This window comes from Gemmobacter nanjingensis, assembly GCF_014652195.1.
Classification (GTDB): domain Bacteria; phylum Pseudomonadota; class Alphaproteobacteria; order Rhodobacterales; family Rhodobacteraceae; genus Gemmobacter; species Gemmobacter caeni.
Map to the genome: position 1 here is coordinate 1 of NZ_BMYI01000010.1, position 111060 is coordinate 111060.

Below are 111060 nucleotides of genomic sequence, written 5' to 3' on the forward strand. Positions count from 1 at the left end.
ACCTCGGTCACCGGCAGCGGGACTTCGTTTGAAGCGGCCGGGCTGGAGGCAGGGGATATCTTCTGGGCGGCCGGGCTGAGTGTCAGGATCGCCAGCGTCAACAGCGCGACCTCGCTCACGCTCGCTTATCCCTGGCCGGGGGCCACCCAGACCGCTGTGAACTACGAGGTCCGCTTCACGCCGGATATGACCCGCGCGCTGGCCTCGGCGCGGGAACTGCTGGAGGAGCTTTCGAACGGCAATCTTTCGGCGCTTGCGGCGCTGGAAACGATGGCGAACAAGCTGCCGTGGTTCGATGGCGCAGGCTCTGCGCAACTGGCAGACCTGACATCGCAGGCCCGTGGTCTGCTGGGCGGCTCAGCCCTCTCGCGGGCGGGCAGCGATTATACGCTCAACGGCAAGCTGCTCGGCACCGCCGTGACCCAGAACGACAAGGATACCACCGGCGGGCGGTTGCATAGGACCGATGACAATATCCTGTTCCATGCCCTGCGCCGGTTCGGCGGCTATTACCCGCAAGGGAGCGGCGTCAATATCGACACTGCTGTCTCTGGTGATGCCGGTCTCTATCACGACGGCAATGGCGGGACATTCCCTGGGGGCGCATCCGGCAATTTCTGGTGGATCACGACACAGGCCCTATATGTGGGCGCCGCCGTGATGCAGCGTGCGATCCTGTATGCTGGTGCAGGCACGCCGCCGAACACGCGCAATGAGCAGATGCGCATCCGGGCAAATGACGGCACATGGGGGGCGTGGCACACTGTTTATAATGCTGGATCGCTGCTCGGGACTGTTAGCCAATCCGGTGGTGTGCCGACTGGGAGGGTCATCGAGCGGGGCAGCAATGCCAATGGCTATTATGTCCGCTTTGCCGACGGGACGCAGATCTGCTGGGGGACCGTGACATCGACGGATACGCAAAGCATGGCATCCGGGGCGTTGTATCGCACGGCAGGCGTGGCGTGGACTTTCCCCGCAGCCTTCGCCGTCGCCCCGATGGTGATGCCCGGGCATACGGGCGATACCTCAGCCTGGTTTACGTTTGACGCACCGAGCATAGCCAGCGTGTTCATGCGGCGGATCGGCACCCTGTCCGGGGGGGCAAACGTGACCTACCGCGCCACCGCCATCGGCTACTGGTTCTGAGGAGACCAACCATGATCATCACCCTATCCCCCATCCGCTCCGATGCACCTCTGACGCTGACCCGTCAGGGCGATACCCTGATCATCAACGACGTGGCCTATGATTTTGGCCCGCTGCCAGAGGGCGCCACCCTGCCGCGCGAGGCGGTGGCCTGCGACTGGCTGGCCTCGGATGTGACCCGCATCGACGGCACGATCCGCCTGACCCTGATCCTGCCGCATGGGCCGATCCCGCTGTACGCACCGCCCGAGGCGCGGGTGATCACGCATCCCGAGCCGATCATCGTCACGGCAGACGGGCCGATCCCGCTGCCGAGCTACACGCCTGAGGAGGCCACGCAATGAGCATCGACTGGAGCAGGACGATCACCGCCGAGGCCCGCGCCGCAGCCGCGCTGGAGGCCGCCAAAGCCGAGGCCCGTGTCACGCTGGCAGCGGCCGTCACCGCCGCCCGCGCCGCGCTGATCACCGATCTGCCCGGGCAGAGCATGATCTATCTCGCCAAGGAAGCAGAGGCCCGCGCCTGGATGGCCGATCCCACACCGGACCCCGCCGCCTATCCGCTGCTCTCGGCCGAGCTGGGCATCACCGCCCCCGATGGCGCCAGCCTCGCGCAGATCTGGCTCAACCTCGCCACCCTCTGGCGCAGCACCGCCGCCGATCTGGAGGCCCTCCGCCTCACCACCCGCGCCGCAATCGACGCCGCGACGACGATCGAGGAGGTCGGCGCGGCCGTGAGCCAGCTTCAGGGGGTGCTGTGATGGCCGACAAAACGCATGTTGTCGCCCGCATCGTATCCGTCAGCGGCGCAGAGATGGCGCTGCTGTCGGATGGTATGGTTCGCTTCACGGCCTATTTGAAGGGGTATTCAAAGGGTCATTCAACGGCAACGGAAGCCTGAATCTCACTGCTGCAATATCTGATGTAAAACACTGCAAATTTGCGTGTCAGCTATCAGCCGCCTTCGGGTGTCTCTGTTCGCACCGGGAGCACACGAACCGGTTTCAACTGTGGCGCATTTCGATTTCGCCAACATTCTGAAATCGCGTGATCTTTTGAATCCGTCTCGATTTTGGGGAAGGGCGGATGGAAAGAGACGCGGGGCGTTCAGAGACCGATTTCGACGAAATCGACAGTCTCCTGAAGTCGGATGGCCTCGCTAAACCCCTTTGAAACAAAAAGAAAAAAGGCCCCATAAGGGACCTCATCTCGGGTTTGCGATGTGCAAGTGGCGGAGACGAAGGGATTCGAACCCTCGAGACGGTTTCCCGCCTGCACCCTTAGCAGGGGTGTGCCTTCGACCACTCGGCCACGTCTCCGACTGGACGTATATTTTCCAGTCTCCTGAGAGACAAGTGATTTTTGGTGCCTTTGAGAGTTGGGGCGTAATTTTCCGGACGGCACTGTTGAGGTTGTTTTGGGTCAGCCATGCTGGGCGGAGCTGGGAGGTTTGACACTTAATCCTACAATGAACCCGGAAGATCTGTATCGACCCATCTGAATCTGCTCAGGTTAAGCCGCTAATCTGAATGTTTCGGCCGGCGTGCGCATGGCAAGCGCCTGATGAGGACGGCTGTTGTAGAAACAGATCCAGTCACCGATGGCGCGTATTGCGTGCAGGAGGTGGCGCCCCAAGCTGAAGAACCACTCGACCTCAGAAAGGGGCTATTCAATTACATCCGTCTGTTGCAGGCAGTGGGGTGTGATGAACTCCTGCTTCAACCCGTAGCTGCGGACCAGTGCCGTGACCTTGCGACTGGTAAAACGACCCCGTTGTCCGACCTCAGCAGGAACTCCTGCGTGACCCAGCCCAAGGTGCCGAACCAGGTGATCAGGGCATGCTCCAACGCGCTGGCTGCGGTCGTGACCTTGCCGGATCGCGACAAATGCCAGCCCAACAGATCGCGGGTGTGGCAGTCGATGGCCAGGGCCAGCGTGGCCCTGCCATCTCGCCCCGCCCAGACCCGGCACATGTCGGTCGACCAGCGTTCGTTCGGGGCCTGGGCCACGGACGAGACGGCCTCGATGCGGGTGCCTATGCCAATTATCCGCTTACAGACCCATTGCCCGGCAAGCGCATGCGCAGCATGCTGCCGAGAGGGGGCCAGCCCCTGAGCTGAAAGACACGCTGCACTGTGTTTTTATTGAACCCCAGAAGCCAGGTCACCGTCCCGTAGCCGAAGGACGGTCTTGGCGGGAAAACAGTCCCCCGGACTGTTTTCTGATCCGCAGCGATGCTCGATCATGGCCTTGATGGATGCTCTGGATCATTTGTCGTCCTGCGCATCCAGCAGAGCCTAGAATTTTTTCGGGCGCGCTACTCCAGCATGGCCTCGCCATAGGCCTCCTGAAGATCCTTCCGCTGCTTCTCGTATTACTCGCGGAGGTCGAGCGGTTTCGCCCGCAGGGAATTCTCCATCCCCCGCTTCGCGTCATCAACCCAACCTTCAATCTCGGAGGGCGGCAGGTCGAAGGACCGGCTGGCCTCCGCCACCGTGATCTTGCTCTGCATGATCTCAATCACCAGCGTGGTTTTACGCTTCGCCGTCCAGCGCTTGATGCTGTCGTCCATGGTCACACTCATTGCTACCTTCTCCCTTGTAGCATGAACAGGGTTTCACTGATGGTGTGGATGCCCTCCGGCGGCATCGGCTGTGTCATGCTGGTGAGTGAATGATCACCAGCCACCCAAGAAGCTTACCATGCGCCCGACTCACTGATGAGCAGACAATCCGCGTATCACCATACCGGCCAGCTGTCATATAAAAGCGCCGCGAGACAGGCCTGACACATGACCGCACCGATCACTAATCCCGGCCGCCAAAGCAGCCTTGGCCTCAAACGGGCATCCACACATGGGTCGATACAACAATCCTGTTTCGACAATAGCCACCGCGGATATGATCGACGAGGCCGGGCGGAGACCAAGATGCACTGAAGCAAGTTGCTGGGGTAGCGCCTCTCCGCTCAGGACTTCGACCGTCGGGTTGCAGAGTTCCTGGTCCTTGGCGCTGTCCTGAACGGTTTCCCGGCTCTCGGCACGCCCATCACAGAGGTCGCAGGAGGTCTATCCAGGAATAAGGGAACTCCGTCCCTCACCAGATTTGTGCAACAGAGCCCGCAAAAGGCCTGAAATCAATGGGTCTGGATCCTAGCGCAACAAAGCTGCCCTGAGGAGATATTGTCGGAGGAGTTTGTCCTGACTTTCGGCGGTCGCGAACTGGGCCACTCCACCGGCCCCGAACATTCGTCTTGATCTTGATTTCAGGATGCCAAGCTGCTGGTCAATATCAAGCGCCCCGAAACTCGAGGGCAAGCCGAACGCGGTTTCAAAAATCCTCCGGAGCGGCGCCGATCCCATTATGCTGAACCATTTCGCATCTTCGCTCAATGGCCCTTGTGCTATTTCCGGCAGGGCGTGCTGTGCGTACAGCGCGACCCTCATATCCGCGTCAACCTCACCGACTGCGGCCTCAAAGCGATTGTCCCGATACCCTGCCAGAATTTCATCGGCAAAATTTGAAAGCTGTGTGCGGGGCGTGTTGAAATCGCCGAAACCAAAGGCCTTGGACATGGCCTTGTATTGTTTATTCGCCAATTTGTTGGACAAGGCGCCGGAGTTAAGCGTCCCGTCGGTCAAGACCTTCTGGATAAAGAATTTGCTGCCGATATCAGCCTCGAGACCGAAAGCACCCAGAGCCACTTTCAGTAGGCGATGGTCCGCGACAAGCTGCTCTGCGGTATGAATGTCGCCGATCCGGCTGCGAAAGTAGGCTTGGTCCCGCTGCAAAGCTGCATCTGCATTGAAGGCGGCCTTCTGCTTGTCCAGCGTTCTTTGCAGAAAGCTCCACCCCGCATAGCCAGAAAGCGGTATGATCGGGGCGAAGGTCATGTCGTCCGCGCGGCAAACAGCCGCTCTTCCCGTGGCAGAAGATGCCGCAGCGCCCGGAGCACATGATAATATTGACCATCCACAACCGCATCCGTCGCAGCGGCAAGGTGCAGCCGACTGTCGGGATCTGTCAGCACCTGGCTCAATTGCTCGATACCCCGAAGCAATTGCAGACGGGCTTCTGCCGCATCGGCATCTCCGGAAAGCACCAGTTGCGCGATGTAGCAGACCCGGCGCACCGGCGTCGTCACCTCTTCAGGATGAATCGCATCCCGCAGCCGCAAAATGTTTGCGTTGGGCGTCATGATCGAAAGGCGGGACCGACGATCCCCGTTCTCAATCACCGCCCCGTTGATGAGAACCCGTTCATGCGGGCCCAGCTTCAGCACAAGACCCGTCATGTGGCGGCCCTTTCTCCACGCAGCCCGCGCATGACCGATGTATTGATTTCCAGCAGCACGGTAACGCCTGCTTCCCCGGCCAATACTTTGCGGCTATGGGACGCCGTGAATTCGTAAAGATAGAACAGGCGCGCCCGCAACGCCGGCGGCAAGGCATTCCCTTCCTCCGACACATCGGCGGCCAAGGTGCGCCACAGCACCAGATTGTCATGCAATGCCGCCGCAAAGGCCGGAAAATCAGTTTCGCGGCGCGTCACCGCATCTGAAAGCGCGCGCGTAATGCGTGCGAAGAGGTCGTATTCGTTCTGGCGATCCGAACGAACGGGCGTATGTGGGCTGCCATAAGCAACCCGTGCAAGCTGGCTGACGGTCACGGGGTGTCCTTTCGGCGGTGCGGGGTGATGTCAGGAAGCGGCGGCGCGGTTTTCCGCGCCGCCCCTGTCGTCAGCGGAACAGCGACAGGATGCTCTGCGGCGACTGATTGGCGATGGACAGCGCCTGCACGCCCAGCTGCTGCTGCACCTGCAGGGCCTGAAGCCGTGCCGACGCCTCCTCCATATCGGCATCCACCATGCTGCCGATCCCGGTCTTCAGCGAATCCGTCAGACTGCCGACGAAGCCCGCCTGAATGTCGATCCGTTTCTGAACAGAACCGAAATCAGCCGCCGCATTGATCGATGTCTGGATCATCCCTTCGATATTGCCCAGCGCCGCAGCCGCGCCGCCTGCGGTCGACACGTCAATCGACGACAGCGCCGACAGCCCGCCCGAGCCAGCATTCTTGAACTGCGCGCTGACCGTCAGATCATTGGTTCCGGCATTGGTGAACGCAAGCTGACCGGGAGAGCCGCTGTCATAATCCACCGTCAGGCCGCTGACCCCCAGACTATCGATGGCATTCTTCAGCCCGACCGCAACCATATCAGACGGCGTCGTCGCGCCGACATCGTCAGCCGTCACCGTATAGGTGGCGGTCTTCCCGCCGATGGTGACAGAAACACTGTCGCCTGCGGCGAAAGCCGCGCCGGAATCGTCGATTTCGATCATGCCGGTGCCGGTGCCGTTGTCGAGCTGGAACCCGGCGGTATCACCATTCGCGGAAACGCCGTCTGAAGTGCCAAAGACGTTCTTCGCCGTATAGTTGCCAGCAGACAGATTTTGCGCAGTGACGGTGATGCTGGAGGCGCTGACGCCGCTGCCCGAACGATCCAGCGAGGCCAGAACATCGACCGTCGACTGCGACCCGTCGACAAGATTCAGGCCGTTGAACTGGGCCGCCCCGACGACCGAGGCGATCTGATCGCGCAACGCGACGATATCGGTCTGGATTTTCGTGCGGTCAACATTGTCTTCCTGGGCCGCGACGATCTTGCCTTTCATCTGGGTCAGCAGATCCGTCACGGTTTCAGCGGCTTCCCGCGCCACAGCCACGGTGGAAGAGCCAAGCGCCAGGCTGTCGCTGATGCCCTTGAAGCCCTCGACATCGGATTCCATCACCTTCGAAATCGCCCAGACGGCCGCATTGTCGCGGGCGGTGGAAACCGATTTCCCGGTCGAGATTTCCGATTGCACCTGATTGAGATTGCTGTTGATGCCCTTCAGGGTCTGAAGAGCAACCATTGCGCTGGTATTGGTCAGAATGGACGACATGTCTTTTCCTTTCCTGAGCCGGCGCTTTGCGCCGGGCATAGTGCCGTCTGGCGGCGGGATCGGCCTTCTGCGCCCTACGGCCGCTTGCGCCTTGCCGTGCCATCCGCTTTCGGGATGCCCTTGGATTGATGCCCGCCAATCTCTAACACTTTGCTAAATCCGGCCGTCCATGAGGGCTGCAATATCCGGCATTTGATGCAGTTCAGAAGGATCGGTCCGTCTCCGGGGGCCGATGCGGGATTACCTTCCGGCGCCCGCCACTGTCATAGGTGCCAAAAGCCACCCTGGCGTCACGAATCTCGGCCATGCGCCGCAGGGCGCTGCGGATGCCCTGTCGGGTTGCCCGCAGCAGGGCTTCGTTCTCGTGTGCGAGGCGGCGCAATTCTGCACGCTCCGCAGGGGCGATCTGCCCCACAGCAGCCTGCAATGCCTGCCGCAGTTGCCCCTCCTCTTCGACAAGCGACAGGATGTCTCCCGAAATCAGGGCCTGGCGGATCGCCTCCAGCCGCAGTCGCACATCGGAAGCCACATCATTCGCCATTGTCCACCCCCCGCCGCATGGCATCTACAAAAGCCTGCCCGAGCCCGAGCCCGCCGCGGGCAACAAGTTTGCGCGCGTATTCGTCTCGCAGGAACGAGGCAAACTGCGCCTCACCCGCCCCGCCACCAAATGCCGATTCGGTGGCAAGAAGGCCCGAAAAGCCCAACATTTCTGAAAGAAAAGCCGATTCGAGATCAGCCGCGCGTGCCTGCAATCGCGCTTCAGGGGCAACTCCGGGCCGCACGACACCGGCCCGGATCGTGAGATCTGTCATCCGCTTCTCCTTGTGTTGGATTTTCCCCAAGGCTGCGGCCTGCCGGTAAACATCCGGTAACTCGTTGCGGCAATAACCGGAGATAGATCGAAAACGTGAGGCCCCGGTGATTCCTCCCCTTTCCTTGCCCGGAGTTGTGCCCCTGCGAATGGGCTACCCCCGCGACGCCGAGGGGGCAGAGATTGCCTTTGCATCGCTTCTGGAGGTCTTGAACAGGCAGACAAATAAAGAGCGGCAGCCCGTGGCAGCCGCAGAAGCGACTGTCACAGCCGGGCCGGTCTGCCCCGACGGCCCGCCTCCGGTTGCACAACTTCGTCCGGAATCGCACCTTCCCGACGCCACCGCAGCAAAGCCAGAGGTCACGGGCTCAGAATCGCATGATGATTCGACCCCTGCTTATGCGCAGCGCCGAGTCGGAGCCTCTTCTGAAGCACCGGATTTCGACGTTCAGGTGACGGAGGAAATATCAAACCTGCCACCCATGGCTTACGTGGACTTTGTTCATACGAGCCAGCCCGCAGGGCCTGAGCCTGTCGATGCGACGGACCCCACCGCCGCAGAAGAAGCCACAGAGGATAGCCCCTTTGAAACACCCCCTGCTTCGGGCGCTCTCAAACGGAGTCCCCACGAAAATCTGCCTCATGTGGCGAAGCCAGCTCCGTCTGCCAGTCTGCCTGATGATGCTTCCCCGCCGCTGCTTGTGAGAGCTGATGCTGAGGCGCGCACGGGTCAAGCGATCCCGCGCCATCTGCCGCCCGATCTGCCCGAGCCGCAGCAGGTGGCCACACGTTCGCTTCAGGATGCCGCTTCGGAAGCAGGTTCGGCGCAGCCCGTCAAACCGTGCCTGCCTTTGAAGACACCGTCAAAAGATGTACCACAGGCTTTACCTCTACTTCTCAAGCACCTGATTTCCCTGAAAGAACATCTTCCTCAGCTTCGCCTGACGCTGAGAGAAGTACCGGAAAAGTTGGAAGGAAGCGCTCCTCCTGCGGATGGCCTGACCCAACAGGCCAATACTTTGTTCGACAGTGTTGCGCCGGATGAACTGGCCAAGAAGGATGGGACCGCGCATCAGAACCTGCAAGAACCCGCCGCAGAACCGGATATTTTGCGCATCCCTTCCTTACCGGATCGCACCCACTCCGATGCCCGGGATGTGATACTGCCGGACTCCCCACCACGCCCGCACCGACAGCTTGCTCTGCCCCATCTGTCGCCCGCACTGGCTTCACCGGATGGGGCCATATCGCCACAGACAGAACTGGACGACGCGGGCGGAGGGAAGGGGATCATGTTGTCGCTGGCACCCGAAGAGCTGGGTCGTTTGAAACTGACATTGCACAGTGAGGGCGACCGCATCCTGGCGCAAATCCGGGCGGAACAACCAGACACTCTGGAGCTTTTGCGCCGCAACGGCGAACAGCTGTTGGCCGAGTTCAGGGCGGCCGGTTTTCGACAGGCCGAAATGCAGTTCGGCCATTGGACCCAGGACCAGCCCAACGCCCGGTCAGATCACCCGGCGAATCAACCGGGCGTTTCCCATCCGGTTGTTTCGGAACCGGAATCTGCCGCGCCACCAGCCTTGCGCCGGTCCCCCGGCAAGGGTCTCGACCTCAGATTGTGAAAGGACGGAACATGGAGATTACCCAAACCGGTACCGGAACCTCCGCGCGGAGCGTTCCGTCCGGCAGCAGCCTCAGTTCAGATTTCGATACTTTCCTGAAGATGCTGACCACACAGATGAAAAATCAGGACCCGCTGAACCCGATCGACAGCGGGGATTATGCGGTACAACTCGCCACCTTCTCGGGTGTGGAACAGCAGACCAGGACCAACCAGTTGCTCGAAACCATGCAGGCCCAGTTCGGACTGCTGGGTATGGCGCAAATGTCGGGGTGGGTGGGCCATGAAGCCCGTGCCGAAATGCCGATGCAGGTCGCGGCGGGGGCGCCGGTATCGCTCGCACCGAATCCCGCGCGTGGCGCGGATCGTGTGGTTCTGGTTGTCATGGATGCGGATGGCACCGTGGTGAACCGTGTCGATCTGGCGCCCGACACGACCGAACTGGACTGGACGCCAGTTGATGTGGAAGGTGCGCCACTTCCGGACGGGACATATGATGTCTCACTTGAAAACTATCAGGGCGAAACCCGGCTCGAGCCCTCTCCGGTCGAGGTTTATGGCCGCATTCTCGAGGTTAGGGGGGGCACTGAGGGGTTGATGCTGATGATGGCCGGAGGCGCCGAAATTCCGGTCAGTGCGGTGACGGCCCTGCGTGAATGACACCGTCTTGCCTGCCAGGCGATTGCGCCCTAGCTTCGCGCGCCATGAACGTCCTGCCTGCTTCGGCCCCTGTTGCCCCACCCGAGGCCGCGCATATCTGCGCGGTGCTACCGGCTTTGGTCGGGCAGAAATGGCATCCTCTGGAAGGCGGGCGGGTCAACCGGGTCTGGCGTGTCGGCGCTCTGGTGGTCAAACAGCACCGCCCAGCGGCGGCCTCTCCGCTGTTTCCGAACGACGCCACCATCGAATATGCGATGCTGGAGGCGTTGCGCGGGACGGGCCTCGCCCCGACGCCGGTCGCAGGTGGCGCTGACTGGCTGGCATACCGCTTTGCCGTGGGGCAGACATGGCAAAGCGGTGCGGCCGGGGTAGGTGCTCTGCTGGCACGGCTCCATGCAACCCCGGCCCCGCAGCTTTCCCTGCGCCGAACAGCTTCGGGCAGTGTGGCGCTGCTGGCGGAACTGCGCCAATGGCCACGACTACGAAACCTGCCGCCCCTGCCGGAAGTGGCCGTAACAGAACCAGCCCCGGCCCGCCTGCTGCATGGCGACCCTGTGGCCGGGAACATCCTCGTGCGGGGCGGAAACGCCCTTTTGATCGACTGGCAATGTCCGGCCTTGGGCGACCCGGTTGACGATGTTGCCTTGTTCCTTTCACCGGGCATGCAGCATCTTTACCGCGGGTATCCCCTGTCCACTGCGGAAGTGGCCGCCTTTCGCGAAGGATATGCGGATGCCGGTGTGCTTGCCCGCTACGACCGGCTCGCACCGCTTCTGCATTGGCGTATCGCGGCGCATTGCGCCTTGCAGGCCGGGCAAGATCATCCCGGCTATGCCCTGGCCTTCGATCTGGAGTGTCAGGCCTTTCTCGGCAAACGCCATGACCTTCCGTCCCGGTGATTTTGCACTCCCGGCGCCAGAAGTGGCGCGACGGCTGATCGGCTGCCGTCTGATCATCGGGAGGTGTCGGGGCATGATCTGCGAGACCGAGGCCTATACACACGATGATCCGGCTTCGCACAGTTTCAGGGGGCGGACACCGCGCAATGCGGCGATGTTCGGGCCTGCGGGACATGCCTATGTCTACCGCAGCTACGGCATTCACTGGTGCCTGAATGTGGTCTGTATGGAGGGGACTGCCGTGTTGTTGCGCGCCATCGAACCGCAGGACGGGCTGGAGGAGATGCGGCAGAGACGTGGCGACGTGCCGGATGCCCGGCTGGCAGCGGGGCCGGGGCGCCTGGGTCGGGCCCTGGGGATTGGCCCCGCACTGAATGGCAAGCCGTTCGATCACCCGGAATTCTCCATCCTTCCCGAGAATCCGCCCGGTGAGGTCGTGGCAGGTCCGCGCATTGGTATCAGTCGGGCGAAGGAAAGACCTTGGCGCTTTGGCTTACGCGGCTCTGCCTCGCTCAGCCGCCCGTTTCCGGAATGACCTGTTTTTCAAAATGACCAGGGGCCGCATGACATCATGCGGCCCCTGGTCTTGTCGAAGGTTCAAACATGCCCCTCAGCGCAGCTGGCCCGTCCTCAGACCGGCGGACGCCCCCGCAGCGCACGGGCGATCATCGCCACGACGAAGAGGATGATGAAGACGATGAAAAGGATCTTGGCGATCCCGGCCGATGCACCCGCGATGCCGCCAAAACCCAGCGCCGCGGCGATCAATGCAACAATCAGAAAGGTAAGTGCCCAACCAAGCATGATCTTCTCCTGTGTGTCCGGTTTCCGCCTTTCGGCGCTTCCGACAGATCAACGCGACAGGGGCAATCCGGTTCCATCACGGCGCATCACCGCAGGAAGTGCCCGTTTCGCCCCCAAAAGTCACAAGTTTCTTGACACTTTTGTCACAACCCGTTCGCTTGTATGGAACCGACCTGCCGCGTTGAGGTTTTCATAATGACATTCTCTGCTTCAGAACCGGCCTGAACGACCAGAACGGGATTACCATGCCTTTAAGACGTGCCCTTGTAGCCTTGCTGATCGAGTTTGAAACAAGCCTCGATGAGATGGAGGAAATGCAGGCACGCTCACCCACGCCGCTGCTATACAGTGTTCTCGTGCGCCGCCGTCGTGCGGCGATGACCCTGCGCAGCCGTCTTAGTCGCAATGATCGCCCGCGCCGCCGCAAGGCTGCCGCCGCACCTTCGAATGCGGCACAACTGGTGGCCCGCGAAACCGAGTTGTTGCGGCTTTTCGACATCGCGCTGGCGGAAGTTCGGATCGAACCGGAACTGGCCCCGCTTCTGCGCAGCCTGCGGGCCGAGGTTGAACAGGCGCGCATCTCGTTGCGGCAGCTCGGCAGCAACTGACCGGGCAACCGCAAGGCCCCCGGTCAGCCGCTTTTCAGACCACTGCACGTTCTTCCGCTTCGGCAAGCGCATTCGGGGCAAAGGCAAAGCGCAGGGCAAACTCCGTCTCGCCATGCTCAACCTCCACCCGCGTACCAAGCTGGGCGGCAAAGGCGGACAGCAGGGCTTCGCCCAGCCCCGTGCTTTCCGCGGCGCTGTCCGGCGACGGCGGCGCGCGCAGGGCCTCGGGTGCGACGCTGTTGACGATCTCGACCTCCGCACGCGAGTCGGCATCACGACGCAGAGCCACACGCAGTTCGGGCCGTTGCCCCGAGGGGGCGGAAGCGTATTTCAGCGCATTGGTCAACGCCTCGGTCACCAGCAGCGACAGGGGAACGGCCTGATCCGGGGTCAGACGGATATCGGCGAAATTCGTCGTGACCTTCAGCGGCTCGCCCGGCCGGCCTGCCATTTTCATGATCTGCGTCACGATGCTTTGCAGCAGTTCATCGGCGCGAATATCCGTCAGCCCGCTGGTCTGATACAATTCACGGTGAATGGTCGCGAGGCTCATCACCCTGTCCTGCAAACCGCGCAGCAATCCCTTGCTTTCGGCGCTGCGGGCCTTGCGGATCTGCATGTTGATGATCGAGGCGATCAGCTGAAGGTTGTTCTTCACCCGGTGATGCACCTCGCGCAGCAGGACCTCCTTCTGGTGAACCATGTCCTCCAGTTCGGCCTCATCATGCACCACGCTTTCCATCATGCGCTCGACCGCGATACCCACCCGGCGCAACTCGCTGGGGGCACCGTGCAGATCAAGCTCCGGCAGGCGGCGGTTGCCGTCGGCGAAAGCTACGATGGAATCGCGCAGGGTGCGGATATGGCGCAGCACCTGATGCTCGGCGGCAAGTTGCGCCACCAGAAGGCTGGCCAGCCACATCAGCGCGGGGAACACCACAATCGGAATCGAGGTTTCAACGATCATCGCATCGGTCACGGTCACCGGCCAGTTGCCGAGAAGGAATAGACTGCCTTCGGCGATAGGAACAACCGCAAACACGCTTTGCCGCCCCGACATCGCGCTGCCGGAAAAGCTGTGCGGCAGGCCGTCAGCCAGATCCGACAGCGGAACAGAGACCGGCAGCATGGTTTTGGCCTGATCCAGCGACAGGCTGGAGGTCAGAATCTCGCCATCGGCGTCGAACGTCATCAGGGCGTTGGGCTCGGAACCGGCACTGAAGGCCCGCTCGCCCAGCGACTCATACCGCACCACCTGATGCGGCAGCGACAGGGCGGCAAGCCCGATCACCTTGTTGTCGGCATCATGCACGGGATGCAGGAACACCAGCACGCTGGTATTGCTGATCGAGCCATGGGTCCGCAGCCGCATGGTCGGCTTGTCCAGCTTCATCGCATCGCGCAGATCCTGCCGGAAGCTCATGTCGCGATCGCCCTGCGGCGAACAACTCACCTGAAGATTGAGGTCGATGAACCCCGCGAAGGTATAGATGCGGTTCTCCTCAAGCTCCAGAAAGCGCTGCATGACGGCCCGGCAGTCCGCCGGATCTTTCAGCATCGTCGGCAGGGCAACGGCCAGACCGGCAACCGCGCCCTGGCCCCGCATGATCCGCTCCACCGTCGGCACCGCCGCCTGCATGGTCTGCCCCATGACGGCGGCCTCGGTCCGCGCGGTGGCCTCGCGCTGGTACTGGCGGATCTGCACATAGCTCAGGATGGCGAGAGGCATCAGCACGATGCCGAACATCACCATCAAGCGGAAGCCCAGCCGCGACAGGATCGCAAGACGCCGGCGCACCAGCCCCTGTATGTGCATCATGCCGCCTGCGTGCCCGACCGGCTGAGAACCGCAAGCGTAGCGCCGCTGTCACCCGCCAGCACATCCTCGCCCGCCTCCATCCCCAGAAGCTGCGCCAGACGGTTGCGCGCACGGCTTGTGCGGCTTTTCACGGTGCCGACAGCGACGCCCATCATTTCAGCCGCTTCCTCGCAGGAATAGCCATTCGCCCCGACAAGGATCAGCACCTCGCGATGTTCGTCCGAAAGTTCGTAGAACGCCCGAGTGAAATCCGCGAAAGCCAGCCGCCCGTCGTGATGCGGCTTGTCGAACAGGGTTTGCGCATGCAGACCGTCGGGGTCTGCCACCTCGCGCTTTTTCTTGCGCCGGTCCGAGAAGAAGGTGTTGCGAAGGATAGTGAACAACCAGGCCCGCAGATCGGTCCCGACAGCGAACTTGTCGATGTTCGACCAGGCTTTCACGATGGTGTCCTGCACCAGATCGTCGGCCTGCGAGGGGTTGCGCGTCAAAGAGATCGCAAACGCCCGCAACGCAGGAAGATGGATCAATATCTCTTCCCGCGGATCGCTCGCTCCGGTGGCGCTGTTCATTTTTCGCGCTCCTTTGCCTTGAGCTGCTCAAGCAACTGCACGAAACGGTCCGGAACCTCTTCTTTCAGCGTCTCTTCGTAAACACGCTTCAGGTTCTCGTCGATCTGCTGTTGCAGACTGGATTTGCGGGGTGCGTTGTTCATCTGTTCATCATGCCTTCAGGACAGCCTCATGTCATAGAGACATTCATGCGGATTCTTTGGAACCAAACGCCGTGCGAAGCGTTTGGTTCCCGAAAAAAGCAACTGCTTGTCACATCGGGGAGCATTGAATGACTGACCTGGCAAAAACCGATCTCGCCGCGGCGGTAGGGGGCAGCCTGCCCTATCTGCGCCGCTATGCGCGCGCCCTGACCGGAAGCCAGACCAGCGGCGACCGTTTCGCCGCCGCCACGCTGGAAACCCTGCTTGAAGACCTGTCGCCGCTGGAATCCGCCTCCAGTGTGAAAGTCGCGCTGTTCCATGTTTTTCACCTCGTCTGGGCCAGTGCAGGTGCGCCGGTGGGCGAGGCGGACAGCCCGCTCGCCGAACGGGCGCAGCGCCATATGCGCGACCTGACCCCGAATTCGCGCGAGGCGCTGCTGCTGTCGGTGATCGAGGGCTTTTCGGCCGATGAAATCGGCAGCATCCTGCGCGTCTCTGCGAAGGAAGCGGCCGAACTGGTCGCCATTGCCCTGCGCGAAATGGAAAACTCTGTCTCGGGCCGCGTGATGATCATCGAAGATGAGGCGATCATCGCCATGGACATCAAGGATATCGTCACTGATTGCGGGCACGAAGTCACCGGCATCGCCCGCACCCGGACAGAGGCCGTGGCCCTTGCTGCCCGCATCCAGCCGGATCTGATCCTTGCGGATATCCAGCTTGCCGACAATTCGTCGGGGATCGACGCGGTGAACGAAATCCTCGCCTCGGGTGAACAGATGCCAGTCATCTTCATCACCGCCTTCCCCGAACGGTTGCTGACCGGCGAACGGCCGGAACCCGCCTTCCTGATTACCAAACCATTCTCGGAAACGCAGGTGCGGTCGGCCGTCAGCCAGGCGATGTTCTTCTCATCCACGGAAACCCTGCGAGCCTGAAACCTGAAAGGTGCTGCGGAGAGGATCTGAAGAAGGGGGCTTCGGCCCCCTTTTTACTTCTCCCGATTACACGGCTGCCTGCGCCGCACCCGGCAGAATCGATATTTCGCGATTTTTCTGGAACCGGGATCGACGAACGCGCGTTGTCACATCAGAAGGCAGGAAAGAAATTTCTGCGCTTTATCATGAGGTTGACAATGAAAGTGTTCCATATTCTCGCCCTGTCCACCGCTTTGGCCCTGCCGGTCTCCGGCATGGCTCTGGCTGACGCCAAGCCGATCAAGGCGGTCGAGGTTGAAACCGATGTCGCCGCAATCGCCAATCCGAAAGCGGCCGAATATTACGGCAATCTGGCCAACGATCTGCAATCGGCCATCCTTGCCCGCATTCAGGACCGCGTGGCCGACAACGGGCTGACCGTCGGTGTCGACATCGACGAAGTTTCCCTGGCCAACAGCTTTCAGACCGCTGTCGGCGCGCAGGATTCCGTGCTGAAAGGCATGGTCCGTCTCCACGATGCAGAAGGCACCAACATGGACGCCTATGAAATCGCCGTGTCGCTGGAAATGGTGAACAGCTTCCTGCCCGAAGGCGCCGTTGCGATCACCAGCATGACCGACGCCCCCGAACACTACAAGGCGCTGGTCGACGCCTTTGCCGATACGGTGGCCAAACGCCTGCCCTGATCGGAACGGGTTTGTAACCAGTATGCCCCCGCCTGTGGCGGGGGTTTTTCGTTTCAGATCCAACGCTGATCCGGGTCGGGCAGCGGAATTGCCTCAAGCAGTTCGCGAGTATAGGCCGCCTGCGGATCGGCAAACAGTTCGGCGGTCTGCCGCAGTTCCACGATCTCTCCGCGGTACAGCACCATGATGCGGTGACAGAGTCTGCGGATCACGCTCAGGTCATGGCTGATAAAGGCCAGTGTCAGCCCAAGTTCGCGCACCAGATTCTCTAGCAGCCGCAAGACCTGCGCCTGGCTCGAAACGTCCAGCCCCGAGACGATTTCATCGGCCAGAATGAACTCCGGCTCCAGCGCGATGGCACGGGCGATCCCGACGCGCTGCCGCTGCCCGCCTGACAGTTCGTGCGGATAGCGCTGCGCAAAGCCGCGCGGCAGGCCGACGTGATCCAGCGCCTGCATCACCCGCGCCTCTACCCGGTCGAACCCGTGCAGGCGCAAGGGGCCTGCGATGATCTGGCCGACCCGATGCCGGGGATTCAGGCTCGACATCGGGTCCTGAAAGATCATCTGGAACCGCCGCCGGTGCGGGCGCAGCGCCTCCTCTCCCAGATGAGTAATGTCCTGCCCGTCGAAGCGGATGCTGCCGCCCGAGGGTTCCAGAAGCCGGATGAGAGCCCGACCCAGCGTCGATTTTCCGGAGCCGGAGCCGCCGACAATACCGATGATCTCGCCCTTGGCGATTGAAAAACTCAGCCCCCGAAGCACCTCGATCCGCGGCGCCGCGCCCAGCAAAGGTTTTCGCGTCATATCGGCCAGCGAGAGGCGCAGATTGTCCACCGTGTAAAGCTCAGCCATGATGCGCCTCGTCATAAGCGGCGATTTCGGCCCGCAGGCGGGCGATGATGGCCTCCGGCACCGGGGTCAGCGACCCTTCGGGATCGGTGTATTTTGGCGTCGCCCCCAGCAATGCGGCCGAATAAGGATGCGAAGGCGCGGCAAAGAAATCGCGCACAGTGCTCTGTTCCAGAATGCGGCCAGCATAAAGCACCGACAGGCTCTGACAGACCTTCGACACCACGCCAAGATCATGCGTCACGAACAGAAGCGCCGTGCCATGCCGGGCCTGCATTCCCGCGATCAGGCGCAGGATCTGCTTTTGCACCGTCACATCCAGCGCGGTGGTCGGCTCGTCGGCTACAATCAGCTTGGGCTCTGCCGCGAAGGCGCTGGCGATCAGGATACGCTGCCGCATTCCGCCCGAAAGCTCGTGCGGATACTGCCGCATCACGCGTGCCGGATCATTGATCTGCACCTCGCCCAGCAGATCCAGCGCGCGCGCCTCGGCCTCGGCCCGTTTCCAGCCCAGAATATCGACCAGCCGGTCGGTAATCTGCGGCCCGATCCGGCGCGAGGGGTTCAGCGCGGTCAGCGGGTCTTGCGGGATCAGCGCGGCCAATCCGCCCACCCGCTTGCGCCGCGCAGCAGGCGGCAGCGCCAGCAGATCCACGCCATCCAGCCAGATCTCGCCGCCCGCGATCTCTACCGCGCGCGGCAGGATGCCCAGAACGGCCTTGCCGATCATGCTTTTCCCCGCACCGCTCTCGCCCACCAGCCCGTGCACCTCGCCCGCGCTGACCTCCAGCGAGACATCGCGCAACAGCGGCGCACGGTTGTCGCGCAGGCGCAGCGTCAGGTTCTTCACAGACAGAAAGCTCATCGCAGCACCGGGTCAAAGCGGTCCTTCAGCCCCTCGCCCAGTTGCGAGAAGGCCAGAACGGTGAGGAACAGCGTGATCAGCGGGAAAACCAGCACCCACCACGCCTGATAAACGCTGGCGCGGCCCTCGGCGATCATGCCGCCCCATGTGGGATCGTCGGTGGAAATCGACAGGTTCACGAAGCTCAGGATCGCCTCGACGATCACCGCAATGCCCATTTCCAGCGTCAGCAGCACCACGATGGTCGGCAGCACATTAGGCAGGATTTCCCGCAGCATGGTGCCGATGCGCCCGCGCCCCGCCACCTGCGCCGACGCGACGTAATCCATCGCCCCCTGCGCCATGGCTTCGGCCCGCACCACACGGGCGAAACGGGTCCAGTCGATGATGACGATGGCAAGGATGATCGAATGCAGCCCTGGCCCGATCACCGCAATCAGCAGGATCGAGAACAGCACCGGCGGAAAGGCCATCCAGATGTCAATGAGGCGCGAGATCACCAGATCGACCCAGCCCCGCAGGAACCCGGCCATCAGCCCGAGAGCCGAACCTATGATACAGGTGATGCTGCCCGCCACCAGCGCCACCACCAGCGCCAGACGCGCGCCATAGATGATCCGGCTCAGCACATCGCGGCCAAGGCTGTCAGTGCCCAGCCAGTAACCAGCCTCGGCGCCCTTTTCCCAGAACGGGGGCAGACGGGTCAGGAACAGATCCTGCGCCAGCGGGTCTTGCGGCGCCACCAGCGGCGCGAACACCGCCGCGAGCAGCAGAAGCGTCAGCCAGCCCCCCGCCAGCCAGAGCCGCGTTCCGATCCGGCGCTTCACCGCACCGCGGCCATCGGTCAGATCAGCCATGACGCAACCTCGGGTTCAGGACGGTGTAAAGCAGATCCACCACCAGATTGACGGCGGTGAAGATGACCGCGAACAGGATCACGATACCCTGGATCAGCGGCAGATCGCGGTTGATCACCGCATCAATCGCCATGTTGCCTAAGCCCTCATAGGAAAACAGCCGCTCCACGATCACCGTGCCGCCGATCAGGAAGGTGAACTGCACGCCGACCAGCGTCAGCGTCGGCAGGATGGCATTGGGCAACGCCTCACGCGTGATGACGTGGTTCTCGCCATAGCCCTTGGTCCGGCTCAGCGTGACGTAATCGAGATGCATGGTTTCCTTCAGGCTCTGCTTCAGCAACTGCCCGATGATCGCCGCCAGCGGAATGGCCAGCGCCAGCGCGGGCATCAGCATATGGCTCACGATGTCGGCCCAGAGGTCAAAGCGCAGCCGGAACAGGCTTTCGAACAGGTAAAACCCGGTCGTGAACGGCAGTTCCAGCGAGGGCGTGACGCGCCCCGAGATATGGAAGACCGGCATCAACACCCCGAACAGCAGGATCAGGGCCAGTCCCCACAGGAAATCCGGCACCGAAAGCGCCATGCCATTCGCCACGTCGATGGCACCCTCCGCCCTGGTCCCGCGCAACCGCGTGCCGGTCAGCGCCGCAGTGCCACCGATGGCCACCGCCATTACCAGCGCCATGATCGAAAGCTCCAGCGTCGCGGGCAAACGACCCAGCACCAGATCCAGCACCGGCTGGCGCGTGGTAATCGAAGTGCCGAAATCACCGTGCAGCACGCCCTGAACCCAGATCAGGAATTGCGCCGGGATGGATTTGTCCAACCCGTAAAGCGCGGTCAGCCGCGCCACATCCGCCTCGGTCGCACCCGGCGGAAGCATCATCGCCACCGGATTGCCGGGCACCACGCGGATAACGACGAAGACGATCACGGCCACCCCGATCAGGGTCACCGCCGTCGTGCCGATCCGCGCGATCAGTTTCTGCCAGAACACATGCTTCTCCCGCCCACGCCCGAACGCGGCCCGCTTTCATCTTGGTTCAAATATCCCACAGGGGGTGTGGGGGACGTGAAGTCCCCCACGGCCGACGGCTCAGCCCCGCGTCATCAGATGCGGCAAGAGCGCGCCCGAGGCATGGGGCACAACCTTGACACCCGGCGCATGCAGGATCGGCTGCACATATTGCAGCAGCGGAATGACCAGCGCATTTTCGGCGATGTAGCGATCCACCGCTTTCCAGCCTTCGATGCGCTTGGCCTCGTCCGCCTCACCCCAGAGCGGCGCAATCTTCTCGATCAGATCAGCACCGTCCCAGACCGAATGCGGCGAGGGGCCGAACATCGCAAAGCCGGTCGAGGTGGTCGGATCACCCACCGAATTGCCCCAGTTGTAGAAGGCGGCGGGGGCAAGCTGGTCGGCGGCACGCAGTTCGTAGTGCTTGGCGATCTCGTAAACCTCGATCTCCGCCTCGATCCCCACCTTGCGCCACAGGCCGACGATGGCCTGCACCATCTCGTAATCCTTCGGCTTGAAGCCCTTGGTGGTCTGGATCTTGAACTTCACCGGATTCTCCGGGCTGTAGCCCGAGGCCGCCAGCAGTTCCTTCGCCTTCTCCGGGTCGTAGCCAACCTTGATGGAGGGGTCATAGGCCTCGTATTCCGGGGTTTGCAGCGTGTCGATGGCAACGCCATAGCCCGAAAGCAGCCGGTCGATGATGGTTTGCTTGTCAATGGCCAGTGCGGCGGCCTTGCGGACATTCGGGTCCAGCATCACGTCGATATCGTTGAGGAAGATCATTCCGATATCGGAAACCGGCGTCGCCACCCCGGCCAGCGGGCCGTTCTTCAGCCGGTCATATTCCTCATAGGGCATTTCCAGCGTGACGTGGGCATTGCCCGATTCCACCTCGGCCACGCGGGCGGCGGAATCGGTCACGAACTTGATCGTCACCGTCTTGAACTCGGGCGCGCCACCCCAATAGGCCTCATTCGCTTTCAGGCGGACATAGGCGTTGCGCTCGAATTTCTCGACCATATAGGGGCCGGTCCCGATCGGCGCGGCCTCGAAGCCCTCGGCGCCAACCTTTTCGTAATAGGCTTTCGGCAGCACATAGCCGGTCAGGAAATACATCCACTTGAAGATCGTCGGGTCGAACTGCGCCACATCGGCGATGACCTTGTTGCCCTCGACCCGGTGGTTCTTCAGCGTGCCCCAGACGAACTGGATGGGCGAGCCGGTATCGGGGTTCGCCACACGGGCGAGGCTCCAGGCCACGTCCTCGGCGGTGAAATCGGACCCGTCATGCCATTTCACGCCCTCGCGCACGGTCATCCAGACCTGCGTGCGGTCATCGTTCCAGCCCCATTCCGTCAGCAGGCCGGGGGCGGGGCTGAGGTCGGGCTGTTGCAGGATGTACTGGTCGAACACCGACTGGTAGATGCCCTGGATCGTCGGGTTCACCGCCGAGGGGCCGACGGTCGGGTCCCAGCTTGGCAGGGTGACGTTATAGGCGATCACCAGTTCATCGATGGCGGCCAGCGCGGGAAGGCCGGTCAGCGAAAGCGCTGCCCCGGCGGCGGAAAGCTTCAAAAGGCTGCGACGGTTGAGGTTCATGGTTTTCCCTGTTGGTTGATGGCTTTGTTCTTGTTTTTATGTCGTTATTTTCCGGCGAGTTTCTGTGCCAGAAGAAAGCCCGATCCGGCCCCGGTTCCCGCGCCGGGCCAGACGGCCGCGCCGGTAAGGAACAGGTTCCGGATCGGAGTTGACCCGTCCGCATGGGATCGGACGGGGCGGAAGAGGAAGTTCTGACTCAGGTGGTGGCTACCGCAAATCTGATCGCCGCCGACCAGATTGGGGTTTTCCGCCTCCAGTTCGGCCGGGGTGACGATGCGGCGCGCGAGAATCTTTGACCGGAAGCCCGGCGCATAGCGTTCAAGGATGTCCAGCGCACGCTCGGCAAAGGGTTCCGCCGCCGTGGCCCAGTCGGTCGCGGCGATCTCACCCTTGGCGTCGCCCCGGATGGTGCCCGGCGCCATGCGGACCTGAAGCCAGATCACATGCTTGCCCGCCGGTGCACGGGTCGGGTCTTGCCCGGTCGGCTGGCCCACCACGAGGATTGGCTCATCCGGCAGAAGCCCCGCCTGCGCCTGTTGGTAGGTCCGCGCCATCTGATCAAGCGAAGGCGCCAGATGCACATAGGCGAAATCACGCAGCGCGCCGCCCGCTGCCCAGTCAGGCAGGTCACTGGCAGCGATATGGATCATCATCGTGCCCGGCGCATGGGCGTAATCGGCCATCGCCCGGTCAAAGCCCGGCTCGGTGCCGCCGGTCAGCTTCGGCAAGGCGCGCGGCGCCACCCCGGCGACCACCGCCCGCGACACGGTGAAGCGACGACCGTCCGCCAGCGTGATGCCGGTCGCCTTGCCGCCCTGATGATCGATCCGCGCAACACGGGCGCCGGTTTCCACGATACCGCCTTTGGCCCGGATCATCGCCACCATGGCACGGATGATCGTATCCGCCCCGCCGCGCCCCAGCACCATCCCGAAGGCCTGACCCGCCATCCCCTCCAGATAGGGGAACAGCGCACCGCCCGACACATCGGGGGCGAAATCCAGATGCATGCCCCAGGCGCCCAGCATCGCCCGCACCTTGGGCGAGTCAAAGGTGCGGTCCAGCCAGCGGCGCGGGCTTTCCAGCAGAAAGCGCCCCATGTCCAGCGTGCCGCCGACACCCTTGGCGCGAATCGTTTTGAACATGAACGATGCAAGTGCATACATATTCATGCGACTACCAAGCAGACCGAACAGATGCGGCGCCTCAGCCCCGAAACCGGCCACAAGCTCTTCCCATCGCTTTGCGTCGGCAGGCGATTCCGCCCCGATCCGCGCCAGTGTCTGCGCCATATCGGTGCTGACGCCCAGCCATGTCCCATCCGGGAAGGCCGAGGCGAAGGGCCGCGAAACTGGCACGAATTCAAGACCATGGCCCTGCAATTCCGCGCCGTATTGCTTGAAGAAGGCAGAGCCTGCGAACAATGACAGGTTCATCGCCGCCCAGTCATGCCGGAACCCCGGCAGCGTATACTCGCCGGTCTTTACAGCTCCACCAGCCATCGGCGCCTGTTCAAAGACGCCGACCTTCCAACCTTTAGCCGCCATATGCACGGCTGCGGCCAGCGCGTTGTGACCCGCGCCGACCAGAATGACATCGAGGCTTTCCGCCATCGTTCTTTGCTCCCTGTCTGACAATGATATTTGCAAATGCATGTAAATCTGTCTAGAGTGATTCTCATGCGATGACCGCCGCCAGATGCGGTCGCCATTCAGGGAGATAGCGATGACTTCTCAGGCTCTTCTGGGCCAGCTCGGCCAAATGATTCTGTCGGGCGGGATCGACGTTGTGGACTGCTCGGGCGTGCTGGGCCCGGAAACCCCGCTTCTGAAATTGCCGCCGGAACTGGCCAAGGATACGCCCCCGATCAAGATTCACCGCATCAGCGAATATGATCAGGACGGGCCGTTCTGGGCCTGGAACTGGCTGGAACTGGGCGAGCACAGCGGCACCCATTTCGATGCGCCGCATCACTGGATTACGGGCAAGGATTATTCCGACGGCTATACCGACACGCTGGACGTGCAGCGCCTGATCGCGCCGGTCAACGTGCTGGATTTCAGCAAGGAATGCGCCGAAAATCCCGACTTCCTGTTGACCATCGACCATGTGAAGGCCTGGGAGGCCACCCATGGTGAGATCAAGGCAGGCGAATGGGTCGTGCTGCGGTCTGACTGGGATCGTTTCGCAGATGACGAGGCGAAGTTCCTCAATGCCGATGCGACCGGCCCGCATACGCCGGGGCCGACCGCCGAGGTCATTGACTATCTGATCGCCAAGGGCATCGTCGGCTGGGGCAGCCAGTGCATCGGCACCGATGCGGGTCAGGCCGGTGGCATGAACCCGCCCTTCCCGGCGCATAACCTGCTGCACAAGAACAACCGCTTCGGTCTCGCCTCGCTTGCCAATCTCGACAAGCTGCCCGCGAAAGGTGCGATCCTGATTGCCGCGCCGCTGAAGATCAAGAACGGAACCGGCTCGCCCATCCGCGCGCTGGCGCTGGTGCCGAAGGCGTAACGCCATGGCGGTCGATCATGTCATTATCGGATCGGGCATCAATGCGCTGGTCGCGGCGGCGCTGCTGTCGCTGAAGGGCGACAAGGTGCTGGTGCTGGAACGCGAGGACCGCATCGGCGGCTGCCTGCGCACAGACGAACTGATCCCCGGTTTCAGCCATGACGTGATGGCCGCCACTTTCGTTCTGTTCATGACATCCCCGGCGGGGGCCGCGCTTGGCCCCCACCTTGCCCGGCACGGGATGGAGTATTGCCATTCCCCGCATCCGACCGCCGTGCTGCGCCCCGATGGAGAGGCGCTGGTGCTGGCGATGGACCGGGCCGAGAATATCCGCCGTTTCAACGCCCTGGCGCCGGGTGACGGCACGCGCCATGGTACTGATGTCGGCGCGATCGAGGCCGATGCACCCTTCCTGTTCTCGCTGCTGGGCGGTGATCTGTGGTCCTGGCCCACGCTGAAGCTGATGTTCGGCCAGGTGCGGCGGCGCGGGCTGAAGGGCATGGCCGCATGGTTCGGCAGCGCCCTTGCCCCGGCGCGTGGCTGGCTGGAAACGCAGTATAAAAGCCCGCTGGTGCAGGCGCTTTGGGCGCCCTGGGTGCTGCATTGTGGCCTGACCCCGGAAAGCGCCTATTCCGCCCAGATGGGCAAGGTCATCGCCTTCGCGCTGGAGGCGGCGGGCGCCCCCATCGTGAAGGGCGGCGCCGGACAGGCGGCCGAGGCATTCCGCAAGCTGATCGAGGAAAAGGGCGGCACGCTCCGCACCGGCGCTGACGTGGCCCGCATCCTCACTGCCAACGGCCGCGCAACCGGCGTGCGGCTGGCGGACGGCGAGGAGATCGCGGCGAAGAACGTGCTCGCCTCGGTCACGCCGTCGCAGCTTTGGGGCCGCCTGCTGGACGCCCCGCCTGCCGAGGCCGAGGCCACCCGCGCCTTCCGACATGGGCGCGGCGATTTCCAACTGCATTTCGCGCTGGACCGCGCGCCGGAATGGCGCACGCCCGGTCTGGATCAGGTCGCGCTGATCCACCTCAGCGACGGGATCGACGCGGTATCGCGGTCGGCCAACGAGGCAGAGCGCGGACTGCTGCCCGCCGTGCCCACGATCTGCGTCGGCCAGCCCTCGCAACTGGACCCGAGCCGCTGCCCGGATGGCAAGGCGGTGCTCTGGCTGCAGATCCCCGACGCGCCGCGCGTCATCAAGGGCGATGCGGCGGGGGAAATCACCACCGGGGCCGACTGGACCGAGGCAACCCGCGAAGCTTTTGCCGACCGGATCGAGGCGATCCTCTCGCGTCACATCAAGGATTTCGCCGCGATCAAGCTGGCGCGCCGCGCCTATTCCCCCGCCGATCTTCAGGCGATGAACATGAACCTCGTCGGTGGCGATCCCTATGGCGGAAGCTGCACCATCGACCAGTTCTTCCTCTGGCGCCCCTTCGCGCACAGCCCTGGCGCTTGCCCCATCAAGGGACTCCATCATATCGGAGCCTCGACACATCCCGGACCCGGCCTTGGCGGCGGATCGGGGTTCAACGCGGCAAAGAGGCTTGGTGCATGAGTGATGATGAAACCCTTCCCCGGCTGGGCGAGATCGGGCTGACCAACTTCGCGCCCTATCTGATGAACCGGATCATGGGCCGGTATAACGCGGGCTTCCGCGACGAAATGGCGGCACTGGGTCTGACGACGCCGAAGGCACGGGTTCTGGCTTCGCTGGCTGTGGTCGACGGGCCGGTGATCCGCGATCTGGCGGTCTACACCGTCACCGAACAAAGCACGCTGTCGCGGGCACTGGACCAGCTTGCCACCGAAGGGCTGGTGCGGCGCGAGGCCGACCCGCAGGACAGCCGCGCCACCCGCATCTTCATCACCGATGCAGGTCGCGCCGCCTTCGACAGCCTCTGGCCCCATATGGTCGAGGCAGAGCGTAACCTCTTTCGCGGCATCCCCGACAAGGACCGCCGCGCGTTTGTCGCCACACTTCAGCAGATACTGGCGAACATCCGCAAACACGAATTCTGAGGCTGCCCAAAGAAGCGGCCCGTTCACCCGACAGGAGAAGTTAGGAATGAAATTCGCCGCTCTCGCCGTCGTCTCTGCCGCGCTTGTCGCGGCTTCAGCCAGCGCCGAACCCCTGCCCGGCATGCGTGGGGTCAACCATATCGGCCTGACCGTGCCGGATCTGGCAGAGGCAGAGACCTTTTTCACCGATGTTCTGGGCTGCCAGAAGGCCATGTCCTTCGGCCCGTTCCGTGACGATACCGGCTCTTTCATGCAGGATCTGCTGAACGTCGATCCGCGCGCGGTGATCGAACAGATCACGCTTCTGCGCTGCGGCTTCGGCTCCAACATCGAGCTGTTCAAGTATACCGCACCGGATCAGGCCACCGTCACGCCGCGCAACAGCGACATCGGCGGGCATCACATCGCCTTCTACGTCGATGACATCGCAGTGGCGGCCGAGGATCTGAAGGCCCGTGGCATCCGCACCCTGATGGGCCCGCTGCCTGTCAGCGAAGGCCCGGCGGCAGGTCAGTCGATCCTGTATTTCTATGCGCCCTGGGGTTTGCAGATGGAGCTGATCTCCTTCCCGCAGGGCATGGCCTATGAAAAGGACGGTGGCCCTGTCCTGTGGTCGAACACCGAACCTTCCAAGTAAGAACGGAGAGCGCGAATGGCCGAACGGTCTTTCAAGGCGGAGGTAGAGCATCTGCGGCTGGGCGCCGGCCAGACCTTCACGGGCGAAGGCATCCTCGCCATTACCAAGGCGCTGCTGGAAAATGGCGTGGGGTATGTCGGCGGCTATCAGGGCGCGCCCATCAGTCACCTGATGGATGTGCTGGCCGATGCCGAGGAATTGCTGACCGAACTGGGCGTCCGGTTTGAGGCGAATGCCAACGAAGCGGCGGCGGCGGCCATGCTGGCAGCGAGCGTGCATTACCCGATCCGCGGCGCGGTGACCTTCAAGGGACCAGTCGGCGTCAACGTCGCCTCGGACGCGCTGGCCAACCTCAGCGATTCCGGCGTGAAGGGCGGCGCGCTGGTCATCGTGGGCGAGGATTACGGCGAAGGTTCCTCGATCATGCAGGAACGCAGCCATGCCTTTGCGATGAAATCGCAGATCTGGCTGCTGGACCCGCGTCCCAACCTGCCCTCCATCGTCAAGGCGGTGGGCGACGGGTTCGAACTGTCAGAGGCGTCGAACACGCCGGTCATGCTGACCGTGCGCATCCGGTCCTGCCACGTCACCGGCACGTTTGAAACCCGTGACAACCAGCGCCCTGCCCTGACGGTGCGCGATGCGCTGGCCAATCCGCAAAGCGATTTCCAGCGGGTCGTTCTGCCGCCGTGGACCTACCGGCACGAGCAGGAAAAGATCGACGTGCGCTGGCCCGCCGCCGAAAAATTCATCCGCGAACGCGGCCTGAACGAGCGTTTCGGCAAGGAGGGCCCGGTCGGTCTGGTGGTGCAGGGCGGCATGTACAACAGCGTCATCCGCGCCTTGCAGCGGCTGGGCCTTGCCGATCTGCACGGCAAGACCGAACTGCCGCTATATGTGCTGAACGTGACTTATCCGCTGGTCTCGTCCGAGTTTCTGGATTTCTGCGAGGGCAAGCGCGCCGTTCTGGTGATCGAGGAAGGCCAGCCCGAATTCATCGAACAGCAACTGGCGACCTATCTCTACCGCGCCAAAAGTAACGTGCGGCTGCATGGCAAGGACATCCTGCCGATGGCGGGGGAGTATACCGGGCAGGTGCTGCTGGACAGCCTGACCGCCTTCTTCCGCGAAGAGGCCGAGGATTTGCTGCCCGGTCAGGTGCGCGCGCCGAATTTCACCGCGCCCGCCATTCCCGACCTGTCGAAAACCGTGCCGATCCGCCCGCCGGGCTTCTGCACCGGCTGCCCCGAACGCCCGATCTTCGCCGCGCTGAAACTGGCGCAGAAGGAAACTGGCAAGGTGCAGATCACGGCGGACATCGGCTGTCACCTGTTCGCCTCGCTTCCGCCGTTCGAGGTGGGCGGCTCGACCATGGGTTACGGGCTTGGCCCCGCCTCCAACGCCGCGTTTGATGGTGGCGGCGAACGCCGCGCGCTGTCCATCGTGGGCGATGGCGGGTTCTGGCACAACGGCCTTTCGTCGTCGATCGGGAACATGGTGTTCAACAAGTCGGATTCCGTGGCGGTGGTGGTGGACAACTACTATTCCGCCGCGACCGGCGGGCAGGACATCCTGTCATCTCGGGCGAAGAACGACACCAAGGCCACCAACAACCCGATTTCCCGCGCGCTGGAAGGCGTGGGGGTGAAATGGGTGCGGCAGGTCAACCGCACCTATGACGTGCCGGGGCTGAAGAAGCTGTTCATCGAGGCGCTGACGACCGAGGAAAAGGGGCCCAAGGTGATCGTCGCCTCGTCGGAATGCATGCTGAACAAGCAGCGCCGCGAAAAGCCCCTGCGCGCCAAGGCCATCAAGGAAGGTCGCCGGGTCGAGGCACCGCGCTTCGGCGTGGACGAGGCCGTCTGCACCGGCGACCACGCCTGCATGCGGCTGTCTGGCTGCCCCTCGCTGTCCCTGAAAACGCTGGACGATCCCTTGCGCGACGATCCGGTTGCCAGCATCGACCAGACCTGCGTCGGCTGCGGCAACTGCGGCGAAGTGGCGGATGCCGCCGTGCTTTGCCCCAGCTTCTATCGCGCCGATGTGGTGCATAATCCCGGCGCATGGGAAAGCCGCTGGGCCGCCTTCCGCGCCCGCGTCATCGGCTGGCTGCAATCGCGCCGCGCCGCCGGCCGCCTGACTTTCGGAGAAACCGCATGACCGTGCAGCAAAGCCTCGCGCCCCGCCAGCCCGACCCGGCACTGGGGCAGATCATCAAGCTCGCCTGTCTGGCCGTCGGTGGCCAGGGCGGCGGCGTGCTGACCGGCTGGATCGAGGATCTGGCCCGCGCCAATGGCTATGCGGCGCAGGCGACCTCGGTCGCCGGAGTGGCACAGCGCACCGGCGCGACGATCTACTATGTCGAGATGGCACCCTATAATGGCGGGCCGATGCCGGTGTTTTCGCTCGCCCCCGCTTCGGGCGATGTGGACATCATGATCTCGGCCGAGATGATGGAGGCCGGACGCGCCATCATGCGCGGCTTTGTCACGCCGGACCGCACGACGCTGATCGCCTCCACCCACCGGGCGCTGGCTGTGTCGGAAAAGATGGTGCCCGGCAATGGCATCGCCTCGTCCGAAGAAGTGCGCGCGGCGGCCGAAGTCGCGGCGCAGCGGCTGATCCTTGCGGATTTCGAAGGGCTGGCGGTCAAGGTCGGTTCGGTGATCTCGGCCAGCCTGTTCGGCGGTCTTGCCGGATCGGGCGCCCTGCCTTTCCCGCGCGAGGCATTCGAGGATGCGATCCGTGCAGGCGGCAAAGGGGTGGAGGCCAGTCTCCGCGCCTTCGCCGTGGGTTATGAGGCCGCGCAGGCCGGTGTCGCCCCGGCTCCCGTGGCAGCACCCAAAAACCATGCACAGGTCGTGCCGCAGGGCAGTGCCAAACTTCAGGCCGAATGGAACCGCCTGACCGGCCGTATCACGGCCCTGCCCGCTGAGGTGGCCGAGCTGGCGCTGCCCGGTCTGCGCAAGGTGGTGGAATTTCAGGATCTCGCCTATGGCGCCGCCTATCTGGACCGTCTGGAGACGCTGGTCCGGCAGGACCGCGCCGACAAGGCTCATGCCTTCAGCCGCGAGGCCGCGAAATACCTGGCCAATGCCATGGCCTATGACGATGTGATCCGCGTCGCTGATCTCAAGACCCGCGGCGAGCGCTTCAGCCGCATCCGCCGCGAGATGGGTGCGAAAGACGGCAATCTCATGCATCTGACCGAATTCATGCACCCCGGCCCGGCCGAGATTGCCGGGATGCTGCCCGCCGGGATCGGCCGCAAGGTGCAGGACAGCCCGGCCTGGATGGCGCGTCTGGACCGCTGGTTGAACAAGGGCCGCCGCGTACGCACCGATACGATACCCAGCTTCCTGATGCTCTACACTCTGGGGGGCCTGCGCGGCTGGCGGCTGAAATCGCTGCGCCATGCCGAAGAGATGGCGCATATGGAGCGCTGGATTTCCCGCGCGACGGCGGCTCTGGGCCGGAACTACGATCTGGCGGTGGAAATCGTGAAATGCCGCCGTCTGGTGAAGGGCTATTCCGACACTCATGCGCGCGGCCAGTCGAAATTCGACCGCGTGCTCGCCGGGATCGCGCTGATTGAAGCGCGCGAGGATGCCGCCGACTGGGCCCGCCGGTTGCGCGAGGCAGCGCTGCTGGATGAAGAGGGCAAGGCGCTGGATGGCGCGATTGACACGATCCGCAGCTTCGCCTGAAGTCTGGACCGGAAACAGAAAAGGCGCCCCGTGGGGCGCCTTTGTCATTTCAGCGGCGAAAGCCGGTGAAAGCGCCGCTGTTCATACAGCAAGGGCGGCCCGTCAGCGCTGCGCATCTCGACGATATGCCCGATGAAGATGATATGGCTTGCCGCCTCCACCACTTCGGCCACATCGCAGGACAGCGAGACGGTCGCATCCGCCAGCAACGGCAGACCCCGGCTGTCGGCCTGCCAGTCGCCTTCGGTGAACTTGTCCTCACCCGTCACGCCACCCACCCCCGCAAAACGCAGCGCCAGTGCGTCGGCGGCGTCTGACAGAAGGTTCACGTTGAACCGCCCGTCCTCGCCCACCGCCGCGCAGGTGCCGGTGGCCCGGTTCAGACAGACCAGCACGCTGGGCGGTTCGGCCGTCACCGAACAGACGGCCGTTGCGGTGATGCCGCGCCGCTCCGCCCCGGCCAGCGCGGTGACAATCGTCACCGCCCCCGGAAAGCGCCCCATGGCGCTGCGAAAGCTGTCCGTATCAACCACACCCATCACGCCGCCCTCAGTTCCGCCAGATAGCTGCCCGCCGCCTGCGGATCGGCAAACCACGGGAAGAAATCGCGCGGATCATCAAAGCCGTTGGCAATGCGCTGCGCCAGACGCGGCTCGGCGCAGGCGGTGCCCATGATCTCCAGAATGAAGGGCGGGGGCGGCAGCAGCATCATGTTGGTCCAGCTCACCACCCATTGCGCATAGTCCCAATAGGCGTCGAAGGTGCCCTGCATCCAGGTCTCGTCAAAGGCGCCGTCGCCATGGGCGAGGATGCGCTTCAGATAGACCGCCGCCGCCTTTGAGGCATTGTTGGACCCCTGCCCGGTGATCGGATCGTTCAGACAAACCGCATCGCCCAGACCCAGCACCTTGCGCCCCGAAGGCAGCGTCGCCACCGGATGCCGCACCGTCGGCGCGAACCGTCCGGCAAGAATGCCGTTGTCATCGGTCAGCGCGATGCCGCGGCAGCGTTCCGCCTCCCACGGCAGGAAGGTTTCAAGGATCTGCTTCGACATCGCCAGATGCGCCTCGGGCGTCTTCACATCGCTCCAGCAATCCATCGGGCCGCCGGGAATGCCCTCGAACACCATGATTTCGCAGGGGCCGGTGGTGGTCAGCGCCGGGAAAACGAAATATTCACCCACACCGGGGATCAGGTTGAAACAAACCGCCGAATGGTCGGCGCGCGGCGTCATCCCGGTCACATAGGTCAGCGCCAGCGCCCGCATCGGCTTGTCATAGGCCGATTTCACCTCATCGCGGGTGAACAGCTTGCCGATTTCGCCCTTGCCCGAAGCCACGATCACCAGATCGTCGGTGCGGGTATAATGCTCCAGTTCGGCAATCCCGGCATCGGCGATGACCATCTGGCCGCCCAGCCGCGTGAACTCGGCCATCCAGCGCGGAATCTTCACGCGCTGGTCCACCGAATAGGCATTGCGATCCAGCCGCCCGGCCCAATCCACCGCCTTGCCCTGCCCATCCGGCGCCGGCACGGCAAAGCTGATGCCCTCGACCGGCGGGCAGGTGTCGGACCAGAAGTCGATGCCCAGATCGCGCTCGTTCTGCACGGCGGTATGGAACATGCATTGCGACGACAGCACCCGGCCCGAGGCGATGTCCTCCGCCGTGCGGTTCTGCACGATCCGCACCTGATGCCCGGCCTTCAGCAGCCCGATACCCAGTTGCAGCCCCGATTGCCCACCGCCGATGATGGTGATTTTCCGCATTTTTGTCTCCCTGTCTTTATCTTGGTTCAAATATCCCCGCCGGAGGCAGCCGGCGGCCCAGCCCGGCGCCTATTCCATGAGTTTAGGGATGGCGGGCACCGCCTGTTCCGGCCCCATGGCGGTATAGCCACCGTCCACGCAGATGTCGGTGCCGGTGATGAAGCTCGCCTCGTCCGACAGAAGGAAAGCCACGGCGCTGGCCACTTCCTCGGGATCGCCGGTGCGGCCAAGCATATGGAAGGGCGCGGCCACGCGGTCGGTCTTGGCGCGGTCGCCGCCGGTCAGCTGATCCATGATATTGGACCAGGTCCAGCCGGGCGACACCGCGTTGACGCGGATGCCCTCGGGCGCCAGATCCATCGCCTGATTGCGGGTCAGTTGCAGGATGGCCGCCTTCGACACCGGGTAAAGCCAACGCCCGGTCTGCGCCACCCGCGACGAGATTGACCCGAAATTGACGATGGCCCCCCTGTTGCGCGCCAGTTCCCCGCGCGCCGCCTGCATCAGCATGACGGACCCCACGATGTTCACATCCAGCGCCTCAAGCCATTCGGCACGCGGGCTGGCGGCGCCGTTATCCAGATAGGAGCAGGCGACATTCACCAGAAAGTCGATACGGCCAAACCGTTCCTTCGTTGCCGCAACCAGCGCTGCAATATCGGCATCGCTGCGCAGATCGCAGCGGCAATAGCCCAGGTCCGCAGCCTCGGCTCCGCCGTCCGCCAGATCGGCCACCATCACCCGGCAGCCCTCGGCGCGCAGACGTTCGACCACGGCCTGCCCGATCTTCGTGGCACCCCCTGGAACGATGGCCGTCTTTCCCTGCAATCCGCGCATGGTCGTCTCCCTGTTTGTTTTGAATTTGAAGCAGCCTCCGGCAGCGCGCCCGCGCCCGCTATCCGCCAAAAGCGCGGACTATCCGCAAAACGAAAAAATCGATGGGAATGCTGCGCGCAGGCACCCAAAGCGTGTTACGCTTCACCATGGAGGGCACCTGGATGCTGGACCATGCGCCGCGGCCGCTGGCCGCGCATCTCTTGTTCGAAAGCCGCGATCTGGACGAGGCGCGGGACAAGGTTGCGCGCGTGTTCTGCCCGCATCGGCTCGATACCGTGCGCGGCAGGTTCCATGCCCGCCAGCACCATCTGCCGGGCGAGAAGCTGTCGCTGAACTACATCGAATATGGCGCCAAGACGATGATCGCGCCGGGCGCGCTGCGCGATTTCTATCTGGTGCAGATCCCGCTGTGTGGCGGGGCGTCCATCGTCAACGGCGGCGATCGCTACACCAGCGACCCGGGCCGCGCGGCGGTGCTGAACCCCCATCGGGAAACCACGATGATCTGGGAGGAAGGCACCCGGCAGGTCCTGTTGCGCATCGACCGGGCGGCGATGCAGTCGCATCTGTCGCGCCAGCTTGGCGCCCCCGCATCGGCGCCAGTCACCTTTCAGGGTGCGCTTGATCTGCGCAGCGGGGCGGGGGCGGCGCTGCGGCGGCTGGTGCTGTGGCTGGTGGCAGAGGCGGATGACGGCGCGGCGCCCCTGACCGGGCTGATGGGGCGACAACTGGAGGAAACGCTGCTTTCCGGCCTGCTGGATGCGCATCGCCACGATTATGCCGCGCATCTGGGCCGCAGCCGTTCCGCGCCGCGCCCCCGCCACCTGAGGCTGGCCGAGAGCTTCATCGAGGCGCATCTGGATCAGCCGATCACGCTCGAGGATGTGGCCGAGGCCGCGGGGACCAGCGCGCGCAACCTGCAACTCGCCTTCCGCCAGTATCGCGGCACCACGCCGCTGGCCTTCTGGCGAGACCGGCGGCTGACGCGCGCGCATGCCGATCTGATTGCCGCTGCGCCCGGAGCCCGTGTCACCGATGTGGCGCTGCGCTGGGGGTTCGCGCATTTCGGCCGCTTTGCCGAAAGCTATCGCCTGCGGTTCGGCCTGACCCCGCGCGATACGCTGCGGGCGGCGCTGGGGCCGGGATATCAGGATTGAAACGCCGAACCCCCGGCCCGCAGGCCGGGGGCGGCAGCCCATCCTCCGAGGGGATCAGAGGAAGAAATTGGCTGCTGTCAGTTCGTGGATGCCGTCGAGGCGGATCACCAGATCGGCCACGCCGTCACCATCCACATGCGCCTCCACGAAAGTATTGCCGTCCTGCACGAAGCTGCGCACCGTGCCCGCACCGCTGCCGAACTGCACGAAGGCAAAGCCCTGATCGCCCGCCAGTGCCGGATTGGTGTCGATCCGGCCCAGATAGATCAGATCCTCGGCATCGCTGAAGTCGGTGATACGGTCGAACCCGCCGGGCGTATTCGGCGATTCTGCTGTGAAGTCGAAGACAAACCGATCCGCCCCCGCGCCCCCGGTCAGAACATCGCCCCCCAGACCGCCGGTCAGGGTGTCGCGGCCCTCCCCACCCGAGATCACATCATTCTCGGCGCCACCGGACAGCGTGTCATCCCCGGCATCGCCTTGCAGGCGGTCGATGCCGTCCCCACCGGACAGCGTGTCATTCTCGCTGCCACCGACCAGCGTATCGTTGCCCGCACCGCCATCCAGCCGATCCGCACCGGCCTCGCCGAACAGACGGTCGTTTTCGGTGCCGCCCCGCAGCTGATCGTTGCCATTGCCACCCAGCAGCAGGTCAGCGCCCTCGCCGCCATCCTGAACGTCATTTCCCTCCCCACCACGCAGGGTATCGGCCCCGCCTGCGCCGGTCAGCCGGTCATTCCCGTTGCCGCCGTCCAGAACATTGTTCTGGCTGTCGCCGGTGATCGCATCTGCATTGCCGGTGCCGATGACATTTTCAAACCCAGTGTACTGGGTATTGGCGAAGCGCCCGTTCACGTTGATCGTGTTGATCGCCCCCGCAAGGGTGAAGAACTGGGTCAGGCCGGTGAAGTCGATGGTATCGGTGCCCACGCCACCATTGATGAAATCGGCGTCGCTCCGGTTGTCGGCCCGCACCAGATCATCGCCGGTGCCCGCGTCGATCCGGTCATTGCCGCCGCCCCCCTGAATGGTGTCATTGTCGGTGCCGCCCGAGATGGTGTCATTGCCGAAACCGCCGAAGATCACGTCACGGCCGCTGTCGCCGATGATCTGGTCATCGCCATCGCCATCGCCACCATCCAGCAGATCATTTTCCGAACCGCCATAGAGAACGTCATTCTCTGTGCCGCCATACATCGTATCCCGGCCGGTTCCCCCGAACAGGACGTCGGTGCCGCTGTCCCCCATCAGGCTGTCGTCCCCGCTGTCACCGATCAGCCGGTCACGGTCAGCGCCACCAAAGATCGTGTCATTGCCGGTGCCGCCGTCCAGCGTGTCATTGCCCCCGGCCCCCGAAACCCTGTCGCGTCCATCGCCGCTCAGGATCACGTTCACCCCGTTATTCCCCGCGAGGATGTCATTGTGCCGCGAGCCGGTGAGGTTCTCGATATTGCGCAGCACATCCCCTTCGGCAAAGCCGCCGGATTGCACACCGGTGCGGGTCAGGTTCACGTTCACAGCAGCGGTAGAGGCGGTGTAATCCACCAGGTCGATATCGGTGCCGCCGTCGATGGTGTCGCGTCCCTCGCCCGCGCGGATCGTATCATTGCCCGCCTCACCAAGGATCGAGTCGTTGCCCGAACCGCCGATCACGCCGCTGCCATCCTCGATGACATCGTTGCCGCTGCCCGCGAAAACGGTGTCATCGCCATCGGTGATCAGGATGCGGTCATTGCCGCCCAGCGCCGAAATCTTGTCAGTGCGGAAGCCGGGAATGCCAAGGGTGAAGCGGTCGTCCAGGAAGTTCGAAAGGTCGTTGCCAATGATGTCGGCCATGATCGTTTCTCCATCGTGCCGGGTTACTTGCTGCGATCACATTGGCGCAGGGCGGTCGCCTGCGCTGTTCCCGGCGGAACAGGCTTGCCCAAGCCCGGCGGATCGGCGCAGCATGGGACAACCGATGCCCGGAGACCGCGATGGAACCTCCTTTGCCCCGCCCCGCATTCTGGCGGTCTTTCGAAATGTTCTCGGGCCTGCCAGCCGAGGCACTGGCGGCGCTGGCCGCCACTGCTCGCCGCCGCCGCTGGCAGTCCGGCGAGGTGCTGTTTCAGCGTGGCGAGCCGGGGGAGTGGATGCTGGCACTGGCGGATGGCCGGGTGAAGCTGACGCTGCTGACCCCGCAGGGGCGCGAACTGATCCTGCGCCATGCCGAGGCGGGCGATACCCTGGGTGAATTTGCCCTGATCGACGGCGAGCCCCGCTCTGCCGATGCTACCGCCGTCGCTACGACGGAAGGCTGGCTGCTGGAGCGCGCGCGTTTCGCCGAACTGGCAGAGGCACATCCCGCCCTTGGCATGGCAGCCGCGCGCTACTTCTGCCGCCGTCTGCGCGAGACCACGGATCAGCTGGAAGGCATTGCGCTTTACCAGCTTGAAGCGCGTCTGGCGCGGTTCCTTCTGTTCACTTTGCACCAGATCCATGGCGAGGCCCCGCCGCCCGAGGCCCCCCTGCGGCTGGAGATCAGCCAGACCGAGCTTGCCGCCGTTCTGGGCGCCAGCCGCCCCAAGGTGAACCGCGCGCTGATGGCCTTGCAGGCGGCAGGGGCGCTCAGCCGCGACGGCGGCGTCTGGCACTGTCGCACCGCCGCCCTTGCCCTTCTGGCAGAGCCGGAGGGCTGAGCCTTGTCGCGCAACCTCTGGTCTGCGGCGGTTCTTGCGGCCTGCCTCGCCGTCGCGGCCTTGCTGGTGCTTTCGCCCCCCTGGCTTGCCCTGTGGCAGGAAAGGATTTTTGACCGCCTGATGCTGACCCTGCCGCCCGCCACCCCGGCGCAGCCTGTGACGGTCATCGACATCGGCGCCACCGATGATCTGGGGCAGCCCTGGGATCGCACCGCCACCGCGCGGCTGGTGGCGCGGATCGTGGCGGCGAAACCGCAGGCGACCGGCTTCGATATCGTCTTTTCCGGTGCCTGCGACCGCCCGGTGAATGCCGCGCTGGCGCATGGCTTCGCGCAGGCGCGTTCCGTGCTGGGATTTCTGCTGGCCGCCACACCCGGTGGCGCCCTGCCACCCGATAATCTGGCCGTCGCCGAGGGCATCGCGCTCTGGTCCGCAGCCGGGGCCGAGACACCCTGCCCTGCCTTCACCGCAGCCGCGACCACCGTGGCCAGCGTGGCCCTTCCTGGCGACGGCGACGCTGCTGTGCGGCGCCTGCCTGCGGCGGTCTCTGTCGCCGGAATGGCCTATCCGTCACTCCCGGTCGCACTGGCCCGGCTGGCACACGACGAATCCGGCCCGCTGCTTACCGCAAGCGCACTGCGGCTGGACAAGACCCTGCTGCCCGTCTCCGGCGGCATGATGCGCTTTGTCCCCTCCGCTCCCGATCACTGGATTGGCCGCACGCTGCCCGCAGCAGGCGTGCTTTCGGGCGAGTTCCGGCTGCCGGAGGATGCGCTGATCCTTGTCGGCTCCAGCCTGCCCGAGGCGGGTGGCCTGCGTCCCACGGCGGCGAGTCCGGTCGCGCCCTCGGTGCAGATCATGGCCGATATGACCGAACAGATTCTTGCCGGGCACCTGCCCTGGCGCCCCGACTGGGGCAAGGCCGCCGAGGCGCTGGCGGTGCTGGTGCTGGGTCTGGCCGGGCTTTGGCTGCTGGCCACCCTGCCGCCCGTGGGCGCCAGCCTCATCCTGGCAGCGGGCGGCCTGCTCTGGGCCGGGTCCGTCATGCTGCTGTGGCGCAGCAGCGGCCTGCTGCTTGATCCCGTTTCGCCGCTGTTGGCCGCCTTCGGGGCGCTGGCGCTGGCGCTGCTCTCCCGCGCCGCGCTGGCCAGCCGGGCCGAGCGTGCCCTGCGCGCCCGCATGGCGCAGCTTGTTCCGCCCGCGCTGGTTTCCCGCATCGCCGCTGACCCCGGCCTGATGCGGCTGGAGGGCGAGCTGCGCGAGGTTACCGCCCTGTTCACCGACATCGAAGGCTTCAGCATCGCCACCGCCGAAATGGGCCCGCGCGAGATGGTCGCCCTGCTGGATGCCTATTTTGCGGTGACCTGCGGCATCGTGCTGAAACACGGCGGCATGATCGACAAGCTGGTGGGCGATTCCGTACATGCGCTGTTCAACGCGCCACTGGACCAACCGGGGCATGAAGCTGCGGCGCTGGCCTGCGCCGCCGATCTGATGGCGGCGACAGAACGGTTTCGCACCGCCCATGGTGGTTTCGGCCGCACCCGGATCGGGCTGGAAACCGGCCCGGCGGTGCTGGGCGATGTGGGCCATGGCGGGCGCATCGACTATACTGCCCATGGCGCAGCGGTGAACCTTGCCGCCCGCCTGCAAGAGGCAAACAAGCGCTTCGGCACCGCCTGCTGCATCGGCCCCGAACTGGCCCGCCGCTGCCCCGAGACCGTGCGCCCTCTGGGCGAAGCCGACATCCGCAGCTTTGGCCCCCTGCCGCTTTACACCCTGCGGACCCCCGCATCCCATTCCCCGGAGAAGTGACCCGATGACCCGACCACCCCGCGCCCGCGACCTTGGCCTGCCGTTCCCCGGCACGCCCGGCCCGCTGAATGCCATCACCGATGTGCCGGGGGTGGAGGTCGGCTTCTGCACGCTGACCGATCCCACCCGCGACTTGCGCACCGGCGTCACCGCCATTCTGCCACGCGGCAAGGGCACCACGCCGATCCCCGTCACCGCCGGTCATTATGCACTGAACGGCAATGGCGAGATGACGGGCACCCACTGGATCGACGATGCGGGCTATTTCCTCGGTCCGGTGATGATTTCCAATACCCATGCCATCGGAGCCTGCCACACCGGCGCCGTACAATGGATGATCGACACCTATGCCGACCATTTCGCCGGGGTCGCCTGGGCCATGCCGGTGGTGGCGGAAACCTATGACGGTATCCTGAATGACATCACCCGACTGAGCGTGACGCCCGACCATGCCCGCGCCGCGCTGGACGCGGCGGGCACGGGCGCGGTGGCCGAAGGCTCGACCGGCGGCGGCAACGGCATGATCGCCTATGAGTTCAAGGGCGGCACCGGCACCGCCTCGCGCCGGGTCGATCTGGGTGGGGAATGGACGGTGGCCGCGCTGGTGCAGGCGAATTTCGGCATCCGGCCCTGGCTGACCATCCTCGGCAAGCCGGTCGGGCAGATGCTGACCGGGGACCGGCTGCTGCCGCGCGAAACCGGCTCGATCATCGTGATCCTTGCCACCGACGCGCCGCTGTCGCCGCTTTCCCTGCGCGCGCTGGCGAAACGCGCGGCCATCGGCATCGGGCGCACCGGCACGCCGGGGGGCAACAGTTCGGGCGACATCTTCCTCGCCTTCACTACAGCCAATCCGCAGCCGATGGCCGAGCGTGCCAAGCTGTTGCGCCAAGTGACGGAACTGAACCCGGACCATCTGGACCCGATCTATCTGGCAGCGGTCGAGGCGGTGGACGAGGCCGTGGTCAATGCCATGGTTGCCGGCGAAGACGTGCCGACGATCAAGCCGCGCGGCAAGATCTGTCGTGCCATCGGGCGCGAGCGTCTGGCCGCGCTGTTCCGCGATTGATACATGGCCGGAACCGCAATGCGAAAGGCCAAGGCATGACCCCCGAATGGATCGCCGCCGACTGTACGGCAGACCACCTGCGCCTCTGGGCCATGGGGTCAGAGGGGATTTTTGCCCGCGCAGAGGCCCCGGTCGGGGCCGACCCTCTGGCAACCCTGCACGCGCTGGCCGCACCTTGGCTGACCGAAGGACGGCAGATCGAGGTCATTGCCAGCGGCCTTGCCCCCGTCACTGCCCTGCGCATCGTGCCCTGCACCCCGGTCGCGACCGCTGTACCTGTGCCCTCGGACGATTCCCGCCTGAGCCTGCGGCTTGTGCCCGGCCTGCGACAGGATCGCCCCGCCGATCTGACACAGGGTGCCGAGGTGCGAATTGCAGGGGCGCTGCGGGTGCTGGGCGACTTCGACGGGGTGATCTGCCTGCCCGGTCTCACGACAGTCTGGGCGCATCTGAGCGCGGGCGAGGTCGTCAGTTTTCAAAGCTTCGCGACTGGCAGCCTGCTGGCTGCGCTGACCGGGGATATCGGCGGGCCACTGGAAACCGCCGCTTTTACGGAGGCCCTTGCCACCACGCGCGCGCGGCCCGAGCGGCTGGCCGCCCAGATTGCCAGCCTGAGGGCAGAAAGCCTCCTCTCGGGTCTGTCAGCAACGACACTCCGCTCGCGGGCCACAGGGTTGTTTATTGGCGCCGAACTGACCGCGGCACGCCCCTATTGGCTGGGCCAACGCGTGGTTCTGGCCGGGGAACGCTCTGAGCCCTATCGTCTGGCTCTGGCAGCCGAGGGCGTTCAGGCCGAAACCCTGCCCGAGGAAGCCTGCATCCTCGCGGGTCTGGCCCTGCTGCACACGGCGAGCTGAGCGTCAGGCCAGAGCATCGTCGCGCGGACAGGTCAAACCCCGCGCCGGGCTCATCTCCAGCAATCTGTTCAAACCGCAGTTGCCCTTCACCAGATCGGCCAGCGTCACCATGTCCAGTTCGTGGAAGAACGCCTCCAGCGCGCGGGTCAGGTAATTGCGCAACCGGCAAGTGGCGGTCAGCGGGCAGGTATTGCTGTCCGGATCGAAGCATTCCGCGAAGGGCACGCCACTTTCAAAACTGCGAAACACCTCGCCCACCGAAATTGCCTCCATCGACCGTGCGAGCCGCAAGCCGCCCGCGCGCCCGCGCAGCGTTTCGACATACCCGCCCGCCTGAAGCAGGTTCACCACCTGCAACAGATGATTGACCGAGGCATTGCAGCGTTCGGCGATTTCGGCGGTACGGACGGTGCGGCCCTCGTTCACGGCGCAGAACATCAGCACGCGGGTAGCAAGGTTGGTTCGGGTTGTCAGACGCATGAAAGTCCTGTTGCATGGGCGACTTTACCGCATGTGCCACGAAAGCCCGTCCTTGTATCTGATCCAGATCAGACGGCGGGCAGATAACTGGTATCCGCCCTGTGACTTGAGGATGAAGGGATGCAGCCGGACAGCCGAAGCGGGATGCTCGCACAGGCGATGGCGCCAGAACGGCGGCGCCTGCGACTGGCTGCCGCCATATCGGCGGGGGCCGCGCTGGTCTGGCCGGTGCAGGCTGCTCTGCTGGCATGGTCCATCGGCAGGTTGGTGGCAGATCTGCCGGTGCCGCCGCTGCCCGTGGCGCTGGGATTTGTCTGCCTCGGTCTGCTCCGCATGGCCCTGGGCCTCTGGGCAGAACGGCTGGCGCAAGGGGCTGCCGAAACCATCATCAGCGGCCTGCGCGACCGCATTCTGTGCGCCGAGGCGGCCCGCGCCACCGAGACGGCCTTTGGCGGGCCCGGCTCGGTCGCCGCGCTGGCCGGCGAGAAGCTGGCGATGCTGGCGCCCTGGCTGATGCGGTATGGCCCTGCCCGCGCCCGTGTCGCGATCGTGCCGCCCATCCTGCTGGTGCTGAGCTTCGGCCAGTCCTGGGCGGCAGGACTGATCCTGCTGATCACCGGCCCGCTGATCCCGCTGTTCATGGCGCTGGTCGGCATGGCCGCGAAAGAGGCCAGCGCCCGCCAGCTTGCAGGGATCGGGACTCTGAACGACCTGTTGGTGGAACGCCTGTCGGCGCTGGCCGACATCCGGTTGCTGGGGGCGGGGCCGCAGGTGGCAGAGGGCTTCGCCAGCGAGGCCGCTACCCTGCGCCAGCGCAGCATGGCGGTGCTGCGGCTCGCCTTCCTGTCTTCGACCGTGCTGGAACTGTTCGCTGCCATCGGCGTGGCGATGATGGCGGTCTATGTCGGGTTTTCGCTGCTTGGCCTGCTGGATTTCGGCACATGGGGCACGCCGCTGACCCCGGCGCAGGGCATGTTCCTGCTGCTCCTGGCACCCGAGTTCTATCAGCCGCTCCGCGATCTGGCCGCCGCCTGGCACGACCGGGCCGCCGCAGATGCCCTGCGGGACGAATTGGACCAGTGGCAGGCCGCCCCCGGCCCGGATCGTCCCGGCGCAGGGGGGCGTGCCGAGCCACTGCCCGGCCCGGCCGATCTGAGCCTGACTGGCTGCCACCTGCCTTCCGGCGCCTGCCTGCCCGATATCAGGATCGCGGCGGGCGAGGCGGTGGCGCTGGTCGGCCCTTCCGGGGCCGGGAAAACCAGTGCCCTGCGGCTGATGGCCGGGCTGGCCACCGCAGCACCGGGCGAGGTGCGCGTGGCGGGCGGGCAGAAGCTCGACGCCGCGACCGCCGATGGCTGGCGCGCGCGCATCGGCTGGATGCCGCAGCGCGTGCATTTCCCGGGCGCCACCCTTGACGCCAGCCTGCGGCTGGGCCGCGAGGGCGATCTTGGGGCGGCCATGGAAGCCGCAGCGGCTGGCCATCTCACCCCGCGCCTGCGCACGCGGCCGGGCGAAACCGGGAGCGGCCTGTCGGGCGGCGAGGCGCGGCGCCTGTCGCTGGCCCGCGCCCTGCTGACCACGCCTGATGTGATCCTCGCTGACGAGCCGACTGCAGATCTGGATGCGGAAACCGCGCGTGCTGTCACCGAGGGCCTGCTGTCCCAGCGTGCAAGAGGTGCGACACTGGTCATCGCCACCCATGACCCTGCACTTGCTGCACGCATGGACCGCATCATCCATATCGGAGGCGCCACATGAGCGCGCTTTGGCAGATCCTGCGCCTGATGCTGCGGGACCAGCGCACCGCCCTGCTGCGCGGCGCGGCATTGTCAGTGCTGGTGCTGGCGATGGGCGTGGCGCTGCTGGGTCTTTCGGGCTGGTTCATCACCGCCGCTGCCGCAGCCGGTCTGGCCGGGGTGGGGGCCACGTTTGACGTCTTCCGCCCCTCGGCCATGGTGCGCTTTCTGGCGCTGGGCCGTGCCGCTGCGCGATATGGCGAGCGGCTGGCCACCCATGACGCCACACTGCGTGCGCTGGAAAGCCTGCGGCTGCGCCTGATGGCTGGCCACCTGGCCGCACCCTGGCAAAGGCTGATCCGGCTGCGCGGCGCCGAGGTGCTGAACCGGCTGACCGCCGATATCGACACGCTGGACGGGCTGCCCCTGCGGCTGGCGCTGCCGGTTCTGGCCGGGGGGCTGACGCAGATTCTGGCCTTCGGGGTTCTGTGGTTTCTGGCCGGTTGGCAGGTCGCACTCTGGCTGGCCGCCGTTTCAATCACCGGCGCGGCGCTGGTGCTGTGGCGAACGGGGCGGCGAACGCTGCGCCCCTCGCGCCGCGCCGAGGCTGCGGCGCAGGCTTTTCGTACGCGGCTGATTGACCTGATCCGCAGCCGCGATGATCTGGCGGTCTATGGCCATCTGGAACATCAGCTTGCCGCAACCCGCAAGGCCGAGATCCGCCGCCGTAATATGCAAAACCAGCTCGACCGACTGGACCGGCGGGCGGGGGCAGCCCTTGTTGCACTGACCAGCCTGTCGGCCGGTGGTGCGCTCTGGCTGGGCCTGACCCTGACCCAGCAGGGACGGCTCAGCCCAGCGCTGGCGGCGCTGGGGGTCTTTGCCGCGCTGGCGCTGGCCGAGACGCTGATACCCCTGCGGCGGGCAGTCGCCGATCTTGGCCGGATGGCAGATGCAGCGCGGCGCGTCCGGGGCGGGCTGAGTGTTGCACTGCCCGTCGCCAGCATGGGCACCTACACAGGATCGGGCGGTATTCGGGTGCATGACCTTTGCCTCGCCCGCCCCGGCGACAACCAGCCGCTGACCCCGCCGCTGAGCTTTTCCGTCGCGCCAGGCGAGACCGTGGCGCTGACCGGCCCCAGCGGCGCGGGCAAATCCACCGTCCTGCTGGCGCTGGCGGGCCTGCACCCGCCACTGTCCGGCCAGATCACCCTCGCCGGTCGCGCGCTGGCGGATTGGGATGAACCCGCATTGCGCGATCTGTTGACACTGGTGCCACAACGCGCGGGCCTGATGGGCGGGACCGTGGCCGAGGCGCTGCGCCTCGCTGCCCCTGACGCGGCCGAGGCCGAGTTGTGGCAGGCTCTGGAGGCAACCGCGCTGACGGAAACGATCCGGGCGCGCGGCGGGCTGGATCTGCGTCTGGGCAGCGGCGGCAGTGGTCTGTCAGGGGGCGAGGCGCGGCGGCTGGTACTGGCCCGTGCCCTGCTGCGCCGCCCGGCCATCCTTTTGCTGGACGAACCGACCGAAGGGCTGGACCCTGATACCGCAAACCGCGTCCTGAGCGGCCTCCGCGCGCATCTGCCGCAGGCCGCAATCCTGCTGGCATCGCATCGCGAGACCGAAACTGCACAAACGCTACGAAACGTCACAGTTCATTAACTGGAGGCAGTGATACGAGTTATTGATACAGATCAAGGCCGCCCCGATCTGAGCGGTTAAATACATTCAATATCAGGAATGCGTATCCCCGCGCCTTCCCATCCCTGAACCGGAGTGCTGGACATGGAATTCGGCATCGTCGAGCTGTCACGCCTGCAATTTGCTATGACGGCCATGTATCACTTTCTTTTCGTGCCATTGACGCTGGGCCTGTCGATCCTCGTCGCCATCATGGAAACCGTCTATGTGATGACCAACCGCCCCATCTGGCGACAGATGACGAAGTTCTGGGGCATGCTGTTCGGCATCAATTTTGCCCTTGGCGTCGCCACCGGCATCACCATGGAATTCCAGTTCGGCATGAACTGGAGCTATTACTCGCATTACGTCGGCGACATTTTCGGCGCCCCCTTGGCCATTGAAGGGCTGATGGCCTTCTTCCTCGAGGCCACCTTCGTCGGGTTGTTCTTCTTCGGCTGGGACAAGCTGAGCAAGGTGCAGCATCTGGTCGTCGCCTGGCTGGTCGCCATCGGCTCCAACTTTTCCGCACTTTGGATCCTGATCGCGAATGGCTGGATGCAGAATCCGGTCGGGGCTGAGTTCAACCCGATGACCATGCGGATGGAGATGACGGATTTCTTCGCAGTGCTGTTCAACGAGGTGGCGCAGGCGAAATTCGTCCACACTGTCAGCGCCGGCTATGTGACGGCCTCGGTCTTCGTGATCGGTGTTTCGGCCTGGTATCTGCTGCGTGGGCGTCATGCGGAACTGGCACGCCGCTCGATCACCGTGGCTTCGGCCTTCGGGCTGGCCTCGGCCTTCTCGGTGGTGCTGCTGGGGGACGAGTCGGGCTATGACACCTCGCTGAACCAGAAGATGAAGATGGCCGCCATCGAGGCGATGTGGGAGACCGAGCCCGCGCCCGCACCTTTCACTGCCTTCGGTTTCCCCGATCAGGCAGCACGAGAGACGCATTATGCCATCCATGTGCCCTATGTGATGGGGCTGATCGGCACCCGGTCGCTGACCATGCAGATTCCGGGGATCAGCGATCTGGTCGCGCAGGCGGAAACGCGTATCCGGTCGGGCCTGATCGCCTATGACGCGCTGATGACCGTGCGCGCCGAACGCGATGCCACGCCGCCCGAGGTGATGCAGACCTTCGAAGATCATTCCGCCGATCTGGGCTTTGCCTTCCTGCTGAAGAAATACATCGACGACCCGCGTCAGGCGAGCGACGCGCAGATCCAGGCCGCCGCAGGCGACACCGTGCCGACGGTCTGGCCGCTGTTCTGGGCCTTCCGCATCATGGTGGTTCTGGGCTTCGGCTTCATCGGGACCATGGCCTATTTCTTCTGGCGCGCTTCGTTCCGGCAGATGCAGTATCCGCGCTGGGCGCTGCATGTTGCGGTCTGGATGATCCCGGCACCTTGGATTGCCGCCGAAATGGGCTGGTTCGTCGCCGAGTTTGGCCGGCAGCCCTGGACGGTGGACGGGGTGCTGCCCACCGCCATGTCGGTCAGCGCGCTGTCGATGACCGAAGTCGCGCTGACGCTGGCCGGGTTCGTGCTGTTCTACACCGTGCTGTTCATCATCGAGATGGGCCTGATGCTGAAATACATCCGCAAGGGTCCGTTTCAGGATGTCGCGGAAACCGAGGCCTGGGTGGCGCGCCACTATAACCGGCTGGCCGGGCGCCGCAATGCCGATGCCATCGCCCAACCTGCGGAGTGAAAGCCATGATTCTGCATGAACTTATCAGCTATGATCTGCTGCGTGTGATCTGGTGGGGCCTGCTGGGCGTCCTGCTGATCGGCTTCGCGCTGACTGATGGCTTCGACATGGGGGTGGGGGCGCTTTTGCCCTTCACCGCCCAGACCGATGTCGAGCGCCGCATCGTCATCAACACCGTCGGCCCGGTGTGGGAGGGCAATCAGGTCTGGTTCATCCTTGGCGGTGGCGCAATCTTCGCCGCCTGGCCACCGCTTTACGCGGTCAGCTTCTCTGGCTTCTACCTTGCCATGTTCGCGGTGCTGGCCTGTTTCATCGTGCGGCCTGTCGCGTTCAAATACCGCTCCAAACGCGATGGCTACAGCTGGCGCAACCGCTGGGACTGGGCCTTGTTCGTCTCGGGCGCGGCCCCGGCGCTGCTGTTCGGTGTGGCGGTTGGCAATGTGATCCAGGGCGTACCGTTCCATTTCACCGATGACCTGCACACGATCTACGAAGGCGCGTGGTATGCCAAGTTCATCGGCCTGCTGGACCCGTTCTCCTTGCTGGCGGGGGTGGTGTCGCTGTCGATGCTGGTGATGCATGGCGGCGCCTGGCTGACGGTGAAGACGACGGGCGAGGTGCAGAAACGCGCCCGCGCCTATGGGTCCATCGCCGCGCTCGTGGCGGTGGCAACCTATGCGCTGGCAGGCATCTGGCTGGCCTATGGTATCAGCGGTTACCGGATCGTCGGCGAGGTGGTGGCCGATGGCCCTTCCAACCCGCTGTATTTTCAGGTGGAGCGCACGGCAAGCTGGCTTTCCGCCTATGCCGACCGACCGTGGATCGCCATAGCGCCCGTGCTGGGCATCCTCGGGGGCTTGCTGACCTTCGCGGGGCTGCGGGCGGGACGTGAAATCACGACGCTGCTGTTTTCCAAGCTGGCAATCCTCGGCGTGATCTCTTCGGTCGGGCTGACGATGTTTCCCTTCATCATGCCCTCCTCCAGCGACCCGCGTTCATCGCTGACCGTCTGGAACAGCTCGTCCTCGCATCTCACGCTGTTCATCATGCTGGTGGTCACGGTGATCTTCATGCCGCTGATCCTTGCCTATACCGCCTGGGTTTACCGGGTGCTCTGGGGCAAGGTGACGGCGAAGGACGTGACCGAAAACAGCCATTCCGTTTACTGAAAGGAAGCGACCATGTGGTATTTCGCCTGGATGCTCGGCCTGCCGCTGGCGGCCATCTTCGCGGTGATGAACGCGATGTGGCTGGAGTTGAAAGAGGATGAACAGGTCATCCGCAGCGGCGACACCGACGACGCGCGGTAACGGAAGTGGCGGGCGGGGCAAATGCCTCTGCCCGCCCCCTCGCAGCTCCGAAAGGGTCAGATCGGCAGGTCCATCCCCGCCGCCCCGGCGAGCAGAACGAAGTTCAGCCCCAGCACCACCACCGCACCGATGATCGCCAGCAGCCGCACCAGAAGGCCGGTGGCAAAATCGCCCATGATATCGCGGCGCGAGGTGAAGATGATCAGCGCGATCATCGGCACCGGCAGCGCGATGCTGAGGATCACCTGGCTCATCACCAGTGCCTGCGTCGCATTCACCCCGGCGGCCACCACGGCAAAGGCCGGAACCATGGTCACCAGCCGCCGCAGCCAGATTGGCACCCGGATGTGCAGGAAGCCCTGCATGATAAGCTGACCCGCCATCGTGCCCACAACCGAGCTGGAAATCCCCGAGGCGATCAGCGAGGCAAGAAAGATCCCTGCCGCCGCCGCGCCCAGCAGCGGCGTGAGCGTGTGATAGGCAGTCTCGATCTCGGCCACCTCGGCATAGCCCTGATGGAAGGCACTGGCCGCCATCATCACCATGGCCATGTTGACCATCCCGGCCACGGCCAGCGCCAGCACAACCTCGACATTGGAAAAGCGCAAGACCTTGCGGCGCTCCGCCTCGCTGCGCACGGCGGCGCGGCCCTGCGTCAGCCCTGAATGCAGATAGATCGCATGCGGCATGACCGTGGCACCGATGATCCCAACTGCAATCATCAGCGCGGTCTGGTCGGGCAGTGCCGGGCTGAACATGCCACCCGCCGCCGCGCCCCAGTCGACCGGGGCGATCAGCATTTCGGCCAGATAGCAAAGGCCGATCATGCCGACCATCGCCCCGATGATCAGCTCCATCGGGCGGAAGCCCTGCCGCTCAAACAGCAGAATGCCGTAGGTGATGACCGCCGTGATCGCCATGCCCACGATCAGCGGCAGGTTGAACAGCAGTGCAAGGCCAATTGCGCCGCCCAGAAACTCGGCAAGGTCGGTGGCCATGGCGGCGATCTCGCTGATCGCCCACATGATCCAGACCACAGGTTTCGGGAAATTGTCCCGTGACAGCTCGGCCAGATTCTTGCCGGTCACGATGCCGAGGCGCGCGGACAGCGCCTGAAACAGCATGGCAATCAGGTTGGCCAGCAGCACCACCCACAGCAGGGTATAGCCATAGCCCGCGCCTGCCTGAATGTTCGTCGCGTAATTGCCCGGGTCCATGTAGGCAACAGAGGCAATAATGGCGGGCCCTGCGAAAAGCAGTTTGCCGCGAATCCCCCGCCGTTCGCCAGCCAGAACCGCCGACATGCCGTGCCGCGTCCGATCCGAATAAGAAGTCATTGCCGCGCGCCCCGAATTAGCCTGCGGGTCAAGATATAGCTTAGGCTATAATTCGTGCAAGTGGCTTTCCGCCCTGAAAAGGCTGGCCCGAAAGCACAGCCTTGGCTATAAGGTTTTCCCCGAAGATTGCCGCCGGAGCCCCCTGTTGACCGAGGATATCCCCCAAGCACCCAGCCCGGCCCGCGAACAGGCAGACCGTTTTCTGCGGGCGCGCGAGGTGCAGTCGGTCGCGCTGCTGGAGGATTACGTCGAGATGATCGGCGATCTGATGGCCGAAATGGGCGAGGCCCGCGTGGCCGATATCGCCGAACGGATGGGCGTGGCCCAGCCCACCGCAACCAAGGCGGTAGCGCGGCTGAAACGCGAGGGGCTGGCGATCTCCCGCCCCTATCGCGGCGTGTTCCTGACCGAAGCGGGCGGCACGCTGGCCGAAAAGGTGCGCGCACGGCATCGCACCGTGGTGGCCCTGCTGGTGGCCGTCGGCGTGCCCGAGGAAACCGCCGAACTCGATGCCGAAGGGATCGAACATCACGTCTCGGACAGCACCCTGCGAGCCTTCGAACGTTACCTGTCGCAGCGCTGACGGGCTGGCATGGACGGCGGATTTGGCATATGCGGCAAGGCAACCCGCGATTGCGACCGACCGGAGACCCCATGTTCATCGCCACGCTGCTGACCTGCCCTGACCGTCCGACGCTGGAGCGCGCCACCGTCGAAACCCTGCGCGCCGCCTGGAATGGCGGGGAAACGCTCTGGCTCGATCCCGGCGCAGCGGCGGAATTCGCGCTGGAGGCGATGCCCGCTGACCGCTGGCAGGTGTGGGAGCAGTTGCAGGAACAAGGCATCGACCTTGTGGTGCAACCGGCCGAAGGGCGGCGCAAGGCCCTGCTGCTGGCGGATATGGATTCGACCATGATCCAGCAGGAATGCATCGACGAACTGGCCGATGAGGCCGGGGTGGGCGCTTATGTTGCCGACATCACCCGCCGCGCGATGAATGGAGAGCTGGATTTCGAGGCTGCGCTGCGTGAACGCGTGGGGCTGCTTAAGGGCTTGCCCGAAGACGTGATCGAACGGGTCTGGACGGACCGCATCACCTTCATGCCCGGCGGGCGCGAATTGCTGGCCACCATGCGCGCCAATGGTGCCTATGCGGCGCTCGTCTCTGGCGGCTTCACCGCCTTTACCACCCGCGTGGCCGAGGCGCTGGGGTTCCACGAAAACCGCGCCAATACGCTGCTTGCCACGGATGGCGCGCTGACCGGCGAGGTGGGCATGCCCATCCTTGGTAAGGCCGCGAAGCTTGAGGCGCTGGAACAGATCTCGGCCCGCATGGGGATCACGCCGGAACAGGCGATGGCGGTGGGCGATGGCGCCAATGATCTGGCGATGCTGAACCGGGCAGGTGCCGGGGTCGCGCTGCACGCCAAACCTTCGGTCGCGGCACAATGCGACATCCGCATCAACCACGGTGATCTGACGGCGCTGCTGTATATCCAGGGATACCGGCGCGAGGATTTCGCGGCATGATCGTGCGTCCTGCCACCCTCGCCGATGCGCCCGCAATGACCGATCTGCTGAACCGGATCATCGCCATCGGCGGCACCACGGCGCATGAGACCCCGTTTACGCCCGAGGCCGTGGCAAGCCACTACATCGCTGGCGATGAGCCGATCTGCTGCCATCTGGCCGAGGACGAGGCCGGGCTGATCGGGTTTCAATGCGTTGGCCACAACCCGGCGCTACCCGAAGGCTGGGGCGACATCGGCAGCTTCGTCAGCCCCGACCGCCAGCGCTGCGGCGCAGGCGTCGCGCTCTTCGCCGCCACCGTGCCCGCCGCCCGCGCGGCGGGACTAACGGTGCTGAACGCCACGATCCGGGCCGACAATGCGCCGGGGCTTGGCTATTACGCCCGACGCGGCTTTGTTGATTATGCGACTGACCCCGATTACGCGCTGAAAAGCGGGCAGGTCGTCGGCCGCGTCTCGCGCCGGTTCGACCTGTGATGTTCGAAGTCACTTATGATCTTGCCGCCATGCTGATCGTGGCGGCCTTTGCGGCGGGCTTCGTCGACAGCATTGCAGGGGGTGGCGGGCTGATTACCCTGCCTGCCCTGCTGCTGGCCGGGGCAAGCCCGGTGCAGGCGCTGTCCACCAACAAGGTGCAGGGCACCTTCGGCGCGGCGACGGCGGCGATTTCCTACGCCCGCGCGGGCCATGTGAACCCGCGCCACCAGATCCGCCCCGCGATCGGGGCCTTTGCCGCAGGCGCCCTTGGCGCACTGGCCGTCAGCATCCTGCCGACCGAGGGGCTGCGCTATGCGCTGCCCGTCATCCTGATCGGCATCGCGCTGTTCTTCGCGCTGAAACCGGGGCTGACCGATGCCGACCGCACCGCCCGGATGCCCGCAGTGGCCTTCTCGGCCACCATCGTGCCGCTGATCGGCTTTTATGACGGGCTGATCGGGCCGGGCGCCGGGGCCTTCTACATGATCGGCTTCGTCCTGCTGGCGGGCTATGGCGTGCTGAAGGCCACGGCGCATACCAAGCTTCTGAACTTCGCCTCCAACATCGGCGGGCTGCTGATCTTTGCGGCCCAGGGCGCCCCTTGGTGGGCGATGGGGCTGGCGATGGGCGCGGCGCAGATCGCCGGCGCGCGGCTCGGGTCGCGGCTCGCCATGCGGATCGGCGCGCGGATCATCAAGCCGCTGCTGGTGATCAGCTCCACCGCGCTGGCGCTGCGGCTGATCTGGCAACTGGCGACGGGCTAACGCCCGCGCGTCCAGCCACCGGATTGACGGCGCAGCCGCACCGCGAGCGTCACGGCAGCATAGACCGCGAAACCGACGGGATCGGCCAGGGCCAGCCGCGCCAGTGCCGCCTTGCCAAGGCGCGCCTTGCCCTCGCGCGCAGGCAGGTCGGGCCAGAGCGTCGCAATCTCGCGCACGCCTGCATCCTGCCGGCGCCGCACGCGGGTCAGCGCGGCAAAGCCTTCGACCATCGGCCAGAGGTATGTGGGCGCCACCTGCACCCTTTCGCCCGGCGCGAATTGCAGCCGCACGAAAGTGTCGTCCGAGATGATGGCCGGAAACTCTGCCCATCGCGCCCGCCCCGCACCATTCACCGCAAACAGGCCGTAACCGGGCGCGGCACTGCGGTTGAAGGGCAGGCGCTGCCAGAACCGCGCATAGGCGCGGGTCACCTCGCTGCGCGGTTTAGGAATGACCGGCGTGCCCCCGGCATAAAGCGGCTGATCCCCCCCAAGCGCCGCAACCAGCGCCTTCATCAGCGGGGGCGAGACGATGACATCGGCATCCAGATAGGCCCGCAGTGCCCCCCGCGCCGCCGCATCGCCTGCATTCAGCGCGCTGGGCTTGCCGCCCTCAGCCAGATCGAGCACCTCCAGCCGCCAGCCCGCCGCAGCCGCAGCCGCCTGTCGTTGCCGGGCCACCGCCGCCGTCGCATCGCGCGAGCCGTTGGAGACCACGATCACCTCGGCCCCGCCCGGCACCGGGTCGGAGGCCAGCAATGCATCCAGACAGGCGCCGATATAGGCTTCCTCGTTCGACGCGGGGAGGATGACGCTCAGCACCCGTCGCAGCCCTTCGCCAGCACCCGCCAGCGCGGGTTTTCATCGCCCAGATGCCGCAGCGCGCCCCAGCTTCCCCATTTCGTCGGACGATAGACATCGACGAAAGCGTTGAAAGGTGTATCGGTCAGCCCGGCCCAGCCTTTCAGCAGGACGGCGTAAAGCGCGCCCATTTCCGGGGCGTAATTCAGCGCCTGAAAGAAGGCCGTGAGTTCGCTATCTTCGGTCACCGGGCCATAGCCGACGACGTGACTGCCGCCCTCATACATCGCCAGACGCAGACCCTCGGCCTTTGCGACTTCGGCATGATGCGGCAGAACGCGAGTCAATAAGTCGTCCAGCGTATCCTCGGTCACGCCCGAATGCCGACCGTCGCGCAATTCCTCAGCCGCACGGGCGATGGCCTGCGCATAAGGGTGCTGCGGATCAGCCTTGGCGCTTTCGGCCAGCCAGCCCTTGACCATGGCCTGCTTGGCCTCGCTGCCCAGCAGCGCCGCGAAATAGCCCGTGACGGCATAGGCGTCAAAGCTGCCCTTCGGCGCGGGCTTGCCCTCGGCCACCGCCAGCGGCGCGTCAAGGATCGCGCGTTCCGCCCCCGGCACGCCGGTCTGGGTGGCCACCACGCGGACCAGCCGCTCCGCCGCCGTATCACCAAAGACCGCCGACCAGATCCCCATGACCTCGGCCGCGCGCAGGCCATAGAATTGCAGCCCCGCGCCTTCGTCCCTCCAGCGCGCCTTCGCCTGTTCGCGCGCCCATTGGCCTTGGGCGAATTGCGGGTTCCAGACCTCGTTGGAATATTCGACCCAGGCAACGCGTCCGGGTTCCAGCAGATCCGCCACGCTTTCGGCGTAGAACCGCACCAGCGGATCGCCCGCCAGATGCGGCAGGGTGAACCACGGATCGGCGTCCAGCTCATTGGCCAGCGCCACCATCACCTCCACCGGCACGCCATTGCGCGCCCAGGTGTAATCATCAGGCTTGGGGCTGGCCTCGACAGTGGAGAGCGTGGAATCGTTGGTCGCCATCCAATCCATGAAGCGGATCGCCCGCACACCGCGAATACGGTCCAGCCAGTCGGGGTTGAAGATCTGCCCCGAGGCGAAAGCTGCCACCCGGTCCTCGCGCACGATGGTGATGCGGCGCAGCGGGTCATCCCTTTCGGTGCGGGTCAGGGTCAGCAGCACCGCTCCTTCGCCGGGCGTATAGTCGAAGGCCAGTCCGCCACCCGGCAGAGGCGTCAGGTTTTGCGCCCGGCCCTCCACCGTCAGGTCGCCCTGCCCCTGCCAGTGCACCAGATAGCGCCCGGCAACCCCGCCCGCATCCTCGGGCAGATCGGTCAGCACCAGCGTGGAAATCCCGGTGATGCCGGGCGGCAGCGCAACCGGCCAGCCATTCGCGTTGAGCCAGCCGCCCGCCGCCAGTGCATTATGGTCCATCCCGCCCCATTGGCCCGCCAGATGGCCGGTCCATGGCCGCGCTGTTTTCATCACATCCAGAAACGGCTGCTGCACCGACCAGTCGTTCACCCCCGCAAGCCCCAGCGCCAGCGCCGGGTTGGTGACGGGTGTAAAGGAAGCTGCGTCAGCGGCAGGCATCGGGTCGGCTGCCGCAACGTCCGTGGCGACGGGTTTCGCATCGGCCCCGGCAGGTGCATCGACCGCCGGTTCCGGCACAGCAACAGCGCGGGGGGCAGGCTCGCGGGCGAGCTCCGGCTGCGCCGCCGCCCAGGCGATGCGCTGCATCGCGACGGCAAGTTCGGGGGAAATTACCGCATCGCGGCTTTGCCAGCGACGGCCCAGCTTGGCCGGCAGTCCCTCGGGAGATTCTCCGGTCAGCATGGCCAGATGCACCATGGCAACCAGATACTGCCCCTTGCCATTGGGGTGGATGTCATCGGCGAACAGGTCACGGATGTCGGCAACGCCCGGCAAGGCGCCCGCCTGCGCGGCCCCTGCCGCCAGCGCCATCGCCTGCCCGGCGGGGATCAGCCGCACCGGCGGCGCAGTGTCGGGCCGGATCGCCTCGGCCGCTGCGGCCAGATCCAGCCACGCCGCGCGATCTGCCGCGATCCGGTCCAGCCATGGCACGCCCGCCCCCGGATCATCCGCGATCACCGCACCGGAACCGGAGGCAAGGCTGTGCCATGTCTCATAGACATAGACCGCCGTCTCCGGATTTTGTGCCCAGGCAAGCCCGGCCCAGTTCTTGACCTGCCCGGCGCTGTCGTTCCACTCCGCCTGCCCCGCCAGTGGAATCGCCTCGGTCAGGATGAGCGTGCCGATCTGGCCCGTTTCCAGCCGGGCCCGGCCATTTGCGCCCTCGGCCTCGGCCGCGTGATCCCACTGATATTTCAGCGGTGCGCCATTGATGATCTGCGCCTCGACCCGCACCTCCTCGACCCCGGTCGCACGCAGGCCATCCTCCACCAGCGGCGGAAGATTGGGGCCGACGAGGCTGTGGCCCACGAACAGGATATCAGCCAGGAATGCGAGAAGGGACATGCTTAAGCCTTATCAACCGGATACACCGGACGGAGCATAACCGCGCACCGCGTCCCAGACCACCGCCTGAATGATCGGCGCGGCGGCATCGGGCGGCGCCGTGGCGGGGGTGCCATCGGCAAGGTTCAGCCGGTGCGGAAGGCCCAGCGGGCTGGCACCGCTCAGTACCGCGTAATGCACAAGCGCCACCACATAGGCCCCCAGATCGTTCAGATGGATGGGGTCCACCTCGCCCGCCGCATCGCGGGCGAACAGATCCTGCCGGTTGCTCAGCCCCGGCACTTCGCCCGCCTCGATCCGCCGCACCAGCGCAGCCATCGCCTGGCCCGCAGGAATGATGTGAATCGAGCCGGTCGCCGGATCGGCCATGGCCTCGGCCACCAGCGGCTCCCACAACTCCGGCAAGTCAGCGTCCAGCCGGGAGAGCCAGCCCTGCGGATCGTCCAGCCGATGCCAGGTTTCATAGAGATACACCCGCACATCCGGCCGCGCTGCACGCGCCAGTGCCGCCCAGTGGGCCAGCGCCACCGCGCTGTCATGCCAGCGCAGAGCGTCGCGCAGCTCCACCATTTCCGTCAGAACAACTGCGTCATAATCGCCGGATCCGATCGCCGCTTCGGCCGCACGATAGGCGGGGGTGGCATTTTCCTCGGCATGGCCCGGAACGTCGCCCGCACGGTGCTGGTTCAGCGAGGCCCCCCAGCCCAGCTGGCTGTTGTAGCGGTAGCCCGACCCCATCATCTGCGCCAGCATGGCGGGCATGTCCCGGCCCACGAGGCTGTGGCCAAGGTGATAGACCGATCCCGGGGGACGAGGCGGCAGGGCGGCATATTGCGCCGCGAATGCCGCGCTGTCGTGGCGCGCGCGCCAACGCCAGCCCCCCGCCGCCACCATCGCCACGGCAGCCCCTGCTATCAGCATCAATCGTCGTTTCATCCCCGCCAGATCGGCAGCCAATGGCGGGATTGCAAGGTTTGTTCTGCGAATTGCCGCCTAGAACCGGGTCAGCACCAGAAGGGACGGCCCCGAAACCGTCACCGGCGCCTCGCTGATCTCAAGCCCCTGCGAGGCCAGATCAAAGACAAACAACCGCCCAGCCTGTGGCGGGGCGTGCTGCCCCGTCTGCACCACCCGCACCTCGGGCGCGGGCAGGTCACGGGCAGTCATCACATTGAAATCCTCGACCGGCGCGGTGACACCCACCGCCCGCAGCGCCACATCCCCCGGAAAGGCCGCCGGGACCAACAGGTCACAGCGCAGGTCGATCCCGTCACCTACCAGCCCGAAACCGGGACCGGACAGCACGGTCAGCACCCGGTCAATGCCCGGAAACAGCGAGAAATCACCGTTCTCCACCACTGAAGCCATCGACAACCGGAAGCGCAGCCCCTGCGGCCCGTCCTCGCGCCACAGTTCCACCGTGCGGCCCTTGCCATTGGCCCAGGGCATTTCGGTGTAATCCGCACGGCTCAGCCTCATTCGGCGCCTCCAATCATGGCCGGGCTTTCCGGCGCCAGTTCCTCGAAATCGAAGTTATCAAGGCGCCGCGCCCGACGGCCCGCCTTTTCGCTGCTGATGCGAATTTCCTCGATATCCTTCGCGGCCTGCCCGAAATGCCGGTCAAGGTTCGCCACCCGGTCGCCCAGCCGCGAAACGTCCTGATACAGCAGCGCCAGTTCCTTGCGGATCGCCCCCGCCTGTTCGCGCATCCGAGCATCCTTCAGCACCGCGCGCATGGTGTTCAGCGTCGCCATGCAGGTGGTGGGTGAGACGATCCAGACCCGCGCGGCAAATCCGTCACGGATCAGTTCAGGGAAATTGGCATGCAACTCAGCATAGACCGCCTCGGAGGGCAGGAACATCAGCGCACCATCGGCGGTTTCGCCTTCAAGGATGTAACGCTCTGAAATCGCTTTGATATGCGTGCGCACAGCCTGTCGTAGCTGACGCGCCGCAAGGTCCAGATCAGCCTGCCCTTGCGCGCGGCGCAGGGCTTCATACGCCTCCAGCGGGAATTTGCTGTCGATCACGATGGGGCCGGGCGGGTTGGGCAGGTGGATCAGGCAATCCGCCCGCCGCCCGTTGGAAAGCGTGGCCTGCATCGTGTAGCTGTCCGACGGCAGCGCCTTCAGCACGATGTCATGCAACTGGATCTCGCCAAAAGCGCCGCGCGTCTGCTTATTGGACAGAATATCCTGCAAACCCAGCACATTGCCCGACAGTTTCTCGATATTGGCCTGCGCTTTGTCGATAGTTTCCAGCCGTTGCTGCAATTCGCCCAGGGAACGCGCCGTGCGAGTGGCTGTGCCGTGCAGGCTTTCGCCCATCTGGCGCTGCACTTCAGCCAGACGCTGTTCCATCACCTGCAACATGGCGGTCTGGCTGACCGCCTGCGCCTCAGACACATGATGCAGCCCGCCTGCCAGCCGTTCCTGCCCGTCGGCAAGGCTTTGCACCCGCTGCCCCAGCCACCCAAGTTCCTGCACCAGCGGTTGCGCCGCCCGACCGGAGGCGCGCAGCACAAGCAGCAGCAGCAGGACGATCAGCCCGATGAGGCTGCCCGCAATGAGCACGGCCGGGTCATTCCACGCCAGTTCCATGGTTCCCAGCCGGATCATCTGCGCCCGAACAGCCGTTCGATATCGGCCAGCTTGAGTTCGACATAGGTCGGCCGCCCATGGTTGCACTGGCCGGACATCGGCGTCGCCTCCATCTCGCGCAGCAGCGCGTTCATCTCGTCGGCCCGCATCTGCCGCCCGGAGCGGACCGAGCCATGGCAGGCCATCCGGCTCAGCACCGCGTCGATGCGGCCCTTCAGGCGCTCTGACGATCCCAGATCGGCCAGATCGTCCACGATATCGCGGATCAGCGCGGCAGCATCGACGCGGCCAAGGATCGCGGGCACCTCGCGCACGGCAATGGCACCACCGCCGAAGGGTTCGATCCCCAGACCCAGCGCCGCCAGATCCTCCGCAATCTCCAGCAGGCGCGCGGCGTCCGCCTCTGACAGATCGACGATTTCGGGGATCAGCAGCGCCTGCGCGGCGATGCCCTTGTCGGATGCCTGTGCCTTCAGCCTCTCATAGACCAGCCGCTCATGCGCGGCATGCTGATCGACGATGACCATGCCACTGGCCGTCTGCGCGATGATGTAATTTTCATGCACCTGCGCGCGGGCGGCACCCAGCGGACGTTCGGTCAGATCGGGTTCCGGCGCGGCAGCCGACTCGACGCGAGCCGAAGGCGCCTCGGCAAAGCCCGGCTGCGGCGCAGGGGCCTGAGCGGCGAAAGCGCGGGCAAAGGTCGCCTGCGAGGGGCGATCCATCTGATAGACGCGCGGCGGCACGGCAACAGGCGCAACCATCGCAGGCTCCGGGCGGAACGCCTCCAGCGTTTCGGTCGCCACGGTGTTGGAGGCGCGATGCCCCGCCCCTGTCAGCGCCAGCCGCAGCCCCGAGACGATCAGCCCCCGCACCAGCGCCGGTTCGCGAAAGCGCACCTCGGCCTTGGCGGGATGGACGTTCACGTCCACCCGTTCGGGGTCGCAGACCACGTTCAGCACCGCCGCCGGATGCCGGTCGCGGCTGAGCACATCCATATAGGCCGCCCTCAGCGCCCCCAGCAGCATCTTGTCCAGCACCGGACGGCCATTGACGAACAGGAACTGCGCCACAGACGAACCACGCGAATAGGTCGGCAGCGCTGCATAACCAACCAGCCGCACACCTTCCCGTTCAAGATCAATGCGCAGCGCATTTTCACCGAAATCGCTGCCCAGCACGCGCGAAACACGCCGATGCAGCGCATCGAAGAAATCACCGTTTTCCGCATCAGCACGGAAGACCAGCCGCCCGTCACCGCCGCCGCTGACATCGCGCAGCGTGAAGCCGACATGCGGTTCCGCCAGCGCGAGGCGCTTCATCACATCGGAAATCGCGCCCATTTCGGCCCGGTCGGAGCGCAGGAATTTCAGCCGCGCCGGGGTGGCATAGAACAGGTCGCGCAGTTCGACCACCGTGCCACGATTCAGCGCGGCGGGACGCAGGTCGCCCAGGCGCCCGCCCTCGACGGTCAGGCTGACGCCTTCAAACCCCTGCGCGCGCGAGGTGATGGTCAGCCGCCCCACCGCGCCGAGGCTGGGCAGCGCCTCGCCACGGAAACCGAAGCTCTGGATGTTCAGCAGGTCCGAGCCGTCAATCTTCGAGGTGGCGTGCCGCGACAGGGCCAGCGGCAGGTCATCGCCGGTCATGCCGCAGCCATCGTCGGTAACGCGGATCAGCGTCTTGCCGCCATCCGCATAATCCACCGCGATGCGCCGCGCGCCGGCGTCGAGCGCGTTTTCCACCAGCTCTTTCACGGCAGAGGCGGGGCGTTCCACCACCTCGCCCGCCGCGATGCGGTTGATCGCCGCTTCATCCAGTTGCCGGATGACCGGCCGCGCCATGTTGGGGGTTTCCAGCTTCATGCCGCAAGACCTAGCACAGGGGCGCAGATTCGGCCACAGGAATAGCGGCGCGTCAGGGCGCCGTGCTCAGTCGCTCGGGCTGACCCACCACGACGATCCGCAGCTGATCGGGCCGGATCAGCCGCTGCGCCACACGGCGGATATCGTCCAGCGTCACCGCCTCGATCTTCTGGTTCCGCGTCGCGGAATAGTCGATCGGCAGGCCGGTCATCTGCATACCCACAAGGATGCGGGCAATCGGCCCGTTGCCATCAAAGCGCAGCGGATAGGCGCCGGTCAGATAGGTCTTGGCAGCGGCGAGCTCGTCGGCCGTCACACCTTCGGAGGCTCTGGCCCATTCAGCGCGCAATACATCGACGGCTTGCCCGGCCGTCTTGTTGTCGGTGGCGAATTGCCCGGCCAGCAGATCGGCATGATCATAGTCGATCAGATAGCTGCGGGCGCCGTAGGTCAGCCCGCGTTTTTCGCGCAATTCCCGCATGAGACGCGAGCCGAAGCGTTCACCGCCCACAATCTCGTTCAGCACGAAGGCCGCGAAATAATCCGGGTCATCCCGCTCCAGCCCCGGCTGTGCGAAGCTGACCACTGCCTGCGGCGTCGGAAAATCGACCACCGTGACCCCGCCGGTCAGATCGAGCCGGGCTGCGCCGGGAAGTGGTGCCCCGGTCTCGGGCAGGCCCCCCAGCAGATGATCCAGCAGCGCACCAAGTTGTTCAGGCGTGATGTCGCCCACGGCCGCCACATAGACCCGGTCGCGGGCCAGCGCGGCCGTGTGGGCGGTAAGGATGTCATCGCGGGTCAGCGCCTGCACGCTGTCCTCGGTTCCGTCACCCGAACTGGCATAAGGGTGGTCACCAAAGGCGATCCCGTCCAGCGTACGGCCTGCGATGGCCGACGGGTCTTTGGCATTGCTGCGGATGATCGACAGCACCTGCCCCCGCACCCGTTCCACCGCATCGGCATCGAAGCGTGGCCGCGTCAGGGCAAGGCGCAGCAGTTCCGCCGCCTGCGTACGGTTCTCGGTCAGCATCCGGGCCGAAACCGCCACATCGTCCTTCGAACTGTCGAACCGGAACTCCGCCGCCAGACCATCGCGGGTTTCCGCGAATTTCTGGGCATTCATCTCTGCCGCGCCTTCCTCCAGCAATCCGGTCATCAGATTGACCGCGCCGCGCTTGCCCGGCGCATCCAGCGAGGTGCCCCCCCGGAAGCGGATTTCCAGCGCGGTAAAGGGGATCGAGTGATCCTCGACCAGCCAGGCCTTCAAGCCGCCGGGTGAGGTTACGTCCTGAATAGCAATCTCGGCCCGCAGCGGTGTGGCCAGCAGCAGGAACAGCGCCAGAAAACGGCCGATCATTGGGCATCCTCCTCGGTCAGCAGCCAGCCGGTCACGGAATGGCGGCGATCCAGCACCTGCCGCGCGGCCTCCATCACATCCTCGGGCGTCACGGATTGCAGCACCTCGGGCCAGGCCTGCACATCAGCCACGGTCAGGCCGGTGGTCAGCGCATCGCCATAGCGGCGGGCAAGTCCGTCCACATCATCGGCGGCATAGATTTCCGAGGCATGAAGCTGCGTCCTGATCCGCGCGAAGGCGGCCGGATCTGGGCCGGTGGCCAGGAAATCCTTCAGCACGCCATCCAGTTCCGCCTCCGCTTCCTCGGGCTTCACACCGGGCAAGGGAACCATGCCGATGGTGAACTGGCCGTAATCCAGCGCCGTGCCATCATAATAGGCATAGCTGTAAACCGCCTTCGGATCTTCGAACTGAAGCTTGCGGGCCAGAAGGCTGGTCGTGCCGGACCCGCCCAGCAATTCCCCCAGATAAACCAGCGCGGCGGCGGTCTTCTGATCGCCCGTCCGACGGTTCGGCGCCAGATAGGTGCGCATCATGAAAGGTTCGGAGACACGCTTGTCATGCATGGTCAGACGGCGCTCGGCCAGTTGCGGCGGCTCCTGCGGGCGTTTGCGTACCGGCAGGTTGGCGGTGGGCGTCAGCGGGCCATAGTGCTTTTCGGCCATGGCGCGCACCGCATCCGGCGTCACATCGCCCGCGACGATCAGGATGGCATTGTTGGGCGCATAATAGGTGCGGTAGAAATCTTCCGCCTCGGCCCGGCCCAGCCCCTCGATCTCCTGGCGCCAGCCGATGATCGGCACGCCATAGGGGTGGTTGAGAAACTGCGCCGCCCGAAGCTGTTCCATGAACAGGCTGCTGGGATCGCTGTCGGTACGCTGGTTGCGTTCCTCCAGAATCACGTTGCGTTCGGTAGCGACCACATCGTCGGTCAGTTGCAGGTCGCGCATCCGGTCGGCTTCGATCGTCATCATCAGGTCCAGCCGGTCAGCCGCGACGCGCTGGAAATAGGCGGTCTGGTCCCACGAGGTGAAGGCATTGTCATTGCCACCCTGCGCCTCGACGATGTCAGAAAACTCGCCCGGTTTCAGATCATCGGTGGCCTTGAACATCAGATGTTCAAAGAAATGCGCAATGCCGGAATGGCCCTGCGGCTCGTCCGCCGCGCCGATCTTGTACCACATCATCTGGACGGCGACCGGCGCGCGGTGATCCTCGATCACCACGACCTGCAGACCGTTATCCAGTGTGAAATCCGTCACCGGCCCTTCGGCCAGGGCGAAAGTGGCGGAAGCCGACCAAAGCAGTGCGGCGGTGACAGTATTGCGCATGGAAGCCTCCCTCGGACGCCCACCACACCTACGCGGTGGAGGGCCGGGGTCAAGCCGCCCTGACGGCGAGTTTACCGGACGTGCGTCAGCGTTCCCCGTCCTGACGCGGCGGGGCGGACGGATTGCCGACACCGCGGCGGCGCCAGTAATCCAGCTCGGAATGCTGATCCAGCGACATGTCCTTGTAAGCGCGGTAATAGGCGTTCACGCCGAACACCCGTTCCAGCAGCCGGGCATCGTTGCGGCGGCGGTGATCCAGATCCTCGACCGCAAGCTGGCCGCGGATATTCTGCGCCACGCCGTTCCGGGCGGCATAACCCACCAGCGCCGCATCGTCGCTGCCCGCGCCCGGACGTCCGCCCAGCGCGGTGATGGCGTCGGCTTCGGGCGTCGGGTCGGTGATATTGCTGCCGCCGGGCGTCGGCGCCGGAAGCGCTTTCAGGTTGTCCGGCATTTGCAGCGCCTTGGGCGGCAGGATGCCGAATTCATCGGGTCCATTGGTCGTAGACCGCAGGTTCATCAGCTTCGGCTCCCGGTCGGAACCGCAGCCTGCCAGCGTCATCGAAAGCGCCGCCGCTCCTGCAAGGATGGCCCCCCGCGCTACCCGCCGTGCTGCCTGCATCGTTCTCTCCAGAAAACCCGTCCCGTTGTCTTTAGCGCAAAGGCGCTGGCACGTCACGGGGTCTTTCGGCGCTTTGGCCGCGGCTTGCCACCGCTGGTCGCGCCACGATCCCCGGTGAACAGGACCAATCCCGCCGCGCCCGCGAAAATGGCGATGTCGGCCACGTTGAAGGCGTAGGGGTTGTCGAAACCGCAACAGGACATGTTGAGGAAATCGGCCACCGCCCCATAGGCCACGCGGTCCACCACATTGCCCAGGGCCCCCCCGATCAGCACGCCCGCCGAAATCCGCGCCAGCGGCCCGTGCGCCGATTTTGCCGACCAGTGCCAGACCCAGCCGACAATCAGGATCGACAGGATGATCAGGCCCCAGCGCATCAACTCGCCTTCGCTGGACATCAGGCCAAAGTTGACGCCCCGGTTCCAGGCCATGCGGAAATTCAGCAGGGGTGGCAGGATGTCGATCTCGCCCCGCGCCCGCAGGTCAAGGCCAAAGACCACCACCAGTTTGGTGATCTGATCAATCAAGAAAATCGCAAGGGCAACCAGGGCAACGCGGCGCATGTCAGTGCCGGAAATGGCGCATGCCGGTGAAAACCATGGCCAGCCCGCGTTCATCGGCCGCCGCGACGACCTCGTCGTCGCGCATCGAGCCGCCGGGCTGGATGATCGCCGTTGCCCCCGCCTCGGCAGCGGTGATCAGGCCATCGGCAAAGGGAAAGAACGCGTCCGAGGCCACGACCGAGCCATGGGTCAGCGGCGCGGCGATGCCCAGCGCCTCTGCCATGTCCTGCGATTTGCGGGCAGCGATTCGCGTGCTGTCAACGCGGCTCATCTGTCCGGCGCCGACCCCGACGGTCGCGCCGTCCTTCACATAGATAATGGCGTTGGATTTGACGTGTTTCGCCACGGTCCAGGCGAACAGCAGGTCGCGCAGTTCTGCCTCGGTCGGCTGGCGCTTCGTCACGACCTTCAGGTCTTCCATGCGCAGGAAGCCGTTGTCGCGGTCCTGCACGAGAAAACCGCCGGCCACCTGTTTCCATGCCAGCCCCCTGGCCTGCGGGTCGGGCAGGCGGTCGGTGGTCAGCAGGCGCAGGTTTTTCTTGGCGGCAAAGACCGCGCGCGCCTCGGGCGAGGCGCCGGGGGCGATGACGACTTCGGTGAAGATGCCGGTGATCTCCCGCGCGGTGGCTTCGTCCAGCGGTTGATTGAGCGCGATGATGCCGCCGAAAGCCGAGGTCCGGTCGCAGTCATAGGCTCGGCCATAAGCCTCGGCCAGCGTCGCGCCACGCGCCACGCCGCAGGGGTTGGCATGTTTGATGATGGCGCAGGCCGGACCTTCCGCCGGATCGAACTCGGCAACCAGCTCGAACGCCGCATCGGTGTCATTGATGTTGTTGTAGGACAGTTCCTTGCCCTGCCATTGCTGCGCGGTGGCAACACCGGGGCGCTGCGTGCCGTCGGTGTAGAAGGCCGCTTTCTGATGCGGGTTTTCGCCATAGCGCAGGCTCTGCGCCAGTTGCCCGGCAAAGGCGCGGCGGCGCGGCGTATCTTCCTTGATCGCCCCGGCCATCCATGTGGACACAGCGGCATCATAAGCAGCGGTGCGGCTGTAGGCGGTCAGCGCCAGCTTCTGCCGGAAGGCATAGGTGGTTGCCCCGTCATGGGCCTTCAGTTCGGCCAGCAGGGCATCGTAATCCTGCGGATCGGTGATCACGTTGACGAATTTGTGGTTCTTCGAGGCGGCACGGATCATCGCCGGGCCGCCGATGTCGATATTCTCGATACAGTCGGCGTAAGAGGCGCCGCGCGCCACCGTCTGCTCGAACGGATAAAGGTTCACCACCAGCAGGTCGATCGGCTCGATCCCGTGGGCTGCCATGGCGACCAGATGCTCGTCATCGTCGCGCAGCGCCAGCAGGCCGCCATGCACCATCGGGTGCAGGGTCTTCACGCGCCCGTCCATCATCTCGGGGAAGCCCGTCACCTCGGCCACGTCCCGCACGGCAAGGCCCGCAGTGCGCAGCGTCTGCGCCGTGCCGCCGGTGGAGATCAGTTCGACCCCCCGCGCGGCCAGCGCGCGTGCCAGATCCAGAAGGCCGGTCTTGTCGGAAACCGAGAGGAGCGCGCGCCCCACGGGCACGAGGTTCACGGGTGCGGCGGCGGCGGTATGCATCGGACACTCCTGATCAGGGGCGGGAGGGGGGCTCTTCCCGGTCAATATCGCGGATGGCGAGCGGAGTATCCTGTGCCTTCGCCAAGGTCCAGCCGATCCGGGCCTGAAAATCCTGCAAAGATGCCGCAAGTACGATCTGTCGCGCCGCGCGGGGCATCAGACGGCCCTTTTCCAGATAGACCGAGGGCTCCAGCGTCATCACCGCCTGCCCGTCATGGCGAAACACCCAGATCTCACCCGAGCGCAGCGCGACCGAAACCGCAGCGCCCCCCATGTCGATTTCGGCATCCGCATCGGGGTGCAGGTGGAAGCGCAGGGCAAAGCCGATGTCCCCCCCCGTCCGGCGCAGCACCGCTTGCAGGCGGTCCTTGTCGGCAGGGGTATCGGCCACCAGCATGTCGGTGCCATCAAGCCGACGTCCGTCAGCCGTCAGGGAAAGGTCGCGCAGATGCACCAGACCGTGCGTGCCACGCCAGCCGTCATGCCCGGCAAGCAGCAGATGCGCCTCGGCATCATGGCTTTGCCGCAGCAGGGTGATGCGGGCACGATCCTCCAGCACCTCGCGGCGGTCATGGGCAAAGCGGGACGAGGAAAACCCGTCGATAGACAGGGTCGAATGGCTTTGCGTGGCTCGGCTGGCCCGGTGCCAGTCGGCGCCGAAAGGCGCGCCATTGCCACAGTTCACGATCAGCGGCCGCCGCCCCGACGTCAGCTCGAATGCGAGGGTCGAGGCATGGGCCGAGGCCCCCGCCTCCCCGCCCGGCGGCAGGGCTGTATCGACGATAACCGAACTGCGCCCCGCCGACAGCCGGGTAAAGCCCATGGCCAGCCCGCCGACAGGTGCGGGCTTCACGCCGGAACTGGCCAGCGCATGATCCAGCCGCCCCTCCAGCCCGCGCCCGCCCCCGTGAAACCGCGCCAGCCCGCCATCGGCATGACGCAGCGCGCGCAGAGTCGGCGCGATCCGTTCAATCGCTGCCAGATGCGACGGCGGCACCAGCCGCCCGGCATCGGTCAGCGCCTGGGCAGCCCAGGTCAGCAGGGTGAAAACCTCAAGCAATTCCTCGGGGTTGCGGGTCGGTATCCCTCCTTCGGCATCCACCTCGCGCTCACATTCCCGCGCCAGCGCGGCAGCGGCGGGATCAACATGCGCCTCCATCCCGATCAGCGCCAGACCCGCATAGATCAGCCCGGTCAGCGCCTCGAAGCGCGGCAGGCCGGGCGAAGCCACCTGCCAGCGCCGCGACAGGAACACCATCTGATGCGACAGTGCGCTGTAATAGGCCAAAGCGCGGTCACGATCCTGCCCGCCCAGCAAAAGGATGGCATGGTTGATCCAGCGGATCAGCCGCCGTCCGGTCAGATCGGGCGACCAGCCGGGGCCGTCGCCGCGCCCGTAACGATCAATCCAGCCAAAGGTCCAGTCCTGGGCGCGTTTGCGCGCCGCCGGATCACCGACCGCCGCCAGATCATCCAGCCAGCCGAAGCCCTGCAATTCAGCCTCAAACGCGGGGCCCGGGCGGGCGATATCCCAGATCTCTGCCCCCGGCGCCTCGATCAGATGGCCTGCGAACAGGAAGTTTCCGGCAACAAGCTGCTTGCCGCGCGCGTAAAGACCGATGGTGCGGGGTTCGGGCTGCGAGACGAAACCGGCGGCGGGCTTTGCGCGCGTGGCCTTACGGGCGGCAAGGCGGTTCATCGCCTGCACCCAAGCCTCTGCCCACCATGCGCCGCGCGCAACCGCCCTCATGCCCCGCTCACTGATCCACAAATTGCCTGCCTTGCCCGTGTCCGGGTCTTGCGCCGCACCATAGACGCGCGGGCGCCCCCTGTCACCGCAAAACCCCGTGTGAGCCGGTCCGGGGGCTGGACCCCGGCGCCGGGGCAGGCCATTCTCCGCCCGCAAAGGAGCCCGCATGACCCATTCCGTTATCTTCGATCTGGATGGCACGCTGATTGACAGCGCGCCCGACATCCATGCCAGCGCCAACACCGTTTTCACCGCTCTGGGCCAGCCCCCCTTTACCCGTGCCGAGGTTCAGGGCTTTGTCGGACGCGGCGCACCGAACCTAGTGGCGCGGCTGTGCGAATCTCGGGGCCTGCCGCATGAGGGGCCGGAGTTCGACCGCGTGCTGGCCCGGTTTCTGGAAGTCTATGAAGGGGCGCAGGCGCTGACCGTGCTCTATCCCGGCACCCGCGCGGCACTGGAGGCGTTGCAGGCAGCGGGCTGCAAGCTGGGGCTTTGCACCAACAAACCGCTGGCGCCGACACTTGCGGTGCTGCGCCATTTCGGTTTGGAAAACCTGTTCGCAGCGGTAATCGGCGGCGACAGTCTGGCAGTGAAGAAGCCCGACCCTGCGCCGCTGCTGGAAACGCTGACACGCATGGGCGGCGGCCCGGCGATTTTCGTGGGCGACAGCGAGGTCGATGCGGAAACCGCGCAGAATGCCGGTCTGCCCTTCCTGCTGTTCACCGAAGGGTATCGCAAAACCCCGGTCGAGGCGCTGCCACATGACGCGGCTTTCGCCCATCACGATGCGCTGCCGGGGCTGGTCGCCGCGTTCAGCGCGCCAGCCGTGCCATGAAGAACCCGTCCATCCCGCCACGCTCGGCCCAGTAATCGGGCCGCAGGCGCAAACCGCCCGCAGGCGCGCGCCATGCCGGGTCGGCGCCGGGCGGCAGGGTATCATCAACGCGCAGGGCGGGGTGACGCGCCAGCGCGGCGGCAAGCTGCGCCTCCCCTTCCTCCGGCAGCAGCGAGCAGGTGCAGAACACCAGCCGCCCGCCCGGCTTCAGCCAGCCCAGTGCCCGGTCGATCAGCGCGGCCTGCAGGGTAATCAATGCCTCCAGTTCCGATCCGTCTTTCACAAAGGGCAGATCGGGATGGCGGCGAATGGTGCCCGTAGCGGAACAGGGCGCATCCAGCAGGATGGCATCGAACGGGGCCTCGGGCTGCCAGTCCAGCGCATCGGCCACCACCACCTCGGCGGTGAGGCCGGTGCGCGCAAGGTTGTCGCGCAGCCGCGTCATGCGCGACTCGTTCACATCCAGAGCCGTGACCTGCGCCCCGGCGGCAGCCAGTTGCAAGGTCTTGCCCCCCGGCGCGGCGCAGAGGTCCAGCACCCGCTCGCCCACCTGCGGCGCCAGCAGCGGCACTGCCAGCGCGGCGGCGGCGTCCTGCACCCACCAGTCGCCGGTCGCATAGCCCGGCAGGGCGGAAACCTGCACACCGGGGGCAAACCGCAGGCTGCCCGTGGGCAAGGCCTCAGCCCCTTCAATCCCCACATCCCGTCCCGGACGGAGGGTCAGATCGACGGGCGCGGGGATAGCCTGCACAGCCTCCATCGCACTGACCGCGGGCTTGCCCCAGGCATCGACCAATGGCTTGCGCAGCCAGAACGGAAGGCGCTGCGGCGGTTGCTTGCCGAAACTGGGGTTTTCCGCCACGCGCCGCAGCACGGCATTCACCAGCCCCGACAGCGCGGCATGACGGCGGTGATGGCGGACCATGTTCACTGCCTCGTTCACCACGCCATGCGCAGCCTCGCCCAGCACCAGCTCCACTGTGGCAAGGCGCAGGGTGTTCAGCACCGTCAGCGGCGGGGCCTTGCGGAGAAAGGGTTTCAGAAGGCGGTCAGTCGGTTCGACATGGCGCAGCACCTGCGCCGTCAGCCGCTGCGCCCGCGCACGGTCAGCAGGGGACAGGCCGGTCAGCGCCGCTTCACACTGGCTCAGCAGCAGGCCCTCGCCCAGCACACCGTCCAGCATGTCCACCGCCGCCGCCCGTGCCGTCCTTGCCATTGCCCGCGTCCCCGCCCTTGTTCATCTGCCTGCCGCCCGTATATCATGGCAGAGAAGCCTGCAAGGAACCCGACCGATGAGCGAGGACAAGCCTGACCTTCCACCCGAAGCGCTGCGCGCCCTGGCCGAGGCCGAGGAACGCCGCCGCGCCGCGAAGGACCAGACCCTGCCGCCCGAACTGGGCGGGCGCGACGGGCCGGAGCCGGTGCGCTTTGGCGATTGGGAAAAGAAGGGTATCGCGGTCGATTTCTGAGGCGGCGCCCTGCCCCGACTGGCCGCGTGGCCGGCAGCGTCGGAATTTGAGTATTTTTGCAAGAAGCAATGGGCAGGGACGTGCCGGGCCTCAGAGGCCGAGCACATCCATCATGTCATAGGCCCCGGGGCCTTTGTCCTGCCCCCAAAGGGCGGCTTTCAGCGCGCCACGGGCGAAGATGGCACGATCAGTCGCGATATGGCGCAGCACGATGCGCTCGCCCGTCCCGGCAAACAGCACGTCATGTTCGCCCACGATGTCACCGCCGCGAATGGCGCTGAAGCCGATGGCACCGGGGCGCCGGGCGCCGGTGATGCCGTCACGGCCCGAGTCGCGCATGGTGTCCAGATCGACGCCGCGCCCTTCGGCGGCGGCATGACCCAGCATCAGCGCGGTGCCAGAGGGCGCATCGACCTTCTTGTTGTGATGCGCCTCGATCACCTCGATGTCCCAGTCGGCATCAAGGGCGGCGGCGACCTTGCGGGTCAGGGTGACCAGCAGGTTGACACCAAGGCTCATGTTCCCCGCACGCACGATCACCGCATGGCGGGCGGCGGCGTCGATCTTTGCCAGATGTTCCGGCTCAAGCCCGGTGGTGCCGATGACATGGACCAGACGCGCCTGCGCCGCGAGGGCGGCAAATTCCACCGTGGCGGCGGGGGTGGTGAAGTCGATCACCGCGCGGGCCTTGGCGAAAGCCTCCAGCGGGTCGTCAGTGACTTTCACGCCGACCGGCGCGCCGCCCAGACATTCGCCGATATCACGACCGATCCAGTCATGCCCCGGCCGTTGGATGGCAGCGGCAAGACGGGCCTTGTCGCTGGCCAGAACCGTACCGATCAGCATGCGGCCCATGCGGCCCGAAGCCCCGGCGATGACGATACCCGGCAATGCGTCCATCTCGCGCCCTCCTGTCTGCTCGCCCTCCCATAGCGTGAAAGCGCGGAGACGGCCAAGCCCTGTTGCGGCGGCGGCGGGGAAGGCTTAGATGGAAGTCATGTCGAAAAACCGCTTCTCCTCGGGCGATGGCCCCTCGCAACGGCAGCTTCGCGTTGGCGAACTGATCCGGCGCACGCTTTCCGATGTGCTGAACCGGGCCGAGATCCACGATCCCGATCTGAACCGCATGTCCATCACCGTGGGCGAGGTGCGTTGTTCGCCCGATCTGAAGGTGGCGACGGCTTATGTGATGCCGCTGATGGGATCGGTTCCGGTGGAGGATGCAATTGCCGCGCTGGCGCGCAACAAGGCCGAATTGCGCCACCGCATCGGCGGGGCGCTGACGCTGAAATACACACCCGACCTGCGCTTTCGCCCCGATGCGACCTTCGATCAGCTGGACGAGACGCGGCGCCTGTTCGCCGATGAAAAGGTGCGCCGCGATCTGGACACGCCGGATGAGGGCGACGACGGCGACGATGCTTAAGCTGTTGGCGGCGCTGTGTCTGCTGGCCGCCCCGGCGCTGGCAGAACCGTGCCGACAGACCAGCTTCGAGAGCCTCCCCTTCACGCTTTGCGAGGTGCAGGCTGGCGCCGATCTGCGGCTGTTTCACAGCGATGATGCGGGCGATCTTCTGGGGTCGTTCGGCGCGGTGGATACAGCGCTGGCGCCCGAAGGCAAGGCGCTGGTCTTTGCAATGAACGCGGGGATGTATCATCCCGACCGCAGGCCTGTGGGGCTTTACATCGAGAAAGGGCAGCAGCGGCACGGGATCGTGCTGCCCGCCTCGCGCGGAAATTTCGGGATGCTGCCGAACGGCGTGTTCTGCATCGGCAAGACGCGGTTCGCGGTCATCGAATCGCGGCGCTTCGACAGGGCGCCGCGCGCCTGTCGCTATGCCACACAATCCGGGCCGATGCTGGTGATCGGCGGCAAGCTGCATCCGAAGTTCATTCCGGGCAGCGACAGCACCTATATCCGCAACGGCGTAGGGGTCAGCGCCGATGGCAAGCGCGCGGTGTTTGCCATTTCGGATGCTGCGGTGAACTTTGAAACCTTCGCGCGGCTGTTCCGTGATCAACTCGGCCTGCCCGATGCGCTGTATTTCGATGGCAAGGTCTCGCGCCTTTATGCGCCGGAGCTGGGACGGGCGGATATAGGCTTCCCCATGGGGCCTATCGTCGGGCTGGTGGCGCCGCTGCCTTGACGGCCTGCCCCCGGGACGGATAGCAGGCGGGTTCTCTGAAAGAAGCGGGGCGGATATGGCGCGCAGCAAGAAAGGCCGGGCGGTTTCCGGCTGGGTCGTGATCGACAAGCCGGCAGGCATCACCTCGACCTCGGTCGTGAACAAGGTGAAATGGGCGTTTCAGGCGCAGAAGGCCGGTCATGCCGGAACGCTCGATCCGGCGGCGACCGGGGTGCTGGCCGTGGCCCTGGGTGAGGCGACCAAGACCGTGCCCTATATCACCGATGCGCTGAAAGCCTATCGCTTCATGGTGCGGCTGGGGGTGACTACCACCACTGACGATGCTGAGGGCGAACCGCTGGCGTCCTTCGACGCGCGCCCCGAAGATGCGGCGATTGCCGCCGCGCTGGCGCCGTTCCGGGGCGAGATCATGCAGATTCCGCCGCAGTTTTCCGCCGTGAAGGTGGAGGGCGAGCGCGCCTATGACCTCGCCCGCGACGGCGTGGCGATGGATCTGACCGCCCGCCCGCTGTGGGTGGAAAGCCTTGAGATGATCGCCCGCCCCGATGCCGACCATGTGGAGCTGGAAATGGTCTGCGGCAAGGGTGGCTATGTGCGGTCGATCGCCCGCGATCTGGGGGCGGCCCTGGGCTGCGGCGGCCATGTGGAATGGCTGCGCCGGGTCTGGTCCGGCCCGTTCGAGGCGGACAAGGGCGTAAGCCTTGACGAAATCGAGCGGCTGGCGCGCAGCGAGGAAATCGACACACTGCTGCTGCCGCTGGAACTCGGGCTTGCCGATCTGCCGGAATTGCCCGCCACGCCGGAAGGCGCGGCGCGTTTGAAGAATGGCAATCCCGGCATGGTCATCGCCTCGGGGGTGGAGTTCGGGGAAACGGCCTGGGCCTCGTATCGGGGAAAGCCGGTGGCGGTGGGCAGCTACCAGTCGGGCGAGCTGCACCCGAGCCGCGTGTTCAACCTGTAAGCCGATGCTGCTGATCCGTCGCCATGCCGAGGCGGGCGTGCAATCGCGCGCCGCCTATTCGCGCTGCGGGCTGTACCGCTACTATCTCAGCCGTCGCTGGGGCGCGGGGCGGTTGATGCTGTTTGTCATGCTCAACCCCTCCACCGCGACGGAACGCAAAAATGACCAGACGCTTGCGCGTTGCGAGAAACGGGCGCGGATGGGCGGAGCCGGTGGCTTTGCCGTGGTGAACCTGTTTGCGCTGCGCAGCAAGGAACCCGCCGATCTGAAACGCGCCGACGATCCGGTTGGCCCGCTGAACGACCGGCTGTTGCGTTGGGCGGCGCGGGTCTCGGGATCGGCAGTCTGCGGCTGGGGCAACCATGGCGGGCTGATGGGGCGCGATGCGGCGGTTCTGGCGCTGCTGCGCGCCAGTGGGGCAGAGGTCGCGCATCTGGGCCTGACCTTCGCCGGGCAGCCGCGCCATCCACTTTATGTGCCGCTGGCACAGACCGTGCAGGCATGGGAAATTACGCCGCCTGCGGAACCAGCCTGATCTGCGACAGATCCAGCCCGGCGCCATTCGCCACGATGGCGAGGGGCTTGCCATCCAGATGCAGGGCTACGTCGCCGGTCCGGGGATCGGCATGCAGTTCCAGCACCGGGTCAGGATGCGCCTCGGGATCGTATTGCACCTCCAGCACATCCTCATGCGCATTGAAATCCATGATCCGCGCGCCGTCGCCTTCCTCCAGCCAGTCGCCCAGACGGAAGGTATCGGCCCCCGATCCGCCGGTCAGGTAATCCTCCGCCCCGGCCACCATCGTATCGTCACCCTGCCCGCCATTGAGGAAATCGGCATCGCCATCCTGGGGCGCCTGCGGGTCATGGCCGATCAGCAGATCATTTCCCGCATCGCCATCAAGCGTATCGGCGCCATAGCCTCCCGACAGGGTATCCTCGCCGTAACCTCCGTTCAGCCAGTCGTCGCCCAGATCGTCTTGCAACAGGTCATTGCCGCTGCCGCCCATCAACGAATCGTCGCCACGCCCACCTGCCAGCGTATCGGTCCCGCCGTGACCCGCGATGAAATCATTGCCACTGCCACCGGACAGCGAGTCGGCCCCCGCCTCGCCGCGCAGCAGATCGTCGCCGGAACCACCCGCAAGCGTGTCATCCCCGCGCCCGCCATAAAGATAATCCTGTCCGGCACCGCCTCCGACCCTGTCATCCCCCCCACGCGACACGATCTGGTCCAGACCGCCCCGCCCATGGATCACATCGTCTTCGGCCCCGCCGGTCAGCGTGTCATCCCCCGGCCCTCCGGTAACCACCGCAGGCGCCTCCGGCGCGGCATCCGCTGAGGGGGCGGCATGCGCGGTGGCCGGGTCGAGTAAATCGCCATGCGCGAAAGAATCACTCTCCGCCGTGTCATCCGGGGGAGAATCCTCGTCATTCGCGGATGGGTCATCCTCCGCCTCCGGTCGCGCGACGAACGCATCCAGCATCAGACCCGCGCTCAAGGCGCCCAGCAACCCGATCAGCCCCAACATGGCCAGTTTCCCCACGAACCCCGAAATGCCCGCCCGGCGTTAACCAATATTCCGCGCAAGCCCCTGTCATTGCAGAAGATTCAGCGCGCCGATCATGGCACAATCCGGGCAAGCGCGCCACGCGGGCGCGATGGTTTCTTGCAATTTGGTTAAACTAGGAATGATCCGTCCGGGCGAATCCATCTTCCCTTGCGGGCGATTTTCTCCTATACGCCCGCATCCGCCGCAAGGCGGAACCAAGGGCCCTGCTGGACGACATCCCGGCTTGTGCCGTCACACCAACCTGCAAAGGAGATCCCGATGTCGATCACCGTGGAAGAAAAAGCCCGTCTGATCAAGGAATACGCGACCAAAGAAGGCGACACCGGCTCGCCGGAAGTTCAGGTTGCGATCCTGTCGTCGCGCATCGCGACGCTGACCGAGCACTTCAAGACCCACAAGAAGGACAACCACTCGCGTCGTGGCCTTCTGATGCTCGTGGCCCAGCGCCGCAAGCTGCTGGACTACCTGAAGGGCAAGGATGAAGGCCGTTACCAGTCGCTGATTTCGCGTCTGGGCCTGCGTCGCTGAGCTTTCGCACAGCTTAACGGAACGCCCGTAGCCGATGGCTGCGGGCGTTTCGCGTTTCAGGGGGACAGAAGCGCCGTCCGGTCCAGCCGCAGATCCGATTGCAGCCAGCGCGCCTCGATCGCCTTCAGCCGCGCGCCCAGCTCCGCCCCCTGATATTGCGGCATCAGGTCGGCAGGGTGCACCGGCATCACGGCAGCCGCGCCACGCGCGACCTCGGCCTGCCAGCCCCGCCCGGGCGGATGCCCAAGCATCGCGGCCCGCGCAAGAATGGCATCGGCGGCGAGGGCTTTCAGCCGATAACCCAGCACCGCGGCGCTGCCCCCCTCGTGCACCGCAGGCAACAACAGGGCCAGATCGCGGCTTTCCGCCCGCGACAGGCGCCAGCGGTCATCGACCGCTTCGCCACCCAGCACCGCCAGCCGCCGCATCCAGCGTGGCGATATCCCGGCCTCCAGGTGCACCAGCGGCGCCAGCGCAGTCGGGTCAGCGCCGGGCAGAACCCGCTGCAAGATTCCGGTCTGTGCCATAGCAGCGACAGAGGGCGCGGGGTCGGGCGCGGCCAGCAGCTTGCGCATCTCGGCCCCAACCCGTTCGGCTGAAAGCATCTCCAGCCCCTCGGCCAGCACGGCGCAGGCCGCCAGACCATCCGTGTCGATCCCCTGCGCAGGGTCGCCATACCAGGCATGGAACCGGAAGAAGCGAAGGATGCGCAGGTAATCCTCGCGGATGCGCTGCTCTGGCTCGCCCACGAAACGCAGTCGCCGTGCCAGCAGATCGGGCAAGCCGCCCAGCGGGTCGATCACCACGCCATCGGGCGCGGCATAAAGTGCATTCATGGTGAAATCGCGCCGCGCGGCATCCTCTGCCACATCGGTGGAAAAGGCGACCGTGGCGCGGCGGCCGTCGGTTTCCACGTCACGACGGAAGGTTGTCACCTCGTGCGGCACACCTTTGGCAACCACGGTGACCGTGCCATGCTCGATCCCGGTTGGCACCACGCGGAACCCCGCTGCCTCGCACAGCCTGACCACCGTTTCGGGCTGCGCATCGGTGGCAATGTCAATGTCATTGACCGCGGCACCCAGCAGGGCATTGCGCACACAGCCACCGACGAAAAGCGCCTGCGCGCCTGCCCCGGTCAACGCCGCGCAAACTCCTTGCGTTTCCGGCGCGTCGATCCAAGGACCGGTGATTCTCATGCGATCCTCTCGGCCAGGCCGCGCAACATCCGGGCCGTAGCGCCCCAAATGTAATAGGGTCCATAGGGCACGACATAATAGCGCCGCCAGACCCCACGCCACATCCGCCGTTCCACCCGGAAATTCGCCGGATCAGCCAGATGCGCCAGTGGTACGCGGAACACCTCTTCCACCTCGCCTGCCTCGGGAACCGGCGTGAAATCGGCGCGAATATGCCCAAGGATCGGCACAACCGTGTAGCCGGTCACCGTTTCATGCGCAGGAAGCTGGCCCAGCACACGCACCAGTGCGGGGTCGAGCCCCACTTCCTCCTGCGCCTCGCGCAAAGCCGCCGCCTCGGCCGAGGCATCGCCCGCGTCGATCTTGCCCCCCGGAAAGGCAATCTGGCCGGGATGGTGCTTCAGCCCCGACGCCCGTTTGGTCAACAGGACCGACGGCCCGCCCGCGCCTTCGCACACAGCGATCAGCACGGCAGCGGGCCGCAGTTTACGGCCCGGCGGCAGCACGGTCCCCGGGTTCAGATCGAAATCCGAACTTTCCCCCGAGGACCGTGCCAGTGCAGCCAGTAGCGCCTCAGGCCCCATCCGGGGCCGCCTTCGGCGCGTCGAAGCCCAGCGTCAGCGGGTCGAACTCGTAGTGCGCGCCGCAGAACTGGCAATCCGCTGTCACGATGCCTTCCGGCGTCGTCATATGCCGCAGATCCTTTTGCGAATAGATCCCCAGCGACGAACGCACCTTTTCGGCCGAGCAGGAACAGCCAAAGCGCACCGGCTGCGCATCAAAGACGCGCGGGCCTTCCTCGTGGAACAGCCGCACCAGCAGTTCGGTCGGCGAGACGGCGGGGCCGATCAGTTCCATCTCCTCCACCGTTTCCAGAAGACGGTTGGCGCGGGTCCAGTTTTCACCATCCTCGCCGTCAACAATGTCTTCAGCGGTCAGCAGACCGCCTTCGCCCGAGCCACCCTGATCCGCCGCGAAAGGCGAAGCCTTGGGCATGTGCTGGATCATCACGCCACCGGCCCGCCAATGCGGCGCGCCGCCCGGCGTCTGCACCTGACCATAGGTCAGCGCAAACCGCGTCGGCAGCTGTTCGGACTGCGCGAAATAGGTTTGCGCGCAGTCGGCCAGCGAATTGCCGGTCAGCGGCGTGATGCCCTGATAGGGGGTCATCCCCTGCCCCTGGTCGATCACGATGACGAAATAGCCCTCTCCCAGCAGATCGAAGGGGCGTTCGACTTCGGGCAGATGATCGGGATCGAAATCGGCATAGGCGCGCAGCCGCGCAGGCTCCCCCCCCTCGGTTGGGCCGTAGTAATCGGTCGCCACCATCTTCACCGCGCCGGTGCCGCGGATTTGCAGCGACAGCCGCCAGCGCAGCTTGATTGTCTGCCCGATCAGCGCGGTCAGCAGTGTCGCTTCACTGACCAGCGCCTCGATCTGCGGCGGGTAGGCATGTTGCTTCAGAACCTGCTCCAGAACACCGTCCAGCCGCGCGATACGGCCGCGGATGTCCGACAGGTCGAGTTGAAAGGGCAGGACGGTATCGTCCCAGGCGATCTGTGATCCAATGGTCATGGGGGTTTCCTGAAGGCGCCAGTCTTGGCATACCGCGATCATATAGGCGCGGCAAGCACAGGACCAAAGGCATGATCAGGCGGTATGGCGAAGCAGTGAAGGCAGGTCAACACTATCGGCGGCGTCCCGGCGTCTATGCCGTGCTGCTGGAAGGCGATCAGATCCTCACCACCTTTCAGGAAGACCCGAAGCCCGAGTTCCAGCTTCCGGGTGGTGGCATCGACCCCGGCGAACAGCCCATCGCGGCCCTGCACCGCGAGGTGATGGAGGAAACCGGCTGGAGCATCCGCGTCACCCGCCGCCTCGGCGCCTTCCGCCGGTTCTGCTATATGCCGGACTACGATCTCTGGGCCGAAAAGCTGTGCACCATTTATCTGGCGCGTCCCGTCCGCCCCATCGGCCCGCCGACTGAGGAAGGGCACAGTGCAGTCTGGTTGCCGGCGCTGGAGGCGATGGATCTGCTGGGCAACGCCGGTGACCGGGCATTTCTGGCGCGCGCACTGGCTCAGCCCCGGTAATCGAACAGCACGCCCGACACGTCATCCGGAAAATCACCGCCTCCGGCATGCGCGTTCAGATTCCAGACCAGCGCCTCCAGAAGCGCGGGGCTGTCGAGCTGCGCATTGTCCCGCAGTATTCGCATCAGCCCCTCGTCACCCAACTCCTCCCCCTCTGGTGTCGGACATTCCGTAACACCGTCCGATACCAGAAACAGCCGGTCCCCCGGCGCAAGCTGCGCCTCGACCCGCTGGAAGATCACATTTGGCAGCAAGCCGATCGGCGGCCCGCCCGCACCCAGCAGTTCGATCCCGCCCCCCGCCCGCAGGATCAGCGGATAGGGATGCCCGGCCTGCACAAGTTGCAGCCGCCCGCTGGCCAGATCAACCTCGGCATAGGCCATGGTAAAATACTGATCGACCTGAATTTCCTCCAGCATCATACGGTTGAACCGCGCTGCCACCATTTCCGGCGGCCAGGCGTCGCGCCGCCCGTCCAGACCGCCTGTCAGCGCGATGTTCTGGTCAGGCGAGGCCCCGGAAAGCACCCCCGCCAGCCGGGCGGTCATCAGCGCAGAAGCCACGCCATGCCCCGACACGTCCACGGAATAGAGCGCCACACGGCGGGCACTGATTTCGAAGAACCCGGCAAGATCACCGCCCACATGACCGGAGGGCTTCATAAGAATCGACGCCGCCCCTCGCCCGAAATCGCGATGTCGGTCCCGCACCAGCGTCTGTTGCAGCCTGCGCGCCTCGATCAGATCCCGGTCGAGCGAATCATAGAGCTTCTGCAATTCATCCAGCGTCGCCCGGATCAGCCGGTTCTTTTCCACCAGTTCGGCCTGCATGCCCAGAATGCGCTGCCCCGCCCGCAGCCGCGCGTGCAGTTCATCCGCACTGACCGGCTTGGTCAGAAAATCATCTGCCCCGCCATCCAGCCCGTCCGCCACCTCGCCTTTCTCGGATTTCGAGGTCAGCATGATGAAATAGCCGTAGCTTTCGTGCGGCAAAGCCCTGAAAGCCTTGCAAAACTCCAGGCCCGACATGCCCGGCATCACCCAGTCGGAGAGAACGATATCAAAAGGGGTTTCGCGCGCCAGCCGAAGTGCCTCTTCCCCGCTGCCTGCTTCCGTCACCATATAGCCCCAGCGTTGCAGCGACATGGTCAGGATGCGGCGCTGTGCGCGGCTGTCGTCGACCACAAGCACCTGCCCGCGCCCGCCCCCCGCCATCAGATCACCTGTGAAAAGAGAACTGCCCTGATTCACACGCTGTCTCCACCCAAAAACAGCGGCAGTTTCGGCAGCCCCTCTTAAGATGGTGTGAAACCTAAAATGCGCGGAAACTCGTGTGATTTCCTAACTGCTTGTTAAGCGCCGCCCGCGATCCTGACCTGGTGGGATGTGGAAGCGTCGGCCGGTCTGGCCGCATTCGGGGTATATCATGATTGACTGGAGCAGGGTTGCGGAACTGCGATCCGAAGTCGGGGAGGACGGCTTTGCCGAAGTGGCGGCGCTGTTTCTGGAAGAAACAGACGAGGTCGTGGCCCGGCTCCGCGCGGGCGAGGTCACACAACTGCCGCGCGACCTTCACTTCCTGAAAGGCAGCGCGCTGAATTTGGGGTTTCGCGATCTGGCATTACGTTGTCAGGAAGGGGAAAGGATGTGCAACGCCGGGGCAAGCGGGGCCGTGGATCTGGCCACCCTGATCCGGCTTTACATCGATTCCAAAGCCGCCTTCTCGAACGGTCTGGCCCGTCATTCCGCCGCCTGACGGCCGGTCACACCAGAAATTCGGCCAGCGCCTCGTCGCCGGTGATATCCCGATAGGCAAAGCCCGCCGCATCAATCCGCGCGGTCAGCGCGTCGAAATTCCCGGCGCTGCTGGTCTCGATCCCGATGAGGACCGATCCGAAGTTGCGCGCGGATTTCTTGAGGTATTCAAAGCGGCTGATGTCGTCATCCGGGCCAAGCATCATCAGAAACTCGCGCAGGGCTCCGGGGCGCTGCGGCATGCGCAGGATGAAGTATTTCTTCTTGCCCGCAAACCGCTGCGCCCGTTCCTTCACTTCAGGCAGGCGTTCGAAATCGAAATTCCCGCCCGAGGTGACGCAGACCACGGTCTTGCCGCGAATCTCCTCCGCCAGCACCGGCAGCACATCGACCGACAACGCCCCGGCAGGTTCCAGCACGATGCCCTCAACGTTCAGCATCTCCAGCATGGTGATGCAGATGCGATCCTCAGGCGCCAGCAGCACCTGCGCCGGATCGGCCCATTTCAGACAATCATAGGTATGCGTACCCAGACGCGCCACGGCCGCCCCGTCGACAAAGCTGTTGACACGCGGCAGCGTCACCGGCCCGCCCGCCTCCAGCGCCGCACTCAGGCTCGCGCCCCCCAGCGGCTCCACAAAGCGGAAGGCAACGCCGGGCGCGGCTTCACGCAGATAGGTGGTCACGCCCGAGGCCAGCCCGCCCCCGCCGACCGGCAGGATCACCAGATCTGGCGCGGCCCCCAGTTGATCCAGCAGTTCAACCGCAACGCTGGACTGCCCTTCGATCACATCTGGATCGTCAAAAGGCGACAGGAAATGCGCGCCTTCCTCGGCGCAATACTTTTGCGAGGCGGCAAGCGTCTGGTCGAAATAGTCGCCGGTCAGAACGATGCGCACCGCATCGCCGCCGAAAGTCCGGGTCTTGTCGATCTTCTGTTGTGGCGTGGTCACCGGCATGAAGATCGTGCCACGCACCCCGAAATGCCGGCAGGCATACGCCATGCCCTGCGCATGGTTACCGGCGCTGGCGCAGACGAAATGTCCCTGCCCCGGATCTGCCGCCCGCACCTTGCGCATGGCATTGAATGCCCCGCGCAGCTTGTAGCTGCGCACCGGCGTCAGATCCTCGCGCTTGAGATAGATTTCCGCCCCGTAGCGATTGGACAGGTGGTCATTACGCTGCAACGGCGTGACCGCAAACAGGTCACGCAGGGCTTCGGTGGTCAGACGGGCTCGGCTGGTAAAATCGCTCATGCGCCGATTAGACCCGTCCCGCCGGGATTGGCAAGCTCAGACCAGTCTGCGCTTTTCGATGTAATGGCCGTACAGCGTGGTCAGGATCGACACGCCCACCATCATCTGCACCCAACCAGTGGTCAACGTCCACAGAAGAGCAGGGATCGAATCCGGCCGGAACAGCGCTTCCGGCACGCCCAGCAGAATGCTGAACACAGCCAGCAGCAACGCCAGCCCAAAGAAAACCCCGGTTTCCCCATGGGTGGCCTTCCAGCCCTCGTTGAAGCCGATGTTCTGCCCCATGGCGATGGCCGGGAGCGGGATGCTGAGCCGCAGCATCACCATGAAGACGGGAACCATGATGAACAGCGAGGCGATCATCGCCCCTGCCAGCGGGCCTGCCAGCATGACGCCCAACGGCATCATCAGCATACCGGCCACAGCGCCCACTGCAACAACCACCAACCCGATCAGCAGCGAGCGGCCAAGATAGCGCAGAATCTCGTTGCCGTGAAACGGCGGCAGCAAACTGGTGCCGCCCTCGCCTTTCAGCACGAAACGATGCCAGGCAACAGCGATCCACAACGAAAACACCAGCGCGACGACAACGATCAACAGCATTTTCGCCGGGTTGGCCTGCATCGTCTCACCCGAGGTCACGCCCATTGCCACGACAATCATCATCTGCACGATGTAAAGCAGCCCGGAAATGCGCAGCGCATCGGTCAGGTTGCCGAACACCTGCCGCACCGAATGGGTGAAAATCTGCCACGCCTTCATCTTTCGCCTCGCCTGTTGCACGCGGCGATTGAGTCAGCTTGCCCCGGCAGAGTCAAGCAGACCAGCCCGCTTGCCCTTGCGGTCATTTGCCTTTAATCGCTGGCGAAACCGCGAGGGAGCGTTTCATGTCCAAGCCCAAGAAAGTCGTGCTGGCCTATTCCGGCGGCCTCGACACCTCGATCATCCTGAAATGGCTGCAAACCGAATATGGTTGCGAGGTCATCACCTTCACCGCCGATCTGGGTCAGGGCGAAGAGCTTGAACCCGCCCGCGCCAAGGCCGAACTGCTGGGCATCAAGCCCGAGAACATCCATATCGTCGACGTGCGCGAGGAATTCGTGCGCGATTTCGTCTTTCCGATGTTCCGCGCCAATGCGGTCTATGAGGGGCTTTACCTGCTGGGCACGTCCATCGCGCGGCCGCTGATTTCCAAGCATCTGGTGGAAATCGCCCATGCCCATGGCGCGGATGCCGTGGCCCATGGCGCGACCGGCAAGGGCAACGATCAGGTCCGGTTCGAACTGTCGGCCTATGCGCTCGACCCGTCGATCAAGGTCATCGCGCCCTGGCGGGAATGGGATCTGACCTCGCGCACCAAGCTGATCGAATTTGCGGAAGCGAACCAGATTCCGATTGCCAGGGACAAGCGCGGCGAAGCGCCGTTCAGCGTGGATGCGAACCTGCTGCACACCAGCAGCGAAGGCAAGGCGCTGGAAAATCCGGCCGACGAGGCGCCCGATTACGTTTATCAGCGCACCGTTTCGCCCGAGGAAGCCCCGGATACGCCCGAATATATCGAAGTCACCTTCGAAAAGGGTGATGCCGTCGCGATCAACGGCGAGGCGCTGTCGCCCGCAACCATCCTGACCCGCCTGAACGAACTGGGTGGCAAGCATGGCATCGGGCGGCTGGATTTCGTGGAAAACCGTTTCGTCGGCATGAAGTCGCGCGGCATCTATGAAACCCCCGGCGGCACCGTGCTGCTGGAAGCCCATCGCGGGATCGAGCAGATCACGCTCGACGCAGGTGCGGGCCACCTGAAGGATTCGATCATGCCGCGCTATGCGGAACTGATCTACAACGGCTTCTGGTTCTCACCCGAGCGTGAAATGCTGCAAGCCCTGATCGACAAGTCGCAGGAGCATGTCACCGGCACTGTGCGGCTGAAGCTTTACAAAGGCTCGGTCCACTGTGTCGGTCGCTGGTCCGAACATTCGCTGTACAGCGAAAAGCATGTCACCTTCGAGGAAGACGCTGGCGCCTATGATCAGAAGGACGCAGCAGGCTTCATCCGGCTGAACGCCCTGCGGCTGAAGCTGATCGCCACGCGCAACGCCCGCGTCGCCAAGTAAAATTGCCGTTTCGCGGCAAGGCCCGCCCTTTCGGGGGCGGGCCTTTTTTCGGACTTGTGATTTAATCAATCGTTTGATTAAATCGCTTCATGACTCAGGATGATCCCCCTACCGGCACGCGTGCCGATCTGATCGCCGCCGGGCTGCACCTGTTCGGGCAGCAGGGCTTCGCTGCCACGCCGACACGGTCCCTGGCGGCGCTTGCCAAAACCAATGTCGCCTCCATCGCTTATCACTTCGGCGGTAAGGAGGGCCTGCGCCTTGCCTGTGGGGCCGAGGTCGCGCGGCGCATCGGGCAGGTCGCCGGACCGCCCGCAACAGAACTGCCCGCCACCCGACGCGATGCGCTGGACCGACTGGAGGCGATGCTGCGCGCCATGGTGGTTTTCCTCACCCAGGGGCCGCAGGCACAGGATACAGTGGCTTTCATCCTGCGCGAACTTTCCGAAGGCGGCCCGGCTTTCGATCTGGTTTACGACGCCTTCTTCCTGCCCAAGCACCGCGAGCTTTGCGCCCTGGCGGGGATGGCCACCGGCCAGCCCGCCGAAGCCGAGGAAACCCGGCTTCTGGTGTTTTCATTGCTGGGACAGGCGGTCTACTTCCGCATCGGTCAGCCCGTTATCTGCCGCCGGATGGGCTGGACCGGCTATTCCGCCGCCGAAACCACCGCCATCGCCGACCGTCTGGCCGCCAACCTGCACGCTATCCTGAGGAGCCAGCCATGAGCCTGATCTGCGCCGTTCCGCTGTTGTCTGCCCTGTTTGCGGCCTGTGATATGCCACCGCCTTTTGCGACCGGCTATGTCGAGGGGGATTTCGTGATGATCGCACCGATTGCCGTGGCACAGGTGTCGGCCGTCAACGTCGCACGGGGCGATCATGTGGCAGCGGGGGCGCCGCTGGTGGCGATGGAAAAGCGCGATGCCGAAATCGCGCTGGCCGAGGCGCGGGCAGCAGAGGCGCGGGCCGCAAGTCAGCTGGCCAACCTTCAGGAGGGCCGCCGCCCGGAAGAAATCCGCGTGTTGGAAGCCACGCTGACGTCGGCCCGAGCGCAATCGGACGAGGCCGTGAAAGAGGTCACCCGCCAGCAAAGCCTGAACGCCCGCAATGTCAGCCCTGAGGCACAACTGGATCAGGCCCGCACTGCCGCCGAGGTTGCCGCCGCCCGCGTGGCCGAGGCAGAGGCAAATCTTGCGGTTGCCCGCCTGCCCGCCCGCGCGCAGGAGATCGACGCCGCCCGCGCCACGCTGGCACAGGCGCAGGCTGCGCGCGAGGCAGCGGAATGGCAATTGTCGCAACGCGCGCTGGCCGCCCCCGCCGCTGGTGCGATTTACGACGTGGTGCGCGAACCCGGCGAGATTGCCGGGCCCTCTGCCCCTGTCCTGTCCTTCCTGCCCGACGGCGCGGTGAAGCTGCGGCTGTACGTTCCCGAGCCATCGGTCGCGCAGATCCGTCCCGGCACCCGGTTGCAGGTCAATTGCGACGGCTGCACAGGGCAAAATGCGACCGTCAGCTATGTGTCGGATTCGCCGGAATTCACCCCTCCGGTGATCTATTCGCTGCAAAACCGGCAGAAGCTGGTGTTTCTGGTCGAGGCCCGCCCCGACCCCGGATCGGACCGGCTGAAGCCCGGCCAGATTGTCGATGTGGACCTGTCAGCACCATGAACGCGATCGAGGTCACCGGGCTGACAAAGGCCTTCCATGGTCGCAAGGTGGTGGATGACGTCTCGCTCAGCGTCGCACGGGGAGAAATTGCCGGGTTTCTGGGGCCGAACGGGTCCGGCAAGACCACCTGCATCCGCATGATGTGCGGGCTGCTGACGCCCGATGCGGGCAACGGGCAGGTGCTGGGCCATGACATCCGCCGCGAAGCCCGCGCCATCAAGCGGCAGGTCGGCTACATGACCCAGAAGTTTTCCTATTACGAGGATCTGACCATCGAGGAAAACCTTGCCTTCGTCGCCGGGCTTTACGCCCTGCCCGCCGAAGCCGTGCGCGACACGCTGGCGGGGCTGGGGCTGACCTCGCGCCGGAGCCAGCTTGCGGGCAGCCTGTCGGGAGGCTGGAAGCAGCGGCTGGCACTGGCAGCCTGCATCATGCACAAACCGAAGCTTCTGCTGCTGGACGAACCCACCGCCGGGGTGGACCCCAAGGCACGGCGCGAGTTCTGGGATGAAATCCATGGCCTTGCCGCCGACGGGCTGACGGTTCTGGTATCCACACATTACATGGACGAGGCCGAGCGCTGCCATCGCATCAACTATATCGCTTACGGCCGGTTGATTGCGCGCGGCACGGTGCCCGAGGTCATCGCCTCGGCCGGGTTGACCACCTTTCTGGTCACCGCCGACCGTCCGGGCGAGCTTGCGGCGCGGCTGCGCAAGGCGCCGGGGGTGGAACAGGTTGCCCCGTTCGGCACCACTCTGCACGTCACCGGCACCGACCGCGCCGCACTGGAACGCGCGTTGACCGAGGCCGGTGCAAGCTTCCAGCCTGGCGAAACCAGCCTTGAGGACGTGTTCATCCGCCTGATGGGCCAGAGCAGGGACAATATGGCATGACCGGCATTTCCCTTCGCCGCCTCGGCGCCCTGCTGCGCAAAGAGCTGATCCAGATGCGGCGCGACCGGATCACCTTCGCCATGATGCTGCTGGTGCCGCTGATGCAGCTTGTACTGTTCGGTTATGCGATCAACAGCGATCCAAAACACCTGCCTGCCGCTCTGGTGGCACCAACGCAGGATCGGTTCAGCCGGGCCATGGTCTCGGCACTGGAACTGACCGGCTACTATGATTTCACCCATGTCGGCATTTCCGCGACCGAGGCAGAGGCGCTGATTACCCGCGGCGCTGTGGCTTTCGTCGTCACCCTGCCTTCTGATTTCGGGCGGCGGGTCGAACGTGGCGACGCGCCGCAGATCCTGATCGAGGCGGATGCGACCGACCCTTCCGTCGCCTCGGGCGCCATTTCCACCCTTGGCACTGTCGCGGCGGAGGCCCTGCAACGCGAAACAGGGGCCAGCCCGGCACAGCCGCCGGTCGGGATCGTGGTTCACAAACGCTATAACCCCGAGGGGATCACGCAATACAACATCGTGCCGGGGCTGCTGGGGGTGATCCTCCAGATGATCCTTGTGATGATGACCTCCATGGCGCTGACCCGCGAGATCGAGCGCGGGACGATGGAGAACCTGCTGGCCCTGCCCGCCACCCCGGTCGAGATCATGCTGGGCAAGGTCATGCCCTATATGGGCGTCGGCGCGGTGCAGGTGGCGGTAGTTCTGCTGGCGGCACGGTTGCTGTTCGGCGTGCCTTTCGTCGGCAGTTTCGGCGTGCTGGCCGCGGGCATTTTCACCTTTGTTCTGGCGCTGGTGATCCTCGGTTACCTCATTTCCACCCTCGCGCGAACCCAGATGCAGGCGATGCAGCTGACGTTCTTCTTCTTCCTGCCGTCGCTGATGCTGTCTGGCTTCATGTTCCCGTTCCGGGGTATGCCGGGCTGGGCACAGACCTTGGGCGAGGTCTTTCCGCTGACGCATTTCCTGCGACTGATCCGGGCTGTGATGCTGAAAGGGGCAGGCCAACCCGACATTGCGCAGCCGATGGCGGCGCTCATGGTCTTTGTGCTGGTCTATGGCCTGCTGGCACTGGCGCGCTTCCGTCGCACGCTGGATTGACGGGGCAGATTGAAAAGGGGCGCAGGTTTCCCCGCGCCCCGGTACTCATTAAGAAAACTCAGGAGCGTCAGGCCGTCAGCCCGCCGGAATCGCCGCGCCCCATCAACTGCCGCAGCGCCACAGGCAGGATCAGGATGAGACCGACAATCGTGGGTGTCATCGACGGCGCCACCAGCAGCAGCGCGGCCACGGTCAGCGCCAGCCGCTCCCACCCTTTCAGGGGCGCGAAAAGCCAGCCGGTGACAGCCGCCGCCAGCACATAGATGCCCATTACTGCGCCGAAGAAGGCAAGGAAGAAGGCCCCCCAGGTAAAGCCCTCGGTCACCAGCAGAAGCGCCGGCTGGAAGGCAAAGACGAAGGGCACCAGCACCTTGCCCATGCCGAGCCGGAACGCGGTGTTCCCCGCCTTGAAGGCATTGGCCCCGGCGATCCCGGCCGCCGCATAGGCCGCCATGGCCACGGGTGGCGTGATGTCGGCAAGCACCCCATAGTAGAACACGAAGAAATGCGCCACGATCTGCTCCATCCCCAGCATGCCAAGGATGGGCGCCGCCACCGCCACCATGATAATGTAATTGGCCGTGGTCGGAATGCCGCAGCCCATCAGGATACAGACGATGGCCGTCAGCAGCAGCGTGAACAGCAGTGTCAGTGTCGGCACCGTCATCACCTCGAACGGCAGGATCGCCAGCCAGCCAGAGACCGAAGCCGCCCAGCCCGCTGCAACGCCCGTCACCATATAGGCGATCTTGAAGCCGACGCCCGTCAGGGTGACGACCCCGATGACCACACCCACCAGCGCGGCGGCGGCAGTCACCGACAGCGACTGACGCGCGCCAAGGCAGAAACCTTCCCACACGCCATGGGCGGTGCCCCGGATCGCCTGCGCGATGCCCCCCTTCATGAACTCCTGAATCGCCAGCACAACGATACAGGCGGTGATCGACCAGAAAGCGGCGGCAAAGGGCGTGCGGCCCGACAGCAGCACACCGACCAGCAGGATCAGCGGGAAGATCGACAGCCAGCCCTCCCTGATCACCTTCCAGGCATTCGGCAGTTCCTCGGCTGACAGGCCGCGCAGGCCCAGGCGCCGCGCCTCAAGATGCACCTGCACCAGCACGCCGAAGAAATGCATGAAGGCCGGGACCAGGGCGGCAGTCAGGATGGTGGTCAGCGGCACGCCCAGATATTCGATCATCAGGAAGGCCACCGCCCCCATGACCGGCGGTGTAATTTGTCCGCCGGTGGACGAAGCCGCCTCGACCGCCGCCGCGAAATGGCGGGGATAGCCGATGCGGATCATCGCCGGGATGGTCAGCGCGCCGGTCGTCACCGTATTGGCAATGGAGGAACCCGAGATCGAGCCCAGCAGCGCCGAGGACAACACCGAAACCTTGGCAGGCCCGCCCGCATAGCGCCCGGCCAGCGCCGAGGCCACGTCGATGAACAATTGCCCCAGCCCGATCCGCGTCGCCATCACGCCGAACAGCACGAAGTGGAACACATAGGTGGCGATCACCCCCAGCGCGGTACCGTAGATGCCCTGCGAGGTCAGATAGAGGTGGTTGACGATGTTCGACCAGCTTGCCCCGGGATGCACAAGGATGCCCGGCATCGACTGGCCGAAATAGGCATAGGCAATGAACAGGATCGCGATGACCGGCAGAGGCCAGCCCATCGACCGCCGTACCGCCTCCAGCAGCACGACTATGAGAATGGTCCCCATCAGGATGTCGATGGGCAACGGGTTGCCCACCCGGAACGCAAGGTCCGCATAGATCCATGGCACATACAGCGCGGCAACCGCCCCGGCGATGGCCAGCAGCCAGTCGATCAGCGGCAGACCCCAGGGCGCCAGAAGGCCCGGCTCGGTTCGTTTGGCGCCGAAGGCCGAAAAGCTCAGGAACACCAGCGCCAGCGTAACGCCCATGTGCAGCCCGCGATGCACCGTGGCCTGCGGAATGCCGAATCCGGCTGTATAATAGTGATAGCAGGACAACAGAAACAGGATGGCGCCGGTCAGGATGGCCAACGGCCGCGCAACCTCGCGGAACCGCATTTCCGGGTCGAATTTCTCTTCCAGGGCCTGAAGCTCATCCGCTGTCAGATGCCGTGGCCCCTCGTCTTCCTCTACCTTTGCCATATGTCACTTGCCCCTGTGCTGACTGTTAAAAGCGCAACGGGGCCGCGCTCTGCGGCGCGGCCCCTGCTTCTGGCCGGTCTTGCGCCGGTCCTCGTTACTTCAGCAGGCCCGCTTCCTTGTAGAAGCGTTCCGCGCCCGGATGCAGCGGGATGCCCACGCCGTTCAGGGCGGTATCCGCCGTGATCAGCTTGCCTTTGGAATGGCCGGAATCCAGCAGCTTGCGGGTGTTCTCGTTCCACAGCGCCTTGGTGATCTGGTACACCAGCTCTTCCGGCTGATCGGCGCTGGTGATCCACTGCGCACCGACCGACAGCGTTTTCACATCGTCGGCATTGCCTTCATAGGTGCCGCCCGGCACGGTATCTGCCGCGAAGAAGCTGTACTTCTCGCAGATCGCGGGCGCTTCCTCGCAGGTGATCGGCACGATCTTCACCGCATGCTGGCTGGCCAGTTCGGCAATCGCACCGGCTGGATAGCCACCCACGAAGAAGAACGCATCCATTGCGCCATCGCGCATCCGGTCGGCGGCCTGATCAGGCTTCAGGAACTCGGCCTTCACGTCCCCTTCGGACAGGCCGTAGCCTTCCAGAATGATGCGCGCATCAACCAGCGTGCCCGACCCCGGCTCGTCCAGCGAGACGGTCTTGCCCTTCAGATCGGCTACACCGTTGATGCCCGATTCCGCGCTGGCGACCAGATGGATGCTTTCCGGGTAAAGGTTGGCAATGGCGCGCAGCTTCTCGACCGCAGGCTTGCCTTCCCAGATGCCCGTGCCGCTGTAGGCCCAGGTTGCCACGTCGGATTGCGAGAAACCTGATTCCAGCGTGCCACCGGCGATGGCGTTGATATTGGCGACCGAGCCGTTTGAGGACAGGGCCGAAGCGATAAGCCCCGGCACACCACAGGAGCCGCCCTCTTCACAGGGGCGCGACCCCGGCGGGTTCGAGATGGCATTGGCCAGCAGGCCGCCGATCGGGTAGTAGGTGCCAGCCGTGCCGCCGGTGCCGATACGGAAAAACGCCATGTCCTGCGCCTGCGCAGCACCCGCCACAAGGCCGGCCGTCAGCGCCAGACCCGCAAAGAATTTCTGATGAATCATACCAGCATCTCCCCTTGGCATTGAGGGCACCGTTCATCACGCGCCCTTGATCGCCACAGTAAGACCGACCAAATGGTCAAATGCAACCGCTTTGGGACAGGCGAAATGCCAATCCGGCCGCCTTAATGCCGGATTTGTTGACTCCTGGCTGCCGGTTTCCGACATGCCGATGCCGGTTGCAGGCTGGTCATCGCGCCACAGACAGGTTAGTCAGAAAGGGTTCTCAGGGCGGGGTGCAACTCCCCACCGGCGGTATAGCCCGCGAGCGCCTTCGGCAACGAAGGGTCAGCAGATCCGGTGAAACTCCGGGGCCGACGGTATAGTCCGGATGGAAGAGAATCGCGCACGGCCTGCCTCCCGCGGGCCGGGTGTGACTCGTGCTCTGGGACCTGACGCAATTGAACGGAAGGTTCCGAAAACATGACGACCAAAACCCCCCGCATCGCTTTCATCCGCGCGCGCTGGCACGATGACATCGTGGACCGTGCACATGAGGGCTTTCTGGCCGAGGCCGCCCGGCTGATCCCCGGCGCCGAGGTGGAAACCTTCGACGTGCCCGGTGCATTCGAAATGCCGCTGGCCGCGAAGAAACTGGCGCAGACCGGGCATTTCAACGCCGTGGTGGCTGCCGCCTTCGTGGTGGATGGCGGCATCTACCGCCACGATTTCGTCGCCGGTGCCGTGGTGACCGGGCTGATGAATGTGGGTCTTGAAACCGGCGTGCCCTGCCTGTCGGTCTCGCTGACGCCGCATAACTACCAGCCGGTCGATGTGCTGACCGATTTCTACCGCGACCATTTCGTCAAGAAGGGCGCCGAGGCCGCCAGCGCGGTGCGGCAGCTTCTGGACCTTGAGGCGCGGCTGGCAGGCTGAGCCTAAAGCCGCATATGGTGGCGCCCGGTCAGCCGGGCGCGCACCTGCGCCAGTTCAGCCTCGCGGCGTGGTGCGTCCCAGTTCAGAACTTCGGCGAGCAGCCCTGCGATCCGGTCCAGGTCGCGCATGCTCAGCCGCCCGGTGACGGCAAGCGCGGTGCGCCGCATCACCAGATCCTCCAGACCTTGCACCTGTTCGTTGCGGCTCAGCCAGCCCAGCTCTTCCAGTGTGTAATCGGGCGCATCTTCCAGCGAGGTGGGCGCCGTACCCTCCGCCTGCAGAATCGCCCGCGCCGTGGTGCCATAGCGTGCGAGCAGCGTGGCCGCCCGCCCCGGCGCCCCGCCCGCCTCAGCCGCCCAGACCGCAGGGTCAGCCGGATAATCCCGCCCGCCTCCGATGGGCAGATCGCGCGTGCTGACGCGCCGCGCCCGACCAAGGCGCGACAGAACCGTATCCGCCACCTCCTCGGCAAAGCCACGGAAGGTTGTCCACTTGCCGCCAACCAGCGAGATCACCGGCCAGTCGCGCGCATCTGACGGCTCGATTACCGGGGCGGAATGGTCGCGGCTGATCAGCCCCGCCGCCGTGCCATCCGACGCGGGCAGGGGCCGGATGCCGGAATAGGCATAGACGATCTGGCTGCGGTCGAACGCCAGCCCCGGCAGCAGGCTGCGCAGGCTTTGCAGAAAATAGTCGATTTCGCCGTCCTCGCAGCGCACGCCGTCCGGGTCATCGGCACGGGTATCGGTCGATCCGACCAGCGCCCGCCCAAGATAATCGAACACCAGGCAGATGCGCCCGTCATCGGCCTCGAAATAGATCATCCGCCCCTTCAGCGCCGCCAGAAGCGCCGGATGATCCAACAGGATATGCGAACCCTTGGTGCCGCCGATCAGCCGCGTTTGCAGGCCCAGCCTGGCGTTCACCGCGTCGATCCACGGCCCCGCCGCATTGATCACCACACGCGGGCGCAGTGCCAGTTCGGTGCCATCGACGGCACGCAGTCGCACCGTGGCGCCCTCCGCCCCCAGCAAGGCGCAATGATTGAAGGCCCGCGACGCCGGGCTGGCCCGCAAACCATCCTGCATCAGCTCCAGCACCAGCCGTTCGGGATGCGCCACGGTCGCGTCATAGTAGCGCCCTGCCGCCACGATGCGCGGGGTCAGCGGCGGGATTTCGGCCAGCGCCCTCGCCCGGCCCCACAGCGCATGGCGCGGCATGACCCGCGCGCGGGCCCCATAGAAATCGTAAAGCGCGAGGCCAATTTTCATCAGCACCGCCCCGCGTGCCCGTGGCGCGGTGGTCGATCCCATCAGCGTGCGCAGCGCCGCGCCAATGCCCTTGAACCACGAAAAGATCGGGATCACGGTCGGCAGCGGATGCACGCAATGCGGCGCGTTGCGCAGGAGAAGGTTCCGCTCCAGCGTCGATTGGGCGACAAGGCGAAACTCGCCGGTTTCCAGATACTTGATGCCGCCATGGATCAACCGCGAGGGCGCAGCCGATGTGCCCGAGCCATAGTCGCCCTTGTCGGCGATCACGCAGGTCAGCCCCTGTTCGCAAAGATCGCGGAACAGGCCCGCGCCATTGATCCCGGCGCCGAGGATCAGCACGTCAATGGGGGTCTCGGTCATTTCAGGCAGTATCCTCGGGGGCCAGAGCCTCCAGCGCGGGCCAGATCGGCGCCAGTTGTGCGGCGATTTCGCCATGCAGCGCGTAACGGCGGGCCATCTCGGCGGCGCGTTCGGGCTGCGGGTCAAAGGTGGCGCCTTCCGGCGCTGGCGGGCCGTGCCGCGGGCTTAGGTAAAGCCCCACCCCTGCCCCGGCACAAAGCGCGGCGCCCCAGGCGGCGGCCTCGCCGGTGCCGGGCACGGTGACCGGCAGGTTCAGCACATCGGCAAACAGTTGCGCGATGGCCGGATTGCGGGAAATCCCCCCGGTCAGCCGTACTTCGCGCGGGGCAAACCCTTCGCGCAGCGCATCGACATGCAGGCGGTGGTTGAAGGCGATGCCCTCCACCACGGCGCGCAGCATGTAACCCCGGTCATGCCAGCCGCGCAGGCCAAGAAAGCCGGCGCTGGCCCCCGCTCCATGGGGTGAACCGAACAGGTAGGGGTGGAACATCAGCGTCGATTGCCGCGCCAGCGCGGCCTGCAACTCTGCCGCCGCCTGCGGATGGATCGAGCCCCCCGCAGCCTCGGCCGCCTGCCGCTCGGCGCCGAAGGTGCGATCCAGCAGCCAGTCGTAATTGGTGGCCGAGGCTGGTGAGATCGCCATGGCGTTCCATTCACCCGGCGCAATGCCGTTACGGCAGAACCAGCGCGCATCGCTGAGCGGCTGCCGCGTCACGGTTTCGTTGATCGAATAGGTGCCTGCGACAATGGCAACGATCCCCTCGCCATAGCCGCCGATGCCAAGGCCAGAGGCCGTCACATCGTGCAGCCCCGCCACCACCGGCGTGCCGATGCGCAGCCCCGTCAAAGCGGCGGCGGCTTCGGTTACATGGCCCACCACATGATCCGGGCGGCTGATTTCAGGCAGGTTCAGCGTGCCAAGCCCGAAAATGCCGGGAATGTCTGCTGCATAGGCCTGCGTCGATACATCGGTGAAAGAGGTGCTGGCCTCGGTCAGATCGGTGCCGATGCTGCCGGTCAGGCAAAACCGGATCCAGTCCTTGCAGGCCAGGACATGCCCGATCCGGGCGAAACGCTCGGGCTGGTTTCGCGCAATCCAGACCAGCAGCGCCGAAGGGGCAGAGGCATGCGGTTCCTGCCCCGTGCGCGCCAAAGCGGCCGCGGCGGTGCCATCGGCCTGCCAGCCCGCGACCACGTCCGCCGCGCGGCTGTCCAGCGACAGGATGCCCGCGCCCAGCGGTTGCGCCGCCTGATCGAGCAAGTAAAGCCCGTCGCCATGCGCTGTCGCCGCCACTGCCGTGATATCACCCGGCGCGCGGCCAGATCTGGCCAGCGCCTCGGCCACCGCTTCGGCCGTCGCGCGCCAGAGACCGGCCATGTCACGTTCGACATACCGGGGCTGCGGTATCTGTTGCGGCACACGGCGCAGCGCCGCCGCGATCTCGCGCCCGTTCTCGTCAAAAATCACCGCCTTGCTGACGGTCAGGCCGTTGTCGATACCCAGCAGGCAAGCCATGGCAGATCCCTTTCGGAAAGATCGGGGCCGGATGCAGATGCACCCGGCCCCGCCTGAATGCCGGGGCGCGCAGCGGCGCCCCACCCGTCAATCACTCGGACAGGGTGAAAGCGGCGGTGTATTTGTCCACATTGTCCTTGGTGATCAGCAGGCAGTCGAAAAGCTGCTTTTCGGTCGCCGCGCCGGTGGAGCCGGTCTTGATCACGTTGTCGGCCTGACGCACAGCTTCGGCCGAGAAGACCGCGACGGGTTGCAGGACGGTATATTGCATCTCGCCCGCTTTCACCGCCGCGACCGCATCGGGCGAACCGTCGAAGCCGCCGACCTTCACCTGATCCAGCTTGCCCGCCTCTTTCAGCGCGGCAATCGCGCCCAGCGCCATCTCATCATTGCCCGAGATCACGCCAATGATGTCGGGGTTGGCTTGCAACAGCGACTGCATCTTCTGATAGCCTTGGGTGCGGTCCCAGTTCGCCACTTCCTTGCCGACCTTTTCCAGATCCGGGTATTGGGTGATGACGGTCTCGTAGCCGTTCGAACGGGTCGCGGCATTGTTGTCCGACGGATTGCCAAACAGCTCGACGTATTTGCCAGCGTCGCCCACATCGGCCACCCACTGTTCCGCCCCCAGCGCGGCGCCCTGGGCGTTGTTCGACACCAGCTGCGCCTTGGCCAGCCCTTCCTGGTTGATCTCGGCATTCACGAGGATCACCGGGATACCCGCATCCACGGCCTTCTTCACCGCCCCGATGGAGCCATCGGCATTTGCCGGGTCAAGGATGATAGCAGCCGACTTGTTGGTGATCGCGGTGTCGATCAGCGTGCTTTCGGCATTGGTGTCGCCCTTGTGGGCCGAGACATTGGCGGTATAGCCCATGCTTTCGGCGGTGGCCTTGGCCACTTCGCCCTCGGTGAACCAATAGGGGTTCGCCGGGTCGGTGACGATGATCGAGATCAGCCCCTCGGCTGCGGCGGCATAGCTCATCAGCGGGGTGACGGCCACGGCGGCCATCAGGGCTCGGCGGGTCAGTTTCAGCATGGTTCTCTCTCCCTTGGTTTGGTCGTTTGCCGTCTTGGCAAGGCTTTCCGCGCGGGTCGGTTGGGTCCGGCCCGGTCGGGAAGGTCGGTCGGCTCAGCCCTTGCGCGGGCCTTTGCCGTATTGGATGGAGTTCATCAGCACGGCGAGCACGATCACCGCGCCGGTGAACACGGTCTGCCAGTAGGACGAGATCCCGATGATCACGAGCCCGTCGGACAGGAAGCCGATAACGAAGGCGCCCAGCATGGTGCCGCGCACCGTGCCGCGCCCGCCGGTCAGCGCGGCGCCGCCGATGACCACCGCTGCGATGGCGGTCAGTTCATAGGTGGTGCCAGCCGTCGGCCCGGCCGAGGTGAGCTGCGACGACAGCACCAGCCCCGCCACCGCCGCCAGCATGCCCGACAGCGTGTAGACGGTGATCTTCACCCGCTTGACCGGCACGCCCGACAGATCGGCCGCACGTTCATTGCCGCCCGAGGCGTAGAGCCAGCGCCCGAAAGCCGACCGGCTGAGCATCAGACCCGCCAGCACCGCAATTCCCGCCAGCACGAGAACCGAGATCGGAATACCCGCCAGCCTGTTGAAGCCCAGCCAGTCGAAGCCGGTGTTGCCCAGTTCCGGGCGCCCCGAAAGATTGTTGTAGGTCAGGCCGTTGGTCATCAGCAGGGCGACGCCGCGTGCCACATACATCACGCCCAGCGTGGCGACAAAGGCGGGCACCTTGAACCAGGCAATCAGCACGCCGTTCACCGCGCCCACCGCCGCGCCCAGCGCGCAGGTCAGCACCACGACCGCCCAGACCGGCGGGTAGAGGATGACGCCCAGCGCCTGCATCTCCACCCCCTGCATCAGCGCCCCGGCGATCACGCCGGAAAGCGCCAGCACCGAACCGACGGACAGATCGATCCCGCCGTTCAGGATCACCAGCAGCATGCCCACGGCCAGAATACCGTAGATCGCAACATGGCTGGCCATGATGAGGAAGTTCGACACCGTGAAATAGTTCGGCGACAGGAAGGAAAACACGGCGACGATCAGGATCAGCGCAAAGAAGGCGCGGCCTTCCAGCAGCAGCCGGCCAAGGCTGAAGGCGGGTTTCGCGGCGGCCGTGCGGGCGAGTGTGGTATCCGACATGGGATGGCTCCGTTACTTGGTCGCTGAGGATCGGCCGTCAGGCCGCCACGGACTCGCCCGAGGCGGCCATGATCTTTTCCTTGCTGACGTTGGAATCGAATTCGGCCGAGATGCGGCCCTTGTGCATGACGATGATCCGATGCGCGATCGACAGGCATTCACCGACTTCCGAGGTCGAATAGATCACGGCAAGGCCGCGCTTCGCCTCTTCGGCCAGCAGCTTGAACACCTCAGCCTTGGCGCCGATGTCGATACCGCGCGAGGGTTCATCCAGCATGATGACGCGGGGTTTCGTCGCCAGCATCTTGCCGATGACGACCTTCTGCTGGTTTCCGCCAGACAGTGAGCCGATGGCGGCGGCCGGGCCGGAGGTTTTCACCGTCACCTCGCGGATAGAGGCGTCGATCAGCGCGCGTTCGGCCTTCTTCTGGGTAAACAGCCCTTTGGTAAAGCTGGCGATGGAGGCAAGCGACAGGTTCTCGCCCACGCTCATGGTCTGCACGAGGCCGTCGCGCTGCCGATCCTCGGGGACAAGTGCCAGACCGCGCGCGATGCGTTCCGCGATGGAAAGATGCGAAATTTCGCGGCCCTCCAGCACCACCTCACCACTACTGGCGCGCAAACGGCCCGCCACGGTTTCCAGAAGCTCCGTCCGCCCGGCGCCCATCAGCCCGTAAATGCAGACCACCTCACCCGCGCGCAGATCCAGCGACAGCCGGTCCACCACGTTGAAGGCCCCCCCTTTGGGATCGGCCACCGTCAGGTCGCGCACCGACAGCGCCACTTCGCCAAAGACATGCCCCTCGGGCGGGCTGCCCAGATCGTAATTGTCGCCCACCATGTTGCGGACGATCCATTCAAGGTCGATTCCGCCGCGTGGCGCATAGGCGGTCATCGTGCCATCACGCAATACCACCGCGTGATCGGTGATCTGCAACGCCTCTTCCAGGTGGTGCGAGATATAGACGATGCTGACACCCTTGGCCGTCAGGTCGCGGATGACCTTGAACAGCACCTCAACCTCGGACGCCGACAGTGCGCTGGTCGGTTCGTCCATGATCAGGATGCGGCTGTCCACCGACAGGGCGCGGGCGATTTCCACGATCTGCTGCTGGCCAAGGCGCAACTCCTCCACCGGGGTCAGCGGGTCGATGTCTTCCTCAAGCTCTGCCATCAGGCGGCGGGCCTGACGTTCCTCTTCGGCGAAATCGACGCCGGTCGGGCCCATGATCTCGCGCCCCATGAAGATATTGTCGCGCACGCTCAGGTTCGGGGCGAGGCTGAGTTCCTGGTGAATGATGGAAATCCCGCGATCCCGCGCCTCGGTCGAATTGTTGAAGGCGACCGGCTTGCCATCAAGAATGATCTCGCCGCTGGTCGGCTGGATCACACCGGAAAGGATCTTCATCAGCGTCGACTTGCCCGCGCCATTCTCGCCGAACAGCGTGGTCACCTGCCCGCGATGAATGTCGAAGTTCACGCCTTTCAGCGCATGAACATTACCGTAGGATTTCGCCACGTTACGGGCGGCCAGAACCACCTCGGCCAGATCCGGTTTTTGCTGCGGAACATCGGTCATTTCACGGTGATCCTCACAGGGGTGATCATCCAGTTTTTGGGATTCACCAGCCGGAACGCGCCGATGACCTCGACCGTCCTGCCTTGCAACGATGCGGTATCCAGCCCGTCCAGAACGGCCTTTTTCATGGCGCGGTTGATGCCAGAGCCGGCATCCTGATACTCGATCTGGTTCTTGAAACTGCCAAAGGCGATGTCCCCCGGCGCGTCGCGCAGATCGGTGCCGTTGATTGCCGGGCCGGTTTGCAGCCGGACCTTGATTTCCGGCGGCATGCCCTCGACGGCAAGCTGGTAGACGCCTGATTTTCCCTCACCCACCACACCGGAAAGCTTCACCGGAATGATGGCCCCTGTCGAAGACACGGTGCCGTATTTCTGGCCCGCCGCCGCCTTGTCGGCCAGAGCCTCAGGCGCGATGACCAGCGCATCCACCGCCCGGCCCTCGATATTGGCCTGAATGCGGGGAAACTCCGCCTCGCCAAAGCTGTCGGGCGAAAACGCCTGCTGGCGCACATCCAGATCGGACCCGAGACGCACCACCTTGGTATCCAGCGCCATCGCCGCCAGCAGCGCGAGGCCCAGCGCCAGCGAAAGCATCAGCCCACGGCGCGGCGCGGCGGGCGCACGGGGGGCGGGGGATGTGGCGCGGTTCATCGGCGGACCTCCGTGATGATGGAACGGCAGGCGGCGAATCGAGCCGGGGCGCCCCCGGCGGCCGACGCCGCAAGACGGGCGCCGCACAGCGGGCGCGCTGCCGATGATGTTGTGATCTCTTTCATTTTCAACGGCATGCACCCCTCCCCGGCGCCTGTCGTGACGGCTGTCCTCCCCGATATTTCGCCGCCCTCCAGCGATGCGAACCCCGGCCAGCCTTTTCTTGACAGTTCCAACCGTAACTGAAATAAATTTCGTTGTCCGCAAAAAAATACACATGCATCGTGAAACTGTGCTATGAAGCGGAAACGGCATCGGAGGAGATGCCGGGACACGGCTGCGTATCTGCGGGCCGAAGGCGGGAGGCGAAAAGACATGGCAGGACAGGGCAACGGGCGCGACCTGCTGATCGGCATTGATGCGGGAACCTCGGTCATCAAGGCCGTGGCCTTTGATCTGGCAGGACGTCAGATTGATGCGGCAGCCGTGCCGAATCGTTATGCCAGTCGGACCGGCGGGGCCGTTACGCAGTCGCTGACCGATACCTGGGCCGATTGCGCCGCCGCGCTGCGCGGTCTGGGCGCGAAGATCGCGGGGCTCGCCGCCCGCACCGCCGCGCTGGCAGTTACCGGGCAGGGCGATGGCACCTGGCTTGTGGGGGCGGGCAACCAGCCTGTGGGCGACGCCTGGCTGTGGCTGGATGCCCGTGCTGCACCCACGGTCGCGCGGCTGGCGGCCATAGCCGCGAACCGCACAAGATTCGAGGCGACAGGCACCGGGCTGAACACCTGCCAGCAGGGTAGCCAACTTGCCCACATGCAGACGCATTACCCCGAGCTTTTGGCGCAGGCCGAGGTCGCGCTGCATTGCAAGGACTGGCTTTACCTCAACCTGACGGGCGCGCGCGCCACCGATCCGTCGGAGGCCAGCTTCACCTTCGGCAATTTCCGCAACCGTGCCTATGACGATGCGGTGATTGATGCGCTGGACCTGAGCGCCCGTCGCCACCTGCTTCCCGAAATCATTGACGGCACGCAGATCACCCATCCGCTGACGCCCGGGGCCGCCGCGCAGACCGGGCTTCTGGCGGGTACGCCAGTCAGCCTTGGCTATGTCGACATGGTAATGACCGCACTGGGCGCCGGCGTCGTGGGTGGGCCGGGGGATGTGGCTTGCTCCACCGTCGGCTCCACCGGCGTGCACATGCGCGCGGTTGAGGCCGGCGACGTGCATCTGAACGCCGAGGGCACCGGATATGTGATCTGCCTGCCGGTGCCCGGCCTGGTCACGCAGGTGCAGACCAACATGGCCGCCACGCTGAACATCGACTGGGCGCTGGGTCTTGCCGCCGATGTGTTGCGCGACTTCGGTCAGGAGGTCAGCCACCGCGATCTGGTAGCCCGCATCGACGGCTGGCTGGCGCAAAGCACACCAGGCCAGATCGTCTACATGCCCTATATCTCGGCCGCCGGGGAGCGCGGCCCCTTCGTCAACGCCGACGCCCGCGCGGGCTTCACCGGCCTTTCGCTGAACCACCGCTACCCCGACATTCTGCGCGCCGTGGTCGAGGGGCTGGGCCATGCCATGCGCGATTGCTATGCCGCCATGGGCAGCCTGCCCGGAGAGCTGCGCCTGACCGGCGGGGCCGCCCGGTCGCGCGGGCTGCGTGGCATCCTCTCCGCTGCCATCGACGCGCCAGTGCGCGTGTCGGCCCGCGAAGAGGCCGGGGCGGCAGGCGCTGCCATGATGGCCGCCGTCGCCATCGGCGCCTACCCCGATATGCACGCCTGCATCGCCGACTGGGTCACCCCGCTTCTGGGCGCGTCCGAGACCCCCGACCCCGCGCTGGTCACCGCCTATGGCCGCATCTTTCCCGCTTTTGCCGCCGCGCGGCGTGGCCTTGTCCCCGCCTGGGACGCGCTGGCCGCCGCCCGGACGTTCCATGAAGGAGACTGACATGACCACCGAACCCGGAATGATCGACCTGTTCGTCATCGGCGGCGGGATCAACGGAGCCGGTATCGCGCGCGATGCCGCCGGGCGTGGCCTGTCGGTCGTGCTGTGCGAGAAAGACGATCTGGCCGAGGGCACCTCGTCCCGTTCCGGCAAGCTGGTGCACGGCGGCTTGCGCTATCTGGAATATTACGAATTCCGGCTGGTGCGCGAGGCGCTGATCGAACGCGAAGTTCTGCTGAACGCCGCGCCGCATATCATCTGGCCAATGCGCTTTGTCTTGCCGCACAGCCCCGAGGACCGGCCCGCCTGGCTGGTGCGGCTGGGCCTCTTTCTTTACGACCACCTTGGCGGCCGCAAGAAACTGCCCGGCACCCGAACACTGGACCTGAGGCGCGACCCCGAAGGCATGCCGATCCTCGACCAGTTCACCCGCGGTTTTGAATATTCCGATTGCTGGGTGGATGACGCGCGGCTTGTGGTGCTGAACGCGCTTGGCGCCGCTGAAAAGGGCGCCGAGGTGCTGACCCGCTCGCCTGCCATTTCGGCCCGGCGCGAAAACGGCGGCTGGACCGTCATCACCCGCGACGGCACCACCGGCGAAACCCGAACCTTCCGCGCGAAATGTCTTGTGAACTGCGCCGGCCCTTGGGTCAGCGAGGTGATCAACAATGTCGCCGGGTCCAATTCGTCCCGCAATGTGAGGCTGGTCAAGGGCAGCCACATCATCGTGCCGAAATGGTGGGCCGGATCGAACGCTTATCTGGTGCAGAACCACGACAAGCGCGTCATCTTCATCAACCCCTACGAGGGCGACAAGGCGCTGATCGGCACCACCGACATCGCCTATGAGGGCCGGGCCGAGGATGTGGCGGCAGACGAATCCGAAATCGACTATCTGCTGGCCGCCGTGAACCGCTATTTCAAGGAAAAGCTGCGCCGTTCCGACGTGCTGCACAGCTTTTCGGGTGTGCGGCCGCTGTTCGACGATGGCAAGGGCAACCCTTCTGCCGTGACGCGCGATTATGTCTTCGATCTGGATGAAACCGGTGGCGCCCCGCTTCTGAACGTCTTCGGCGGCAAGATCACCACTTTCCGCGAACTGGCGGAGCGTGGGTTACACCGGCTGCGCCATATCTTCCCGAAAATGGGTGATGACTGGACGCAGCACGCCCCCTTGCCTGGTGGCGAGATGCCCGGCGCGGATTACGAGACCTTCGCCAACGACCTGCGCGACAGTTACCCCTGGATGCCGCGCAAGCTGGTTCAGCATTACGGGCGGCTTTACGGCGCACGCACCCGCGATGTGGTAGGTGCGGCGACCACACTGGCCGGGCTGGGCCGTCACTTCGGCGGCAACCTTTACGAGGCCGAGGTGCGTTACCTGACCGCGAAGGAATGGGCCCGCACCGCCGAGGACATCCTCTATCGCCGGACCAAGCATTACCTGCACCTGACCGAGGCCGAGCGCGCGGCCTTTGCCGACTGGTTCACCGCCGCCCGCCTTGCCGCCTGAGGTTCCCATGACCCTGACGCTCTCGCTCAATACCAATCCGCTGGTGAACCGCTTTGCCGACCCGGATGATCTGATCGACACCGTGGCGCGTGACCTGCGCATCCGTGACCTGCAACTGACGCATGAGTTCATCAACCCGGGCTGGCCCGCCCCGGTGATCCGTCGCCTGACCCGGCAGATGGGTGCCGCGCTGGCACGGACGGGGGTGAGGGTCACCTCTGGCATGACCGGGCCTTACGGGCGGCTCAATCACTTCGGCCACCCCGACCGCGATGTGCGGCGCTATTATGTGGACTGGTTCAAGACCTTCGCCGACATCACCGCCGATCTGGGCGGCACCTCGGTCGGCACACAATTCGCCATCTTCACCTATCAGGATTACGACGATCCGGCGCGGCGCGAGGCGCTGATCCAGACCGCGATCGACTGCTGGGCCGAGGTGGCGGAACATGCGAAATCCGCCGGGCTGCGCTATGTGTTCTGGGAGCCGATGAGCGTCGGTCGCGAATTTGGCGAAACCATCGCCGCCGCGCTGACGCTGCAAGACCGGCTGACGGCGGCGGATATGGCGGTGCCGATGTGGATGATGGCCGATATCGACCATGGCGATGTCACCAGTCCCGACCCCGACGATACAGACCCTTACGCCTGGGCGCGGGCGGTGCCCAAAGTCAGCCCGATCATCCATATCAAGCAGTCAATGATGGACAAATCCGGCCACCGCCCCTTTACGGCGGCCTTCAACGCCAAAGGCTCGATCCAGCCCGAGCCGCTGCTGGCCGCCCTTGCCGAAGGTGGCGCAGTGGATAACGAGATCTGCCTTGAACTCAGCTTCAAGGAACGCGAACCGAATGACCGGCAGGTGATCCCGCAGATCGCCGAAAGCGTGGCTTTCTGGGCGCCGCATATCGACACCGGCGTGCAAAACCTGAATATCTGAGGTCGCACAGCCCCGGAGCCTGCCGATGACCCAAGCCTTCGCCTTCGCCACCTCAACCGAAATCCTGTTCGGGCGCGGCAAGCTGGCCGAGGCGCCGGGCCGCATCGCGGCTCTGGGGCGGCGCGTCCTGCTGGTCGGCGGGGCTACTCCTGCCCGTGCGGCGCCACTGGCCGCCGCTCTGGCAGCGGCGGGCTGCACGGTCACGCATTTCGCCGTGCCGCGCGAACCCGATGTGCAACTGATCGAGGCCGGGGTAGCGCTGGCCCGCGCTTCGGACGCCGAGGTCGTCGTGGCCCTTGGCGGCGGCGCAGTGATCGACGCGGGCAAGGCCATTGCCGCAATGGCGCCCGCCCCGCGTCAGATGCTGGATCATCTGGAGGTCGTGGGCCTTGGCCTGCCGCTGGATGTGGCCCCCCTGCCCTTCATCGCCATCCCCACCACCGCCGGCACCGGGGCCGAGGTCACGCGCAATGCGGTGATCGGTGTGCCCGATCATGCCCGCAAGGTCAGCCTCCGCGACGCGCGGATGCTGCCGCGTCTGGCGCTGGTCGATCCGGCGCTGACCGATGGCTGCCCGCGCGCCATCACGCTGGCCTCGGGGCTGGATGCCATCACGCAGGTGATCGAGCCCTTCACCAGCACCCGCGCCAACCCGCTGACCGACGCGCTTTGCGCCGATGCGATCCCGCGCGGACTGGCGGCGCTGAAGCGGCTGATGCAGAGCGAGGACGCACAGGCGCGCGACGAAATGGCCTGGGTGAGCCTGTGCGGCGGCCTCGCACTGGCCAATGCCGGGCTGGGCGCCGTGCACGGGCTGGCCGGGCCACTGGGCGGGCTGACCGGCGCGGCACATGGCGCGATCTGCGGCGCCCTTCTGCCGCATGTGCTGCGCGCCAATCGCCGTGCCGTGGCCGATCCGGCGCGGCTGAACCGGGTGGCGGGCTGGCTGTCCGAGGCTTTCGAAAGCGCGCCCGACATGGACAGCGCCGCACAGGCTCTGTCTGCATGGTCGCAAAGCGCCGGTCTGCCCGGCCTTGCCGCGCAGGGCATCGGGCCAGAGGCCCGCGCCGCAGCGGCACAGGCCGCCGCCACTTCGTCCTCGATGAAGGCCAATCCGGCGCCCCTGTCGGCAGCCGATCTTGTCGCCGTCCAAGACGCCGCCGCCTGAAAGGAAGCCCATGGCCCGCCGCAGCCCGCTTGACCCCGAGGAAAGCCTCGCCATCCGCGCGGCCTGGTTGCATTACGCGGGTGGGCTGACACAGGCCGCCGTGGCGAAACGGCTGGGCCTGCCCTCGGTGAAAACCCACCGGCTGATCGCGCGGGCGGTGGCGGACGGGGCGGTCAAGGTGTCCATCGACGGCGCGATTGTCGAATGCGTGGAACTGGAGCAACAGTTGGCCACCCGCTACGGGCTGGAAAGCTGCGAGGTTGCCCCCGATCTGGGGGAAGAAGGGCTGCCGCTGCGCGCGCTGGGTCTGGCGGGCGCGGGCTTCCTGCGGCGGGTCATTGAAAGCAGTGAACATGCGGTGATCGGCCTTGGCCATGGCCGCACGCTGGCCGCCGCCGTCCAACACCTGCCGCGCTTTGACGCCGGGGGCACACGCTTCGTCTCGCTTCTGGGCGGGCTGACGCGGAACTACGCCGCCAACCCGCATGACGTGATGCACCGCATGGCCGAAAAGACCGGTGCGCAATCCTATGTCATGCCGGTGCCCTTCTTCGCCAATTCGGCCGAGGACCGGGCGATCCTGCTGGCACAACCCGGCGTGCGCGAGGTGTTCGACATGTCGAACGGCGCGGGGCTGAAGGTGGTGGGCATCGGCACCGCCGACGCCGATGCACAGCTTGTCGCCTCGGGCATGATCGAACCGCGCGAGATCGCCGAAATCAATGCGGCGGGTGGCGCGGGCGAGATGCTGGGCCACTTCTTTGACGCTGCCGGGCATGTGCTGGAAACCACGCTGACCGCGCGGACCCTGGCCGTGGATCTGGACGGGCCGGAGGGCAGCCATGTCGTCGCCATCGCAGGCGGGCCGGGCAAGGTTGCGGCTGTGCGGGCGGTGTTGAACAGCGGCAGGTTACGGGGCCTCATCACCGACGAGGCCACCGCCATGGCACTGATGCAGGGCGCGGATTAACCCCGCGCCAAAAGTTTTGCCCGCGCCATGATCGCCTCTTTGGTGATCCCGAACTCCTGATACAGCCGCTCTGCCGGGGCGGAGGCGCCGAAGCCCGGCATACCGATCACGTCATCCTCGGTGGCGACATAACGGGTCCAGCCGAACTTGCCCGCAGCCTCAACCGCGATGCGGGGGGCATTGCCCAGAACCTCGGCGCGATATTCGGCGGGCTGAGCCTCGAACAGCTCCCACGAGGGCATGGAGACCACGACAACCGCTATGCCTTCGCCATGCAGCGCCCCGGCGGCTTCGACGGCCAGCGCAACCTCGGTGCCCGTCGCGATCAGCGTCACATCCCGCCCTTCGCCGAACTGGCGGATCACATAGGCGCCCTTCGCGGTCAGGTTTTCGGCTCCCGCCTCCAGACGCAGTTGCGGCACGTCCTGACGCGACAGCGCCATCAGCGAGGGCACATGGCGGTTGCGAATGGCGATATCCCAGGCTTCCAGCGTTTCCACCACATCGGCGGGGCGGAACACCGTCAGCCCCGGAATAGCGCGCAACGAGGCCATGTGTTCGATGGGCTGGTGGGTCGGGCCGTCCTCGCCCAAACCGATGCTGTCATGCGTCATCACATAGACGACGCCCAGACCCATCAGCGCCGACAACCGGATCGCATTGCGGCAATAGTCGGAAAACACAAGGAACGTGCCGCCATAAGGAATGAACCCGCCATGCAGGGCGAGGCCGTTCATCGCGGCCGCCATACCGAATTCGCGCACGCCATAGCCGATGTAACGACCCGGCGCCTCGCGCGTATACTGGCTGTCCACCGCCGGAACGCGCGTGAGGTTCGAGCCGGTAAGGTCAGCCGAACCACCGATCATTTCGGGCAGCGCCGGGGTCAGCGCCTCCAGCGCCATCTGGCTGGCCTTGCGGGTGGCGGCCTTCTTCGGCTGGGCGAACAGCGCCGCGCGCGCCTCGGCCACGGCGGCATCATATGCCGGGGGAAGATCGCCCGACAGGCGGCGCAGAAACTCGGCCCGTTCCGCCTCGGGGCGGGCGGCAAGGCGGGATTCCCATGCCGAACGATCCGCAGCCCCGCGCACCCCGATAGCCTGCCATTCGGCACCCAGATCGGCGGGAATTTCAAACGGCGCGGCGGTCCAGCCAAGTGCCGCCTTGGTCGCTTCGGCCTCAGCCGCACCAAGCGGAGAGCCATGCACCGCATAGGTGCCCGCCTTGCCGGGCGAGCCGAAACCGATCACGGTCTTCATCGCGATCAGCGAAGGCTTCGCGGTTTCCGCCTTCGCCGCCGCGATGGCCGCATCCAGAGCCTGCCCGTCATGGCCATCGCAGCTTTGCACATGCCAGCCGCAGGCGCGCAGCCGCGCCGGCACATCCTCGGAGAAGCTGACCGAGGTCGGCCCGTCAATGGTGATGGCATTGTCATCGTAAAGCAGGATCAGCTTGCCCAGTCCCAAATGCCCGGCAAGGCTGATCGCCTCTTGCCCGATCCCCTCTTGCAGGCAGCCGTCGCCCAGAAACACATAGGTATGGTGATCCACCAGATCGGCGCCGAACTCGGCCGCCAGCCTGCGTTCTGCCAGCGCCATGCCGACAGCGGTGGCAATGCCCTGCCCCAGCGGCCCGGTCGTGACCTCGATCCCCTGCGCATGGCCATATTCCGGGTGGCCCGCCGTGATCGCGCCCCACTGCCGGAAGTTGCGGATCTGATCCAGCGTCATGTCCTCGTAGCCCGTCAGATGCAGCAGCCCGTAAAGCAGCATCGAAGCATGGCCGTTCGACAGCACGAAACGATCACGATCCGGCCATGCGGGATTCTTCGCATCAAATTTCAGATGCTTGCGAAACAGCACTGCGGCCGCATCCGCCATCCCCATCGGCGCGCCGGGGTGGCCGGATTTCGCCGCCTCCACCGCGTCGATGGCCAGCGCGCGCAGGCAGTTGGCAAGAGCGAAGTTCTGCGGGTCAAGCGCGGCCTTGGCCGCGATGGCGTTGTCCATCGGCATGGGCGTCCTCCTGTTTGCGCTAACGTAACTTCTGCTCTGTGATTTCACAACAAAAATCACATCATAAAATCACAACATAACAATAATGTTGTTGTGATATGCCGCGCCCATGTTAGAAAGCGATCAGCAGCAGGAGGGAATCGTGAAGCGCGAGGAACGCAGACAGGCGATCATGGATCTGCTGGTCGAGGCGCGCGCCGTCGATCTGGATGACCTGGCCGACCGCTTTGCCGTGTCGAAAATGACCATTCACCGCGATCTGGACGATCTGGAACAGGCGGGCCTGCTGCGCAAGGTGCGTGGCGGCGCCACCATCGAGGCCGGAACTCAGTTCGAAAGCGACTTCCGCATCCGCGAATTGCAGGACGGCGCCGCCAAGGCCCGCATGGCCCGCGCCGCGCTGGATCTGATCGAGCCGGGCATGACGGTGATGATCAACGATGGCTCCATGGCCGCGCTGCTGGGTGCCTCGCTGGTGGACAAGCGGCCGCTGACCGTCATCACCAACAATGCCGCCATCCTTGACCGGCTGAAGAACGAAGCGGGCATCACGCTGATCGCCCTCGGCGGCGTGTTCAGCGCCAAATTCAACGGCTTTTTCGGTGTGGTGACCGAAGGCGCACTCGCACGGCTGCGCGCCGATATCGCCTTCATCTCTTCCCCTGCCGTCTCGGGCCTGCAAGCCTTTCACATGGATGACGCCGTGGTGCGCGCCAAGCGCGCCATGATGGCGGCTTCGGCCCGCTGCTGCCTGCTGATCAACCACGCCCGTTTCGGCCGCTCGGCGCTGCATGTGCTGGCCGATCTGACGGAGTTCGACACCATCATCACTGACGATGCCCCCGCGCCCGAGGATCGCGCCGCGCTGGACCGCGCGGGGATCGCTTTGACCATTGCCAAGGATTGATACATGGAACCGCAAGTCTGGATCGGCACAAGCTGGAAGATGAACAAGGTGTTGGCCGAAGGCCGCGCCTTTGCTGAAGGGCTGCGTGCTGCCGACACCGCGCGCGATCCGCGCATCCAGCGCTTCGTCATCCCGCCCTTCACCCTTGTGCGCGAGGTGAAGGCGGCGCTGGCCGACACCAGCGTCAAGGTCGGTGCGCAGAACATGCACTGGGCCGATGACGGTGCCTGGACCGGCGAGGTCTCGCCCGTGATGCTGAAGGATTGCGGGCTGGACATCGTGGAACTCGGCCACAGCGAGCGGCGCGAGCATTTCGGCGAGACCGATGAAACCGTCGGCCTCAAGACCGAGGCGGCGGTGCGCCACGGGCTGATCCCGCTGATCTGCATCGGCGAAACGCTGGCTGAACGCGAATCGGGCCGCGCGCAAGAGGTGCTGGAGACGCAGGTGCGTGGCGCCCTGGACAAGCTGTCGGGGGCGCAGAAACAGGCGCAGATCCTGCTGGCCTATGAACCCGTCTGGGCCATCGGGGTGAATGGCATCCCCGCGACCTCCGATTACGCCGATGCGCGGCAGGCGGAGATCATCACAGTGGCCGAAGACGTGCTCGGCCGCCGCATCCCCTGCCTCTATGGTGGCTCGGTCAATCCGGGCAACTGCGAGGAACTTATCTCCTGCCCGCATATCGACGGGCTGTTCATCGGGCGCTCGGCCTGGAATGTCGAAGGTTACCTCGACATTCTGGCCCGTTGCGCTGCCAAACTGTGAAGGATCACGACATGAAACTGGCAATTGCAGGCGACAGCGCGGGTGAAGGTCTGGCCAAGGTTCTGGCCGAACACCTGAAGGATAAGCACGATGTGGCCGAGATCAGCCGCACCGAGGCTGGCCCCGACACCTTCTACGCCAACCTCTCGGACCGCGTAGCAAGCGAGGTTCTGGCGGGCACCTATGACCGCGCGATCCTCGTCTGCGGCACCGGCATCGGCGTCTGCATCGCGGCGAACAAGGTGCCGGGCATCCGCGCCGCGCTGACGCATGACACCTATTCCGCCGAACGCGCCGCGCTGTCGAACAATGCGCAGATCATCACCATGGGCGCCCGCGTCATCGGAACCGAGCTTGCGAAGGCCATCGCCGACGCCTGGCTGGCCGAAACGATGAATTTTGACGCGAGCGGCCGGTCCGCCGGCAATGTTTGCGCCATTGATGAGGTGGACGCGAAGTACAACAAGCGGTAATCGCTTGATCAGAGAGCTTGACGGGGTGCGTTGGCCCGCACCCCAGCCAATCCGAAAGGGGCAATGATGCTTCGCCTGCCCAATGACGGCGCTGCCACCGGCACGCCGCTGGACGAATACCTGCGCCCACGCGGCGGGGCGGCGGCCATTGTCGCCGCGCTGGCTCATGCCTTGCCGCCGCTGGCCGACCGGCTGGCCGCCGGACGCCTGCATGGCGACCCCGAGGCCATCGTCGGCACCAACGATTCCGGTGACAAGCAGAAGGCGCTGGACGTTGCCGCGCATGATCACATGCTGGCGGCCCTTGCCGCTGCTGGCGTGCGCAAGGTGCTGTCGGAAGAGGCCGAGGCGGTGATCGACCTTTCCGCCGAAGGCGCCTTCGACGTGGCAATCGACCCGATCGACGGCTCCGGCTCCATCGGGATCGGTGCGCCGCTGGGGATGCTGTTTTCCATCCTGCCCGCCGCGCCCGAGGGCTTTCTGCGGACCGGCCGCGCCATCGTGGCGGCGGGCTATGCCTCTTTCGGGCATAGCTGCGACTTCGGCTTCTCGCTGGGCGAAGGCGTGATCATCGCCACCTTCGACCGCGAGTTGAACGGGTTCCGCATCGCCCGCGAGGGTGTGACGCTGAAGCCGGAAACGAAAAGCATCGCCTATAACGCCTCGAACGAACGGCACTGGCCAGAGGGGCTGCAAGCCTGGGCGCGCGATCTGCGCGCCGGGAAGGAAGGCCCGCGCGGCAAGGATTTCAACATGCGCTGGCTGGCAGCGGCAGTGGGCGAATTGCACCGCATCCTGCTGCAAGGCGGCGTGTTTCTCTATCCCGCCGACCGCCGCAAAGGGTATGAGAACGGCCGCCTGCGGCTGGTTTACGAAGCCGCGCCCATTGCCTTTCTGATGGAGCAGGCGGGCGGCAAGGCCACCGATGGCGCCGTGCCGATCCTTGACCGGCAGCCGCAGTCCCTGCACGAAAATACCGCACTGATCTTCGGTGCCGCGGAAGAGGTCGATACCATCGGCTGCTACCTCGGCGCCCCCAACCCCCGACAAGGATGATTCCATGGCCCGGATCACGCTTCGCCAACTGCTCGACCACGCCGCCGAAAACGGCTACGGCGTCCCCGCCTTCAACATCTCGAACATGGAACAGGGGCTGGCCATCATGGCCGCCGCGAAGGCGACCAATTCGCCGGTGATCATTCAGGCGAGCCGCGGCGCCCGCGCCTATGCCGGTGACCGCGTTCTGGCCCGCCTGATCGACGGCCTGACCGAAACCTACCCGGACATCCCGGTCTGCATGCACCTTGACCATGGCAACAACCTCGCCACCTGCGCGACCGCCATCCAGAACGGCTTCACCTCGGTGATGATGGACGGCTCGCTGAAAGAGGACGGCAAGACCCCGGCCGACTACGCCTATAACCGCAACATCACCAGGGCGGTGGTCGATATGGCCCATGCCTGCGGCGTGTCGGTCGAGGGCGAGCTGGGCGTTCTGGGCAGCCTTGAAACCGGGATGGGCGATCAGGAAGACGGCCATGGCGCGACCGAGAAGCTGAGCCATGACCAGCTTCTGACCGACCCGGCAGAGGCCGAGAAATTCGTGGCCGAAACCGGCGTCGATGCGCTGGCCATCGCCATGGGCACCTCGCACGGCGCCTACAAGTTCACCCGCAAACCCGACGGCGACATCCTTGCAATGCATGTGATCGAGGAAATCCACCGCCGCCTGCCGAACACCCATCTGGTGATGCACGGCTCGTCCTCGGTGCCTGAGGATCTGCAAAAGATCATCAACGCCTATGGCGGCGACATCAAGCCGACCTGGGGCGTGCCGGTCGAGGAAATCCAGCGCGGCATCAAGTCGGGCGTGCGCAAGATCAATATCGACACCGACAACCGCCTTGCCGCGACCGCCGCGATCCGCAAGTCGTTCTCGGAAGACCCGGCCGAGTTCGACCCGCGCAAATACCTGAAAGCCGCGATGGGCATGATGACCGAAGTCTGCAAACAGCGGTTCGAGGCTTTCGGCACCGCTGGCAACGCCGACAAGATCCGCGTCATGCCGGTCGAGGCGATGGCGAAACGTTACTGATCCGACCGGGCGCGC

The 111060-nt window shown here is 65.2% G+C and carries 110 protein-coding genes, 1 tRNA gene, 2 pseudogenes and 1 riboswitch (1 of these 114 only partly in view); of the genes and pseudogenes, 57 read left to right on the top strand and 56 right to left on the bottom strand.

The window, feature by feature from the left end; genetic code table 11:
• The 4 genes and pseudogenes from IE126_RS15495 to IE126_RS15510 all read left to right on the top strand — a co-directional run.
• Positions 1-1149 (top strand): annotated as a pseudogene (locus IE126_RS15495) (hypothetical protein); the annotation flags it as partial.
• An 11-nt stretch (positions 1150-1160) separates the two neighbouring features.
• A complete protein-coding gene (locus tag IE126_RS15500) occupies positions 1161-1493 on the top strand; it encodes a hypothetical protein (RefSeq protein ID WP_189381538.1) in 333 nt (110 codons plus the stop codon).
• Positions 1490-1909: a hypothetical protein gene (locus IE126_RS15505; protein WP_189381539.1), complete on the top strand. Its 420-nt coding sequence runs from the start codon at positions 1490-1492 to the stop codon at positions 1907-1909. The genes IE126_RS15500 and IE126_RS15505 overlap by 4 nt, the downstream gene beginning before the upstream one ends.
• The gene (locus IE126_RS15510) at positions 1909-2049 is read left to right on the top strand and encodes a hypothetical protein (protein ID WP_189381540.1); all 141 of its coding nucleotides are present in this window, start codon (positions 1909-1911) and stop codon (positions 2047-2049) included. The genes IE126_RS15505 and IE126_RS15510 overlap by 1 nt, the downstream gene beginning before the upstream one ends.
• Positions 2050-2377: 328 nt before the next feature.
• On the opposite strand, the gene IE126_RS15515 is transcribed toward IE126_RS15510, so the two are convergent.
• From IE126_RS15515 to IE126_RS15525, 3 genes are all read right to left on the bottom strand, one after another.
• Positions 2378-2467, bottom strand: a tRNA-Ser gene (locus tag IE126_RS15515).
• Positions 2468-2866: 399 nt separating this feature from the next.
• A complete protein-coding gene (locus IE126_RS15520; RefSeq protein ID WP_229825562.1) occupies positions 2867-3157 on the bottom strand; it encodes a DDE-type integrase/transposase/recombinase in 291 nt (96 codons plus the stop codon).
• Between the two features lie 365 nt (positions 3158-3522).
• The gene (locus IE126_RS15525) at positions 3523-3720 is read right to left on the bottom strand and encodes a DUF1153 domain-containing protein (protein WP_229825563.1); all 198 of its coding nucleotides are present in this window, start codon (positions 3718-3720) and stop codon (positions 3523-3525) included.
• Positions 3721-4044: 324 nt separating this feature from the next.
• Here IE126_RS15525 and IE126_RS15530 point away from each other — a divergent pair.
• Positions 4045-4212: pseudogene (locus IE126_RS15530) on the top strand (IS5/IS1182 family transposase); the annotation flags it as partial.
• An 87-nt stretch (positions 4213-4299) separates the two neighbouring features.
• Here IE126_RS15530 and IE126_RS15535 read toward each other — a convergent pair.
• From IE126_RS15535 to IE126_RS15560, 6 genes are all read right to left on the bottom strand, one after another.
• On the bottom strand, positions 4300-5040 hold the full coding sequence (locus tag IE126_RS15535) for a DUF1217 domain-containing protein (protein WP_108129870.1): 741 nt from the start codon (positions 5038-5040) through the stop codon (positions 4300-4302).
• Entirely contained in the window at positions 5037-5441 is a 405-nt protein-coding gene (gene flbT / locus IE126_RS15540) for a flagellar biosynthesis repressor FlbT (protein ID WP_054303116.1), read from the bottom strand. Before flbT ends, IE126_RS15535 begins: the two co-directional genes overlap by 4 nt.
• Positions 5438-5815: a flagellar biosynthesis regulator FlaF gene (flaF, locus tag IE126_RS15545; RefSeq protein ID WP_189381541.1), complete on the bottom strand. Its 378-nt coding sequence runs from the start codon at positions 5813-5815 to the stop codon at positions 5438-5440. Before flaF ends, flbT begins: the two co-directional genes overlap by 4 nt.
• Before the next feature lie 70 nt (positions 5816-5885).
• Positions 5886-7091 (bottom strand): flagellin N-terminal helical domain-containing protein, encoded by a 1206-nt coding sequence (locus IE126_RS15550; RefSeq protein WP_054303118.1) that lies wholly within the window; start codon positions 7089-7091, stop codon positions 5886-5888.
• A gap of 202 nt (positions 7092-7293) precedes the next feature.
• The gene (locus IE126_RS15555; RefSeq protein ID WP_054303119.1) at positions 7294-7632 is read right to left on the bottom strand and encodes a hypothetical protein; all 339 of its coding nucleotides are present in this window, start codon (positions 7630-7632) and stop codon (positions 7294-7296) included.
• Entirely contained in the window at positions 7622-7936 is a 315-nt protein-coding gene (locus tag IE126_RS15560) for a rod-binding protein (RefSeq protein ID WP_229825564.1), read from the bottom strand. The genes IE126_RS15555 and IE126_RS15560 overlap by 11 nt, the downstream gene beginning before the upstream one ends.
• Before the next feature lie 118 nt (positions 7937-8054).
• On the opposite strand from IE126_RS15560, the gene IE126_RS15565 reads away from it, so the two are divergent.
• Genes IE126_RS15565 through IE126_RS15580 form a run of 4 tightly spaced genes read left to right on the top strand, consistent with a single transcriptional unit; the run spans position 8055 to position 11623 of the window.
• On the top strand, positions 8055-9530 hold the full coding sequence (locus IE126_RS15565) for a flagellar hook-length control protein FliK (protein ID WP_189381542.1): 1476 nt from the start codon (positions 8055-8057) through the stop codon (positions 9528-9530).
• Positions 9531-9541: 11 nt separating this feature from the next.
• The gene (locus IE126_RS15570) at positions 9542-10189 is read left to right on the top strand and encodes a flagellar hook capping FlgD N-terminal domain-containing protein (RefSeq protein ID WP_108129866.1); all 648 of its coding nucleotides are present in this window, start codon (positions 9542-9544) and stop codon (positions 10187-10189) included.
• Positions 10190-10233: 44 nt separating this feature from the next.
• The gene (locus IE126_RS15575) at positions 10234-11088 is read left to right on the top strand and encodes a phosphotransferase family protein (protein WP_189381543.1); all 855 of its coding nucleotides are present in this window, start codon (positions 10234-10236) and stop codon (positions 11086-11088) included.
• Entirely contained in the window at positions 11069-11623 is a 555-nt protein-coding gene (locus IE126_RS15580) for a DNA-3-methyladenine glycosylase (RefSeq protein ID WP_054303125.1), read from the top strand. Before IE126_RS15575 ends, IE126_RS15580 begins: the two co-directional genes overlap by 20 nt.
• Positions 11624-11718: 95 nt before the next feature.
• Here the strand turns inward: IE126_RS15580 and IE126_RS15585 are convergent, their stop codons facing one another.
• Positions 11719-11892 (bottom strand): DUF1328 domain-containing protein, encoded by a 174-nt coding sequence (locus IE126_RS15585; protein WP_082400959.1) that lies wholly within the window; start codon positions 11890-11892, stop codon positions 11719-11721.
• A gap of 245 nt (positions 11893-12137) precedes the next feature.
• Between IE126_RS15585 and IE126_RS15590 the strand changes: the two genes are divergently transcribed.
• A complete protein-coding gene (locus IE126_RS15590) occupies positions 12138-12500 on the top strand; it encodes a hypothetical protein (protein ID WP_152968418.1) in 363 nt (120 codons plus the stop codon).
• A gap of 34 nt (positions 12501-12534) precedes the next feature.
• Here the strand turns inward: IE126_RS15590 and IE126_RS15595 are convergent, their stop codons facing one another.
• Genes IE126_RS15595 through IE126_RS15605 form a run of 3 tightly spaced genes read right to left on the bottom strand, consistent with a single transcriptional unit; the run spans position 12535 to position 15031 of the window.
• Positions 12535-14319, bottom strand: coding sequence for a sensor histidine kinase (locus IE126_RS15595; protein WP_189381544.1), 1785 nt, complete (start codon positions 14317-14319; stop codon positions 12535-12537).
• The gene (locus IE126_RS15600; protein ID WP_189381545.1) at positions 14316-14888 is read right to left on the bottom strand and encodes an RNA polymerase sigma factor; all 573 of its coding nucleotides are present in this window, start codon (positions 14886-14888) and stop codon (positions 14316-14318) included. The genes IE126_RS15595 and IE126_RS15600 overlap by 4 nt, the downstream gene beginning before the upstream one ends.
• Positions 14885-15031, bottom strand: a complete 147-nt coding sequence (locus IE126_RS15605; protein WP_108129863.1) for a NepR family anti-sigma factor — start codon at positions 15029-15031, stop codon at positions 14885-14887. Before IE126_RS15605 ends, IE126_RS15600 begins: the two co-directional genes overlap by 4 nt.
• A 128-nt stretch (positions 15032-15159) precedes the next feature.
• On the opposite strand from IE126_RS15605, the gene IE126_RS15610 reads away from it, so the two are divergent.
• Entirely contained in the window at positions 15160-15969 is an 810-nt protein-coding gene (locus IE126_RS15610; RefSeq protein WP_054303129.1) for a response regulator, read from the top strand.
• 197 nt (positions 15970-16166) lie between these two features.
• A complete protein-coding gene (locus IE126_RS15615) occupies positions 16167-16655 on the top strand; it encodes a hypothetical protein (RefSeq protein ID WP_054303130.1) in 489 nt (162 codons plus the stop codon).
• A 53-nt stretch (positions 16656-16708) separates the two neighbouring features.
• On the opposite strand, the gene IE126_RS15620 is transcribed toward IE126_RS15615, so the two are convergent.
• The 6 genes from IE126_RS15620 to IE126_RS15645 all read right to left on the bottom strand — a co-directional run bounded on the left by IE126_RS15620 (position 16709) and on the right by IE126_RS15645 (position 23461).
• Positions 16709-17509, bottom strand: coding sequence for an ATP-binding cassette domain-containing protein (locus IE126_RS15620; protein WP_189381546.1), 801 nt, complete (start codon positions 17507-17509; stop codon positions 16709-16711).
• Complete coding sequence (locus IE126_RS15625) at positions 17502-18371, bottom strand: ABC transporter ATP-binding protein (protein WP_108129861.1); 870 nt, start codon at positions 18369-18371, stop codon at positions 17502-17504. Before IE126_RS15625 ends, IE126_RS15620 begins: the two co-directional genes overlap by 8 nt.
• Positions 18368-19228 (bottom strand): ABC transporter permease, encoded by an 861-nt coding sequence (locus tag IE126_RS15630; RefSeq protein ID WP_189381547.1) that lies wholly within the window; start codon positions 19226-19228, stop codon positions 18368-18370. The genes IE126_RS15625 and IE126_RS15630 overlap by 4 nt, the downstream gene beginning before the upstream one ends.
• A complete protein-coding gene (locus IE126_RS15635; RefSeq protein ID WP_054303134.1) occupies positions 19221-20228 on the bottom strand; it encodes an ABC transporter permease in 1008 nt (335 codons plus the stop codon). The genes IE126_RS15630 and IE126_RS15635 overlap by 8 nt, the downstream gene beginning before the upstream one ends.
• Before the next feature lie 99 nt (positions 20229-20327).
• The gene (locus IE126_RS15640) at positions 20328-21848 is read right to left on the bottom strand and encodes an ABC transporter substrate-binding protein (protein WP_054303135.1); all 1521 of its coding nucleotides are present in this window, start codon (positions 21846-21848) and stop codon (positions 20328-20330) included.
• 44 nt (positions 21849-21892) lie between these two features.
• Complete coding sequence (locus tag IE126_RS15645) at positions 21893-23461, bottom strand: phytoene desaturase family protein (RefSeq protein WP_189381548.1); 1569 nt, start codon at positions 23459-23461, stop codon at positions 21893-21895.
• A 112-nt stretch (positions 23462-23573) separates the two neighbouring features.
• Between IE126_RS15645 and IE126_RS15650 the strand changes: the two genes are divergently transcribed.
• Genes IE126_RS15650 through IE126_RS15675 form a run of 6 tightly spaced genes read left to right on the top strand, consistent with a single transcriptional unit; the run spans position 23574 to position 30731 of the window.
• Positions 23574-24365: a cyclase family protein gene (locus IE126_RS15650; RefSeq protein WP_108129857.1), complete on the top strand. Its 792-nt coding sequence runs from the start codon at positions 23574-23576 to the stop codon at positions 24363-24365.
• 4 nt (positions 24366-24369) lie between these two features.
• Positions 24370-25923, top strand: coding sequence for a phytoene desaturase family protein (locus IE126_RS15655; RefSeq protein ID WP_189381549.1), 1554 nt, complete (start codon positions 24370-24372; stop codon positions 25921-25923).
• On the top strand, positions 25920-26387 hold the full coding sequence (locus tag IE126_RS15660) for a MarR family winged helix-turn-helix transcriptional regulator (RefSeq protein ID WP_054303139.1): 468 nt from the start codon (positions 25920-25922) through the stop codon (positions 26385-26387). Before IE126_RS15655 ends, IE126_RS15660 begins: the two co-directional genes overlap by 4 nt.
• 46 nt (positions 26388-26433) lie before the next feature.
• The gene (locus IE126_RS15665; RefSeq protein WP_189381550.1) at positions 26434-27024 is read left to right on the top strand and encodes a VOC family protein; all 591 of its coding nucleotides are present in this window, start codon (positions 26434-26436) and stop codon (positions 27022-27024) included.
• Positions 27025-27039: 15 nt separating this feature from the next.
• Positions 27040-29184: a thiamine pyrophosphate-dependent enzyme gene (locus IE126_RS15670; RefSeq protein WP_119135752.1), complete on the top strand. Its 2145-nt coding sequence runs from the start codon at positions 27040-27042 to the stop codon at positions 29182-29184.
• Positions 29181-30731, top strand: a complete 1551-nt coding sequence (locus IE126_RS15675; protein ID WP_189381551.1) for an indolepyruvate oxidoreductase subunit beta family protein — start codon at positions 29181-29183, stop codon at positions 30729-30731. Before IE126_RS15670 ends, IE126_RS15675 begins: the two co-directional genes overlap by 4 nt.
• Positions 30732-30775: 44 nt before the next feature.
• Here IE126_RS15675 and IE126_RS15680 read toward each other — a convergent pair whose 3' ends face one another.
• The 3 genes from IE126_RS15680 to IE126_RS15690 all read right to left on the bottom strand — a co-directional run bounded on the left by IE126_RS15680 (position 30776) and on the right by IE126_RS15690 (position 33336).
• A complete protein-coding gene (locus IE126_RS15680; RefSeq protein ID WP_189381552.1) occupies positions 30776-31270 on the bottom strand; it encodes a flavin reductase family protein in 495 nt (164 codons plus the stop codon).
• A complete protein-coding gene (locus tag IE126_RS15685; protein WP_189381553.1) occupies positions 31270-32499 on the bottom strand; it encodes a styrene monooxygenase/indole monooxygenase family protein in 1230 nt (409 codons plus the stop codon). Before IE126_RS15685 ends, IE126_RS15680 begins: the two co-directional genes overlap by 1 nt.
• A 69-nt stretch (positions 32500-32568) precedes the next feature.
• On the bottom strand, positions 32569-33336 hold the full coding sequence (locus IE126_RS15690) for an SDR family oxidoreductase (RefSeq protein ID WP_189381554.1): 768 nt from the start codon (positions 33334-33336) through the stop codon (positions 32569-32571).
• A gap of 101 nt (positions 33337-33437) precedes the next feature.
• Between IE126_RS15690 and IE126_RS15695 the strand changes: the two genes are divergently transcribed.
• Complete coding sequence (locus IE126_RS15695; RefSeq protein WP_189381555.1) at positions 33438-34493, top strand: AraC family transcriptional regulator; 1056 nt, start codon at positions 33438-33440, stop codon at positions 34491-34493.
• Positions 34494-34547: 54 nt separating this feature from the next.
• On the opposite strand, the gene IE126_RS15700 is transcribed toward IE126_RS15695, so the two are convergent.
• Positions 34548-36329, bottom strand: coding sequence for a calcium-binding protein (locus tag IE126_RS15700; protein ID WP_189381556.1), 1782 nt, complete (start codon positions 36327-36329; stop codon positions 34548-34550).
• A gap of 140 nt (positions 36330-36469) precedes the next feature.
• Here IE126_RS15700 and IE126_RS15705 point away from each other — a divergent pair, with 140 nt between their 5' ends.
• Genes IE126_RS15705 through IE126_RS15720 form a run of 4 tightly spaced genes read left to right on the top strand, consistent with a single transcriptional unit; the run spans position 36470 to position 40912 of the window.
• On the top strand, positions 36470-37171 hold the full coding sequence (locus IE126_RS15705; protein WP_189381557.1) for a Crp/Fnr family transcriptional regulator: 702 nt from the start codon (positions 36470-36472) through the stop codon (positions 37169-37171).
• Positions 37172-37174: 3 nt separating this feature from the next.
• Positions 37175-38986, top strand: a complete 1812-nt coding sequence (locus tag IE126_RS15710; RefSeq protein WP_189381558.1) for a CHASE2 domain-containing protein — start codon at positions 37175-37177, stop codon at positions 38984-38986.
• A gap of 4 nt (positions 38987-38990) precedes the next feature.
• Positions 38991-40055 (top strand): DmpA family aminopeptidase, encoded by a 1065-nt coding sequence (locus IE126_RS15715; RefSeq protein WP_108129845.1) that lies wholly within the window; start codon positions 38991-38993, stop codon positions 40053-40055.
• A gap of 35 nt (positions 40056-40090) precedes the next feature.
• Positions 40091-40912 carry a 2-dehydro-3-deoxygalactonokinase gene (locus tag IE126_RS15720; protein ID WP_189381559.1) on the top strand — a complete coding sequence of 274 codons (822 nt, stop codon included), beginning with the start codon at positions 40091-40093 and terminating at the stop codon, positions 40910-40912.
• A gap of 3 nt (positions 40913-40915) precedes the next feature.
• Here IE126_RS15720 and IE126_RS15725 read toward each other — a convergent pair whose 3' ends face one another.
• On the bottom strand, positions 40916-41392 hold the full coding sequence (locus tag IE126_RS15725; RefSeq protein WP_054303152.1) for an RrF2 family transcriptional regulator: 477 nt from the start codon (positions 41390-41392) through the stop codon (positions 40916-40918).
• Positions 41393-41512: 120 nt separating this feature from the next.
• Here IE126_RS15725 and IE126_RS15730 point away from each other — a divergent pair, with 120 nt between their 5' ends.
• The 5 genes from IE126_RS15730 to cydX all read left to right on the top strand — a co-directional run bounded on the left by IE126_RS15730 (position 41513) and on the right by cydX (position 47834).
• A complete protein-coding gene (locus tag IE126_RS15730) occupies positions 41513-43150 on the top strand; it encodes an ABC transporter ATP-binding protein/permease (RefSeq protein WP_229825567.1) in 1638 nt (545 codons plus the stop codon).
• Positions 43147-44790 carry an amino acid ABC transporter ATP-binding/permease protein gene (locus IE126_RS15735; protein WP_189381560.1) on the top strand — a complete coding sequence of 548 codons (1644 nt, stop codon included), beginning with the start codon at positions 43147-43149 and terminating at the stop codon, positions 44788-44790. The genes IE126_RS15730 and IE126_RS15735 overlap by 4 nt, the downstream gene beginning before the upstream one ends.
• Positions 44791-44913: 123 nt before the next feature.
• Positions 44914-46524, top strand: coding sequence for a cytochrome ubiquinol oxidase subunit I (locus tag IE126_RS15740; protein WP_189381561.1), 1611 nt, complete (start codon positions 44914-44916; stop codon positions 46522-46524).
• Between the two features lie 5 nt (positions 46525-46529).
• A complete protein-coding gene (gene cydB / locus IE126_RS15745; protein ID WP_108129840.1) occupies positions 46530-47693 on the top strand; it encodes a cytochrome d ubiquinol oxidase subunit II in 1164 nt (387 codons plus the stop codon).
• 12 nt (positions 47694-47705) lie between these two features.
• Positions 47706-47834: a cytochrome bd-I oxidase subunit CydX gene (gene cydX / locus IE126_RS15750; RefSeq protein ID WP_082400627.1), complete on the top strand. Its 129-nt coding sequence runs from the start codon at positions 47706-47708 to the stop codon at positions 47832-47834.
• Positions 47835-47890: 56 nt separating this feature from the next.
• Here the strand turns inward: cydX and IE126_RS15755 are convergent, their stop codons facing one another.
• On the bottom strand, positions 47891-49171 hold the full coding sequence (locus tag IE126_RS15755) for an Nramp family divalent metal transporter (protein ID WP_189381562.1): 1281 nt from the start codon (positions 49169-49171) through the stop codon (positions 47891-47893).
• A gap of 145 nt (positions 49172-49316) precedes the next feature.
• Between IE126_RS15755 and mntR the strand changes: the two genes are divergently transcribed.
• The 4 genes from mntR to IE126_RS15775 all read left to right on the top strand — a co-directional run bounded on the left by mntR (position 49317) and on the right by IE126_RS15775 (position 51941).
• Positions 49317-49754 carry a manganese-binding transcriptional regulator MntR gene (mntR, locus tag IE126_RS15760; RefSeq protein ID WP_054300908.1) on the top strand — a complete coding sequence of 146 codons (438 nt, stop codon included), beginning with the start codon at positions 49317-49319 and terminating at the stop codon, positions 49752-49754.
• A 71-nt stretch (positions 49755-49825) separates the two neighbouring features.
• Positions 49826-50701 carry a phosphoserine phosphatase SerB gene (serB, locus tag IE126_RS15765; RefSeq protein WP_054300909.1) on the top strand — a complete coding sequence of 292 codons (876 nt, stop codon included), beginning with the start codon at positions 49826-49828 and terminating at the stop codon, positions 50699-50701.
• Positions 50698-51177 (top strand): GNAT family N-acetyltransferase, encoded by a 480-nt coding sequence (locus IE126_RS15770; protein WP_189381563.1) that lies wholly within the window; start codon positions 50698-50700, stop codon positions 51175-51177. The genes serB and IE126_RS15770 overlap by 4 nt, the downstream gene beginning before the upstream one ends.
• A complete protein-coding gene (locus IE126_RS15775) occupies positions 51177-51941 on the top strand; it encodes a TSUP family transporter (RefSeq protein WP_189381564.1) in 765 nt (254 codons plus the stop codon). The genes IE126_RS15770 and IE126_RS15775 overlap by 1 nt, the downstream gene beginning before the upstream one ends.
• On the opposite strand, the gene IE126_RS15780 is transcribed toward IE126_RS15775, so the two are convergent.
• The 12 genes from IE126_RS15780 to IE126_RS15835 all read right to left on the bottom strand — a co-directional run bounded on the left by IE126_RS15780 (position 51938) and on the right by IE126_RS15835 (position 66963).
• On the bottom strand, positions 51938-52771 hold the full coding sequence (locus tag IE126_RS15780) for a glycosyltransferase (protein WP_189381614.1): 834 nt from the start codon (positions 52769-52771) through the stop codon (positions 51938-51940). The two genes, IE126_RS15775 and IE126_RS15780, sit on opposite strands and share 4 nt — an antisense overlap.
• A complete protein-coding gene (locus IE126_RS15785; protein WP_189381565.1) occupies positions 52756-55263 on the bottom strand; it encodes a hypothetical protein in 2508 nt (835 codons plus the stop codon). Before IE126_RS15785 ends, IE126_RS15780 begins: the two co-directional genes overlap by 16 nt.
• Positions 55264-55275: 12 nt before the next feature.
• A complete protein-coding gene (locus tag IE126_RS15790; protein WP_229825587.1) occupies positions 55276-56184 on the bottom strand; it encodes a hypothetical protein in 909 nt (302 codons plus the stop codon).
• Positions 56185-56256: 72 nt separating this feature from the next.
• Positions 56257-56742 (bottom strand): HutD/Ves family protein, encoded by a 486-nt coding sequence (locus tag IE126_RS15795; RefSeq protein WP_108129836.1) that lies wholly within the window; start codon positions 56740-56742, stop codon positions 56257-56259.
• Complete coding sequence (locus IE126_RS15800) at positions 56739-57881, bottom strand: DNA recombination protein RmuC (RefSeq protein ID WP_054304269.1); 1143 nt, start codon at positions 57879-57881, stop codon at positions 56739-56741. Before IE126_RS15800 ends, IE126_RS15795 begins: the two co-directional genes overlap by 4 nt.
• Positions 57878-59728 carry a DNA mismatch repair endonuclease MutL gene (gene mutL, locus IE126_RS15805; protein ID WP_108129835.1) on the bottom strand — a complete coding sequence of 617 codons (1851 nt, stop codon included), beginning with the start codon at positions 59726-59728 and terminating at the stop codon, positions 57878-57880. The genes IE126_RS15800 and mutL overlap by 4 nt, the downstream gene beginning before the upstream one ends.
• 52 nt (positions 59729-59780) lie before the next feature.
• On the bottom strand, positions 59781-61085 hold the full coding sequence (locus IE126_RS15810; RefSeq protein WP_189381566.1) for a M16 family metallopeptidase: 1305 nt from the start codon (positions 61083-61085) through the stop codon (positions 59781-59783).
• Positions 61082-62416: a M16 family metallopeptidase gene (locus IE126_RS15815; RefSeq protein ID WP_189381567.1), complete on the bottom strand. Its 1335-nt coding sequence runs from the start codon at positions 62414-62416 to the stop codon at positions 61082-61084. Before IE126_RS15815 ends, IE126_RS15810 begins: the two co-directional genes overlap by 4 nt.
• Positions 62417-62501: 85 nt before the next feature.
• Complete coding sequence (locus IE126_RS15820; RefSeq protein WP_108129832.1) at positions 62502-63038, bottom strand: DUF3035 domain-containing protein; 537 nt, start codon at positions 63036-63038, stop codon at positions 62502-62504.
• A 53-nt stretch (positions 63039-63091) separates the two neighbouring features.
• Positions 63092-63601, bottom strand: a complete 510-nt coding sequence (gene lspA, locus IE126_RS15825) for a signal peptidase II (RefSeq protein ID WP_054304274.1) — start codon at positions 63599-63601, stop codon at positions 63092-63094.
• 1 nt (position 63602) lies between these two features.
• Positions 63603-65213, bottom strand: a complete 1611-nt coding sequence (gene purH / locus IE126_RS15830; RefSeq protein ID WP_189381568.1) for a bifunctional phosphoribosylaminoimidazolecarboxamide formyltransferase/IMP cyclohydrolase — start codon at positions 65211-65213, stop codon at positions 63603-63605.
• A 13-nt stretch (positions 65214-65226) separates the two neighbouring features.
• Positions 65227-66963 (bottom strand): heparinase II/III family protein, encoded by a 1737-nt coding sequence (locus IE126_RS15835; protein ID WP_229825570.1) that lies wholly within the window; start codon positions 66961-66963, stop codon positions 65227-65229.
• Positions 66964-67129: 166 nt separating this feature from the next.
• Between IE126_RS15835 and gph the strand changes: the two genes are divergently transcribed.
• Entirely contained in the window at positions 67130-67798 is a 669-nt protein-coding gene (gene gph / locus IE126_RS15840) for a phosphoglycolate phosphatase (RefSeq protein WP_189381569.1), read from the top strand.
• Here gph and IE126_RS15845 read toward each other — a convergent pair.
• On the bottom strand, positions 67776-69014 hold the full coding sequence (locus IE126_RS15845) for an RsmB/NOP family class I SAM-dependent RNA methyltransferase (protein ID WP_189381570.1): 1239 nt from the start codon (positions 69012-69014) through the stop codon (positions 67776-67778). The two genes, gph and IE126_RS15845, sit on opposite strands and share 23 nt — an antisense overlap.
• Positions 69015-69090: 76 nt before the next feature.
• Here IE126_RS15845 and IE126_RS15850 point away from each other — a divergent pair, with 76 nt between their 5' ends.
• Complete coding sequence (locus IE126_RS15850; RefSeq protein WP_054304278.1) at positions 69091-69267, top strand: DUF1674 domain-containing protein; 177 nt, start codon at positions 69091-69093, stop codon at positions 69265-69267.
• Between the two features lie 90 nt (positions 69268-69357).
• Here the strand turns inward: IE126_RS15850 and dapB are convergent, their stop codons facing one another.
• Positions 69358-70167 (bottom strand): 4-hydroxy-tetrahydrodipicolinate reductase, encoded by an 810-nt coding sequence (dapB, locus tag IE126_RS15855; RefSeq protein WP_108129828.1) that lies wholly within the window; start codon positions 70165-70167, stop codon positions 69358-69360.
• 97 nt (positions 70168-70264) lie between these two features.
• Here dapB and rbfA point away from each other — a divergent pair, with 97 nt between their 5' ends.
• The 4 genes from rbfA to IE126_RS15875 are packed head-to-tail and all read left to right on the top strand — an operon-like array spanning position 70265 to position 72910.
• Complete coding sequence (rbfA, locus tag IE126_RS15860) at positions 70265-70693, top strand: 30S ribosome-binding factor RbfA (RefSeq protein ID WP_108129874.1); 429 nt, start codon at positions 70265-70267, stop codon at positions 70691-70693.
• On the top strand, positions 70686-71414 hold the full coding sequence (locus IE126_RS15865) for a phosphodiester glycosidase family protein (protein WP_108129827.1): 729 nt from the start codon (positions 70686-70688) through the stop codon (positions 71412-71414). The genes rbfA and IE126_RS15865 overlap by 8 nt, the downstream gene beginning before the upstream one ends.
• Positions 71415-71469: 55 nt before the next feature.
• Positions 71470-72375: a tRNA pseudouridine(55) synthase TruB gene (truB, locus tag IE126_RS15870; protein WP_189381571.1), complete on the top strand. Its 906-nt coding sequence runs from the start codon at positions 71470-71472 to the stop codon at positions 72373-72375.
• A 4-nt stretch (positions 72376-72379) separates the two neighbouring features.
• A complete protein-coding gene (locus IE126_RS15875) occupies positions 72380-72910 on the top strand; it encodes a DUF1643 domain-containing protein (RefSeq protein ID WP_108129825.1) in 531 nt (176 codons plus the stop codon).
• Here the strand turns inward: IE126_RS15875 and IE126_RS15880 are convergent.
• Entirely contained in the window at positions 72885-73907 is a 1023-nt protein-coding gene (locus IE126_RS15880) for a calcium-binding protein (protein ID WP_054304283.1), read from the bottom strand. The genes IE126_RS15875 and IE126_RS15880 overlap by 26 nt on opposite strands.
• A 300-nt stretch (positions 73908-74207) precedes the next feature.
• Here IE126_RS15880 and rpsO point away from each other — a divergent pair, with 300 nt between their 5' ends.
• The gene (rpsO, locus tag IE126_RS15885) at positions 74208-74477 is read left to right on the top strand and encodes a 30S ribosomal protein S15 (protein ID WP_054304284.1); all 270 of its coding nucleotides are present in this window, start codon (positions 74208-74210) and stop codon (positions 74475-74477) included.
• A gap of 56 nt (positions 74478-74533) precedes the next feature.
• Here the strand turns inward: rpsO and IE126_RS15890 are convergent, their stop codons facing one another.
• The 3 genes from IE126_RS15890 to hslO are packed head-to-tail and all read right to left on the bottom strand — an operon-like array spanning position 74534 to position 77251.
• On the bottom strand, positions 74534-75676 hold the full coding sequence (locus IE126_RS15890) for a CCA tRNA nucleotidyltransferase (protein ID WP_189381572.1): 1143 nt from the start codon (positions 75674-75676) through the stop codon (positions 74534-74536).
• Positions 75673-76260 carry a CoA pyrophosphatase gene (locus IE126_RS15895; protein WP_189381573.1) on the bottom strand — a complete coding sequence of 196 codons (588 nt, stop codon included), beginning with the start codon at positions 76258-76260 and terminating at the stop codon, positions 75673-75675. Before IE126_RS15895 ends, IE126_RS15890 begins: the two co-directional genes overlap by 4 nt.
• Positions 76250-77251, bottom strand: coding sequence for an Hsp33 family molecular chaperone HslO (hslO, locus tag IE126_RS15900; RefSeq protein ID WP_054304287.1), 1002 nt, complete (start codon positions 77249-77251; stop codon positions 76250-76252). Before hslO ends, IE126_RS15895 begins: the two co-directional genes overlap by 11 nt.
• Positions 77252-77322: 71 nt before the next feature.
• On the opposite strand from hslO, the gene IE126_RS15905 reads away from it, so the two are divergent.
• On the top strand, positions 77323-77769 hold the full coding sequence (locus tag IE126_RS15905) for an NUDIX hydrolase (protein WP_054304288.1): 447 nt from the start codon (positions 77323-77325) through the stop codon (positions 77767-77769).
• On the opposite strand, the gene IE126_RS15910 is transcribed toward IE126_RS15905, so the two are convergent.
• Positions 77757-78983: a PP2C family protein-serine/threonine phosphatase gene (locus IE126_RS15910; protein WP_189381616.1), complete on the bottom strand. Its 1227-nt coding sequence runs from the start codon at positions 78981-78983 to the stop codon at positions 77757-77759. The genes IE126_RS15905 and IE126_RS15910 overlap by 13 nt on opposite strands.
• Before the next feature lie 211 nt (positions 78984-79194).
• On the opposite strand from IE126_RS15910, the gene IE126_RS15915 reads away from it, so the two are divergent.
• Complete coding sequence (locus IE126_RS15915; protein WP_189381574.1) at positions 79195-79524, top strand: Hpt domain-containing protein; 330 nt, start codon at positions 79195-79197, stop codon at positions 79522-79524.
• 7 nt (positions 79525-79531) lie between these two features.
• On the opposite strand, the gene ilvA is transcribed toward IE126_RS15915, so the two are convergent.
• Complete coding sequence (ilvA, locus tag IE126_RS15920) at positions 79532-80779, bottom strand: threonine ammonia-lyase IlvA (protein ID WP_189381575.1); 1248 nt, start codon at positions 80777-80779, stop codon at positions 79532-79534.
• Positions 80780-80815: 36 nt separating this feature from the next.
• Positions 80816-81541 (bottom strand): hypothetical protein, encoded by a 726-nt coding sequence (locus IE126_RS15925; protein ID WP_054304291.1) that lies wholly within the window; start codon positions 81539-81541, stop codon positions 80816-80818.
• A gap of 125 nt (positions 81542-81666) precedes the next feature.
• Between IE126_RS15925 and IE126_RS15930 the strand changes: the two genes are divergently transcribed.
• The 5 genes from IE126_RS15930 (at position 81667) to IE126_RS15950 (ending at position 86570) form a co-directional block, all read left to right on the top strand.
• Complete coding sequence (locus tag IE126_RS15930; protein ID WP_189381576.1) at positions 81667-82893, top strand: argininosuccinate synthase; 1227 nt, start codon at positions 81667-81669, stop codon at positions 82891-82893.
• A gap of 89 nt (positions 82894-82982) precedes the next feature.
• Entirely contained in the window at positions 82983-83618 is a 636-nt protein-coding gene (locus IE126_RS15935) for a CerR family C-terminal domain-containing protein (protein ID WP_189381577.1), read from the top strand.
• Positions 83615-84559 carry an HlyD family secretion protein gene (locus tag IE126_RS15940; RefSeq protein ID WP_189381578.1) on the top strand — a complete coding sequence of 315 codons (945 nt, stop codon included), beginning with the start codon at positions 83615-83617 and terminating at the stop codon, positions 84557-84559. The genes IE126_RS15935 and IE126_RS15940 overlap by 4 nt, the downstream gene beginning before the upstream one ends.
• On the top strand, positions 84556-85455 hold the full coding sequence (locus IE126_RS15945) for an ABC transporter ATP-binding protein (protein WP_189381579.1): 900 nt from the start codon (positions 84556-84558) through the stop codon (positions 85453-85455). Before IE126_RS15940 ends, IE126_RS15945 begins: the two co-directional genes overlap by 4 nt.
• Positions 85452-86570, top strand: coding sequence for an ABC transporter permease (locus IE126_RS15950; protein WP_189381580.1), 1119 nt, complete (start codon positions 85452-85454; stop codon positions 86568-86570). Before IE126_RS15945 ends, IE126_RS15950 begins: the two co-directional genes overlap by 4 nt.
• A 67-nt stretch (positions 86571-86637) precedes the next feature.
• Here IE126_RS15950 and IE126_RS15955 read toward each other — a convergent pair whose 3' ends face one another.
• Together IE126_RS15955 and IE126_RS15960 are read right to left on the bottom strand one after the other, a co-directional pair.
• Positions 86638-88713 carry a TRAP transporter permease gene (locus IE126_RS15955; protein WP_054304296.1) on the bottom strand — a complete coding sequence of 692 codons (2076 nt, stop codon included), beginning with the start codon at positions 88711-88713 and terminating at the stop codon, positions 86638-86640.
• Between the two features lie 94 nt (positions 88714-88807).
• Complete coding sequence (locus IE126_RS15960) at positions 88808-89812, bottom strand: TAXI family TRAP transporter solute-binding subunit (protein WP_054304297.1); 1005 nt, start codon at positions 89810-89812, stop codon at positions 88808-88810.
• A 215-nt stretch (positions 89813-90027) separates the two neighbouring features.
• Positions 90028-90156: riboswitch (FMN riboswitch) on the top strand.
• Positions 90157-90232: 76 nt separating this feature from the next.
• Here IE126_RS15960 and IE126_RS15965 point away from each other — a divergent pair.
• Positions 90233-90685, top strand: coding sequence for a 6,7-dimethyl-8-ribityllumazine synthase (locus IE126_RS15965; protein ID WP_108129815.1), 453 nt, complete (start codon positions 90233-90235; stop codon positions 90683-90685).
• A gap of 2 nt (positions 90686-90687) precedes the next feature.
• Here IE126_RS15965 and IE126_RS15970 read toward each other — a convergent pair whose 3' ends face one another.
• From IE126_RS15970 to IE126_RS15995, 6 genes are all read right to left on the bottom strand, one after another.
• Positions 90688-92319 (bottom strand): glycerol-3-phosphate dehydrogenase/oxidase, encoded by a 1632-nt coding sequence (locus IE126_RS15970; protein ID WP_189381581.1) that lies wholly within the window; start codon positions 92317-92319, stop codon positions 90688-90690.
• 1 nt (position 92320) lies between these two features.
• Positions 92321-93835 carry an FGGY-family carbohydrate kinase gene (locus tag IE126_RS15975; protein WP_189381582.1) on the bottom strand — a complete coding sequence of 505 codons (1515 nt, stop codon included), beginning with the start codon at positions 93833-93835 and terminating at the stop codon, positions 92321-92323.
• Positions 93836-93926: 91 nt separating this feature from the next.
• Positions 93927-94874 carry a D-ribose ABC transporter substrate-binding protein gene (locus IE126_RS15980; protein ID WP_054304301.1) on the bottom strand — a complete coding sequence of 316 codons (948 nt, stop codon included), beginning with the start codon at positions 94872-94874 and terminating at the stop codon, positions 93927-93929.
• 93 nt (positions 94875-94967) lie between these two features.
• Complete coding sequence (locus IE126_RS15985; RefSeq protein ID WP_054304302.1) at positions 94968-96008, bottom strand: ABC transporter permease; 1041 nt, start codon at positions 96006-96008, stop codon at positions 94968-94970.
• Positions 96009-96045: 37 nt separating this feature from the next.
• Positions 96046-97587 (bottom strand): sugar ABC transporter ATP-binding protein, encoded by a 1542-nt coding sequence (locus IE126_RS15990; RefSeq protein WP_054304303.1) that lies wholly within the window; start codon positions 97585-97587, stop codon positions 96046-96048.
• Entirely contained in the window at positions 97584-98240 is a 657-nt protein-coding gene (locus tag IE126_RS15995) for a DUF2291 family protein (RefSeq protein WP_189381583.1), read from the bottom strand. Before IE126_RS15995 ends, IE126_RS15990 begins: the two co-directional genes overlap by 4 nt.
• A gap of 375 nt (positions 98241-98615) precedes the next feature.
• Here IE126_RS15995 and IE126_RS16000 point away from each other — a divergent pair, with 375 nt between their 5' ends.
• The 5 genes from IE126_RS16000 to IE126_RS16020 are packed head-to-tail and all read left to right on the top strand — an operon-like array spanning position 98616 to position 104787.
• Positions 98616-100196: an FGGY-family carbohydrate kinase gene (locus IE126_RS16000; RefSeq protein ID WP_108129809.1), complete on the top strand. Its 1581-nt coding sequence runs from the start codon at positions 98616-98618 to the stop codon at positions 100194-100196.
• 1 nt (position 100197) lies between these two features.
• Positions 100198-101709, top strand: a complete 1512-nt coding sequence (locus IE126_RS16005; protein WP_108129808.1) for a glycerol-3-phosphate dehydrogenase — start codon at positions 100198-100200, stop codon at positions 101707-101709.
• 7 nt (positions 101710-101716) lie between these two features.
• Complete coding sequence (locus tag IE126_RS16010) at positions 101717-102649, top strand: sugar phosphate isomerase/epimerase family protein (RefSeq protein ID WP_189381584.1); 933 nt, start codon at positions 101717-101719, stop codon at positions 102647-102649.
• Between the two features lie 25 nt (positions 102650-102674).
• On the top strand, positions 102675-103817 hold the full coding sequence (locus IE126_RS16015; protein ID WP_189381585.1) for an iron-containing alcohol dehydrogenase: 1143 nt from the start codon (positions 102675-102677) through the stop codon (positions 103815-103817).
• 10 nt (positions 103818-103827) lie between these two features.
• Positions 103828-104787: a sugar-binding transcriptional regulator gene (locus IE126_RS16020; protein ID WP_108129805.1), complete on the top strand. Its 960-nt coding sequence runs from the start codon at positions 103828-103830 to the stop codon at positions 104785-104787.
• Here the strand turns inward: IE126_RS16020 and tkt are convergent.
• Complete coding sequence (gene tkt, locus IE126_RS16025; protein ID WP_189381586.1) at positions 104784-106802, bottom strand: transketolase; 2019 nt, start codon at positions 106800-106802, stop codon at positions 104784-104786. The genes IE126_RS16020 and tkt overlap by 4 nt on opposite strands.
• Before the next feature lie 142 nt (positions 106803-106944).
• On the opposite strand from tkt, the gene IE126_RS16030 reads away from it, so the two are divergent.
• The 5 genes from IE126_RS16030 to fba all read left to right on the top strand — a co-directional run bounded on the left by IE126_RS16030 (position 106945) and on the right by fba (position 111045).
• Positions 106945-107709 (top strand): DeoR/GlpR family DNA-binding transcription regulator, encoded by a 765-nt coding sequence (locus IE126_RS16030; protein WP_189381587.1) that lies wholly within the window; start codon positions 106945-106947, stop codon positions 107707-107709.
• 3 nt (positions 107710-107712) lie between these two features.
• On the top strand, positions 107713-108477 hold the full coding sequence (locus IE126_RS16035) for a triose-phosphate isomerase (protein ID WP_189381588.1): 765 nt from the start codon (positions 107713-107715) through the stop codon (positions 108475-108477).
• Positions 108478-108488: 11 nt separating this feature from the next.
• The gene (gene derI, locus IE126_RS16040; RefSeq protein ID WP_054304312.1) at positions 108489-108950 is read left to right on the top strand and encodes a D-erythrulose-4-phosphate isomerase; all 462 of its coding nucleotides are present in this window, start codon (positions 108489-108491) and stop codon (positions 108948-108950) included.
• Between the two features lie 63 nt (positions 108951-109013).
• Positions 109014-110006, top strand: a complete 993-nt coding sequence (locus tag IE126_RS16045) for a class 1 fructose-bisphosphatase (RefSeq protein WP_308429986.1) — start codon at positions 109014-109016, stop codon at positions 110004-110006.
• Positions 110007-110010: 4 nt separating this feature from the next.
• Positions 110011-111045 (top strand): class II fructose-bisphosphate aldolase, encoded by a 1035-nt coding sequence (gene fba / locus IE126_RS16050; protein WP_108129802.1) that lies wholly within the window; start codon positions 110011-110013, stop codon positions 111043-111045.
• Here the strand turns inward: fba and IE126_RS16055 are convergent.
• Positions 111039-111060: the final stretch of an AMP-binding protein gene (locus IE126_RS16055; protein WP_189381589.1), read on the bottom strand. It continues 1595 nt past the right edge of the window; only the last 22 of its 1617 coding nucleotides appear in the window; its start codon lies off the right edge, out of view — the gene reads right to left on this strand; its stop codon occupies positions 111039-111041. The genes fba and IE126_RS16055 overlap by 7 nt on opposite strands.

Coding starts and splice junctions, on each gene's coding strand:
- IE126_RS15740 (WP_189381561.1), top strand. CDS start 44,914: ATGGAATTCGGCATCGTCGAGCTGTCACGCCTGCAATTTGCTATGACG.
- IE126_RS16035 (WP_189381588.1), top strand. CDS start 107,713: ATGGAACCGCAAGTCTGGATCGGCACAAGCTGGAAGATGAACAAGGTG.
- lspA (WP_054304274.1), bottom strand. CDS start 63,601: ATGCGCCGCGTTGCCCTGGTTGCCCTTGCGATTTTCTTGATTGATCAG.
- IE126_RS15610 (WP_054303129.1), top strand. CDS start 15,160: ATGACTGACCTGGCAAAAACCGATCTCGCCGCGGCGGTAGGGGGCAGC.
- IE126_RS15950 (WP_189381580.1), top strand. CDS start 85,452: ATGACCGGCATTTCCCTTCGCCGCCTCGGCGCCCTGCTGCGCAAAGAG.
- ilvA (WP_189381575.1), bottom strand. CDS start 80,779: ATGAGCGATTTTACCAGCCGAGCCCGTCTGACCACCGAAGCCCTGCGT.
- IE126_RS16015 (WP_189381585.1), top strand. CDS start 102,675: ATGACCCAAGCCTTCGCCTTCGCCACCTCAACCGAAATCCTGTTCGGG.
- gph (WP_189381569.1), top strand. CDS start 67,130: ATGACCCATTCCGTTATCTTCGATCTGGATGGCACGCTGATTGACAGC.
- IE126_RS15615 (WP_054303130.1), top strand. CDS start 16,167: ATGAAAGTGTTCCATATTCTCGCCCTGTCCACCGCTTTGGCCCTGCCG.
- IE126_RS15525 (WP_229825563.1), bottom strand. CDS start 3,720: ATGGACGACAGCATCAAGCGCTGGACGGCGAAGCGTAAAACCACGCTG.
- IE126_RS15995 (WP_189381583.1), bottom strand. CDS start 98,240: ATGAACCGCGCCACATCCCCCGCCCCCCGTGCGCCCGCCGCGCCGCGC.
- IE126_RS15930 (WP_189381576.1), top strand. CDS start 81,667: ATGTCCAAGCCCAAGAAAGTCGTGCTGGCCTATTCCGGCGGCCTCGAC.
- mutL (WP_108129835.1), bottom strand. CDS start 59,728: ATGAAGCTGGAAACCCCCAACATGGCGCGGCCGGTCATCCGGCAACTG.
- IE126_RS15595 (WP_189381544.1), bottom strand. CDS start 14,319: ATGATGCACATACAGGGGCTGGTGCGCCGGCGTCTTGCGATCCTGTCG.
- IE126_RS15865 (WP_108129827.1), top strand. CDS start 70,686: ATGCTTAAGCTGTTGGCGGCGCTGTGTCTGCTGGCCGCCCCGGCGCTG.
- IE126_RS15810 (WP_189381566.1), bottom strand. CDS start 61,085: ATGATCGGCCGTTTTCTGGCGCTGTTCCTGCTGCTGGCCACACCGCTG.
- cydB (WP_108129840.1), top strand. CDS start 46,530: ATGATTCTGCATGAACTTATCAGCTATGATCTGCTGCGTGTGATCTGG.
- IE126_RS15505 (WP_189381539.1), top strand. CDS start 1,490: ATGAGCATCGACTGGAGCAGGACGATCACCGCCGAGGCCCGCGCCGCA.
- IE126_RS15795 (WP_108129836.1), bottom strand. CDS start 56,742: ATGAGGCTGAGCCGTGCGGATTACACCGAAATGCCCTGGGCCAATGGC.
- IE126_RS15575 (WP_189381543.1), top strand. CDS start 10,234: ATGAACGTCCTGCCTGCTTCGGCCCCTGTTGCCCCACCCGAGGCCGCG.
- IE126_RS15590 (WP_152968418.1), top strand. CDS start 12,138: ATGCCTTTAAGACGTGCCCTTGTAGCCTTGCTGATCGAGTTTGAAACA.
- IE126_RS15550 (WP_054303118.1), bottom strand. CDS start 7,091: ATGTCGTCCATTCTGACCAATACCAGCGCAATGGTTGCTCTTCAGACC.
- IE126_RS15775 (WP_189381564.1), top strand. CDS start 51,177: ATGTTCGAAGTCACTTATGATCTTGCCGCCATGCTGATCGTGGCGGCC.
- IE126_RS15975 (WP_189381582.1), bottom strand. CDS start 93,835: ATGGCTTGCCTGCTGGGTATCGACAACGGCCTGACCGTCAGCAAGGCG.
- IE126_RS15580 (WP_054303125.1), top strand. CDS start 11,069: ATGACCTTCCGTCCCGGTGATTTTGCACTCCCGGCGCCAGAAGTGGCG.
- IE126_RS15895 (WP_189381573.1), bottom strand. CDS start 76,260: ATGGGGCCTGAGGCGCTACTGGCTGCACTGGCACGGTCCTCGGGGGAA.
- IE126_RS15680 (WP_189381552.1), bottom strand. CDS start 31,270: ATGGGTGTGGTTGATACGGACAGCTTTCGCAGCGCCATGGGGCGCTTT.
- IE126_RS15960 (WP_054304297.1), bottom strand. CDS start 89,812: ATGATTCATCAGAAATTCTTTGCGGGTCTGGCGCTGACGGCCGGCCTT.
- IE126_RS15815 (WP_189381567.1), bottom strand. CDS start 62,416: ATGCGCAATACTGTCACCGCCGCACTGCTTTGGTCGGCTTCCGCCACT.
- IE126_RS15665 (WP_189381550.1), top strand. CDS start 26,434: ATGAAATTCGCCGCTCTCGCCGTCGTCTCTGCCGCGCTTGTCGCGGCT.
- IE126_RS15620 (WP_189381546.1), bottom strand. CDS start 17,509: ATGGCTGAGCTTTACACGGTGGACAATCTGCGCCTCTCGCTGGCCGAT.
- IE126_RS15970 (WP_189381581.1), bottom strand. CDS start 92,319: ATGACCGAGACCCCCATTGACGTGCTGATCCTCGGCGCCGGGATCAAT.
- IE126_RS16000 (WP_108129809.1), top strand. CDS start 98,616: ATGGCAGGACAGGGCAACGGGCGCGACCTGCTGATCGGCATTGATGCG.
- purH (WP_189381568.1), bottom strand. CDS start 65,213: ATGCATACCGCCGCCGCCGCACCCGTGAACCTCGTGCCCGTGGGGCGC.
- IE126_RS15880 (WP_054304283.1), bottom strand. CDS start 73,907: ATGTTGGGGCTGATCGGGTTGCTGGGCGCCTTGAGCGCGGGTCTGATG.
- flbT (WP_054303116.1), bottom strand. CDS start 5,441: ATGACGGGTCTTGTGCTGAAGCTGGGCCCGCATGAACGGGTTCTCATC.
- IE126_RS15940 (WP_189381578.1), top strand. CDS start 83,615: ATGAGCCTGATCTGCGCCGTTCCGCTGTTGTCTGCCCTGTTTGCGGCC.
- IE126_RS15835 (WP_229825570.1), bottom strand. CDS start 66,963: ATGAGGGCGGTTGCGCGCGGCGCATGGTGGGCAGAGGCTTGGGTGCAG.
- IE126_RS15660 (WP_054303139.1), top strand. CDS start 25,920: ATGAGTGATGATGAAACCCTTCCCCGGCTGGGCGAGATCGGGCTGACC.
- truB (WP_189381571.1), top strand. CDS start 71,470: ATGGCGCGCAGCAAGAAAGGCCGGGCGGTTTCCGGCTGGGTCGTGATC.
- IE126_RS15985 (WP_054304302.1), bottom strand. CDS start 96,008: ATGTCGGATACCACACTCGCCCGCACGGCCGCCGCGAAACCCGCCTTC.
- IE126_RS15850 (WP_054304278.1), top strand. CDS start 69,091: ATGAGCGAGGACAAGCCTGACCTTCCACCCGAAGCGCTGCGCGCCCTG.
- IE126_RS15645 (WP_189381548.1), bottom strand. CDS start 23,461: ATGGCGGAAAGCCTCGATGTCATTCTGGTCGGCGCGGGTCACAACGCG.
- derI (WP_054304312.1), top strand. CDS start 108,489: ATGAAACTGGCAATTGCAGGCGACAGCGCGGGTGAAGGTCTGGCCAAG.
- IE126_RS15640 (WP_054303135.1), bottom strand. CDS start 21,848: ATGAACCTCAACCGTCGCAGCCTTTTGAAGCTTTCCGCCGCCGGGGCA.
- IE126_RS15730 (WP_229825567.1), top strand. CDS start 41,513: ATGCAGCCGGACAGCCGAAGCGGGATGCTCGCACAGGCGATGGCGCCA.
- IE126_RS15935 (WP_189381577.1), top strand. CDS start 82,983: ATGACTCAGGATGATCCCCCTACCGGCACGCGTGCCGATCTGATCGCC.
- IE126_RS15875 (WP_108129825.1), top strand. CDS start 72,380: ATGCTGCTGATCCGTCGCCATGCCGAGGCGGGCGTGCAATCGCGCGCC.
- IE126_RS15715 (WP_108129845.1), top strand. CDS start 38,991: ATGACCCGACCACCCCGCGCCCGCGACCTTGGCCTGCCGTTCCCCGGC.
- IE126_RS15670 (WP_119135752.1), top strand. CDS start 27,040: ATGGCCGAACGGTCTTTCAAGGCGGAGGTAGAGCATCTGCGGCTGGGC.
- IE126_RS15945 (WP_189381579.1), top strand. CDS start 84,556: ATGAACGCGATCGAGGTCACCGGGCTGACAAAGGCCTTCCATGGTCGC.
- IE126_RS16045 (WP_308429986.1), top strand. CDS start 109,014: ATGATGCTTCGCCTGCCCAATGACGGCGCTGCCACCGGCACGCCGCTG.
- IE126_RS15690 (WP_189381554.1), bottom strand. CDS start 33,336: ATGCGCGGATTGCAGGGAAAGACGGCCATCGTTCCAGGGGGTGCCACG.
- IE126_RS15605 (WP_108129863.1), bottom strand. CDS start 15,031: ATGAACAACGCACCCCGCAAATCCAGTCTGCAACAGCAGATCGACGAG.
- IE126_RS15565 (WP_189381542.1), top strand. CDS start 8,055: ATGGGCTACCCCCGCGACGCCGAGGGGGCAGAGATTGCCTTTGCATCG.
- rpsO (WP_054304284.1), top strand. CDS start 74,208: ATGTCGATCACCGTGGAAGAAAAAGCCCGTCTGATCAAGGAATACGCG.
- IE126_RS15705 (WP_189381557.1), top strand. CDS start 36,470: ATGGAACCTCCTTTGCCCCGCCCCGCATTCTGGCGGTCTTTCGAAATG.
- IE126_RS15915 (WP_189381574.1), top strand. CDS start 79,195: ATGATTGACTGGAGCAGGGTTGCGGAACTGCGATCCGAAGTCGGGGAG.
- IE126_RS15650 (WP_108129857.1), top strand. CDS start 23,574: ATGACTTCTCAGGCTCTTCTGGGCCAGCTCGGCCAAATGATTCTGTCG.
- IE126_RS15510 (WP_189381540.1), top strand. CDS start 1,909: ATGGCCGACAAAACGCATGTTGTCGCCCGCATCGTATCCGTCAGCGGC.
- IE126_RS15555 (WP_054303119.1), bottom strand. CDS start 7,632: ATGGCGAATGATGTGGCTTCCGATGTGCGACTGCGGCTGGAGGCGATC.
- IE126_RS15735 (WP_189381560.1), top strand. CDS start 43,147: ATGAGCGCGCTTTGGCAGATCCTGCGCCTGATGCTGCGGGACCAGCGC.
- IE126_RS15800 (WP_054304269.1), bottom strand. CDS start 57,881: ATGATCCGGCTGGGAACCATGGAACTGGCGTGGAATGACCCGGCCGTG.
- IE126_RS15725 (WP_054303152.1), bottom strand. CDS start 41,392: ATGCGTCTGACAACCCGAACCAACCTTGCTACCCGCGTGCTGATGTTC.
- IE126_RS15965 (WP_108129815.1), top strand. CDS start 90,233: ATGACGACCAAAACCCCCCGCATCGCTTTCATCCGCGCGCGCTGGCAC.
- IE126_RS15955 (WP_054304296.1), bottom strand. CDS start 88,713: ATGGCAAAGGTAGAGGAAGACGAGGGGCCACGGCATCTGACAGCGGAT.
- IE126_RS15845 (WP_189381570.1), bottom strand. CDS start 69,014: ATGGCAAGGACGGCACGGGCGGCGGCGGTGGACATGCTGGACGGTGTG.
- IE126_RS15675 (WP_189381551.1), top strand. CDS start 29,181: ATGACCGTGCAGCAAAGCCTCGCGCCCCGCCAGCCCGACCCGGCACTG.
- IE126_RS15600 (WP_189381545.1), bottom strand. CDS start 14,888: ATGAACAGCGCCACCGGAGCGAGCGATCCGCGGGAAGAGATATTGATC.
- cydX (WP_082400627.1), top strand. CDS start 47,706: ATGTGGTATTTCGCCTGGATGCTCGGCCTGCCGCTGGCGGCCATCTTC.
- IE126_RS15910 (WP_189381616.1), bottom strand. CDS start 78,983: ATGGCGGGGGGCGGGCGCGGGCAGGTGCTTGTGGTCGACGACAGCCGC.
- IE126_RS15890 (WP_189381572.1), bottom strand. CDS start 75,676: ATGAGAATCACCGGTCCTTGGATCGACGCGCCGGAAACGCAAGGAGTT.
- IE126_RS15925 (WP_054304291.1), bottom strand. CDS start 81,541: ATGAAGGCGTGGCAGATTTTCACCCATTCGGTGCGGCAGGTGTTCGGC.
- IE126_RS15685 (WP_189381553.1), bottom strand. CDS start 32,499: ATGCGGAAAATCACCATCATCGGCGGTGGGCAATCGGGGCTGCAACTG.
- IE126_RS15990 (WP_054304303.1), bottom strand. CDS start 97,587: ATGACCGATGTTCCGCAGCAAAAACCGGATCTGGCCGAGGTGGTTCTG.
- IE126_RS15905 (WP_054304288.1), top strand. CDS start 77,323: ATGATCAGGCGGTATGGCGAAGCAGTGAAGGCAGGTCAACACTATCGG.
- IE126_RS15770 (WP_189381563.1), top strand. CDS start 50,698: ATGATCGTGCGTCCTGCCACCCTCGCCGATGCGCCCGCAATGACCGAT.
- IE126_RS15700 (WP_189381556.1), bottom strand. CDS start 36,329: ATGGCCGACATCATTGGCAACGACCTTTCGAACTTCCTGGACGACCGC.
- IE126_RS16005 (WP_108129808.1), top strand. CDS start 100,198: ATGACCACCGAACCCGGAATGATCGACCTGTTCGTCATCGGCGGCGGG.
- IE126_RS15625 (WP_108129861.1), bottom strand. CDS start 18,371: ATGAGCTTTCTGTCTGTGAAGAACCTGACGCTGCGCCTGCGCGACAAC.
- IE126_RS16010 (WP_189381584.1), top strand. CDS start 101,717: ATGACCCTGACGCTCTCGCTCAATACCAATCCGCTGGTGAACCGCTTT.
- rbfA (WP_108129874.1), top strand. CDS start 70,265: ATGTCGAAAAACCGCTTCTCCTCGGGCGATGGCCCCTCGCAACGGCAG.
- tkt (WP_189381586.1), bottom strand. CDS start 106,802: ATGCCGATGGACAACGCCATCGCGGCCAAGGCCGCGCTTGACCCGCAG.
- IE126_RS15785 (WP_189381565.1), bottom strand. CDS start 55,263: ATGTCCCTTCTCGCATTCCTGGCTGATATCCTGTTCGTGGGCCACAGC.
- hslO (WP_054304287.1), bottom strand. CDS start 77,251: ATGACCATTGGATCACAGATCGCCTGGGACGATACCGTCCTGCCCTTT.
- IE126_RS15535 (WP_108129870.1), bottom strand. CDS start 5,040: ATGACCTTCGCCCCGATCATACCGCTTTCTGGCTATGCGGGGTGGAGC.
- IE126_RS16020 (WP_108129805.1), top strand. CDS start 103,828: ATGGCCCGCCGCAGCCCGCTTGACCCCGAGGAAAGCCTCGCCATCCGC.
- IE126_RS15980 (WP_054304301.1), bottom strand. CDS start 94,874: ATGCTGAAACTGACCCGCCGAGCCCTGATGGCCGCCGTGGCCGTCACC.
- IE126_RS15500 (WP_189381538.1), top strand. CDS start 1,161: ATGATCATCACCCTATCCCCCATCCGCTCCGATGCACCTCTGACGCTG.
- IE126_RS15820 (WP_108129832.1), bottom strand. CDS start 63,038: ATGCAGGCAGCACGGCGGGTAGCGCGGGGGGCCATCCTTGCAGGAGCG.
- IE126_RS15585 (WP_082400959.1), bottom strand. CDS start 11,892: ATGCTTGGTTGGGCACTTACCTTTCTGATTGTTGCATTGATCGCCGCG.
- IE126_RS15655 (WP_189381549.1), top strand. CDS start 24,370: ATGGCGGTCGATCATGTCATTATCGGATCGGGCATCAATGCGCTGGTC.
- IE126_RS15630 (WP_189381547.1), bottom strand. CDS start 19,228: ATGGCTGATCTGACCGATGGCCGCGGTGCGGTGAAGCGCCGGATCGGA.
- IE126_RS15755 (WP_189381562.1), bottom strand. CDS start 49,171: ATGACTTCTTATTCGGATCGGACGCGGCACGGCATGTCGGCGGTTCTG.
- IE126_RS15570 (WP_108129866.1), top strand. CDS start 9,542: ATGGAGATTACCCAAACCGGTACCGGAACCTCCGCGCGGAGCGTTCCG.
- fba (WP_108129802.1), top strand. CDS start 110,011: ATGGCCCGGATCACGCTTCGCCAACTGCTCGACCACGCCGCCGAAAAC.
- IE126_RS15790 (WP_229825587.1), bottom strand. CDS start 56,184: ATGCTGATAGCAGGGGCTGCCGTGGCGATGGTGGCGGCGGGGGGCTGG.
- dapB (WP_108129828.1), bottom strand. CDS start 70,167: ATGGACGCATTGCCGGGTATCGTCATCGCCGGGGCTTCGGGCCGCATG.
- IE126_RS15720 (WP_189381559.1), top strand. CDS start 40,091: ATGACCCCCGAATGGATCGCCGCCGACTGTACGGCAGACCACCTGCGC.
- IE126_RS15695 (WP_189381555.1), top strand. CDS start 33,438: ATGGGAATGCTGCGCGCAGGCACCCAAAGCGTGTTACGCTTCACCATG.
- serB (WP_054300909.1), top strand. CDS start 49,826: ATGTTCATCGCCACGCTGCTGACCTGCCCTGACCGTCCGACGCTGGAG.